The organism is Pacificoceanicola niger, assembly GCF_048553275.1.
In the GTDB taxonomy this organism is placed as follows: domain Bacteria; phylum Pseudomonadota; class Alphaproteobacteria; order Rhodobacterales; family Rhodobacteraceae; genus Pacificoceanicola.
In genome coordinates this window covers 1-112,686 of the sequence record NZ_JBLZMW010000001.1, presented here as the reverse complement: position 1 = coordinate 112,686, position 112,686 = coordinate 1, and the positions used below count along the sequence as shown (strand labels likewise).

The window sequence follows — 112,686 nt, the reverse complement described above, 5'->3', positions numbered from 1 at the left end:
CGCAAACGCGAGAAAGAGGTGAGACATGGCCAGACATCTGATTACTTCCGCCATTCCCTACATCAACGGGATCAAGCACCTCGGGAACCTCGTGGGCAGCCAGTTGCCCGCTGACCTCTACGCCCGCTATCAACGCGCGCGCGGCAACGAGGTGCTGTTCCTCTGTGCCACTGACGAACACGGCACTCCCGCCGAACTAGCCGCCACCAAGGCGGGCAAGCCCGTGGCCGAGTATTGCGCCGAGATGTGGGCGGTTCAGGCAAAGATCGCGGAGGGCTTTGGCCTGTCCTTCGATCACTTCGGACGGTCCTCTTCGGCGCAGAACCGCAAACTGACCCAGCATTTCGCCGCCCGCCTCGATGACGAGGGGCTGATCCGCGAAGTGTCGGAAACCCAGATGTACTCTCACGCCGATGGCCGCTTCCTGCCGGATCGCTATATCGAGGGCACCTGCCCGAACTGCGGCTTTGACAGTGCGCGCGGCGATCAATGCGACAACTGCACCAAGCAGCTTGATCCCGTCGACCTGATCAACCCGCATTCGACAATTTCCGGCTCGACCGAACTGGAAATGCGCGAGACCAAGCATCTCTACCTGCGCCAGTCCGCCATGAAGGACCGCATCGAAGAGTGGATCGACACCCGCACCGGCTGGCCGATCCTGACCACATCGATTGCCAAGAAATGGCTGAACGACGGTGATGGCTTGCAGGATCGCGGCATCACCCGCGATCTCGACTGGGGTGTGCCAGTGATGAAGGGCGACGCGCCGTGGCCGGGCATGGAAGGCAAGGTCTTTTATGTGTGGTTCGATGCGCCGATCGAATACATCGCCTGCGGGCAGGAATGGGTCGACGCGGGCAAGGGCGACGATTGGGAGCGCTGGTGGCGCACCGACAAGGGCGCCGACGATGTGCGCTATACCCAGTTCATGGGCAAGGACAACGTGCCCTTCCACACGCTGTCGTTCCCGGTGACGATCCTCGGCTCGAACGAGCCGTGGAAGCTGGTGGATTATATCAAATCCTTCAACTACCTGAACTATGACGGCGGCCAATTCAGCACCTCGCGCGGGCGCGGTGTCTTCATGGATCAGGCGCTGGATATTCTGCCGGCGGATTACTGGCGCTGGTGGCTGCTGTCCCACGCGCCGGAAAGCTCGGACGCGGAATTCACATGGGAAGGCTTTCAGCAGGATGTGAACAAGGATCTGGCGGACGTGCTGGGCAATTTCGTCAGCCGCGTCACCAAATTCTGCCGCTCGAAATTCGGCGAGACGGTGCCGGAGAAGGGCGCATTTGGCCCGCTGGAGCAAAAACTGCTGACCGACATGCAGGCCAAGCTCGACGAGTACCAGAACCACATGGACGCCATTGAGGTGCGCAAGGCGGCGGCGGCGCTGCGGGCGCTTTGGGTCATGGGCAACGAATATCTGCAAGAGGCCGCGCCGTGGTCGACCATCAAGGAAGACGAGGGCAAGGCGGCCACGCAAATCGCACTGGCGCTGAACCTGATTCAATTTTACGGGGTTCTGTCGTCGCCCTTCATACCGGGCGCGAGCAAAGCGATGCTGGAGGCGATGGCCTGCGACAACACGAATTGGCCGGTGAACGTGGAAGAGGCGCTGTCGCGGCTGAAGGTCGGCCATGCGTTCAGCGTGCCGGAGAACCTGTTCTCCAAGATCACCGACGATCAGCGTGCCGAGTGGCAGGAGCGGTTTGCCGGGACGCGCGACTAGGCGCACCCGCGATCAGCCGGGCTTTTCGGTTTTCCGAACCCAGACCACCGAAAAGGGCAGCCAATTGGGCGGCCCTTTTTCTTTGGTTCGGCCAAAAATAAACGCGCGCAAGCGCAGCAGCCGGCGTCTGCGCGCCCATTCTTTGCGGCTGCGGACACGGGCGTGGATGATGTCCCGTTCGGTCACAGGCTGTGGTGCGGCGCGAAGCGGAGAGAGCAGGACAGGCATAGTCATAGGTTTCACTCCTGAGAGAGGATGGGGCAGATGCCTACACTTTGCCGCGCGTTTTCTCTTGAAAATACGGACGATCTCCACAACCCTATTTTCATGAATGAAAGTGATCTGAGCCTCGATGATCTCGCGCTGCTGCTGCTCGTGGCCAAGGGCGGCTCTCTGACGCAGGCCTCCAAGGCCAGCGGCGTGCCGCTTCCGACGCTGTCCCGGCGCATGGGAAAGCTGGAGCAGGACAGCGGCAAGGCGCTGTTCCTTCGCGGCAAGGCCGGGTACGCGCTGAGCACCGAGGGGCTGGCGTTGGTGCGGGAAATCGGCGATCTCGCGGCGATCCAGCGCCGGATTGCGCGATGGCAGAGCGCCGATCCCGGCCCGCGTCGGGTGCGGATCACCGCCGGTTTCTGGACCTCCCGCTTCCTCGCCCAGCGCCTGCGGCCCGATCCGGCGGCCGACTGGATCCCGGAATTCGTGCCGTCAAATGCGCCGCTGGATCTTGCCCGGCGGGAGGCGGACATCGGCATTCGCAACCGGGCGCCGGATCATCCGTGGCTGGCGCGGCAACGGCTGCGGCGGATCGACTATGCGGTCTACGGGGTGGCGGGCGCGCCGGACGGTTTCGTGACATTGCCGGGCACCGACGCGCTGCCGCCCTCCCAGCGATGGGTGCGCGAGCATCATGCCGACAGAATCGCCACAACCGCGAGCGACACGCGGCTGTGCCTTGATCTCGCGCTTTCAGGCTTTGGCCGACTCGTCCTGCCCTGTTTTGCCGGAGACGCAGAGGCGGATTTGCACGCCTTCTCCGATCCGATTCCCGCGATCGGCCATGACGAATGGCTGGTCTCGCATCAGGACGCCCGGCACGATCCACCCATACGTGCCGCGCTTGCCGCCATTGCGGCCACCTTGCAAGATGCAGCGGTATAGCGCGGGTGCACCGCTGAGATGACGGGATTCTTTGCCCCCGTGGGCGACGCCTGAATTGACAGGCCCCGGCCCGCTTGCTACGCCCCGCGCCTTGGCAGGCAAGAGGATACGACATGGCACGCAAGCGCAAGGGACGGGATATATCCGGCTGGCTCGTGGTGGACAAACCGGCGGGTATCACGTCAACCTCCGTGGTCAACAAGGTGCGCTGGGCGCTGGACGCGAAGAAGGCCGGTCATGCAGGCACGCTCGACCCAGAAGCCACCGGAGTGCTTGCCATCGCGCTTGGCGAGGCGACGAAGACGGTTCCCTACATCACGGACGCCTTGAAGGCCTATCGCTTTGTGGTCCGGCTCGGGCAGGCGACAAACACCGATGACACCGAGGGCGAAGTGATCGCGACGAGCGATCTGCGCCCCAGTGATGCGGAGATCAAGGACGCGCTCAACGACTTTGTCGGCGACATCATGCAGGTGCCGCCGCAGTTCTCGGCGGTCAAGATCGACGGAGAGCGCGCCTACAAACGCGCCCGCGATGGCGAGGAAATGGACTTGGCCGCGCGGCCGTTGTACGTTGATGAACTGGTCATGACGGACCGGCCCGATGCCGATCACGTCGAATTGGAAATGGTCTGCGGCAAGGGCGGCTATGTGCGCTCCATCGCCCGCGACTTGGGCAAGCAGCTGGGCTGTCACGGCCATGTCCTGCACCTGCGGCGCGTCTGGTCCGGCCCATTCGAAGCCGAAGAGGGCCTCAGCATCGAGGACATCGACCGGATGGCCAAGACGCCCGAGCTGGACAGCTTTCTGCGCCCGCTCGAAGACGGGTTGGCGGACCTGCCGGAAGTCAAGGCAACCGCAGAAGGCGTGGCCCGTCTGCGCAATGGCAACCCCGGCATGATCCTCGCCTCCGATCTGGAATACGGCGACGAGGCCTGGGCCTCCTTTGATGGCGCGGCCGTGGCCGTTGGCACCGTGCGCGGCGGCGAGCTGCACCCAAGCCGCGTGTTCGTGACAGGCTGAGAAGGCTGTCACCACTGGCCTGCGCCGCATCATCCGGCCCCGGCTTCCCCGCCCGGCCCTTGCCATCAACGGCGGCGGCCTGCGTCGTGGCCCGGATGCCATCAGGCCCAAGGAGGGCACACCGGGCCGACGCCCGTGTTCGGGCGGGCGGTCTTCCGGGAGGTTTTCGCGGCGACGGTTGGGCCGGGGTCAACCGCGCCGCTACACTGCCCGGCTCAGACCAGCATCTTGAGCCAACGCCGTAGAGCGCCCAGTGATTCGGCCTCATCGAGAAACGGGATATGACCGCGATCCGGCACTTCGGCGCTGATCATGTCGGGGCGACGGCGCTTCATCTCCGCAAAGCATTCGGACGAAAGCAGGTCCGAATTCGCACCGCGCAGCGCACACAGCGGCAGTCCGGCGAGGGCGTCGAAGAACGGCCAGAGGTTTGGCGAAGGTTGCGCGCCACCGCCCAGAACCGCCTCGCGCAGCTTGGGATCATAGGTGATTTTCAGCCCGTCTGCCCCCTCGCGGTAGAGGATTTTCACCTCATCGAGCCAGCGCCCCTCCGGCAGGTTGCGGAACGCGGTCATCGCCGCCTCGCGGGCAGCGGCGGCCTCCTCGTAGGTCTGCCACGGCGGCTGCTTGCCAAGGTAGCCCTTGATCACCTCCAACCCGGTGTCGGCAATTTCCGGGCCAATGTCATTGAGCGCCACGCCGATCAGACGCTCCTTCACGGTTGCCGCCAGTACCATGGCAATCAGCCCGCCGCGCGACGTGCCGAGAACCGCCGCCTTTTCAAGGCCCAGATGGTCGAGCAGCTCCATCGCATCGCGGCCCTCGACAGGAATCTGGTAGGTCTCATGCGGGGCCCAATCCGACTGGCCCCGCCCGCGGTAATCCATACGGATCAGGCGGACCCCGTCCAGATGCGGCGCCATGAAATCGAAATCGCGGGTATCGCGGGTCAACCCGGTCAGGCACAGCAGCGGCAGCCCTTCGCCCTCGTCAAGATAATGGAGGGCAACGCCATCAGAGGCAAAGAAACGCGGCATCAGACAATCTCCGGAATGGTGGTCAGGTCGGAAAGAACATGGTGCGGCGCGGCCATGAGACGATCCTGCGGCAGGTCCAAGCGGTTGACCCAGACGGTCCGGAAGCCATAGGCCGCAGCCCCGGCCGCGTCCCAACCGTTTGAAGACACGAACAGAACCTCGCCAGGGGAACAGCCGAACCGCGCCCCGACCATATCATAGACCGCGCGGGCGGGCTTGAAGATGCCAACGCTTTCGACTGAAAGCACCGCATCGAGATACAGTCCGATGCCGGAATGATCGACCGCGCCTTCGAGCATCTCCGGGCTGCCATTCGACAGAATCGCACAGTCCAGCCCCCGCGCCTTGAGCGTTGCCAGCATCATCGGCACCTCACGGTAGGCCGCCAACTCCCAATAGAGCGCCAGCAGAAGTTCGCGCAGCTCCGGATCGTCAAGCCCCGCCTTCTCCATCGCCCAATCCAGGCCATCCTTGGTTACCTGCCAGAACGGCACATGGTCCCCGGTGACCGCGCGGAGCCAGCTGTATTCCAACTGTTTCGCGCGCCAATCCGCCGCAAGCGCGGGCCAGACCGCAGCCAGTGTCTCCCGGCCCGGCTGTTCCGACGCGATGCGCGCCGCCGCGGCGACATCGAACAGCGTGCCATAGGCATCGAAAACACAGACCTTCACCGGCATCACGCCCTCCCCTTATGTGTTCGCGGGAACCCTGACACAGCGCATGGCCCACGAAAAGCCGCCCTCATGCTTCTTCTCTTCAAGAATACTCAAGAAAAGCGGCCAGCCAGACAATGGCCATGCCGCCTGTTTGCAAATCCGGCAGAAAACGCTTACTTTGTCGGGGAACAAGAGCACCCGGGGCGCCCCGGCCTCTTTACCACTGACCCTTTTTCCCAAAATATCGGAGCACTCATGACGCAGGTCAAATCCGGCGACACCGTTCGCATTCATTATACCGGCACTCTCACCGACGGCAGCACCTTTGACAGTTCCGCGGGCCGCGATCCGCTCGAATTCGAAGTTGGCTCCGGTCAGATCATTCCCGGCCTTGACAAGGCGATCCCGGGAATGACTGTGGGGGACAAGAAGAAAGTCGAAATCCCGGCGGACGAGGCCTATGGCCAGCCGAACCCGCAGGCCCTGCAAGCTGTGCCACGCGCGGAAATCCCGGAGGATATTCCGCTTGAGGTTGGCACGCAGCTGCAGGTGCAGACGCCCACAGGGCAGGTCATGCCCGTGACCGTGACCGAGGTGACCGAGGCAGAAGTGACGTTGGACGCCAATCACCCGCTGGCCGGAAAAGATCTGACCTTCGATATCGAACTGGTCGAAATCGCCTGATCCCTGCGCGGGCCCCTGGCCTGCAATCGGAACGGTCCGTAGGGCGGGGTTATACCCCGCCCTTTTTCGTCGGCCCCTCTTCCCGCCCTCCGCATCCGGCGCTACCCTGCGCAAAAGCATGGGAGGACACACAATGCACATGGCCAATCTCGACGGGCTTCACCTGCAGTACCGCATCGACGGGCCAGAGGATGGCGTACCCGTGGTCTTCGCCAATTCGCTTGGCACCGATTACCGGCTTTGGGACCCGATCATGCCGCTTTTACCGGATGGCCTGCGAATCCTGCGCTTCGACAAGCGCGGCCATGGTTTGTCGGATTGCCCCTCCGGTCCCTACACGATGGGTCAGCTGATCGCGGACACCGAAGGGTTGATGGACCGGCTCGGTTTCAGCAATGCCATCTTTGTCGGCCTGTCGATCGGCGGGATGATCGCGCAGGGTCTCGCGACCAAGCGGCTCGATCTTGTCCGAGCCGTCGTCCTGTCCAACACCGGGGCCAAGATCGGCACCCGCGACATGTGGCAGGAGCGTATTGACGCGGTGGCTGCTGGCGGTTTGACCTCGGTCGTGGATGGCACCATGCAGCGCTGGTTCGCCCGCCCCTTCCACACCACGGCGGACTTTCACGCGTGGCGCAATATGTTCCTGCGCACCCCCGCTGCGGGCTGGATGGGCTGTGGCGCGGCCATCGCCGGAACGGATTTCTACACGACGACGGCAAGCCTGCGCCTGCCGGCGCTTGGCATTGCCGGAAGCGAAGACGGCTCGACGCCGCCGGATCTCGTGCGCGAGACGCTCGGTCTGATTCCCGGCTCGGAGACAAAGCTCATTCAGGGCGCGGGCCATCTGCCCTGCGTGGAAAAACCCGCCGAATACGCCGCCATCCTGACCGAGTTCCTCAAGGCGCAGGGCGCCGTCTGACCCCATGGCGACATTCCTGTTGATTCACGGCGCCTGTCATGGCGCCTGGGCATGGCGTGATGTGCTCCCCGCGCTGACCGCGATGGGCCATGAGGCCTCTGCGCTCGATCTGCCCGCCCACGGGGCGGACCCTACACCCGCCACAGGCGTATCGCTCGACACCTATGCCGAGGCCATCGTTGCGGCCTTGCAACCGGATACCATCCTCGTCGGCCACTCCATGGGCGGCTATCCGATCAGCCGTGCCGCGCAGCTCGCGCCGGATCGCATCAGGCGGCTGGTCTATCTGTGCGCCTATACCCCGTGGCCGGATCTGACCTTGGCCGACATGCGACGGCTGGCCGACCGGCAACCGCTTGTTCCGGCCATCCGGATCAACGATAACCGTGTCACCATGGGCTTCGATCCGGACATGGCACCGGCCCTGTTCTATCACGATTGCCCGCCCGAGACCGTCGCCTTCGCGTTGCAGAATCTCTGTCCGCAGCCCATCGCGCCGATGGAGACCGCCCTGCCAGATCATGCCCATGTCGCCCCGCCACGCAGTTACATTGTGTGCCGAGACGACCGGGCCATTCCACCCGAGTTGCAGGACCGGATGGCGGCGCAATTGCCAGCGGCGGACGTCCATGCGCTGCCCACGTCGCATTCGCCGTTCTTCTCCGCGCCCGAGGCCCTGGCCGACCTGCTCGACAGTCTCGCCGCAAAAGCCTAGACGCGGCGCAATCAGACGAGGACCACCATGCCCGCATCCCCCTTCGACAGCGCCCATTTGCACACGCTTTTCCCGACAGGAGAGACAGCCCGCCTGTTCTCGGACAGTGCCGAGGTGCGCGCCATGATGCTGGTCGAAGGGACGCTGGCGAAGGTTCAGGGGGCCCATGGCGTCATCCCGGAAATCTCCGCCGCCGCCATTCACCGCGCCAGTCTGGAATTGCAGATCGACCCCGGCGGTCTGGCCAGCGCCACCGGCGAGAACGGCGTCAGCACCCCTGCCCTCGTCGCCGCGTTTCGCGATCTGATGCAGGCGCCGGAACATGCGCAATATCTGCATTGGGGCGCAACCTCGCAGGACATTCAGGACACCGCCCTGATGCTGCGCCTGCGGCAAGCCTTGAGCCATGCGGAAACGCATCTGGACGCGATCCTGAAAGACCTAGCCACCCTCGCTGACGCACATGCGCAAACGCCCATGACCGCCCGCACCTACGGTCAACACGCCACACCGACCAGCTTCGGCGCACAGGTGGCGCAATGGGGCTGGCCGCTGCTTACCCTGCGCAAGGCCCTGCCCGAGCTGCGGGAGAGTTGCCTTTTGGTGTCGCTCTCCGGTGCGGCGGGGACGGCCTCTGTACTCGGGGATGATCCGGCGGCATTGCGCCGGGATCTGGCGGAAAAGCTTGGCCTCAATGATCCCGGCCACAGCTGGCACACGGATCGCACCCCAATCCTGCGCATCGCGGACTGGATGACGCGTGCGGCGCTGGCCTGCGGCAAGATGGGCCAAGACCTGATCCTCGCCACGCAATCGGGCATCGGCGAGGTGATCCTGGGCGGCACCGGCGCATCATCGACCATGCCGCAAAAACAAAACCCCGTGGCACCGTCGGTGCTCAAAGCGCTTGCCGCCCATGCCCAGGGGCTGAACGCGACGCTGCAGGGCGCCGCAGTGCACAGCCAGCAACGCGATGGCGCCGCGTGGTTCACCGAATGGCTGACCCTTCCACAGCTGGTCCTGACGGCCACCGCATCGCTGACCCACACGGCGAGCCTGGCACAAACGATCCGGCCAAACACGGACTCCATGCAGGCAACACTCGACAGCACCGGCGGGCTGGTCCTTGCCGAGGCGCTTTCCTTTGCTCTGGCAAGACAGATGCCCCGCCCCGAGGCGCAGGCCGCGACAAAAACGCTGTGCAAGGAGGCCCGGGAAACCGGGCGACCGCTGGAAGAGATCGCCCGTGCGGCCTATCCCGACCTGCCGTCGGGCGTCTTCGACACAGCACAGCAAACCGGAACCGCCGCGCCAGAGGCCCGCGCCTTTGTCGATGCCGTGCGCGGCTGACCGAACACCGCCACGTCACACGAAGCATTCCCGCTTGCACCGCTGCCATACCCGTCGCACCCTTGCCCGGAACAACAGGGAGATGAGGGCGAGATGACCACAATAAAGGCAGCCGTCTGCACGGAATTCGGCAAACCGCTGGCAATCGAGGATCTGATCCTGCGCGCGCCGGGTGTCGGCGAAGTGGAGGTCACGCTTGAAGCCGTCGCCATCTGCCACTCCGACATCTCCTACGCGGAGGGCGCGTGGGGCGGCGATCTGCCCGCCGTCTATGGCCACGAAGCCGCCGGGCGTGTCACGGCTGTCGGCGACGGTGTAGCGGGCTTTGCGACCGGCGACCGCGTGGTTGTCACCCTGATCAAAAGCTGCGGCACCTGCGGCAATTGCGTGACCGGCCGCCCGGTGATCTGCGAAAGCCAGGCAGGCGGGGCCTCGCCCTTGTCCCGCGCCGATGGCACGCCCGTGGTCAAATCCATGAACTGCGGCGCCTTCGCGGAGCGGGTGATCGTCGATCCCAGCCAGATCGTCAAAATGCCAGATGACATGCCACCCGAGAGCATCGCCTTGCTCGCCTGCGGTGTCATCACCGGCATCGGTGCCGTGATCAACGCGGGCCGCCTGCGTCCCGGCGAAGATGTGGTCGTGATCGGCGCCGGGGGTGTCGGCCTCAATGCCATTCAGGGCGCGCGCATCGCGGGCGCCCGCCGCATCGTCGCCGTGGACATGAGCGCGGAAAAACTCGACGACGCCATGGATTTCGGAGCCACGCACGGCATACTCGCAACCTCGAAATCACCATGGAAACAGGCGTTCAAGGCGCTTGGGCGCGGGGCTGATCTGGTCGCGGTCACCGTTGGGGCCATTCCCGCCTACAATGACGCCCTGCGCTATATGGGCTGGGGCGGGCGCATGATCATGGTCGGCATGCCGCATTCCGGAGCGATGGCGGACTACGAACCGGTCGTGCAAGCCTTCATGGGACAACAGATGATCGGCTCGAAAATGGGTGACGTGGTAATCCAGCGCGATATCCCGTGGATGGCCGACCTCTATCGGCAAGGGCGTCTGAAACTCGACGAATTGGTCTCGAATCGCTGGACCCTCGATCAGATCAACGCGGCCATTGCCGACACAAAGTCAGGGAAGGCTCGGCGCAACGTCATTCTCTTCAATCAATAGGCCCCGTTTTCACTGGTCCTGAAATATCCCGGGGGTCTGGGGGCAGCGCCCCCAGCCGGTCGTCCGGCGCAAGCCGGGCGAAACACCATCAAGAGGAACGTCCATGAAACTGCAGGATCTCGATATCATCGTCACCGCGCCGCCGCATCCCGGGTGGGGGGGGCGGTACTGGATCCTGGTCAAGCTGACGACGGCCTGTGGCATCACCGGCTGGGGCGAATGCTATGGGGCTTCGGTCGGCCCCAAGGCCATGAAAGCGGTCATCGCGGATGTTTTCATGCGGTACCTTGAGGGGGAAAACCCGGAGAACATCGAGCGTGCCTTTCGCCGAACCTATTCTTCAGGGTTTACCCAGCGCCCCGATCTGACGGTCATGGGCGCTTTTTCGGGGCTGGAAATCGCCTGCTGGGATATCCTGGGCAAGCATCGCGACCGACCCGTCTGGGCGCTGCTTGGCGGGATGATGAACGAACGCATCCGCGCCTATACCTACCTCTATCCGCTGCCGCGGCATAATCTGACGGACTTCTGGACGAGCGCAGAGCAGGCCGGAGAGGCCGCCGCCGATTGCGTCGCGCGCGGCTATACGGCTGTCAAGTTTGACCCCGCCGGTCCCTATACCATGCACGGCGGCCACCAGCCAGCGATGTCCGACATCAGCCAGTCCGTGGCCTTTTGCAAAGCGGTGCGCGACGCGGTTGGCGACAAGGCTGACCTGCTGTTTGGCACCCACGGTCAGTTCACCACGGCCGGCGCGATCCGGCTCGGGCAGGCATTGGAGCCTTACAATCCGCTGTGGTTCGAAGAGCCGGTCCCGCCGGACAATCTGCTGGAATATGCGCAGGTCGCCAGCGCCGTGCGCATTCCCGTCGCGACCGGCGAGCGTCTGACCACGCGATCCGAGTTTGCCACGGTCCTGCGCAGCGGGGGCGCAAAGATCCTGCAACCGGCGCTTGGCCGGGCCGGAGGCCTCTGGGAGTGCCGCAAGCTGGCGGTCCTCGCAGAGAGTTTCAATGCCGAGATTGCACCGCATCTCTACGCCGGGCCGATCGAGTGGGCCGCCAACATTCAGCTTGCCACGGCGATCCCGAACCTGTTGCTCGCGGAAACCATCGAGACGCCGTTTCATGATCGCCTGATCAAGGGCAGCATCCGCGTCGAAGACGGCTTCGTCCGCGCGCCGCAGGGGCCCGGCCTCGGCATCGACGTCGATGAGGCCCTGGCCCGCGCGCATTCCTACACCGGCAGAGATCTGCACCTGCAAATGCAGGATGCGCCCTGCAATTATGCGGACGGCAACAGTTTCCAGGGTGGCGCGCCCGCCAGCGATCCGTGATCTCGCCTTTTTCGAATCGCACTGGTATAACGGCGCAAACTTTAAATCCGAGATAGAGCCGTGACCGTTCAGACCCCTCCTGCCCCGCCAAGCGAAATGGCGGCGAACGCCGCAAATGCGGCTGCCTTTCTCAAGACCCTCGCGCACGAGGGACGCTTGATGATCCTTTGTCACCTCGGCTCCGGCGAAAAATCCGTGGGCGAGCTTGAAGAGTTGCTTGGCATTCGTCAGGCGGCCGTAAGCCAGATGCTCGCACGGCTGCGCGAAGAGGGGCTGGCCGTGACGCGGCGGGAGGGCAAGACGATCTACTATTCCCTCGCCAACGAAAACACGAGCCGGGTGATCGGCCTGCTGTACGAGCTGTTTTGCGCAGGTCCCGATGAAGCCGGAGCCTGAGGCCGACCGTCCTGACTTCTCCGGCCCCGAACTGTCCCGCCTGACCGCGCGGCAGGCCGTTGACGCGCTGAAGTCGGGCGAGGTGACGCCGGTCGAGCTTGTCGAGGCGAGCCTTGCGCGGATCGCGCAGACTGGCCCCGCGATCAATGCCATGGTCACTACCTGCGCCGAACGCGCCCTGAGCGCGGCGCAAAATGCCGATCGCGACAGCCCTTTGGCGGGCCTCCCGATCGGGATCAAGGATCTGACCCCGGTCGCAGGTGTGCGCACCACCTGGGGCACGCCCGCGCTGGCGGATTTCATCCCCGAGGCCTCTGATCCGCTGGTGCTGCGGCTCGAAGCGCGCGGCGCGGTCGTCATTGGCAAGACAAACACCCCGGAGATGGGCGCAGGGGCCAATACCTTCAATCCGGTCTTTGGCGCGACGCTGAATCCCTGGGACACGCGGATGAACGCGGGCGGCTCCTCTGGCGGGGCGGCGGCGGGACTGGCCACGGGAGAAACATGGCTGAGCCACGGCTCGGATCTTGGCGGCAGCCTTCGGACACCGGCGAGTTTCTGCGGCATCGTGGGGCTGCGTCCCTCGCCGGGTGTGGTGACAGGTGGCGGCGCGGACCCGTTTGACACCATGCCGGTACAGGGGCCCATGGCGCGCGACGTGGCCGATTGTGCGCTCTTTCTGGATATGATGGCGGGATCGGACCCGGCCTCTCCGCTCAGCGTACCATCCCCGGAACAAAGCTACCTCGACCAGTGTCTTGCCCCGGCGGGCGCCATCCGCATCGCCTTTTCCGCCGATCTCGGGGGATGGGCGCCAGTGACGGACCAGATGACGCGCCTCCTGCGCGAGGGTCTCGACCGCATCACGGGTGACGGCGTTGCGCTGTTCGATGCCAAACCTCCCCTGCGCGGCGCGGAAGACTGTTTTCGCACGCTTCGCGCCCTTGGCTTTTGGGCACAGGCCCGCAAGACGCCGGAGCGCATCACCCGCCTGTACAAGCCTGCTTTGCAACAAAACATCGCCGATGGCGCGTCGCTGACCACCGAGGACGTGGCGCAGGCCATGACCACGCGGGCGCGGCTGTTTGCCGAAATGCGCGGGTTCCTGGGCGCCTATGACGTCCTGGCCTGCCCGGTGTCCGGAGTGCCACCGCTGCCGCAGGAGATCGAATACCCGACCGAGGTCGCCGGGGTGCCAAGCCGGGATTACCTGTCCTGGCTGGCTTTTGCCTTTCCGGCCACGCTCTGCGGTTTGCCGGCGCTGTCGCTGCCTCTGGGCTTTACCGAGAGCGGCCTGCCCGTCGGGGTGCAGCTCATTGGCCAACCGCGCGGCGAGGGCCGGTTGCTGCAAGTGGCGCGCGCCCTGGAGGCCCGCATCGGCTTTGCCGCTCGGCCGATTGACCCGATCATCCGATAAATCCGAGCGCGTCAGACGCGATGATACGGGCTGCCCGCCATGATCGAGGCGGCGCGATACAGTTGCTCCGTGAGCATCACACGCACCATCATATGCGGCCAGACCATTTGCCCGAAAGACAGGCTCAGGTTCGCCTCCGCCCGCAGGCCCGGATCAATGCCGTCCGCCCCGCCAATGACAAAGGCCAGATCGCCCGCGCCATCGTCGCGGACCCGGCCCATCCAATCGGAGAACTGCGGCGATGACATCAGCGTGCCACGCTCGTCCAGGCAACAGAGTTTGGCCCCGGACGGAATGGCGCGGCGCAGCAGATCGGCCTCTCCGGCCATGCCGCCGCCCTTCCGTTCGTCGACCTCATGCACAGAAACCGGGCCGAGGCTCAGCGCCCGCCCGGTTCTGTCGAATCGTTTGATATAGTCGTCGATCAGCGTACGTTCGGGGCCCGCCCGGAGGCGGCCCACCACGCATAGGTGGATGCGCATGGCGAGGCTTCAGGCGCCGGTCGGCGCAGCCCCGCTTGCCATCGGAACCCACATCTTCTCGAGCTGGTAGAACTCGCGCACTTCCGGACGGAAGATGTGAACCAGAACATCACCGCTGTCGATCAGCACCCAGTCCCCGGTTTCCTTGCCTTCGATCTTGGCAAGAACACCGCAGTCAGCCTTCAAGGCTTCAAGGATTTTCTCAGCGATTGCTGTCACTTGTCGCGACGAACGGCCGGAGCAGATCACCATGTAATCACACACGGATGTCTTGCCGCGCAGATCAATCTGCACGACCTCTTCGGCCTTGTTTTCATCGAGACTTTGCATGACCGAGGCCAGCACGTCTTCGCTGGTCACTTCGAGCCGGGCAGCCGCGTTCATTGCGGCTCCGGCATTCGCGGTATCAGCCGCACCTGCATTCGGAGTCAGGACAATGTCCTCCTTCAACAACCGCGCCGCATATAACACCCCGGCGCCGGGCACCTATGAAGATAACACCCTTGCGGCGCAATCTCAATGTTGCGGCAGCGCGGCATGATCGGATGGCGGGCATTTCCGCCGACGCTCATGCGCCATAGGGCACCCAGACGGTCTTGACCTCTGTTGCGGCATCAAGGAATGCCCGGCCTTCGCCCTGCGGCGTCATCCAGTCGCGCCCCTTGCCGTTGTTGACCCAGGTGCGTTTGAGGTTGCCCGCCGCGCCGGTTTCGATCTCAGCCGAGACATCGGAGGACGAAAAGGACCAGACCGCCTCCACGTCCGCATGAGAGGCCAGCGTCGGGGCCAGATCCCGGTGCGTCCCGGTCAGGATATTGACCACGCCGCCCGGCACATCAGAGGTGTCGAGAACCTGATAGAAATCCGCGGCGACCAGCGGGAAAGGCTCCGACGCCACCAGAACCACGCGATTGCCCATGGCTATTGCCGGTGCCATCGCAGAGACAAGCCCCAGCAGCGGATGCTCGTCGGGGCAAAGCACCCCGATCACGCCGCAGGCCTCGCGCATGGCAAGCGCCACGCCGCGCATCGGCACGCTGCGCACGTCGCCGTCGAACTTGTCAGCCCATGCGGCGTAGGTGAACAGACGGTCGACCGAAGCCTCCACTTCTTTCGTGCCGGTCTTGCCGCCGGTCAGGCGGTCGATCCGGGCCGCAAAGTCGCTGCCCCGGGCCGCCAGGTTTTCGGCGATATAATAAAGCACCTGGGCCCGCAGATGCGCCGTCGCATTGGTCCAGCCGGAGGCGGCGCGGGCCGCTTCGACCGCGTTGCGGATGTCCTTGCGGCTGGCAATCGGCGCCTGCCCGATCAGCTTGCCTTTCTTGTCATAGACATTGCGGGCATAGCCGCTGTCTGGCCGCGCCTGCTTGCCGCCGATGTAGAGCTTGGCGGTGCGATCCACCGATTGCGGCTCGCTGTCTTCGCCGGTGAACGGCGCAAGCCGCTTCAGGGTCTGCCCGGCGTTGTCAGCACAGGTGTAGGCCGCGAGCCCTTCCCAGCCGCCTTCCCGGCCAAAACCGCTCTCGCGCACGCCGCCAAAGCCCGCCGCCGCGTCGAGCAGGTTGGCTCCGTTGACCCAAACCACGCCCGCGGCCAACTTGGGCGCGATGTCGAGCGCTGTGTTGATGTTTTCCGACCAGACCGAAGCAGCAAGGCCATAGCGGGTGTTGTTGGCGATCTCCACCGCCTCGGATGGGGTTCGGAAGGTCGAAGAGACCAGTACCGGCCCAAAGATCTCCTCCTGCATCAGCGGTGAGGCGGAGGACAGCCCCGAGATCAGCGTCGGCGGATAGAAACACCCCTCCGGCGTACCACTGCATTGATGCACCGTTCCATCGCTGCCCGCGACCAGGGCGGCGATACGCGCGCGCTGCTCGGGATCAACGATGGCGCCGACATCGATGCATTTGTCGAGCGGATCGCCGATGCGGAGCTTGTCCATGCGCGCGATCAGGCGGTCATGGACTGTCTGGGCGATCCCCTCCTGCACCAGCAGACGCGAGCCGGCGCAGCAAACCTGCCCACCATTGAACCAGATGGCATCAACCAGACCTTCGACCGCCGAGTCGATATCCGCATCTTCAAAGACGATGTACGGCGACTTGCCCCCGAGTTCGAGCGTCAACGCCTTGCCGCTGCCTGCTGTGGCGGCCCGGATCTTGCGGCCAACCTCGGTCGAGCCGGTGAACGCGACCTTGTTCACGTCCGACGCCACAACCCTTTCGCCGACGGCGCCGTCGCCCGTGACGATGTTCACGACGCCCTTCGGCAGGCCCGCTTGACGGCAGATGTCCGCGAACAAAAGCGCCGTGAGGGAGGTCCACTCAGCGGGCTTGAGCACCACGGTATTGCCCATCGCCAGCGCAGGCGCGACCTTCCACGACAGCATCAACAGCGGGAAATTCCACGGGATCACCTGGCCACACACGCCCAGCGCCCGTCGTCCCGGCAACTCCGCCTCCATCAACTGCGCCATCCCGGCATGATAATAGAAATGCCGCTGCGCCAGGGGTACGTCGATGTCGCGGCTCTCCCGGATCGGCTTGCCATTGTCGAGCGTTTCAAGCACGGCGAACAGCCGCGCGTGCTTTTGCAGCAGCCGCGCCAGCGCATAGAGGTGGCGCGCGCGCCCCTTGCCGCCCAGCGCCTCCCAGTCGGGCTGCGCCTTGCGCGCGGCTTGCACGGCCGCATCGACATCCGCTTGTGATGCCTGCGTGATCTCGGCCAGCACCTCGCCGGTTGCCGGGTTACGGCTCTCGAACACATCGCCGGGCTTGGTGAAACTGCCGTCGATGAAACAGCCGAATCGCGCGCCTTGATCGGTGATCCAAGCCAGCGCATCACCGGCGCTCTCGGGGGCGGGGCCATAGTCCATGGTTTCGAAGATGTCCTTAACGGTCATAGGTACTGCTTTCTCACAAAGAGGAAGAGAATATAGGCCAGCCAGAGCAGCGCCACGCCCCAGAGGCCGCGCTGGATCCGGCCGGTGCGGCGGTGCAGGCTGGCATAAGAGTTGAGCCCCTCGGGGAGTTTATCGGGCGGCGGCGCAAAGTCCGGTTCGGGTCCAAGAAGGCGCTGCAAACGCGTGGGCAGGTCGCGCATCGCCTTGCGGATGCGCTTGCGGCGCCAGTGGAGCGCGCCCATCCAAAGCATGAGAAACACGCCGAACAGGCTGTAAAACGGGCTCATCTGCATCGCACCGCCTCCGGCGTCTTCCTGGTAAAGCTGTTCAAAAGGCCCATCCTCAGCCCATCGCGTGACGCCAGTTGGCGGAATAGTTCCCTGTCACATGGTGCTCAAGCTGGCGTTCGATGTCGCCAAGCAGGCTGGACGCGCCAAAGCGGAACAGGTCCGGCCGCAGCCAGCGGTCGCCGAGCTCCTCCTTGATCAGAGCGAGATAATTCAGCGAGTCCTTGGCCTTGGAGATCCCGCCCGCAGGTTTGTAACCGACGCGGTAGCCGGTGCGTTGATGATAGTCACGGATCGCCCGGATCATCACAAGGCTGACCGGCAGCGTGGCGTTCACGCTTTCCTTGCCGGTGGAGGTCTTGATGAAGTCCGCTCCCGCCATCATGCAGACGAGCGATGCGCGCGCGACGTTCTGCAACGTGCCAAGCTCGCCGGTGGCAAGGATCGCTTTTACATGTGCCTCGCCGCAGGCCTCGCGGAAGGCGCGCATTTCGTCAAAGAGGCCCCGCCAGTCACCGCTCAGCACCTTGCGCCGCGAGATGACGATGTCGATCTCGGCGGCTCCGGCCTTCACGCTTTCCTCGATCTCGGCAATTCGCAGGTGCATCGGCGACAGCCCCGCCGGAAACCCCGTGGAAACGGCGGCGACCGGAATGCCGGAGCCGTCCAGCGCCGCAACAGCGGGTTCGATCATGTCATGATAGACACAGACCGCCCCGACGGTCAGCCCGTTCAGGCCCAGAGCGTCCAGAAGATCGGCGCGGACCGGCTGTCGCGCCTTGGCGCAGAGCCGCGCGACCCGGCCCACCGTGTCGTCGCCGGACAGGGTGGTCAGGTCGATGCAGGACACCGCCCGGGCCAGCCAAGCGGCCTGATAGTCTTTCTTGACGCTGCGCCGCCCCGGCAAGGTTGCCGCGCGGCGCTCAATGGCCGAGCGGTTCGCCCGGGCGCGCATGACCCAATCCATGTCCAGAGCCATGCCCGGATTTCGCGCTTCGTGCAGTTGCGGCAGGTGGACATTTTCGGTCCCTCTGACGGCCTTTTGGGATGTGCTCATCCGGTCCTCCCCGTGACGGCATTCAGATCCTGCGCAGAGTGACCGCGCGACCGGCGGATTTCAAGCATTCCGCAACGGCCCGTTTGTGCCGCAGCCCGCCTGGAATCGGACAAAGAGTCTCTGGGCCCCTCTTTTACATGCGAACAAGTCGCAAAAGCATTGACCTTTTGAGAACCACTCGCATATAGATCAGACGAAGGGAGCGCTGAATGTATCCGACACGCCGCCACGTCCTGACCGGGCTTCTTGCAACGCCATTGATTGCGCGCGGCGCCTTGGCCGCCGCACCCCTGTCCGTCATTGCGACAACAGGCATGATCGCCGATGCCGCCCGCGCCGTGGCCGGGGATCTGGCGGAGGTGCGCGCGCTGATGGGGCCGGGCGTCGATCCCCATGGCTATCGCCAGACCCGATCCGACATTGCCGCCATGGCCCGCGCCGATCTTGTCCTGAGCAACGGGCTTTACCTTGAAGCTCAGCTTGAGGACTTCCTGGATGTGCTGTCGCGGCGCGTGCCTGTCTCCGCCGTGGCCGAGGCGCTGCCGGAAGAGCTTCGGCTCTCGCACGCAGACTACGATGGTCGCTATGATCCGCACATCTGGATGGCGCCGTCGCTCTGGCGCTATGCTGTCGGCTCCACGCGCGATGCGCTGACAGACCTGCGTCCCGAACATGCTGACGCGTTCGCGGCCAATGCCGATGCCTACCTTGCCGAGCTTGATGCCTTGCAAAGCTATGCGCAGGACACACTGGCCAAGGTCCCCGACGCGTCGCGCATCCTTGTCACGGCCCATGACGCCTTCAACTACTTCGGGCGCGAATACAGCTTCGACGTCGAAGGCATTCAGGGCATTTCGACCGAGTCCGAAGCCGGTTTGCAGCGCATCGGCGCGCTTGTCGATCTACTGGTCCAGCGCGACATCGAAGCGGTCTTTGTCGAAACCTCCGTGTCCGACCGCAACATGCGCGCCCTCATCGAAGGAGCCGCGGCGCAGGGCCGGACGGTGCGCATCGGCGGCGAGTTGTTCTCCGATGCCATGGGCACACCCGGCACCTATGAAGGCACCTATATCGGCATGATCGACCACAATGTGACCACCATCGCCGGCGCGCTCGGCGCGGATGTCCCCGAAGGCGGCATGTCCGGCAAACTGAAGGCTGGTGGCTGATCATGTCTCCACGCGATATGAGCTACCACACCGCCCAGCACGGCCGGGTAATGGCAGACAGTCCCCTGGCGCTGCGCGGCCTGACCGTGGCCTATGATGCCGAAACCGTGGTTCAGGACGTGGACATGACGGTGGTCCCGGGAAGCATGACGGCGATTGTCGGCCCCAACGGTGCGGGCAAATCGACCCTGCTTAAAGCCGCCCTTGGCATCGTCAAACCCCTTGGCGGGCAGGCCCGCTTCTGGGACGGACCGCTGAGTGAAAATCGCAAGCGCATCGCCTATGTACCGCAACGCGCCAGTGTCGACTGGGATTTCCCGACGCGGGTGATCGACGTTGTTCTGATGGGCCTCTATCAGGACCTCGGCCTGTTCCGGCGCGTGCGCCCCGCCCATCGCGCCACCGCGCAGGCCTGCCTCGAACGGGTCGGGATGGTGGCCTTTTCCAACCGCCAGATCGGACAGCTGTCTGGCGGGCAGCAGCAGCGCGTCTTCCTCGCCCGTGCCCTCGCACAGAATGCAGATCTTTACCTGTTGGACGAGCCCTTCGCCGGGGTCGATGCCGCCACCGAAGCGGCGATCATCACCGTTCTGAAATCCCTGCGGGACGAGGGGCGGACCGTCGTGGCCGTGCACCATGATCTGACCACGGTTGCGCAGTATTTCGACCATGTCTTCTTGATCAACCGACACCGCATCGCCGAAGGCCCTGTGGCGGATGCCTTTACCCAGAAATCGCTGGATGCCGCCTATGGCGGCCGCGTTCAGCTTCGGGTCTGACATGCTCTTCGAGGCATTGACCTTCCAACTCGGCTATAACGCCGCGCTGGTGGCGCTGGGCGCCTCGGCGCTGGGGCTGGCGGCAGGGGTCGTCGGGGCGTTTCTCTATTTCCGCAAACGCTCTCTCGTATCCGATGCCGTCAGCCATGCCACCCTTCCGGGCCTTGCGCTGGCCTTTCTGGCCCTCGTCGCATTGGGCGGCGAGGGGCGCAGCTTGCCCGGCCTGATGCTTGGATCGGCGCTGTCCGCCTGGGCCGGCCTGTTGATCGTTGGATGGCTGACCCGCAACACACGGCTGCGCGAGGACGCGGCGATCGGCGCGGTCTTGTCGGTGTTTTTCGGTTTCGGTATCGTGCTGCTGACCGTGATCCAGACCATGCAAAGCGGACGCCAGGCAGGGCTGGACAGCTTTCTGCTCGGCTCCACCGCCGGGATGCTTCGCAGCGACGCGCTGCTGATCGCTGCCGGAGGTCTGCTTGTTCTGGCGGCGGTCTGGGCGCTGCGGCGCCCACTGCTGCTGACCGCCTTTGACGAAGGCTTTGCCGAGGTGCAGGGGATCAATACGCACCGGCTCGACCTTGCCCTGATGACGCTGGTTCTCGCCGTGACCGTGGTGGGGCTGAAGATCGTCGGACTGATCCTGATTGTCGCCTTGCTGATCATCCCCGCCGCGGCCGCGCGTTTCTGGTCTGACAATGCCACGCGGGTTGTCCTGCTTTCGGGCCTGTTCGGCGGATTGTCCGGCCATGTCGGCGCCGCGCTCTCGGCCACCGCCCCAAGCCTGCCGACGGGGCCGATCATCGTGCTGATGTCGACCGCGCTTTTCACGCTATCCATGCTGTTTGCCCCATCGCGGGGGGTGATCGCCGCGATCCTGCGACATCGGCGCCTGAGCCGCCGCGCGGGGGAGGCAGGCTGATGGGATACGAGTTTGTCGCCCTCTCGCTCCCCCCGATGGTGATCGGGATGCTCGCTGCCATGGCCTGCGCCCTGCCCGGCAACTTCCTGCTGCTGCGACGGCAGGCCATGATCGGCGATGCCATAAGCCATGTCGTCCTGCCGGGGATCGTGGTGGCTTTCCTTGTCACTGGAACGATCACCGCGATCCCGATGATGATCGGCGCAGCGGGGGCGGCGCTGGTCTCGGTGCTCCTGATCGAAGCGGTACGCCGCTATGGCAAGGTGGAGCCGGGCGCAGCCATGGGTGTCGTCTTCACCACCATGTTCGCCGCTGGCGTGCTGCTTCTGGAGCAATCGGACACGTCGTCGGTGCATCTGGACGTGGAGCATGCGCTGTACGGCAATCTTGAGAGCCTGATCTGGCTGGACGCGCTCGGCTGGGAATCGCTGGTGGACCTCGGAACGCTCGCCCTGCTGCCGCCTGAACTGTTTCGCATGATCGTCGCCTTTGTCTTGATCGCCCTGGCCACCGTTCTCTTCTGGCGCCCCATGGCGTTGGCGACCTTCGACGAAGGCTTTGCCCGGTCGCTTGGTCTGCCCACTGGTCTGATCGGCCTCGGCATCGTGGCCATGGCGGCGCTGGCTGCGGTTGCAGCCTTTGATGCGGTGGGGTCGATCATCGTCATCGCGATGTTCATCTGCCCCCCCGCCGCCGCGCGATTGATGACCAACCGATTGGAGCATCAGGTCCTGTGGTCCCTGTTGTTCGCCGCTCTGTCCGCGCTGATCGGTTATGTCCTGGCGGGCTATGGCCCGCTCTGGATTGGCGGGACGGCATCGGTGTCTGCTGCCGGCATGATCGCAACAGTCTCCGGCCTGATCCTTGGCATAACGGCACTGGCAGCGCCGCACAGACACGCCTGATCTTCTTCCCTTCGGAAGAGACACAACCGGCACACCGGCCCTTTTTCGCCCGCGGACCGGGATTTTGACAAATCCGCAAAACACAGGACTCCAAAAGAACAAAATAAGAACATATAATCCCGACCATGTTCGCCGAACTCTGCATCACATCCAATTTCTCATTTCTCTGGGGTGCCTCGCATCCCGAGGAGTACATGGAGCGTGCCGCCCTTCTCGGTGTCACGGCCATTGCCATCGCCGATGTGAACTCCGTCGCCGGCATCGTGCGCGCCCACAGTCAGGCAAAGGAAATTGGCCACCAGATCAGGGAGCGGCAAACCATCGAGGCCAGGAATGGCCCCATCGGCCCGCCCCGGCCGCCGCATTTGCCGCCCGAACCACCACAAATCCACATCGGGACAATCCCGCGCCTCATCCCCGCCGCAAGACTGGTCTTTCGCGAAGGGATCGAGATCACCTGTCTGGCCGCGACGCGGGAGGGCTGGGCCCTGCTGTGCCGCCTGATCTCGAAAGGGCGACTCCGTGCCGAGAAGGGCGCTTGCGACATCAGCCTCACGGATCTGCCCGGCTCCCTTCCGGGGCTACGCCTGATCCTGCACCCCCCGTCAGAGGCGCAGGTCCCGACATCCGGCGCGGACGGGTGGCTGACACGGGCGCAACCGCTGTCGCGCCGCTTTGCCGGGCAGATGTTCCTTGCCCTCGCCCCTTCCTACACCGGGCAGGACAAAGCGCATCTGGACAGGCTCGCCACCCTGGCCCGAACGCTGGACATGCCGACCATCGCCACCGCCATTCCGCGCATGCACCATGGCCGCCGCCGAAGGCTGGCCGATGTTCTGACGGCTGTACGCACGGGCACCCGTGTCGATCAGCTTGGCCGCAGTGCGCTGGCCAATGCCGAACAGCGCCTGCGCTCGGAAGATGACATGCGCGCCCTGCTGGGCCGCCATGCCAGCGCCGTGGACCGCGCCGCCGCGCTCGCCGCCGAGTGCACCTTCGATATTGCTTCGCTGCGCTATGAGTACCCCTCCGAGATCGCCGATGGCGAAACCGCTTCCCAGCGGCTGTCCCGCCTCGCCCTGGCGGGCCTGGACTGGCGTTACCCGCAGGGCGCGCCAGAGCGGGTCCGGACCATGCTCAACCATGAGCTGGCGCTGATCGCCAAACTCCGGTACGAGCCGTACTTTCTGACCGTACGCGACATCGTCGCCTTCGCCCGCTCCCGAGACATCCTGTGCCAGGGGCGCGGGTCCGCCGCAAACTCGGTGGTCTGCTTCGCCCTCGGCATCACCTCCGTCAGCCCCGAGGTCGGCACCATGGTCTTCGAACGCTTCGTCAGCGAGGCCCGGGACGAGCCGCCCGACATCGACGTCGACTTCGAGCACGAACGCCGCGAGGAAGTGATCCAGCACATCTACGAGCGCTATGGCCGTCACCGCGCGGGCCTGTGCGCCACGGTCATCCATTACCGCGGCAAGCGCGCGATTCGTGAGGTCGGCCGCGCCATGGGTCTGTCGCAGGACACCATCGGGGCCCTGTCGTCGCAGCTCTGGGGCTTTTTCTCGACGGACGCGGTCGAAGACAGCCGCCTGCGCGAGATCGGCCTCGATCCCGAGGACCGGCAGCTGCGCCTGACCATGGAACTCGTCCGCGAGATCATCGGCTTCCCCCGGCACCTCTCGCAGCATGTGGGCGGCTTCATCATCACCGAAGGGCGGCTCGACGAACTGGTGCCAATCGAGAACGCCTCCATGGAGGGGCGCACGGTGATCTGCTGGGACAAGGACGACATCGACGCCCTTGGCATCCTGAAGGTCGACGTTCTCAGTCTGGGTATGCTCACGTGTATCCGCAAGGCCTTCGACCTCATCGCCCTGCATCACGGGCGCTCCTACAGCCTCGCCACCCTCCCCCCCGAAGAGCAGCGCGTCTACGACATGCTCTGCCGCGCCGACACCATTGGCGTCTTTCAGGTCGAAAGCCGGGCACAGATGAACTTCCTGCCGCGCATGAAACCACGCTGCTTCTATGATCTTGTGATCGAGGTCGCCATCATCCGTCCAGGCCCCATTCAGGGCGACATGGTCCACCCCTACATCCGCCGCCGCAACGGCGAGGAGGTGGTGCAGTTTCCGTCCGATGAGCTTGGCAAGGTGCTGGGCAAGACACTCGGCGTGCCCCTGTTTCAGGAGCAGGCCATGCAGATCGCCATCACCGGAGCGGGGTTTTCCCCCGAAGAGGCTGACCGACTGCGCCGCTCCCTCGCCACTTTCAAGAAGCACGGCAATGTCTCGGAATTTCGCACCCGCTTCCTGCGCGGGATGGCAAACAACGGCTACGACCAGGACTTTGCCGACCGTTGCTTTTCCCAGATCGAGGGCTTCGGCTCCTACGGTTTTCCCGAAAGCCATGCGGCGAGCTTTGCCCTGCTTGTCTATGCTTCCGCCTGGATCAAACGCTTTCACCCCGGCATCTTCGCCTGCGCCCTGCTGAACGCCCAGCCGATGGGCTTCTACGCCCCGGCGCAGATCGTCCGCGACGCTCGCGCGCATGGGGTGACGGTGCGGCCCATCTGCATCAACGCCAGCTTCTGGGACAACCGGATGGAGCCGGACGACCAGGGGGGCCTCGCCCTGCGCCTCGGCTTTCGCCAGATCAAGGGGCTGTCGGAGGAAGATGCGAACTGGATCACCGCCGCGCGCGGCAACGGCTATACCACGGTGCGCGATGTCTGGCGGCGGGCGGGGCTGGGGCCGAAGCTGCTGACCCGGCTGGCCGAGGCCGACTGCTTCGCCGCGCTGGACCTGCCCCGCCGCTCCGCCCTTTGGGAGGCGAAGGCCCTGACCAACGGGCCGGACCTGCCGCTCTTCAGCCTCGACATGGACGGGGAGGCGATTGCTGAACCTGAAACGTATCTGCCCGTCATGAGCCCCGGCGAGGCGGTGGTAGAGGATTACGTCTCCATGAGCCTGAGCCTGCGCGCGCATCCGATGGCGCTGCTCCGCCCTTTCCTGACGCACGCCCCGTGACATGACTGGGCGAGGGGGCGCTGCCCCCGTCGCGCGCAAGCGCGCGACCCCCCGGGATATTTTAGCAGAAAAGAAGCACACAGGACCGCTCCCGGTGGCCGCATGATGGCTATCTATTCTGGAGGAGTTTCCAAAGCAGGCAAAACCGATACCTCCCTCGCCGTTGCCGCCGAGATGCGCCCCGGGTGGCCGCGCGCCCCGGCTTCGTCAGTCCCGAACGCTTCCAGAGCTTGACGCATCTGGAAACGCTGCTGTCGATCGGTGTCTTCGAAGATGAGCACGCCGTGGCTCGTTGACCCCTTGTTGTTAAAACACCCACCCAACAGAAAACGGCGTCCCCTGAGAGACGCCGTCTTTGCAAGCGCGACATTCCGTAGGGCGGGGCTATGCCCCGCACCCTGGGCGGGACATCAAACCCCCGCGTTGAGGATCGCTTTTGCGAGGATCGGAACAGTGGTCTTGTTCAGACCTGCGATATTCAAGCGGGAGTCGCCGACCATGTAGATCCCCGAATCCGCCCGCATCGCCTCAACTTGCTCCGGCGTCGCGCCCAAGCGGGAGAACATGCCGCGATGCTGCGCAATGAAGCCGAAGCGGTCCGAACCGGAGAGGCGTTGAAGCTCGCTTGCCAGTTGCTCGCGCAGACCCAGCATCGAAAGCCGCACCTCTTCCAGCTCCGCCGCCCAATCCGCGCGCAGGGCCGGATCGTTCAGCACCATCGTAACCAGCCGCGCGCCGTGGTCGGGCGGGAAGGAATAGTTCTGGCGGTTGAGGTAGTTCAGCGTGCCCTGGTTGAGCCTTTGATTGCCGTTCTCGTTTGCCACGGTCATCAAAAGACCAGTGCGCTCGCGGTAGATGCCGAAGTTCTTCGAGCAGGAGGCCGCGATCAGCGCCTCGGGACAAGAAGACGCGATCAGGCGCACGCCTTTCGCATCTTCTTCCAGACCATCGCCAAAGCCCTGATACGCGATGTCCACCATCGGGATCAGACCTTTGCGATTGAGCAGCGCAACAAGGTCTTTCCACTGGGAAATGTTCAGGTTCGCGCCCGTCGGGTTGTGGCAGCAGCCATGCACCAGAACCACATCACCGGCCTTCGCCTCTTCGAGATCGGCCATCATGCCATCGAAATCCACGCCGCGGGTCTCGTTATCGAAATAGCGGTACATCACCGTTTCGATCTGCATGTGCTTGAGGATCGACAAATGGTTCGGCCATGTCGGATCGGAGACGAACACCCGCGCGTCCGGGTTCGCCATCTTGATCAGGTCAAACGCCTGCCGCACCGCGCCGGTGCCGCCCGGAGTGGCCGCCGCAGACACATTGCCACGCGGCACCGCATCGCCCAAGACAAGCGCGACCATTGCATCGCCATAAGCCGGATCACCCGCCAGCCCGGTGTAGGCCTTGGTCTGCTCCTGTTCCCACAGCTGCTTTTCGGCGGCCTTGATGGCGCGCATGATCGGGGTGTTTCCGCTGGCGTCCTTGTAGACGCCGACGCCGAGGTCGATCTTGGTCTCGCGCGGGTCTTCCTTGTAGGCCTGCATGAGCATCAGGATCTTGTCGGCGGGTTGCTCCTTGAGGGATTCGAACATCTGTCAGTCCTCTGTGGTGGCGACGGGCAGCGTGGGGAATTGACCCCATTCGGTCCAGGACCCGTCATATAGGGAATGGTCGGTCTTGCCGATTCGCTCGAGCGCAAGGCTGAGAATGGCTGCGGTCACGCCAGAGCCGCAGGAGGTGATCGCGGGCTTCGACAGGTCCACGCCGGCCGCCTCGAACACGGCTTTCAGCGCTTCGGGGTCTTTCATCGTGCCATTTTCGCTCAGCACCGCATCGAACGGTACGTTCCGGGCACCCGGAATATGGCCGGACCGCAGGCCTTCGCGCGGCTCGGGCGCTTCGCCCCGGAACCGGGCGGCGCTGCGGGCGTCGATTATCTCGTGATCCTTCAGCTTGGACGCGGCGGACACCTGCGTGACGTCCCGCACCAGATGCGCGCGGCGTTGCACGGTCATGTGGCGGTCGCGCACCATCGGCGGCAAGTCTTCGATCTCGCGGCCTTCCGACTGCCATTTCGGCAGCCCGCCGTCCAAGACCGCGATGTCATCCTTGCCCATCAGCTTGAAGGTCCACCACACGCGCGCGGCGGAGAAAATACCCATGCCATCATAGACCACGACCTGATGACCGTCTCCGACGCCCATGGCCCGCATGCGCGACATGAACTTCTCGACCGGCGGCGCCATATGCGGCAGCTCGGACCGGGCATCGCTGATCTCGTCGATATCGAAGAATCGCGCGCCCGGAATGTGGGCGGCCTCGTACTCAGCCTTCGGATCGCGGTTCATGGACGGCATGTACCAGCTTGCATCCAGAATGCGCAGGTCGGGATCTTTCAGGTGTCTGGCCAGCCATTCAGTTGAGACCAGCGTCTTGGGATCGTCCATCGCCATCGGTTTTGCTCATCGGTGAGAAGCGTTGCAAAGTCATACAGTCCTTAGTCGCGAGGCGCCGAAGTGGCAAGGGTCGCGGCCCCGGACGCGCCAGATGGCTCAGCCCTGCTTGAGCAGGCGCTGCTTCTGGCGGGACCAATCACGCTTGGCCTCGGTTTCGCGCTTGTCGTGGTTCTTCTTGCCCTTGGCGATGCCGATCTTCAGCTTCACGATGCCCTTGTGATTGAAGTACATCACGAGCGGCACAAGGGTCATGCCTTTGCGCTGGGTGTCGTTCCACATCCGCGCCAGCTCTTTCCTGGAGGCCAGAAGCTTGCGGCGGCGGCGTTCCTCGTGCTTGAACATGGCTCGCTCGTAGGGCGCGATATACGAGTTGACCAGCCACAGCTCTCCCTCTTCCACCGCCGCATAGCTTTCGGCGATGTTGGACGTGTTCTCGCGCAGGGATTTCACCTCGGAGCCCATCAGCACGATACCGCATTCGATATCATCCTCGATCGCATAATCGAAGCGGGCGCGCCGGTTCTCGGCGATTACCTTGTAATTGGGATCAGCTTTTTGCGGTTTATTGGCCATTGTGTTGAGATAGTGCCTCGCCTTGCCACTGTCCATAACCCGTGAAACGCGAAAGGGCCCGAAACGGGACCCTTTCTTCTGCTCGATCTGTTCGGCGATCGCCTGAGCGACCGGCCCTTGATTACCAACGGCGGGCAATCTCGTATCCATTGCGCTTCAGGCAATGGACTGCATAGCCCGTGCGCAGACCGTTGCGACCACGCCAGTTGATTTCGCAGCGTCCCGGAAGGCGGTTTACCCGCACATCGTTCCGCTTGAGGCAATGGCGCGGCATCACTTGACGCGTCTTGTGGCGCATCTCGACGCGGCGGACACAGCTCCCCGGCAACACGTGGCGGCGATCCTTTTTCTTCTTCCAATCCGAACCATGGCCCCTGCGGTCCTCATTGCCCCGCGTGTCGACGATGACGCCTTGCCGTGCAAGGTCCTCGATCATTCGGCCCGTCAGGTAAAGCACCGTCGCCCCGGCGATGACCCGAACGGCCCCATCCCTGTCGCCGGCATGGGCCGGGACGGCGGCAAGCGCCGTGATGGTTGCGGCCACAGTCAGGATTGCAGTTATAAATCTGGTCGACATGATGGTTCTCCTTGGTTGGAAAGGCAGGTGATGCCCGGGATCAGGCACCCATGGACCAAGCGTCGACTCGAACGTCGAAATCGGGCAATAACGCCGCCGCGCTATTGGATAACAGCGCCGCAAACCCAAGCAGTTATTGAATTTTGACATGGCGGGGCGCAGGGTGTGGACATGAAAAACATCGCCGCCCTTCTTTTGTCTGCCTGCCTTGTCACGGCCCTTCCGGTCGCCGCGCACGCCGAGTGCTACGTGGAATACAAGGCCAAGCAGGACAGCCCCCTGCGCCTGCACTATGGCATTCTCGCAATCCCGGGCGCCTGCCCTGCCGAAAACACCGCCCGACAGACCGCCTCCGCGCGGCTGGCCAGTGCGGGATGGGTCCTGCTGAATGTGCTGGGCCTGTCGACCACCCCCCCTACCGACGCCATGAGGTCCAATGCCGGTGACTACTATCTCCGTTACTGATACCCGCCGCTCCGGCACACGAATCGTCGCAGGCGGCATCGCTGCGATCATCGCGCTTCTGGTGACGGTTGCGACGGTGCTGATGCTCACACTGCCGGATGCCAATGCCTTCAACGCGCGTGTCGAACGCATTTTCGTCGAGAACGACACGCTGACAGGCCCGGCGGAAATCAAGCTGTTGGAAATCCTCGCACAGAGCGGCACCACCTTTGCCGATACGCTGACCGGCTATCGTATGGTCATCTTCGTGCTGCTGCTGTTCGCGGCCGCGATGCTGATCGCGGCGCTTGTCTTTCTCGTGATGCTCGTGGGGTTGAACCGCCGCATGGCCCAGATCGAAAGATCCGGGATCGAAGTGTCGAGCCTTGTGCTCTCGCGCGAGGAAAACACGGTTTACCTTAACTCGACCGGCTTCAAGCTCACGGAGGCCCTGATGGAAACGCTGGCGGTGCTCGCAGAGGCCCGCATGGACGACGACATCCTGACCGGCGTCCAGATCGAGGCAATGATCTCCGGCAAGCCAGAGACCGATTGCGACGAGAGCGCCGGGGCCATGCGGATCAAGCGCCTGCGCGACGGCCTCGGCAATCAACTGGTTTCGGCGCTGCTGGTCAAGAACGTGGCACGGCGCGGTTACGTGCTGTCGATCGACAAATCGGTGATCGAAGTCGCCTGACCGGGGTCCCCCTTACGCGGCAGGGGGATCGTCCAGCAGCCGGTCGATCACCCGCCGGATCAGCGCCATATCGTCAAAGATACGGTGCAGCGTATCCGTGACCTGATCGGTGGACACATCAATCCCGCCGATTTCCATGAACTTCTGATCACGGGCCAGCGCCAGCCAAAGTCCCTTGCCTTCGAAGGCGGCGCGAAAGCCCTCTGCTCCCTTGTCCGCCTCGCCGTCGCCGACATCAATCAGCGCATCGAGCAAGGGTTCTTTCATCAGTGTCATGGCCGCTGCCGGATCCTTGGCGTGCAAGTCGTAATGCGCTTCGAACTGCGGATAGCCCGTATCGACCACCGGCATCCCACGCCCGGTCTCCCCCGCCAGAAACCCCAGAACCGCACCGCCGACATTCCCCATCGCACGCGTGACCAGAATGTCCGTGGTCGCATGCATCGGCAGGCCGATCCGGACCAAAAGACCGTCGAACACCGCCTTGGTCGAGGTCCGGTCCTCGGCCTCCTTGATCTCCTGCGTCAGCCGCGCCTCGACCAACTCAAAGCTCAACCCGCGATACTGACCGGCAATTCGGTCCTCGAACGTGGCATTGTCGTGCAAATCCACCAGCCCGAGCGTGCTGAGCGCCTCCGTCTCGAACACCGCGCCCGGCCGCTTTTCGTATTGGGTTTCTCCCAGGAACTCACAGACCGGCGGCATGATCAGATCGGACAAGGCTCCGGTGTATTTTCCGGACTGCCCGCCCTTGGCCACCGCGCCGCCGATCAAAAAGACAACCAGAACGGCAAACCCGCCGAAAAGCCCCCCGGCCGACGCCCCGGTATAGGCAATGACCGCAATCGCCAGCACAACACCCAGACCAAGCGCGATGCGGAACTGCGTCTTGCCTTTTGCCTGAAGCTGCTGCCGCTGACCCTCCAGCGTACCGAGATGCGGCGCGATCCGTTGCTGAAAGACCGGGGCAAAACCCTGCTCGATCGGCTGCGTTTCCTTGAAATCCATGATTATGTCCCCAATAAAATGCTCGCTTACGCTATGGCAAACCGGACCGTGGACAAAGTCCGGTTTTCCCGAGCCCTCAGTCAGCGTATGTATCGCTCAACCAAAGGAGCTCAAATGGCCGAAAGCAAACTGCTCGCCGTCCTGATCGACGCCGACAACACCTCCCCGAAATACACCAAGGCGATCTTTGACGAGATTGCAGGTCTTGGCGAGGCCAGCGTGCGGCGCTGCTATGGGGATTTCTCCAGCCAGCAGATGTCCGGCTGGTCCAAGGTGCAGGCCGAATTCGGACTTGTCCCGCATCACCAGCCCGCGAACACCGTCGGCAAGAACGCGTCCGACATTGCCCTGGTGATCGACGCCATGGACCTGATGCACTCGGGGCGGTTCGACGGCTTTGTCCTTGTCAGTTCCGACAGCGATTTCACCCGTCTGGCCAGCCGCATTCGCGAACAGGGCCTCGATGTGTATGGCATGGGCATGCAGAAAACGCCGGATGCGTTCCGCAAGGCCTGCAAGCGGTTCATCTTTCTTGAGAACCTGGACGGCGCGCCGGAGCAGCAGTCGAAAGACAAAAAGCAAAGCGCAACCGGCGATCTGCACGCGGTGCGCGATCTGATCTTCAAGGCAATGGATGCGATCGAACAGGACGACGAATGGTATCGCCTCGGGGATGTCGGTCAGTTCATGACCAAATCCAATCCGGACTTCGATACGCGCAGCTATGGCAAGCGCAAGCTGTCCGATCTGGTCGCGGAGCTGAAGATTTTCGAGACCAAGCGCGGCGCCGGCAATCAGCTTCTGGTGCGCCGAATCGACTGACGGCTCAATTCACCGCAACGAGGCCGATCACGACGCTGACCGTCAGGATGCTGGCTGCCGTGGAAACCAGAATGGATGCAGAGACCCGCTGCGGCGCGACGCCATAATGCTGGGCAAGGATATAGACATTGCCCGCAACCGGCAGCGCCGCGGCCGACACGGCGACCGAGGCTTTGTACGCATCCACCGGGAAAAACAGATAGGCGCCCGCCGCGACAAATGCCGGATGCAAAATCAGCTTGGCGAAGGACAGCCAGGCCGCGACCTCGATCCGCTCGGCTGACTTTGACGCCAATGACATGCCAATGGCAAAGAGCGCGCCGGGCGTCGCCGCCGCACCCAATGTCGCAAGAAACGAATTGACCACTTCGGGCAAAGGCACCGCACTGGCTGAAAGGCTCAGGCCCAGAGCGATGGACACGATCATCGGGTTCTTGAGCAGCCCGAGAAAAACGGTTCTTACGACGCGCATTCCCCGATCATTGCCACGTGTGCCGGTCACAAGAATTGTAAGCAGGGTCGAAAAGACAATGAGATCAATCGACAATATCAGAATAATTGGGCCAACGGCCTCCTGACCAAGCAAGACCGCGAGCATGGGAACCCCGAGAAATCCGGTATTGCCGATAGCCGCGCATTGCGCCTCGATTGCGGAGGTCGCGGTGTCCAGATGCCGGAAAAACGCCACTCCGAGCGCAATCCCATAGGTAAAGGCCGTGCCCCACAAATACGCCGCCGCGAGATGCGGATCGAAAATCTCGGAAAAGGTCAGGTTGGCCGAAAACCTGAGCAGCATGGCCGACAGAGCGAAGTAGAATACGAAACGGGTGATGTGACCGGCGGCTTCCTCAGCGAAAAAGCGCGTCTTTGCAGCACCATACCCCAGCCCGATCAGGCCGAAAAAGGGTAAGGTTTTGAGGAAGATCTCGAACATGAAATCAGATTGCACGGAGCAGCGTTGACGTCAACGCACAGAAGTCTGGACACGATCAAAGCGAATCCGGCAGTGGCTCGGATGTCAGGACCACATCGGTCAGCACGTATTGCGGGACGTCTGGACGTCCTGTCCCGCAGACCGGCATCAAGATCTCGCGGGTGCTTTGATAATCCTTGCTGGGACCAAGATAGGGCAGCGCCGCAAGCAGCGGCGCACGTTGCGATGCCATCCGCGAATACAAAGCCCAGATCTCCGACCCCGGCCCCTTGCCCGGAAGTGTCGATAACAGGGCCCCTGCGAATGACTCGCGCGAAACTCTGCGCAGCGTGGCCCCGACAAAAATGACCTCGAAATCCTCGACGGCGTCATCCGGGCTGCGGATAATCTCCGAAAGGACAATGGAGTGCGTTTCTTCCGACAACATTCTGATATCGATGTCCGACAACGCAGGCAGGCTGTCAGGACCCGAAAGGCTGAGCCACTGAAAATAAAGGCTGCGCAGTGGCGGCGGTATGTCCGACAGTTGAAATTCTGAGGTGTACAGCAGTTCCATCGTCAATCATGTCCGCCAAAAAGCATTATTCGCCACCAGATCCGATTACCGGAAGGTCAACTGTAAATTGGTTAATTTTCCATTTACCACTCAAACAATAGTTACCGGCACTCCGCAGAATCCGTGATTTTCACAATAGCCTGTCCGGTCTCGCTCCTATAACAGACCGCTCCGCAGTTCAGGTACGACGATAGTCGCAGTATGCCCCCCCGGAGCGGCGACCCTTTTGATGACGCCGGACACTGCGGGCCTCCTTCCGTCCGCGCGGTGAGGTGCGGCATTATTGCATTCCTCGTCCAGCAGGCTTAAGTCACGCCCCAACAAACCCGGGAACAGGCTGCACATGAACTGGATTACCAACTACGTTCGCCCGCGCATCAACTCGATCTTCTCGCGGCGAGAAATCCCCGAGAACCTCTGGTCCAAGTGCGACGGATGCGGGACGATGCTGTTCCATCGGGAAATCAGTGACAATCTGAACGTCTGCACCAATTGCAACCACCATATGCATATCACGCCGCGTGACCGCTTTCTGTCGCTCTTCGATGGCGGTGTGTTCAACGAGGTGGCCGTTCCGGAGCCCCTGGCCGACCCGCTGCAGTTCCGCGATCAGAAGCGCTATCCGGAGCGGATGAAGACGGCCCAGAAAACCACCGGCGAAAAAGAGGCGATGCTAGTCGCTACCGGCGAGATCGGGCGCACTCCAATCGTGGCTGCCGCGCAGGACTTCAGCTTCATGGCCGGCTCCATGGGCATGTATGTCGGCAACGCCATCGTCGCGGCCGCCGAAGAGGCGGTTAAACTGGGCCGTCCGCTGATCCTGTTCTCCGCCGCCGGGGGCGCACGGATGCAGGAGGGCATTCTCAGCCTGATGCAGATGCCCCGCACCACAGTCGCGATACAGATGCTCAAGGAAGCCGACCTGCCCTACATCGTTGTGCTGACACATCCGACAACGGGCGGCGTGACGGCCTCTTACGCGATGCTCGGCGACGTACAGATCGCAGAACCGAACGCATTGATCTGCTTTGCAGGTCCGCGTGTGATCGAACAGACAATCCGGGAAAAGCTGCCTGAAGGCTTTCAGCGAGCGGAATACCTGCTGGAACACGGGATGCTGGATCGCGTGACCGACCGCCGCGAAATGCGCAAGGAGCTGATCGTGATCTGTCGGATGCTGATGCAAATGCCGCCACCGACCTGGGGCGACCTGCCTGCGCCGGGACCGGAAGAGGCCAAGATGCCTCAGACGAAAGCCTGACATTTGCACCGCCCGGCTGCCGATCCATTGATGTGCCGCGCCGGTGCGGCGGATCTGTTCCGCGAAGGCAACCAGAACACGATCCCCGGCGTCGCAGACCATGTGGCCAATCCAATGTGCAGGTTCTGATCATGAGCGACAACACACCCTCCGACGTCATTCTCGACCGGATGATGGCCCTGCACCCCAAGGTGATTGATCTTGTTCTGGATCGGGTCTGGCGGCTGCTTGAGGCTCTGGGCCATCCCGAGCAAAAATTGCCGCCTGTCGTCCACCTTGCCGGGACCAATGGCAAAGGGTCCACACAGGCGATGATCCGCGCGGGCCTCGAAGCGGCCGGACACCGTGTGCACGCCTACACCTCGCCACATCTGGCCCGGTTTCATGAACGCATCCGCCTCGCGGGAGAGCTGATCACCGAAGAGCATCTGACTGCGGTTCTTGACGAGTGTTACGCGGCCAACGGTGGCGAGACGATCACCTATTTCGAGATCACCACCTGCGCGGCTCTGCTGGCCATGGCCCGGACGCCCGCAGATTATACCCTTCTCGAAACCGGCCTCGGCGGCCGTCTTGATGCGACAAACGTCGTGGAGAAGCCCGCTCTGACCATCCTGACCCCGATCAGCATGGACCATGAACAGTTCCTGGGCGACACGCTGGCCAAGATCGCAGGCGAGAAAGCCGGGATCATCAAACGCGGCGTGCCCTGCGTCGTCGGGCCCCAGCCGGAAGAGGTGATGGCGGTGATCGAAGCCCGCGCTGTGGCTCTTGGCGCGCCGCTTCTGGCCTATGGTCAAAACTGGCACGTTGGCGAAGAGCATGGGCGCATGGTCTATCAGGATGAAACCGGCCTTCTGGACCTTCCACTGCCGAACCTGCCCGGCGCCCATCAGATTCAGAACGCCGGGGCCGCTCTGGCCGCGCTGAGGCATCTGAACGCGGGCGACGCCGCCTTCGAGGCCGCCGTCACCGAAGCCTATTGGCCCGCGCGGATGCAACGCCTCAAGGAGGGTCCGTTGGTCGAGATTGCCCCCAAGGCCGAGCTCTGGCTCGACGGCGGGCACAATCCGGCAGCGGGCGAGGCTCTGGCCGCGCATCTGGCGCGACTGCCGCGCCGCCCCACGCATTTGATTTGCGGCATGCTCAACACCAAGGACGCGGGTGGTTTCCTGCGTCCGCTGGCAGACCATGCCACCAGTCTGACCGCCGTTTCGATCCCCGGCGAGGCCAACACCCTGCCCGCGACCGAGACCGCGCGCATGGCGCAAAAGAGCGGACATCGTGAGTCCGAAGCCGAAAGCCTCGCGGACGCACTGCGCTCCATCACGGCAGAGGCACCAGAAGCGCGCATCCTCATCTGCGGCTCGCTTTATCTTGCCGGACACGTCCTGCGCAGGAACGCCTGAGTCCCAAGGGCCACGAGCGGCACAAAACCCCTTGTGGGCACCCTCAGCATATTGACTGATTCGCCCCGACCGCCCTATATTTTGGTGAATAATGAATAATTGAGATCCCAAAAGGGACACCAGAGGACGAGTAGATGATCAAAGGTCTTTGCCTCAGTGCGAGCGCCGCCATTCTCATGGCAGCGCCTCTCTGTGCGCAAAACACCCGCATCTCGGAGGATCGTGACGCCTTCAGCGTCAGCTTGAACGGCGTGTCTGTCCGTATCGAACGCAGCGGCCCGGCCTGTCCGCCCGCCTGCCTTCAGCCGATGCAGGCGGCCCCCGGCGTGACCACCATCGGCGAGCTGGAAATCCTCGATTTCCTCGACCTGTTCGTTGCGGCCGGTCAGGGCCTGCTGATTGATGCCCGCCTGCCTGCCGCCTACGGCTCGGAAACGATACCGGGGGCGGTGAACGTGCCTGCTGCGACGCTGCAGCCCGGCAACCAGTACCGCGATGACCTTCTGAACGCTCTGGGCGTGCGCAACGGCGATTTTTCCGCGGCCTACGATCTCGTTATTTTTGATGGCGGTGCCGATGCGCCCGCCGCAGCGGAGGCGGTGCGCGATCTCCTTGGGGCCGGATACCCGGCGACCAAGCTTAAATATTACCGTGGCGGATTGTCCGCCTGGACCGGGGCGGGGCTCAGCATCGCCCAAGGTCAGTAGCGGAAGGGTGAGTTGATGATCAGGATGGTTCTTTTCGCAGTTGGCTTTGTCGCGATCACCATCGCGCTGGTGGTGTTTCAGCCAGGCTCGAACCGCGCCGCGCGTCTTCCCGATGTTCCGCAGCCGGTCACGCGCGCCGAACCCACGCTCGATGCTGCGCCCTCTCCGGCGGACCCCATGGCCCGGGCCGTGGCAAACGGCCTTGGTCAGGCCACGGCGGCACCGGCCCGTCCGAACCCGCCCCAGCCGCGCATTGCCCCCGCATCAACAACCGCAGCCGATCTTGACGATCAATCGCTGCGCCGCATGACGTGGGAGACGCTCTCGAACCTCAATCAGGCCACTGGCCATGAGAAGGCACCGGGCCAACCGGGCAGCCTGTTGCACACGATTGTACAGCGCTCGCTCAACGAAACCCCCACCGCCCCGGCGCAGGCCGAAGCTGCCGGCGAGGGTCTTTATGTTGTTCAGCCCGGAGACAGCCTCGTCTCTATCGCCGAACGGATCTATGGCGACGTCAATATGACCGGGCCTTTGTTCGCTGCAAATCAGACAAAGCTGACCCGCCCGGATGATCTGCGCCCCGGTCAGACATTGGTCTTGCCCGCAAATTGATCACTAATTGTTGTGTATCACTACCTTAGCGAAACCGAGGTGTTGACAGCATTACTAGATGTTGACGGCTTCAATGTGATTCGCCTATAACCCTGAGTAGAGTACGCCGCACTGCCACTGACGGCGCTCCAAGGGGGACAGGTCATGACGGTTGTATGCGCGATTGAGCGTAATGGAATATCTGTATCCAGAACGGGTTTCCGCGCATGATCAAACAGGCATTTCTTGGCACTGGCTTTATCGCCGTCACTCTGGGCTTTCTTTGGTTCGGGCTTGCACCGCAGCCACAACAGACCCCCGATTTCAATGAAGTCAGTCGATCTGACCCCAGCCTGCTTGGCCTGACACCGGCCATTCCGCAATCGGCGCCGGTTCAGCCTGTGCCGAAACCGCAGGGCCAGCCAGAGCGTGTCGCCGCCCCTGCTCCCGAACCGAAATCCGTTCCTGCTCCCGTGGCCGTTGCAGACCCGACGCCTGCCCCAACGCCAAAGCCAGTGGCACGCGGCGATGCAATGGAACAGCTGCGCGCCATGAGCTACGGCATCATGCAGGAAATGAAAGCGGCAAAGCCTGCCAGCCCCGCGCCCGCCCCACTCCGGGAGCAGGCAAGTCTTGACCCGGCACCTGCGCCGGCCGCTCCCGCCGTAGCGGAGCCACAAGGCCAGAAATACACAGTCAAACCCGGTGACAGCCTGCCGGGCATCGCCTTTCGCTTTTACGGAACCACCGTCGCCTATTTCCAGATCATCGACGCCAACCCCGATCAGTTGACCGAGCCGGCGGATCTGAAGGCTGGCATGGTTCTCACCATACCCGGAACATAACAATCAGGCAGCAAGACCAGTGCAAACGAGCAGTATCGGGGGTCCTTCGGGACCCCCTTTTTTCATTGCTCAGTCAGTTTTGCCCCAGTTTTCGTCCTGCATTTCGCGCAAACGGCTGGCCGTGCGTTCAAACTCGAAACTCCCGGCCCCTTCCACATAGAGCATTTCCGGCTCTGCTGCCGCGCTCGCAATGAGCCGAACCCGGGCCTCGTAGAGCGCGTCAATCAGGGTCACGAAGCGCTTGGCTTCGTTGAAATTCTGACGAGACAGGCGCGGGATGTCCTCAAGGACCAGAACACGCACCGCGTCCGCAAGAGCAAGATAATCCCCCGGCCCAAGCATCTGGCCGCAGAGCTGATAGAACGATGCGCGCGCCATACCGTTGCTGTAGCGCTCCAGCACCAGATCGCGGCCCTTGACGTGCAGCGTATGAGGGCCGTCCCTGCCGTGGCTCAACTCATCCCAGATGATATCGATGGCCTGGCGCGATTCTGCGCCCGCAGGAGCGAAATACACTGTCTCGCCTGAAAGCCGATCCTGCCGGTGGTCGCGCTCGGAGGCCAGTTCCTGCACGACCATCCGCTCCTTCAACAAGGCGATGAAAGGCAAAAAGAGCTGTCGGTTCAGCCCGTCCTTGTAGAGGTCATCCGGCACGCGGTTTGACGTTGTGACGATCACCGTGCCCGCAGCCATGACCTGCTCGAACAGCCGCCCGACGATCATGGCATCGGCAATATCCGTGATCTGCATTTCGTCAAAGGCGAGCACGCGCACCGCGTCGCTGACATCCCGCGCCACCGGCTTGATCGGATCTTCGACGCCTTGCTTGCGGAGTTTGTGAATCTCGCTCTGCACCTCTTGCATGAAGGCATGGAAATGCACCCGCCGGGCCGGAACGGTCAGCGTATCGACGAAAAGGTCCATCAACATGGACTTGCCCCGACCCACGCCGCCCCAGATATACAGGCCCTTCGGCGGCTCCGGCGCCTTGCGGAACAACCCTTTTTTCTTTGGCGGTGCGGCCACTTCGGCGCGGATCCGCTCCAACTCCGGCAAAACCGACAGCTGCGCCTCGTCGCGCTTGATCGCGCCGGCCGCGACACGGGCCTCGTATGTCTCTTGAACCGTTTTCATGGGCGACGATGTAGACCGTCCCGTGGCAAATGTGTAGCTGCTCCGCACGCCATCACGACAAACGATGGTCCGGATCAAACACGCTGAATTGACCTTGTTGCCGTTTCGGGCCATCCAGACGCGTCGAGAGGTCTCTGCCATGCACACGCGCACCCCCCTGTTCACGCCCGTTTTGATCACGGGCTGCATGATTATCCTGCTGTCCTTCGCCATAAGGGCCAGCTTTGGCGTCTTTCAGATCCCGATTGCGGAGGAATACGGCTGGCTGCGCAGCGAGTTCAGCTTTGCCATCGCCGTTCAGAATCTTGCCTGGGGCATCGGTCAGCCGATTTTCGGTGCTCTTGCGGAGAAGATCGGGGATCGCAAGGCGATCATCCTCGGGGCCGTGCTCTATGCCATCGGCCTGGTGTGGTCAGGCTACGCCATGAGCCCCTCGGCCATGCAAGCCGCTGAAATTCTCGTTGGATTCGGCATCGCAGGCACCGGCTTCGGGGTGATCCTTGCCGTGGTAGGCCGGGCGGCCAGCGCCGAAAACCGCTCCATGTCGCTGGCCATCACCACAGCGGCCGGCAGCGCCGGACAGGTGCTCGGTGCGCCGTTTGCCGAATATTTGCTGGGCGTGATGCCTTGGCAATCGGTGTTCCTCGTCTTTGCCGCGATCATCCTTGGCTCGATCTTCCTTCTGCCCTTCATGCGCGCCCCGGTTGCCCCGGAAAAAGCCGCCGCGGTGGTCGAGCAAACGATGGGAGCTGCGCTGCGAAAGGCGGTGCGAGATCCGTCCTTCGGCCTGCTTTTCATTGGTTTCTTCAGCTGTGGCTATCAGCTTGCCTTCATCACCGCGCATTTCCCGGCCTTCGTGACCGAACTGTGCAGCCCCATTGCCGCGGGCGGTGTTCTGCACAACATTGGCGTCACAACCACCTCTGCGCTCGGCGCCGTGTCGATCTCGCTCATTGGCCTTTTCAACATCATGGGCACGCTCGGCGCGGGCTGGCTTGGCAACCGGTTTTCCAAGAAATACCTGCTCGCGGGGATTTACACGGGCCGGACCATCGCGGCGGCGCTGTTCATTCTGATGCCCATCACACCGATGTCGGTGCTGGTGTTTTCCGCTGTCATGGGAGCGCTCTGGCTGGCCACTGTGCCGCTGACCAGCGGGTTGATCGCGCATCTCTATGGCCTGCGTTACATGGGCACGCTTTATGGTCTGGTCTTCTTCAGCCACCAACTTGGCGGGTTTATGGGTGTCTGGCTGGGCGGGCGCTTTTATGACATGTACGGCGATTACACACTTGTTTGGTGGATTGGCGTCGGTGTCGGGGCGCTGAGTGCTCTTGTGCACTTGCCGATCCGGGAGAACAGGCCAATCCGCGCGGTTCCCGCCGAATGACGCACGCCTAAATCGCCTCCGCCTCTGTCAGCAGACCATGCGCCACGAGACACCCGGCCCATCCGTCCGGCCCGGTGAAGACGTGGCCGGTCCAGCCCCGTGCGCGCGCCGCCTCGATATTGTCGCGGCGATCATCGGCAAAGAGCAAACCATCCGGCGCAACACCACTTTGCTCTTCGAGCATCTCGTAGATGCGTGGATCGGGCTTGATGACGCCCATGTGGCCCGAAACGAACGCCCGGTCGAATTCATTCAGGAACTCATATTTCGGCGTCGCAATGGCCCATGTGCCGATGCCGAAATTGGTCAGTGCGAAAACTGGCACGCCCTTCGCACGCAGTGCCCGAAGCAACCGCACCGAATGCGGAATGGCGGGGGTCGCGAGATCGAGCCAATGGTCGTGCCAGTGCCGGATTTCCTCGCTCCACTGTGGATACTTGTCAGCCCAGCGATACACCGTCGCGCGAAAATCATGGCCCGTGTCGATCAGATCGTTCATGCCGTGCAAGTCGACCTCGGCAAACATGGCGCGGCGACGCTCTTCTCCGAACATCCGGTCATAGTAACGCTCGGGCTGCCACTCGATCAGCACATTGCCGATATCGAAAACCACCGCCTTGATCGTCATGCCTATGCTTCCTTTGCCTTGCGCAGGGTCCGCTCCAGCGCGTCCAGAAACCGGCTCCTGTCAGCCTTGGAAAAGCTCTTGCCGCCGCCCTGACGGAATGGATCGGCGGAACGCAGATCCGCCATCAGATCCCGCATGGCCAGCTGCTGGCCAATGTTGCGCGTGTCGAGCACCGAGCCGTCATGGCGCAACACGAGCGCGCCCGCCTCCACGCATTTTGCTGCGAGCGGCATGTCGGCGGTTACGACAACGTCGCCCACCGTTGCCCGCTCGGCAATCCACATGTCTGCCACGTCCGGGCCATCCGGCACGATGACCACCTCGACAAACGGGTTCTGGGACGGGCGCAGGCCGCCATTGGCGACCAGCTTCATGGCGATCTTGTGCCGGGTCGCCACCCGCTCCGCCTCCTGTTTCACCGGGCAGGCATCTGCGTCAATGTAGAGCGTCGTCACGCGTAAAGCGCCTCTGCGTGGAAGGCGACGTGCTCTTCCATCAGCGACGACATGAAGAAATAGGAGTGATCATAGCCCTTGTGCATCCGGAACGCGCCGTCCTGTCGCCGTGCCGCCATCGCCTGCGCCAGCGCCTCGGGCTTCAGAAGATCAAGGAACTGATCATTCGTGCCCTGATCAATCAGGACCGGCCCGTCGAAACCGCGCTCCTGCATCAACAGGCTGGCGTCGTGCTTGGCCCATGTCGCCTCATCCGCGCCAAGGTAGGCAGCGAACTGCTTGCGGCCCCAGTCACTCTTTGTCGGATTGGCAATCGGAGCAAAGGCCGAAACCGACCGGAACCGACCTTTGAGGCCCATGGCAAGCGTCAGCGCACCGTGCCCGCCCATGGAGTGGCCGGTGATCGCCTGTCGATCCATATCAACGGCAAATTCAGCGCCGATCAGCGCGGGCAGTTCTTCGGCGATGTAATCCCACATGCGGAAGTGCGGCGCCCATGGAGCCTGCGTGGCGTTGACGTAAAACCCGGCACCCTGCCCCAGATCGTAGGCGTCATCGTCGGCGATTGCCTCGCCACGCGGCGAGGTATCCGGGAAGATCAGCGCGATTCCGGCCTCATCGGCCCAGCCCTGCGCCGCAGCCTTGGTCATGGCGTTCTCATGCGTACAGGTCAAACCAGACAGATACCAAAGCACCGGCACGGACCCGAGCGTGGCCGCTTCAGGCAGGTACAGCCCGAAGGTCATGTCACAGCCGCAGACCTCGGATGCATGGGAATAAACCCCCTGCATGCCGCCAAAACTTTTGTTTTCCGATTTGATATCCATGTGCGTCCTCCTTGGGCAGGCGACCCGCCCAAGCGAAGGACGTCAGGTGCCGTACCGAGCCATAAAGGTGTCGATAGCACCCTCAACAATACGGTCAACCTCGGCCTGATCGAATTCACTCTGTACGCCGAACATCAGCTTGGGCCAAAGGTCCGCCTTGCACAGCTCTGCAAACTGGTCGGCTGCCAGGTCCATGTCCTCGATCCTCAACTCGCCGCGCGCAGCGGCCAGTTCAAGATAGCTTCTCAGCGCCCGCCGCATGGTCATCGGGCCGCTTTGGTAGAATTGTCTGCCAAGCTGGGGAAAGCGGTCCGCCTCCGCCACGCAGATCCGGAAAATCCGCTGCCCCATGTCGGAACAGATAAAAGCGATGAAACGATGCGCCACCTCGCGCAGGACCGCAGGCGGTGGTAGCGACATGTCCATCGTACAGAGCGCCTGGTCCGCCTGCCGACAACACTGGACCGAGGCGACTTCCATGAACAGCAGACGCTTGTCCGGGAAATAGCTGTAGAGAGTCGCCTTGGAGACTCCGGCGGCCCGCGCGATATCGTCGACACTGGCACCTTCAAAGCCGTCGCGGAGAAAAATCTCCTGCGCGCCGCCAAGCACCTGGTCATACTTTCGGCCTTTGCGAACCGCCGTATCAGTTGTCATGCACACATCCCATTCGGCTACTATAAACCAATCAGTTCAGTAGCGGCAAGCTGGCCTGTACACTGCAAACGGGCGCCCCGTCGACCGTGGCCACACAGCCCTGGGTCGAGATGTCCGGTTTGGTTGGCGGGAATGTCAGATCCGGCAGGGTCATGGTCGGCACGCCGGCAATAGCTGCGGACGCGGATGCGCCAAGTGTCAGGACAAGAGCGTAAGCGAGGGTTTTCATTGGTTCACTCCAAAACTAAACTGTTTCGTTCACATATCTAAACCCTATAGTTCAAATTGCAAGTCCGTTTTGAACTAATCGGTTCACTTTTCCATCTTGCGCCCGGGGGTGAGTCTGATATTTTAGAATGGTTCTAAATGAGGCTGACATGCGTTTTCTCACATCCCGCCGCCAGTTCCGCGATCTCTCCGAACAGGAGGTGCTGGCTCTGGCCATCTCATCCGAAGAGGACGACGCGCGCATCTACCGCAGCTATGCCGAGCGGCTGCGGGTCGATTTCCCCGACACCGCCAGGATTTTCGACGGTATGGCCGCCGAGGAAGACACCCACCGCAAGGCGCTGATCTCCATGCACCGCAAACGGTTCGGCGAGGTGATTCCGTTGATCCGGCGCGAACATGTCGCGGGGTATTATGCGCGCAGCCCTGTCTGGCTGGTCGAAAATCTGTCCCTCGAACGCATCCGCGAGGAAGCGGCCAACATGGAGAGCAGCGCCGAGCAGTTTTATCTCGAAGCCGCCAAGCGCAGCACCGACGCCGAAACCCGCAAACTGCTGGGCGATCTGGCCGCCGCCGAAGCCGGTCACCAACACTCCGCCGAACGGTTGGAACGCGCGCATCTCGACGACGACGCTTTGGAACGCGAAAGCCAGACCGCGCATAGGCAGTTCATCCTGACCTGGGTGCAGCCCGGCCTCGCGGGGCTGATGGATGGGTCGGTCTCGACACTTGCCCCCATCTTTGCCGTCGCTTTTGCCACGCAGAATACATGGACGACCTTCCTTGTTGGGCTTGCGGCCTCGGTCGGGGCGGGCATTTCCATGGGTTTCACCGAAGCCGCCTCTGACGATGGCCAGCTTTCGGGGCGGGGATCGCCGATCAAACGCGGCATCGCGGCGGGGGTGATGACGACGCTCGGCGGCCTCGGGCATGCGCTGCCCTATCTGATACCGCACTTCTGGACCGCAACGATCATCGCCTTTGTCGTTGTCTTCGTCGAGCTTTGGGCCATCGCCTGGATTCAGAACAAATGGATGGAGACGCCCTTCCTGCGGGCCGCGTTTCAAGTGGTTCTGGGCGGAGCGCTCGTGTTTGCCGCAGGGGCGCTGATCGGCTCGGGCTAGACGCCCCGGACGCCGCATGGCAAAAGCCCGGCGCAGCCGCTTCCCGAGGATTTGCCCATGTATATTGTCTCCCTGATCGCCAAACCCGGCCGGCTCGACGCCGCCCTGGTCGAGAATTTGCGCAATGCCTTTGGCGGCGGCGATGCCGTCTGGCTTTCGCCGGATGAAGCGGCCGAATTCCCGGTGGCAGCGGCGCCGTCCAACCTCGACGAGATCCGCGCGTCCATCGCTGATCAGGCAGACCTGAACATCCTTCCCGCTGACAACCGCAGGAAAAAGATGGTTCTGGCGGATATGGACAGCACGATGATCGAACAGGAGTGCATCGACGATCTGGCCGATGAGGCGGGGGTTGGCGACCGTGTGAAGCAGATCACCGCCCGCGCCATGAACGGCGAGCTGGATTTCGAAGGCGCGCTGACAGAGCGCGTTGCCCTGCTCAAGGGGTTGCCGGAAGGGGTGATCGACAAAGTGGTGGCAGAGCGCATCACCCTGATGCCCGGCGGTCCCGAGCTGATCGCGACGATGAAGGCGCACGGCGGCCATGCGGCGCTCGTCTCTGGCGGGTTCACCGCGTTCACGTCCCGGGTCTCTGCCATGCTTGGCTTTGACGAAAACCGGGCCAACACACTGCTCATCGAAAATGGGGCGCTCACCGGCGAGGTCGGTCGCCCGATCCTCGGTCGCGAGGCCAAAGTGACTGCCTTGGAGGAAATCACCGCGCGCCTCGGTCTCTCGGAGCAAGATGTGATTGCCGTCGGGGATGGCGCAAATGATCTCGGTATGTTGGGCCGGGCGGGCCTTGGCGTTGCGCTGCACGCCAAACCCACCGTACAGGCTCAGAGCGATTGCCGCGTGAACCACGGTGATCTGACTGCACTGCTCTACCTTCAGGGCTACGCGAAGGCAGAGTTTGCAAGACCTTGACAAAACCGGAAGGTTTGCTCTTGACCCTCCAGTGACTGGAACCCCCACCTAGGGTTCTAAGCCAGTCATTCGGGAGGCCGCTATGGCCGCATCATCGCTGAATTTCGAAGTCACGGGACTGAATTGTGCGGGCTGCGCGGGCCGTGCAACCAAAGCGCTTGCCGCCGTGCCGCATGTGTCGGACGCTTCCGTCAATTTCGCCAGCCGGATGGCCCACGTCGAAGGCACCGCCTCCACGGAAGCGCTTGAACAGGCGCTGAAATCCGCAGGCTACCCCGCTGCGACAGGGACGCTGCGCCTGGCGATCGAAGGCATGAGCTGCGCCTCTTGCGCGGGCCGCGTGGAACGGGCGCTGACCGATGAGCCGGGCGTATTGAGCGCCCGGGTCAATCTCGCCTCGGAAACAGCTGAGATCACCGCGCTTGCCGGTTCCGTCGACGCCCGGCACCTCGCTAAACTGGTCACCGGGGTCGGCTACCCGGCGCGCGTCGCCTCCGACACCACGCAAGACGAAGCCGGCGCACGCCGTGATGCAGAAAGCGCCGCGCTCAAGCGGGATTTGATCCTTGCCGCCATCCTGACACTGCCCGTCTTCGTCGGGGTCATGGGCGCGCACCTGCTCCCCGCATGCATCACGCGATCAACGACGCCATGGGCCAGACCGCTTGGTGGGCCGTGCAGTTCGTTTTGACATCGCTGACGCTGGCCTGGCCCAGCCAGCGGTTCTTCCGCGTTGGCCTGTCTTTGTTGGTCAAGGGCACGCCGGACATGAACAGCCTGGTCGCGCTTGGTACGCTTGCCGCATGGAGCTATTCCACCGTGGCCTTGTTTGCGCCCACGCTGTTGCCCGAAGCTGCCCGCGCAGTTTATTTCGAAGCGGCAGGCGTCATCGTAACGCTGATTTTGCTTGGTCGCTGGCTCGAAGCCCGCGCCAAGGGCCGCACCGGAGCGGCGATCAAACGTCTCATCGGCCTGCGCCCCGAAACGGCCCGGGTGGAACGCGGCGGCGCGGTCACTGACCTTTCCGTCGAGGAGATCGAGGTTGGAGACATCCTGCACCTGCGTCCCGGCGAACGCATCGTGGTGGATGGAGAGGTCCAGACCGGACGCTCCTTCGTCGATGAAAGCATGATCACCGGAGAGCCGGTTCCGGTGGAAAAACTGCCCGGCGCCGCACTTGTCGGCGGCACCGTGAACGGACAAGGGGCCCTTACCTTTCGCGCGACCGCCGTCGGCAGCGACACGATGCTCGCGCGGATCGTCGCCATGGTGCAGGACGCCCAAGGGGCGCGTCTGCCCGTTCAGGCGCTCGCCGATCAGCTGGTGCGCTGGTTCGTGCCTGCGGTCATCGCGCTCTCGCTGCTGACCATTCTTGCCCGGATGGCGTTCGGACCGGGGCTGACCTTCGCCCTCGTTACCGGTGTCTCGGTCCTGATCATTGCGTGCCCCTGCGCCATGGGCCTTGCCACGCCGACCTCGATCATGGTCGGGACGGGGCGCGCCGCCGAATTTGGTGTGCTCTTTCGGAAAGGCGATGCGCTGCAACGGCTGGACGAGGTGACGGTCATCGTCTTCGACAAGACCGGAACGCTGACCGAAGGCCGCCCGGAGCTTGTCACCAAAAACGCCGCCGCCGGATTCGACGCCGATACCGTCCTGCGCCTGACCGCCGGTGCGAAAACCGGTTCGGAGCATCCCATCGCCCGGGCGCTGGAACGGGCCGCCGGCGGCGACCTGCCGAAACCTGCCGAAACCTGATGAAACTGAGGCCATCCCCGGCTATGGCCTCTCTGCACGGATCGACGGGAAGACCCTGTTGATTGGCGCGCCGCGCCTGATGCAAAGGAACAAGATCGACATCGCGCCGCTGGCCGATGCGTTGGCTCAAATGGAGAGCAAGGGGCAGACACCGGTGCTCACCGCTATTGACGAACAAATTGCCGGCGCCTTCGCGGTTGCAGACCGGATCAAACCCGGCGCAGCGGAAGCCATGGATGCGCTCCGCGCGCGAGGTCTTCATATCGCGCTGATTACCGGCGATACCGCCGCAACAGCACACGCCATCGTCCACGCGCTGCGCATCGACCATGTCGAAGCCGAGGTCCTGCCCGAGGGGAAGCGCGACGCGGTCCGCGCCCAGCGGAGTAAATTCGGCCCTGTGGCCTTCTGCGGTGACGGGATCAACGATGCCCCGGCACTGGCCGACGCGGACGTCGGGCTTGCCATCGGCACCGGGACCGACGTTGCGATCGAAAGCGCGGATGTAGTGCTGTCCTCCGGCGCCCTCCACGGCGCGGTGAATGCGGTCGAGATCAGCCAGTCTGTGATGCGCAACATCCGGCAGAACCTGTTTTGGGCCTTCGGCTACAATGTGCTGCTCATCCCCGTTGCGGCGGGCGCCTTCTACCCCTTCACCGGCTGGCTCCTTTCACCGATGCTGGCGGCGGGGGCGATGTCACTCAGTTCTGTCTTCGTGGTCTCGAACGCCTTGCGCCTGCGCCGCATTGGCCAGCCCAAGAGCGAGACACCCGCCACAACGCCGAAGGAGGCAGCCGCATGAACATCGGAGACGTATCCGCCCGCGCGGGCTTGCCGGCCAAGACCATCCGCTATTACGAGGACATCGGCCTGATCCGTCCGAAGCGCACCGAAAACGGCTATCGCGTCTTCAGCGAGACCGACCTGCACAAGCTGGCCTTTCTGGCGCGCGCGCGCGAGCTTGGCTTTTCCATCGAAGACTGCCGCGCCCTTCTGGCGATGTACGAGGACAACAGCCGAGCCAACGCCGATGTGAAGACGCTGGCCGAGGCGCACCTGAAACAAATCGACGAAAAGCTGGCACAGCTGCAATCCATGCGCGACACGCTCAGCCACCTTGTGCACGCCTGCCACGGCGACGACCGGCCCGATTGTCCAATCCTGCGGGATCTGGCGACCGGAACGACCTGACGCTCCCGGCATTGACGCCCCGCGTCGGAACGCGCAAACAGCGCAGCCAGGAGGCCCCGTCATGTCAGATCGCTACGCCGTGTTCGGCAACCCCGTTGTCCAGTCGAAATCCCCGATGATCCACGCCCGGTTCGCCGCCGAATGCGGACAGGATTTGACCTACGAAAAAATCGAAGCCCCGGTCGACGGCTTTGCCGATGCCCTCCATGCGTTCATCGAAACCGGCGGCAAGGGCTGCAACGTGACCGCGCCGTTCAAACTCGATGCTTTCGCGCTTGCCACGGATATGACAGAGGATGCGCGGCTCGCAGGCTCGACAAATACGCTGCGTTTCTCGGACGGCTTGATCGAAGCGCACAACACCGATGGCATCGGTCTCCTCCGCGATATCGAAAACAATCTCGGCATGCCTCTGCGTGGCAAACGGGTCCTGATGCTCGGGGCCGGAGGGGCCGTTCGCGGTGCTCTGCTGCCGTTTCTGCAGGCCGGTCCGGCGGAGTTTTCCCTGCTGAACCGCAGCGCCGACAAGGCGGCTGCATTGCGGGACATGATGGCGGCCCACGGCGCCATCACCCTTTGTGATCCGGAGAAAAGCCACGGCTTTGACATCGTGTTGAATGGCACATCATCCAGTCTCAGCGGCGCCTGCCCGCCCCTGCCCGAGGGCCTCTTCGAGGGCTGCGCGCTGGCGTATGATCTGACCTATGGAAAAGGGTTGACCCCGTTCCTCAAGAACGCCGAAGCGGCCGGAGTGGGCCGCCTCTCGGACGGGGTCGGCATGCTTGTCGAACAGGCTGCGGAGGCCTTTGCATGGTGGCGCGGGGTCAAGCCCGGGACACGCGATCTGATCACGCAGATGACCGTTCCATTGGCATAAGGCCAGAGCCCCCGAAGGCTCCGACTGGCCTCATCGCTGCAAGCGCTCCAGAACGCGGTCCAGCTGCTTGCCCTGACGGCTGCTCGGCACCGGCGCGCTCTTGACGAGGTTGTAATACTCGGTCGGGTCGTAACGCACGATATCGAGCTGGAGCTGGTCGGCCGTCAGCATGCCCAGCGCTGCAAGCACCTGATAGGCGGCAATCTGGCGGTTGATCGTTGCGGTGATCAGCGTCGCGCGGGCATCCAGCAGATCCTGCTCCGCTTCGAGCACGTCAAAGGTCGTGCGGGCACCGAGCGAGGCTTCCTCTCGCACGCCATTGAACGCCACCTGTGCGGCACGAACCTGCCGCTCGCTCGCCTCGATGCTGGCAATAGCCACAGCAAGCGTTGCATAGGCGTTCGTGACGTCCTGCGTGATGGCATTCCGCGTGGAGTGGAGGTTTCCGCGCGCCTGATCGCGCTGTGCCATGGCCTTGCGCACCTCCGCGCTCAGCCGTCCGCCCTGATAGATTGGCCCCTTGGCGCCCAGAGTGATCGAGCGTCCGGCAGTCACCGACCCATCGCCCCAGTCGTCGGCGGAAAGGCGCCCTGTCAGGCTGACGGTGGGCTTCATCGCCGCTTCGGCGCGCTTGATCCCAAGCTCGAAAGCCAGAATCTGATGCTGAACCTGGCGCAGCGACGGATGCAGCCTGAGAGCGACCTGTTGCCCTTCTGCCTGTGACGGCAGACGCGGCAGAGAGCCGGGCGCGGTAAGGCGGCCCGGCTTGTGGCCGACAACGGCGGTGTATTCCGCCCGGGCAATCTCAAGATCGCCCTGCGCCCCCGCCAAAGCGCTGCGGGCGGAGGCCAGGCTCGCTTCCGCAAGGGCAACATCGGTGCGGGTGACCTCGCCCACCTCGAACCGGTCACGCGCCGCACGCAGTTCAGTCGTGATCACACGGACGTTGTTCTGGCGCAGATTTACGATGGCTTCGGTCTGCCGCACGTTCAGAAACGCGGAGGCGGCGCGAAACAGCACCTCCTGTTCGATGGCAATCAACCCTTCACGCGTCGCCAGCACGGTTTCCTTGGCGACTTCGACACCCAGCATGCTCTGGCCGAAATCGAGCAAGGTATACGATGCAGTCAGCGCCAGCGAATTGCTCGTTGCGCCACTGCGATTGACACCGGTGCGGCTATAGCTGCGCTGCACATCTGCGGTCCAACCGAGCGTCGGGCGCAGGGCAGACATGGCAATCGCCACATCTTCATCGGCAGCGCGCAGCACGGCGCGATTCTGTTCCAGCAACCCACTGTGATTATAGGCGGAGGTCATCGCAGCAGCGAGCGTCTCGGCGACTGCCGCGCCAGACAGCATCGTCGTCAGAGCGGCAGCGGCGGCGACATGTCGAATGCCCCGGCCAAAGGTTTTACGTCCAAAAATCCCGTGCATCCGAGCGTCTCCATGCCGCATGTCGTTCCAGCTTGGTAGCGCCGCCATCCGTTCAAGTCAAAACAGCGGGCACACCGCCGAGACTAAACCAATCGGTTCAGTCCGCAACAGGCCCTATCTTTCCTGTCTGGATCATTGCGTCAAGCGTTGGCGGGTCTTTTCGGCACGGCTCTCACGTCTCGGTGATAAATTCGGCACGGCACGGGCTTAGCTTTCCCCGCCGGATGTGACCTCCCGATACCACCGGGTGATCTGTTGGCGGGCCTCTGTGTCCATCTCGATGGCATTCGGCGGCGGCATGGCATGGCTCAGACCGGCCTGCAGGTAAATCAGCCTCGCATGTCGCGCCACATCGCTTTGTGTTTCCAGCACCACGTTTTTCGGAGCCCAGTGCAGCCCCTCCCACGACGGCTCCCGCGCGTGGCACATGGAGCAATTGCCAACGACAGCATAATAAGCGTCCTCGAATCCTTCTGCGGAGGCGAATCTCTGCTCGTATGGTGTCAGGGGACGCGCCTGCGCCTCGTCGTAGGTGTCCCCGCCCCCTGCCGTCGACAGCCACGCGATGATCACCATCAACAATACCGTCACAGCCCAGGTCCAATGCGGCCCGGAGCCGGTCTTGTGCATGGTGTTGAAGTAATGCCGGATCGTGACGCCGGTCAGAAAGATCAGCGAGGCGATGATCCAAGCATACTCCGTGGCGAAAGCCAGCGGGTAATGGTTCGACAGCATCAGGAAGACAACGGGCAGCGTCAGATAGTTGTTGTGCGTCGAGCGCAGCTTGGCAATCTTCCCGTACTTCGCATCAGGCTTGCGCCCTTCCTTGAGATCTTTCACGACGGTGCGCTGGTTTGGCATGATCTGGAAGAACACGTTCCCGGTCATGATCGACGCGGTAAACGCCCCGAGGTGCAAAAGGGCCGCGCGCCCGGTGAAGACCTGATTGTAGCCCCAACTCATCACCACAAGAATCGCAAAGAGGACCAGCATCAGCGCAGTCGGATTCTCCCCCAGTTTCGATTTGCAGAGCCAGTCATATGCCAACCAACCGATGGTCAACGATCCGGCGGAGATCAGGATCCCCTGCCACAGGTTCAGCTCGGCGCGCGTCGGATCGAGCAGGAACAGCTCTCCCCCGACCCAGTAGACAATCATCAACAGCGCCGCCCCAGAGAGCCACGTCGAATAGCTCTGCCATTTGTGCCAGGTCAAATGCTCCGGCAGACGGTCCGGCGCCACCATGTATTTCGTGGTGTGATAAAAACCTCCGCCATGAACCTCCCATTCCTCGCCGGAGGCGCCTTCGGGCAGGTCCGGCGCGTCCCGCAACATCAGATCAAGCGCGATAAAGTAGAAGGACGCACCGATCCACGCCATCGCGGTAATCACGTGCAGCCAGCGCACAGAAAAGGCGATCCAATCCCAGATGACAGCAAGATCGTACATGGCGGCGGGTCTCCGGAAGTGTGACGTGCACGGCCACAGTAGCCGCGCGCGGTTTGTTCTGCTATTTACATCAACGGCCAAGCAGCTTCAAAAAATCCCGAACAATGTCTTATCTCGACAACATACGCACCTTTGTCCGTGTCTACGAATTGGGCAGCATGTCCGCGGCCGGGCGTGATTTGCGCATTTCTTCAGCAGTCACCTCCTCGCGCATCTCGCAATTGGAGGAACATCTCGGTGTGCGCCTGTTCCAGCGCACCACGCGCAGCCTGACGCCGACAGAGCAGGGGCAATCCTTCTATCGCGGGGCGACAGACATCCTTGAGGCCGTCGAAAGCGCAGAGGCGCAGATTGTCGATCTGACGGAAAACCTGCGCGGCTCGCTCTATGTCGCGGCCCCGCTTGGCGTCGGACGGCGGCTGATTGCACCGCAGGTGCCGGGCTTTCTGGAGGCCTATCCCGAGATAAAAGTGCGCCTGCGCCTGACCGATCGCAAGGTGGATCTGACCACCGAAGGGCTGGACCTCGCCTTTTTCCTGGGCCAGCCCGAAGACAGCAATCTGCGCATCCGAAAGATCGCCGACGTGCCGCGCGTGCTGTGTGCCGCGCCGGAATACGTGGCGCGGCGCGGCATGCCCGCAGATGGCGACGCGCTGGTGGCGGACGGACACGAATGCCTCAGCCTGCGGTTTCCGGGGGCGACGGAATTCCAATGGCTGCTGACCACCGCAGAGGGGCCAAAGCGGTTCCGGGTCACCGGGCGCTACGAATGCGACGATGGCGACGTGTTGACCGACTGGGCACTGTCCGGTCAAGGCGTGGCGCTCAAACCGATCTTCGAAATCGCCGAGCATCTGGAAAGCCGCGCCTTGATCCCGGTGGCCACGGCCACCCCGCCGGAACCGATCCAGATGGCCTGCCTGTTTACGCACCGCCGCATGCAGGACCCGAAAACCCGGCTCTTCATGGAGTTCATGATCGAGCGCATCGCCGGGCAGGTGCGCGGATAGCGCGCCGGGACGCTATTGCGCCCCGACGTGGGACGGGCCGTCGACAATCATCACCGGACATCCGCGCGAACAATGCTCGACCCGGCTGTCGATGCCATAAAGCTGGCTGATCATCTTCGGTGTCAGCACCTCCAGCGTCGGACCCGTTGCAAGGATGCGGCCCTCTGCCAATGCCATCACCATCGTACAGGCGCGCATCACTTGGTTGAGGTCGTGCAGGGCAAGGATCACAACCGCGCCGGTCTCCTGTGCATAGTGCCGCAACGCTTCGAGCACTTCGTATTGTCGGTAAAGATCCAGCGCCGAGGTCGGTTCGTCCATCAACACCACCTTGGGTCGGGTAACCAGCGTCTGCGCGATTGACACCGCTTGCCGCTGCCCGCCCGACAGTTCCGGCAACTGCCGCTCCGCCAGATGCGCAACGCCGAACCGATGCAGCACGTCATCCACCGCAGCCAGTTCCGCAGCGGACAACCGCCAGCCGCCCCTGCCCTGTTTCAACGCGAGAATGATGGTTTCGTAGACGGTGAGCGCCGCGCTCATGGCGGTGTCTTGCGGCATGTAGCGCAGATCGTCAGGCCCGGCGCCGGTCAGGTGCACCGCACCGCTGCCGCGCAACTGACCGGCCATGCGCCGGAACAGTGTCGATTTGCCCGCCGCGTTGGCCCCGACCAGCGCGGTCAGCACACCGCCGGTGATGGCCGGTGTCGAGGCATTTGTCAGGATCTCGCGACGACCGTAGCGGGCGCCGACCTTGTCAAGGGCGAGGCTTACCATGACTTACGTCCTTTCGTCAGGATCAATGCGGCAAAGAACGGCACGCCGACCAGCGCCGTGATGATGCCGATGGGCAGGACCGCGCCGGGCAGGATTGCCTTGGACAGGACCGAGGTCGCCGACAGGATCACCGCCCCCGACAGCATGGCGCCGGGCAGAAAAAACCGCTGGTCCTCGCCCAGCAAAAGGCGCGCCACATGCGGGCCGACGATGCCGATAAAGCCGATGGTTCCGACAAAACTGACCGGCACGGCGGCCAGCAAAGACACAAGGAACAGCGCTTCGAGCCGCAGGCGTTTGACGGGGATGCCCATCGCGGCGGCGCGGGTTTCGCCCAATCGGATCGCGGTCAGAGCCCAGGCCCGGCGCGCAAAGAGCGGCGTGCAGACGGCGAGGATCGCGGCGGTGACGGCGACCTTGGCCCAGGTCGCCTTGGTCAGGCTGCCCATGGTCCAGAAGACCACCGCCGACAGTGCCTGCTCGGAGGCGAAATACTGCAACAGCGCCAAGGCTGCGTTGAAGCTGAAGACCAATGCGATGCCGAGCAGGACGATGGTTTCCACGGTTACGCCGCGCAGAGTCGACAGGCCAAAGATCAGCAACGACGCCGCCATTGCCATGACAAAGGCGTTGATCGGGACCATAAGCGCAATAGCCGCGGGGAACACCGCCACGCCCAGCACCATCGCCAGCGCCGCACCGAAACTGGCCGCCGCCGACAGGCCGAGCGTAAAGGGGCTGGCCAACGGGTTGGCCAGGATTGTCTGCATCTGCGCCCCTGCGAGTGACAGGCTGGCGCCGACGGTGATCGCCAGAAGCGCCATGGGCATCCGGATATCCCAGATGACCACGCGCATCTGAAGATCGCTCGTTCCCGGCGACACGATCGTGCGCAGCACATCCATCAAGGGATAGCGCGCCGGGCCAAGCGAGACATCGACTGCCAGTGACAATACCAGAAGCGCGGTCAGCCCGGCCAGAATGGCGATCCGCCGGGCCACCTGCCCGCGATACGTACCGGCATGGGACGGTTTTTCGGGCGGGGCTTGGGTTTGCACAGACGACGGGGCCTCGGTTGAAAATGTGGACATGGGGACTCCGAATGGTCGGGGGCGACCCGAAAGCCGCCCCGTCAGATCAATTGGCGGGCGCGTTCAACGACACCCAATAACCGGGGTGATAATCCACCGGCAGGAAACGGTCGTGGAGTTCAACCAGCGTTGCCTCCGCGTCCAGATCGGGGAACAGCTCGGGGTGCAGCCAGGTCGCCAGGCGCTGTACCGCAACAAAGCTATAGGGGTTGTTGTAGAACTGGTGCCAGATCGCGTGGACCTGTCCGTTTTCGACGGCCTTCACGCCGGTAAATCCGGGACGCTCCATCAGCGCCTCCAGTTTGGTACGCGCCTCTGCCTCGTCTGACCCCGGGCCCACGCCGATCCATGCGCCGCCGGGAACATAGGCTTCCCAGTTGCCACCCGTCACAACGATCTGATCGGGGTCAGAGGCGATGACCTGCTCGGCATTGATGGTCCCGAAGGTGCCGGGGATGAACGGCTTTGCCATGTTCTCGCCCCCCGCCAGTTCGACAAAGGTGCCGAAATTGCCGTGGCCGAAGGACATGCAGCAATCCTCCGAATAGCCGCCTGCCCGCTCGACAAAGACCAGCGGACGGTCAAGGTCGGGCTGAGCTGCGATCACGTCGGTGACGCGAGCGATCTGTTCCTCGTAAAAGGCGTTGAATTCCGCTGCGCGCTCATCCTTTCCAAACAGCTGGCCGATGATCTGCATTGATTGCGCGGTATGCTCGAACGGCTTTTCGCGAAAATCGACATAGACGATCGGGATGCCCACCTTGGCCAGCTTTTCTTCGTAGCCAGCCTCATCCGTCGCCGCCTTGGCCTCCAGATTCAGGATCATCACATCAGGGTCCAGCGAAACCGCCTGCTCAATGTCGAACGTGCCGTCCTTGAAGCCGCCAAACGTCGGAATATCAGCCAGATGCGGGAATTTCTCGGCATACAACGCGTAGCTTTCCGGAGCCGCCTGAAGCAGGTCGTCGCGCCAGCCGACAACGCGCTCGAACGGATCATCGCCGTCCAGAACGGCGGCAAAGAAGATCTGCCGCCCCTCGCCGAGGATCACGCGCTCCGCCGGTGCATCGAGCGTCACTTCGCGGCCTGCGATATCGGTCAGGGTGATGGGATCTGCCAGCGCGAACGTCGCGGGCAGGAGCGTCAACGCGGTCGCGCCGAGCATCAGTCGAAGGGTCATGGTTGCTTCCTCAAGTCATGGACTGACCCCGGCATAAATTTTCCCGATTGTTTTAGTCAAGATATAAGTTGACAAAATTAGTCAAATACTGAAAACCGCCAGGAAACAAGACGAGACCCGAAATGAGCCCCCTGCGACAGACAAACCGGACCATCCGGGACGAGATCCGAGACTATTGGTCCGACCGCGCTGCGACATTCGACGACGACCCGGGCCACAAAATCGGCGATGGCACCGAGATGGCCGCGTGGGAGGCGCTCTTCAGCAAGCATCTTGGCGCCGCGCGGGGGCGCGCACTGTTGGACCTCGCCTCGGGGACCGGAGAAATCTCCCGTCTTTGCAAGCGAATGGGCTTTGACGTGACCGGGCTGGACTGGGCCGAACCGATGCTTGAGCGCGCGCGGGCCAAATTGCCTGACGTGCGCTTTTTGCAAGCCGACGCCGAAAATACGATGTTGCCGGCGGGATGCATGGACGTGATCGTCACGCGGCACCTCGTCTGGACCTTGGTCGACCCCGCAGCAGCCTTCGCGGAATGGCACCGGGTGCTGGCGCCGGGCGGGATGTTGTTTCTCGTGGATGGCGATTTCGTCACCAAGAGCTGGCTGGCGCGTCTATTGGGCCCGCGCCACAGCAGCAACCACGGCGCGGCATCGACGCATCACCGGATTCTTCGCCAGGTCTATTTTTCGCAGGGCGCACGGCCTGACCAGATCACCGACCTTCTGGCTCAAACCGGTTTCGAAAAGATAGGCATTGACCGGGGCCTGGGGCGCATCCACCGGGCCCAGGCCGCGCAGCTCGGCTGGCGGAAATCGCTGCTCCGTCGCTTTGAGCATCGCTATGCGATTCACGCGGTGAAATCCGCTGCGCAGTGAGTTCTAGATGCGCGCGCATCGGCGCTCCGGCACCGCAGCCCGGATGGGTCCGGCGCGCACCAGGACGCCTCAACTCCCGCGATACGTGCTCATACCGTAAGGCGAAAGCAGAAGTGGGACGTGGTAATGCGCCTCCGGGTCGGACATGCCGAAGCGGATCGGCACCTGGTCGAGGAACAGGATCTCGCCCGCCACCTGTCCGCTCGCGCGCAGGTAATCCCCGGCGAAGAACACCAATTCGTACGTCCCGGTCTTGAACTGATCGACCGGCAGGATCGGCGCATCCGTGCGTCCGTCAGAGTTGGTCACCGTCTCTGCCAGTTTTTTGTGCGAATTGCCCGAGACACGGTAGAGCGCGATGCGGATGCCTTCCGCCGGGCACCCTTTCGCCGTATCGAGAACATGGGTCGTCAGGTATCCGGACATGGCTGTCTCCACTGGGTTTCTTCGGGTCTTGGTAGCCCGGCCCCTCACGGGAACAAAGCCACATCGGCAATAGGCTGCTTCTTGTTATTCTTGAAAATGCTCTGGTACGGTCCGGGATATCAAGCGGCGGAACCAGAGGGCAAGTGACTTGAACAGATATCCCAGAGACATGGCCGGGTACGGCCCCAATATCCCCGCAGCAAACTGGCCGGACGGCGCGAAGATCGCCGTCCAGATCGTCCTGAACTACGAGGAGGGCGGAGAAAACAACATCCTGCACGGCGATGCCGCCTCCGAAGGGTTCCTGTCCGAGATCACCGGCGCCGCGCCGTGGCCCGGTCAGCGGCACTGGAACATGGAAACGATCTATGAATACGGCAGCCGCGCCGGGTTCTGGCGGGTGCATTCCCTTCTGAAGGACACGCCGATCACCGTCTACGGTGTCGCCACCGCGTTGGCCCGCGCGCCGCAGCAACTCAAGGCGATGAAGGATGCGGGCTGGGAAATCGCATCTCACGGGCTGAAATGGATCGAGCACAAGGACATGCCGCCCGAAGAAGAGCGCGAACAGATCCGCGAGGCGATCCGCCTGCACACCGAGGTTGTCGGCGCGCCGCCGCGCGGCTGGTACACCGGGCGGTGTTCGATGAACACCATCGCCCTCGCCGCCGAGGAGGGCGATTTTGCCTATATCGCGGACAGCTATTCCGACGATCTGCCCTACTGGATGAAGGCAGCCGGCAAGGATCAACTGATCGTACCCTACACCATGGATTGCAATGACATGCGCTTTGCCATTCAGGCGGGCTATACCAGCGGCGATGATTTCGAGACGATGGTCAGGGACGCCTTTGACATGCTCTATGCCGAAGGTCAGGCCGGGGCACCGAAAATGATGTCGATCGGGCTGCACTGCCGCCTGATCGGCCGCCCGAGCCGCGCAGCAGCCTTGAAGCGCGTCATGGACTATATGCAGGGCCACGAAGGCGTCTGGTTCGCCACCCGCGAGCAGATCGCTGATCACTGGACCGCAGAGCATCCCCCGTCCAATGCCCAGCGCCCCTCGCAGATGGATCGGGACACGTTCGTGGATACCTTCGGCGGCATCTTCGAGCACAGCCCATGGATTGCCGAAGGCGCCCATGCGCTTGAGCTTGGCACCTATTCCGACAGTGCCGCCGGGGTCCACAATGCCCTCGCCCGTGTGTTCCGCTCCGCGACAGATGCGCAGAAACTCGGCGTTCTGACCGCCCACCCGGACCTTGCCGGGAAACTCGCCGCCGCCGGACGCCTGACCGCCGAGAGCAGCGCCGAACAGGCGGGGGCCGGGCTCGATATGCTGACCGACGAAGAGCGAACGACCTTCACCGACCTCAATGACCGTTACACCGGGAAGTTCGGTTTTCCGTTCATCATTGCCGTGAAGGATAACACCAAGTCCAGCATTCTGGACGCCTTCCGCCGCCGCATCGACCATGACCGCGACACGGAATTCCGCGAAGCCTGCAAACAAGTCGAGCGCATTGCCGAGTTGCGGCTGATCGAGAAGCTTGGCGCATGACCGGGACGATCCGCATCCAACCGCTCACCGCCGAGGCCTTCGCGCCCTACGGCGAGGTCCTCGACACCTCCGGCGCGCCCGACAAGCTGATCAATCAGGGCCTGTGCGGGCGCTACCACGACCGCGCGACGCTCGATTTCACCGATGCGGGCAAAGCGGGTATCAGCCTGTTCAAGGCGGAACTGCGCAGCCTGCCTTACAGTCTGGAGCTGATGGAGCGGCATCCGCTCGGCAGTCAGGCCTTCCTGCCGATGTCCATGGATGGCTTTCTTGTTATCGTTGCGCCCGATGAGAGCGGCAAACCCGGTGTGCCGCTGGCCTTTCGCACCGCGCCGGGACAGGGGATCAACTTCCACAGGGGAACATGGCACGGGGTTCTGACGCCGCTGTCCGGATCGGGACTGTTTTGCGTGGTCGACCGCATTGGAGAGGGGGCCAACCTGGAGGAACACTGGTTCGAGACGCCCTTCGTCATCGACGGCTGACACCCCTGCATACGGTTGCGGGGTTTAGAAGCCCCGCCCGCGCGCCGACACCGGCCAAAGCGCCTCGACCACGCCCTGCCGCACTCCGACGTACCAATCGTGCAGGTTGGCCGTGGGATCGCAATGCCCGGGAACGAGGCGTAGCCGCGCATTGATCGCAAGGCTGTTTTCCGGATCGATCACCGTGCCGTGCTCATCCGAACAGGCAACATACGCCAGATCCGGACGCCCCCAGACAAGCGGCAGGCCGCTGTCGGTGGCATGGGCTTTCAGTCCGGCATCCACGATGGCCTGCCCCGGGTCCACATGACTCATCACCGAGGTCAGGACAAAGAACGCGTTTTCCCACGCACCCGCGTCGAGCCGCGCGCCATCACCGTCCAGCACCCGCCCATAATCCGCATCCATGAAAGCGTAGGATCCGCACTGCAATTCGGTGTAGACCCCCGATTGCGTTTCCAGCGGATAGGTTCCGGTGCCGCCCCCCGTCACCAAGGGACAGTCGATTCCTGCCGCTGTCAGCGCAGCAATCGTGTCCCGCGCCCGTCCCGCCGCAAAGTCGATTTTTTCCCGGCGCTCCGCCTCAGTCTGCAAATGCTGAGCCGAGCCTTGATAGGCCTGAATGCCGCCGAACCGCAGCCCGGGCGCCGCGCGCACCGCCCGCGCGATTTCCACCGCCACCTCTGGCGTGGTTACGCCGCACCGCCGGGCTCCGCATTCGATCTCGACCAGCACGTCAAGCTCCGTGCCATGGCGCACAGCCGCCTCGGACAGCTCCGCCACATTGGCCAGATCATCGACACAGACACTGAGCGCCGCGCCCAACAGCGGCAAACGCGCCAGCCTGTCAATCTTGAGCGGATCGCGCACCTGATTGGACAGCAGAATGTCCGCAATGCCGCCGCGGGCGAAAACCTCCGCCTCCGAGACCTTCTGACAGCACACGCCATAGGCGCCGCCCAGGGCGATCTGCAACTTCGCAATATCAACCGAACGATGCATCTTGCCATGCACGCGGTGCCGCATCCCATGCGTCTTGGCATAGGCGCCCATCTTGCGAATGTTGCGTTCGAGCGCGTCGAGATCCAGCAGCAAACAAGGCGTCTGGATCTCGGCTTCCGTCATGCCGGGCTTTGCCGGAATATCAAAGCCGACCTCGTAGTGATCAAAGGCACGCATGAAGGCAGTCTCCGCAAGGTTGGGTCGAACCCGACCCTAGCGCCCGCGCGGACGCAGCGCCATGTGCCGATTGACGTCCTTGTAGAGCAGGTAGCGGAAATTACCCGGCCCCCCGGCATAGCACGCCTGCGGACAGAAAGCGCGCAACCACATGAAATCCCCGGCTTCCACCTCGACCCAATCGTTGTTGAGCCGATACGCGCCCTTGCCTTCGATCACGTAAAGGCCGTGCTCCATCACATGGGTTTCCAGAAACGGAATGACCGCCCCTGGCTCAAGCGTGACAATGGTCACATGCATATCATGGCGCAGATCGGCGGGATCCACGAAGCGCGTCGTTGCCCATTTACCCTCTGTTCCGGGCATCGGCGTCGGCGCGATATCCTGCTCGTTCAGGATCAGCACCTCCGGCGCATCCAGCCCCGGTGCGGGCTCGTAGGCCTTGCGAATCCAGTGAAAGCAGACCGGCGCATCGCTGCGATTGTGCAGGGTCCAGTCCGAAGCGGGCGGCAGGTAGGCGTATCCACCGGGGCGCAGCACGTACGTCTCGCCCCCTACGCTCAGCGTCGCCTCCCCCTCGACGACGAACAACACGCCCTCGGCCTCCGGATCGCTCTCCGGCGCGTCGGAACCGCCGCCGGGCTGCACCTCCATGATGTACTGCGAGAACGTCTCGGCAAAGCCGCTCATGGGCCGTGCGATCACCCAAAGGCGAGTGCCGTCCCAGCCGGGCAGAAAGCTGGTGGTGATATCGCGCATGGTCCCCTTCGGGATCACCGCATAGGCTTCCGTAAAGATGGCCCGGTCGGTCAAAAGCTGATCCTGACCGGGAAGCCCGCCGTGCGGGGCATAGTATTTTGCAGCCATGACAAACCCTTCAATTCCCCCGGCGTCGCGCCGGACCCAGATGCCGTGACCGGCCCGCACCACCCGGCGCGGGCCGACCGGTTTACTGCGCTTTCAACTCAAGCCGCCGACGGTGCAAAACCGGCTCGGTATAGCCGGAAGGCTGCTCGCGCCCCTCGAAGACCAGATCGCAGGCGGCCTTGTAGGCGATGCCATCGAACGACGGCGCCATCGGCACATAGGCCGGATCGCCCGCATTCTGCCGATCGACGATTTCCGCCATCTGCTGCATGATCTCGCTGACCTCCTGCCGCGAGACCACATCATGGTGCAGCCAGTTGGCGATATGCTGCGCCGAAATCCGGCAGGTCGCGCGGTCCTCCATCAGGCCCACATCGTTGATGTCAGGCACCTTTGAACAACCGACACCCTGATCAATCCAGCGCACCACATAGCCCAGGATGCCCTGCGCGTTGTTCTCCACCTCGCGGCGGATCTGTGCCTTGGTCCACTTGCGATAGGACGCCAGCGGAATATCCAGCAGCGCCTCGACATAGGCGCGGCGGCCACCCTTGGCCAGCGACGCCTGAACCGCCAGAACATCGACCTTGTGATAATGCGTCGCGTGTAGCGTGGCCGCGGTCGGCGACGGCACCCAGGCACAGGTCGCCCCGGCGCGCGGGTGTTCGATCTTCTGCTCCAGCATGGCGGCCATGCTGTCGGGCTGTGCCCACATGCCCTTGCCGATCTGCGCCTTGCCCGACAGACCACATTCGAGGCCGATATCGACGTTCTGGTTCTCGTAGGCGGTGATCCACCCCTTGCGCTTGATGAAGTCCTTGCGGCTAAACGGCCCGGCCTCCATCGAGGTATGGATCTCGTCACCGGTCCGGTCGAGGAAGCCGGTGTTGATAAAGCAGACCCGGTGCTTTGCAGCGCGGATGCACTCCTTGAGGTTCGCGGAGGTCCGGCGTTCTTCGTCCATGATGCCAAGCTTCACGGTGTACTGCGGCAGGCCCAGCACCTTTTCGACATGAGTAAAGATCGCATCGGAGAAGGCAACTTCCTCCGGCCCGTGCATCTTGGGCTTCACCACATAGACCGATCCTTCGACGGAGTTGCGCAGCCCGCCGGTCTTTTTCAGGTCGTGCATGGCGATCAGGACCGTGAACATGGCGTCCATCAGCCCTTCGAAGATCTCTTCGCCATCGCGGGTCAGGATTGCCGGGTTGGTCATCAGATGGCCAACGTTCCGCACCAGAAGCAGCGCCCGCCCTTTCAGGCTCATCTCCGAGCCGTCAGGCGCGATAAAGCTGCGGTCGTCGCTGAGCTTGCGCGTCATCGGTTTGCCGCCCTTCTCGAAGGTTTCTTCGAGATCGCCCTTCATCAGGCCAAGCCAGTTGCGATAGGCGTGCGTCTTGTCTCCGGCGTCCACACAGGCCACGGAATCCTCACAATCAATGATCGCCGAGATCGCCGACTCCAGCCGCACATCCGCCAGGCCAGATGGCGTCGTCTTGCCGATGGGATGGTCCTTGTCGAACACCAGTTCCACATGCAGCCCGTTGTTGCGCAGCAGCACGGACTCCGGCGCCTCTGCCGCGCCTGTGTAGCCCGCAAACGCCTCCCGCGCTTTCAGTACCGAGCCGTCCGCCTGCAATGCCCCATCCACAACCGAATAGCTTGCGGCCTTGGCATGGCTTGTCGCCGTCAGCGGGAAAATCTCATCGAGGAAGACAGCCGCCCGCGCCACGACCCGCGCGCCCCGGCCATCGTCAAACCCGCCGGAGGGCACCGGGCCCATGGCGTCCGTGCCGTATAGCCCGTCATACAGGCTGCCCCAGCGGGCATTCGCCGCGTTCAGAACAAAGCGCGCATTGGTCACAGGCACCACAAGCTGCGGCCCCGGAACGGAGGCGATTTCAGGATCGACATTGGCGGTCTCGATGCGGAAATCGCCACCCTCCGGCACGATATAACCGATCTCTTCGAGGAAGGCCTTGTAGGCGTCACGGTCATGCGCCGCGCCCCGGTGTTCAACGTGCCATGCGTCGATCTGCGCCTGAATCGCCTCGCGCTTGTCGAGCAGCGCGCGGTTCTTCGGCCCGAATTCATGCGCCAGCGTCGACAACCCGGCCCAAAAGGCATCGGTCGACACTCCGGTGCCGGGCAGGACCTCGTCTTCCACGAAACGCACAAGCTCATTGGCGACCTGAAGACCGTCCCGGTCCTGACGATCCGTCTCATTGGAATGCTCTGGCACGCTTTTCTCCTTGTCAAAGTGGTATGGCAATCCGGCGATGGCCGAAATTGGAGAACCAACCGGCGGCCAACCGATGTCGAATGACTGCATAGCAGACCAAATTCCGCCTGTGCAGGCGGTAATTGCCCGCGAATAACAGGATAATGCACATGCACTTCAAGGAAACCCAAGACAATCGGCCCGCGATTGCACCACGCGCCACCGCGCAGCACAACAAACAGCCGGGGCACAGATCCTGCGCCCCGGCTGCAATCCCCTCAGGGAGATATCCGGCACCCGACAGACAGGCCGGAGCGTGTCGAAACCTCAGTTCAGGGCTTCGAACGAATAGTGTTCATGGGATATCCGCCAATCCCCGCCACCGGCATCATGCATGACAAGCGACCAGCGCCACGTCGAGCCGATCTTTTCGTCCGTGACAGTGACCGCCTTGTTGATCCCGGTCAGCGTGGCAACCGCAACATCGCCAAGGTACTGCACCTGCATGTCCGATGGCTGAATATCGAGCCGGGCGAGCGTTTCGATGCACTGGTTCTGCGCCTTCACGAAATTCTCCGATCCGCGTGCCTTTTGTGCAAGCGACGCACCGTAGAACATGGCTCGGTCGTCGTTCCGGTAGATCTCACTCATGCGTTTGAAGTCTTTGGTCTCAAGCGCATCGATCAGGGACATGACCACCTTGGTCACGCCATCGACCGCCTCACCGCCGCGATCCTTCGACATCATCCGCTCTTCCTGCCAATTCTGCACCTTGATGTCGACGGTTTCGCCAATCTCGACCGCCTGCGCGGCTCCGGTGGCCAGCAGGCCAAGAAAACCGGCGGCAACAAGCGCGACAAGCGTTTTGCCTGCCGCGAAATGGATTGTTCTGAAAAAATATGTGTGTGTCATGTCTTCCTCCTGAAAAGGGCACCCTGCCTGCGCGGCGATCTGCAAGCCCATGCACTTGAGACGGTCCGAGCCAATGAAACGGGCAGCATCGGGCAAGAGACCTGCGCCGTGACGGGCAGTCTACGCCGCCCGGAAAAATGCGGCTTCTTCAAAATTGCGGGCAGGACGACGCGATCAAAGGGTCAGTTCGATACCTCCCCCGGACCGACCAGCAACACCGTCGGCGTCATCGCGGCCAGGCGCGCGGCCCCGGCCTGGACGTCCGGCGCGCGCACCGCATCAAAACGCGCCCCACGCGTCTTGAGGTACTCCGGCGACAGGCCATCCAACTGCAGCGACAGCATGGTTGCGGTCGCAGCTTGCGAGCCGGAGAAGTTCCGGACGAAATACGCGCCGCGAAGATAAGAAATCGCACCGGACAACTCATCCGGCGTCGGCCCCTCATCGGCCAGCCGCTGCACCGTGCCCTGGATCACCCCAAGCACCTGAGAAACCTGATCCGCGCGGGTCTGCGTCGAGATTACCAACTGCGGTGTGATCGTGTCCGGATCCAGCCCCGAATTGACGCCATACACCAGACCGCGCGCCGTGCGCAGCGCATCGAACAGGCGTGACGACAGCGGCGCACCGCCGAGAATATGGTTCAGAACCGCGGCTTCCGGATACCCTTCCTCGGCAAGGCCAGGCGCGGGATAGGTCATCTGGATAAGGGTCGATGGCCGGGCCGATGGGATTTGCACGGTATCGCCGAATTCTGGCACGGGCGCTGCCACAGGCGAGCGCGCTGCGCGCTCGGGCAACGCCCCGAACAAAAGGTCCAGCCAAGCTGCCAGCTCCTTCTGCGAGACGGCCCCCATGACGGCCACATGCAGGCCGTCGCGGACAAACTGCGTTTGATGCCAGCGGCGCAAGTCTTCTGCCGTCACCCCCGCGACCTCCGCCGGATCACCCTTGCGGTTGCGGGCAAACAGATGATCGCCATAGATCGCCCGGTTCTGCGCGCGGCTCGCCCGTGCCTCGGGGTTGCGGCTTTGCGCGGCGAGACTGTTCAGGATCTGCCCGCGAATCCGCTCGACCGCCGACGCGTCAAATCGCGGTTCATTGATCGCCAGCCGCAAAAGCGCCAGCGCCGGTTCGGCGTCGTCGCGCAACACCCTCAAGCTGCCGCCAAAATGATCCTCGCGCACAAAAAAGGACATCTCGGCGCCCGCAGCATCCACGGCACTGAGAAACGCCGCCGACTCCATCTCGCCCGCGCCTTCGTCCATCAGCCCGGACATGAGGTAGGCGATGCCCGATTGCCCGACCGGGTCCGCCCGGCTGCCGCCGTCGAAGGCGAAGCGCAGGGTAACGATGGGCCGGCTGTAGTCCTCGATGAGCCACGCGGACAGGCCACTGTCCGTTTCGACACCCTGCACGGTCATCTCCGCCCGCGCGTTGCTGGCCACGCCCAACACCAACGCAATTGCCATCAGCCCGAGGCGCAGCAAACCGTACTCCAACACGCGCGGGATCATTGTCCGACCTCCTCAGCAGAGCGCAAATATCCCGATACGGCGCGGTCCGCCCGAAGCCACATCTTTGCCACGCGGCGGATGTCCTCGGGCGTTACTGCGGCAAGCCGGTCCGCCTCGGTGCCAAACCAATCGAGATCGCTGCCGGTCGAAAGCACCATGCCGATCTGCCGTGCCATCATCATGGGATCGTCATTGGCAAAAAATTCTGCCCGCAAGACGCGCCGCCGCGCCGCCGCCAATGCGTCAGCCGGAACCCCGACGGCCGCGATCTGCGCGATGGCCGCGTCGAACGCCGCTTCGAGCGTCAGCAAGTCTTCGGCCGCCAGGGGCGTCCCGTACAGGGAGAAGTACCCATAATCGAGCCCGTGCCCGTCGTATCGCGCGCTGACGCTCTTGGCGCGACCGGTGCCAAGCACTTCAGATTGGTAAAGGCGGCCATGCGGGCCACCCCCGAGCAGCTCCGCAAGCAAACTCAGCGCCTCGGCATCCCCGGACGACGCCGTCGCAACGCTTGGCACGACCCAGGATTTCCTGAATGTCTCGGCCCGGATACGTGCATCGCTGAGGGATACTGTCCGCCGGGTATCGACCACGGGCTCGCGCAGCCGGTGCCGCAGAACAGGCTGCGCGCCGCGCGGCACACGCCCATAGGTCGCGCGGGCCATCGCCAGTACATCGTCAAAGCGCACATCCCCCACGACGATGACCACGGCATTGTCCGGCCTGTAGAAGCGTCGATAAAACCCCGCCGCATCCGCGCGCGTCAGCCCTTCGATCTCGTGCATCCAGCCAATTACCGGATTGCGGTAGGGGTGTCGCAGGAAGAGGGCGGCATCCATTTCCTCGACCATCCGCGAGGCAGGATCGTTGTCGATCCGCACGCGGCGCTCTTCCTTGATCACAGCGTGTTCGATCGCGACCGCCTCTTCGGTCAGATCCAGATGCACCATCCGGTCCGCTTCGAACCGCATCATGTCGGGCAGCGCGTCCGCCGGGATCTGCTGAAAATAGACGGAATAATCGAAGGAAGTAAACGCGTTCTGCAGTCCGCCAACCCGGTTGACCGCACGGACGAAATCGCCTTTCGGGCGCTCGGCGGTGCCGGTGAACATCAGGTGCTCAAGAAAATGCGCCAGTCCGGATTTGCCAACCGGATCATCCGCGCTGCCCGCCTGATACCAGACCATATGCGTCACGATCGGCGCGCGGCCATCCGGCAGAACCACCAGCCGCAGACCATTGTCGAGAACCGTCTCCCGAAGGCCGGGCGCTGCCATGCCGCCGGTCTGCGCGCGCGCCACGCTCGCCACGCAAACCAGCGACAGCGCCACGACAAGAACCAGATGCAACCGCAGCCCCCGCATGATCAGGCCTCCACAGGCATTGTATTGACCCTGTCATAACCCGGAAGCGATGCCATCTGCCGGGACCATGCCACGAGGTTGCCCCGCTCGGGCAGGAGCGCCTCTCCTTCGGGCGTGTTCTCAAGATAGGCCATGATCGGCGCGAGGAAAAAATCGGCCAGAGACAGGCCGTCCCCGGCAAGAAAGGGCGTGTCGGCGAGAGCCGCATCCAGAATGCCGAGATGCGCGGCGATGGTCGGCGTTGCCGCCTTGATCACCGCCTCGTCGGTCTGCATCCCGCGCATCGGCTTGACGAAGCGCTCGGCAATGCAGCCGCCGACAAACGAGGCGTAGACATAATCGTTGATTGCGCTGATCCACTGCATCATCCGCGCCCGGCCCGCCGCATCGCCGGGCTGCAAGGCCGGCCCCTCGAAGGCCTCGTCCACGTAGGTCGCGATGGCAAGCGTCTCATAGAGCACCAGGTCGCCATGGCGCAGCGCGGGAATCCGGCCAAAGGGGTGGATCTCCCGATAGCCTCCGGTGCGAAAATCCGGAAACTCGACCGAATGGCGCACCCCCTTTGCATCAAGCACCATGGCGGCGGTGCGCACATATGTGCTGGGCGGCAATCCGAAAAGCGTGACATCGTTCATTGGTATCGTCCTCTTCGCTGTCTTTTGTCTCTTATTGTTACTGCATGGCGTTGGTCATCTTCGGACAGGCGCCCGTCCCGGACCCCGCCTGAAGGATGTCGGGCATCTGATCGCCGTCCACATCGACAAGCGCCGGCAATGCCAGCCCATAGGCCGCTTCGACGTTCAGCATGGCGAGGGAAAACCGGTCATGTCCCGCATCCCACCCGGCATAGACCGGGGTCTGCGCAAACAGCAGTTCGGGCCGGAAGCGTTCGGGCCCGAGCTCTCGCCCCGAACGGGTCACCATTGCCTGCACGGCACCATCTCCGTCCAGATCCACCTGCACCTGATCGGGCTGATAGAGGACAAGCGACGACAGGAACGCCAGAATATCGGCGCGCCCCGCATCATCGAGCGCCGCATAGCCCTGCGCGGCGGCCTCTGCCTCTCCACCATGGCGCCGGATGACATGGTCCAGCGTCGGGCTGCGCCCGTCGTGCCCGTAGGGCGCCGAAGAGCCGACACCCCAGAGCGGCGGGGTGCGGAACCGGCGCAAGGCAAAGGCGCGATCCGCGCGGCGGCCATAGTAATACTCGGCAAACCGCTCGCCCATTTCGTGATGGCGAAAATCGCTGTAGATGCCCTGCACCCGCGTCGGGCCGAAACGCCGCTGCCAAACCCCTTCCCCGTCCCGGTCCGCCAGCATCGCCAGGTCCCCTCGCGCGATTCCTTCCGCATCCACGACAACCGCGAGATCAAAGAACCGGCGGTCGCCGCTGTGTCCCATAAGCGGATCACGCCCCTTGATCTGCCAATCCGCGACATGGCACTCCGCGCAGCCGGTTTCGGCAAAGAGCGCCGCGCCCCGGGTGCTCTGCGGGGTAGCCTCTGCACGCCCCGGACGCGGCGCATTCAGAAGATACCACTCCAGAAGATCAATCTCGCCGGCGCTGATCGAGTCTTTCCTTGCCTCACAGTCGTCCGGATCAAGCGCCGCGAAATCCGGCGCAGGCAGGATCAACTGTGCCGCGCCCGCGTTGGACACCGGTCCCCAGCCATCGCCCGCCACCCGGTCGCCGTGGCGCCCTTCGTCCGCCTCGCCCTGCCGCGCTTCGATCCGAAACCCCATGACAGAGCGCATGACCCCTTCGGAAAAGCGGCGCAGCGTCGGAAACTGGTGGTCGCTGATCGACGCGGCAAAAATCCCGGCCGACAGATCATATCCGGCCACCCCGGACGCCCCGAGCCGGGCAGGACCGCCATCCCAGGCGCTCTTGATCACGCGACCCTGCGCATCGACGAAGTTCACCGTCAGCATCATGTTCAGATCCGGCCCGCCGTCGCCGTCCAGATCATCGAGGTATCCATACGACAGGATCTGCCCCGGCACAGGCTCAACCAGCGCCTCCTGCCCCTCGGTCTCGGCGGGCACATCCAGGAAGCCGTTGCCGTTGGTATCGTACCGCGCATAGAGATCCTGCCGGATTTGCAAGCCGATCATCTCGATCAGTCCGACACCAAACAGGTGCGGAATGTTGCGGCCATGGCCCACCGGGGCCGCCGCGTTGCCGCCAAAACCGCCGCTGCGGTACGGCATGTTGTGGCACATAGCACAGGAATTGGCATTGGCTTCGGCATAGCCGTCGGCGGCAAGCGCGAACACACCGTCCTCGATGCGCCATTCCCGCTGGAACAGCGAATTTCCCCGCTTGTAGGCCAGCCACGGGTCCGTCGTCTGAAGGTCCATCGACGTGCCCGCCAGCCCCGGCGCATCATCATGGACGACCCGCACACGCGGCTCCCGAATGGCCATGCCGAGCGGATCATCGGGACGTTCGATGGCCTGCGCCATCGCGGCACCGGTGCCGCTCAGCACGATCATGACTGCCAGTGTCATACCCACCTTCATTGGCCCGCTCCTGTCAGGATTTCGCCATCGGCCAGAATGTCCGGCACCCCGTCCCCATCCGTATCGCGGCGATACGGCAACGTCAGGCCATAAAGCGCGTCCGCGTTCTCCAGGATCGTCAAGGGGACGCTGCGCCCCTCATGATCCGAAACGCGCGCAATTTCCCGGAATTGCGGCGGTGTGCGCATGAGGAAGCGCGGATCGAAACGCTCGTATCCCATGCCCTGCCCGTTCACCACGAAATCACCGGCGATGATCCCGTCCCCGTCAAGATCGGTCGGCAGCTCGTCGCTGACATAAAGGACAAGCGAACGCAGGAAATCGACCACGGCCGCCCGCTCTTCGCTGGCAAGCGCAAGATAGCCGTCCCGAGCGCCCTGCGCCGCGCCGCCATGCGCGGCAATCGCCGCGTGCAAGGTCATGTATTGGCCCGAATGTCCGAACGGCGCCGTCGATCCAACACCCCACAGCGGCGCGGTCCGGTGCGTTCTTTGCACAGTTCCGTCATATCGCACCTCTTCGAACCCCGGCCCGAGATCCCAGTGTTTGAAATCGGAATAGACCCCCGCGACCGAAACCGCGCCGCGCCGCGCAGCGCCAGAGCCTACGGTCAGATCAATCAGACGACCCTCCGGCCCGGCGGAACCCGACCGCAGGGCCAGATCGAACACCCGGCGATCGCCGCCCGTCCCCTTCACCGGATCGCCCGCCGGAAGCAGCCAGTTCTGAACATGACAGGTGCCACAACCGACCTGGGAGAAGAGCGCCTTGCCGCGCTCGTAATCCGGCAGGGGATCGACGGCCGGAGGCGGCACATGAAGCATGTAGAACTCGGCGGCATCCGCATCGCCCTCGGACAGCTCCGCCCGCGCCCCATCGCCATCAGGATCGTCGAGCGACAGACCGCGCGCATCATGGGCCGTCCCGCGATCCACCACGTCACCGAAATCGACCTGCATCGCCCCAGACAGCGATCGCCCGGCGAGCCGCTGGCCGAACGGCGCAATCAGCGACGCATCCTGCGCCTCCATGCCCATGTGCAAATCCGAAGCCGCAACAAAGAACTGCCGGACGCTGGACGCCTCCGCGCCCTGCGCCATGCGCCGCCCGTCTTCAAGCCGCCGGTCCCCGCGCCCCCAGCCGAATGGCTGCATGACAAATCCGAACCCGGCGACCGCAGGATCATCGAGCCCCATGGCCTCATTCAGCACCCGCCCCGTGGCGTCCACATACCAGACGCGAAAAACACTGTTGAGCTGCGGCACGCCAAAGGCATCGGGCGCAAGATCCCCATAGGAGACCTCCGGGCCACCCGGCACAGGCGCCACCAATGCCGGTGCAGGGGCCGCCACCTCTGCGCGGTCGATCCAGCCGTTTTCGTTGAGGTCATAGCGCGCCATCAGGCTGCGCCGGACCTCTTCGCCAATCATCTCGATCAGACCGGCGCCAAAGAAATGCGGCGTGTTGCGCCCCATGCCGCCGGTCGAGGCAATCGTCTGCCCGGCCCCCGGCTCCGGATGGGGCATCGAATGGCAACCGCCGCAGCTGTTGGCGTGATCACGAGCAAAGCGCGGCACACCGGATTGCCCAACGCCGCCCGCATAAAGCGGGATCGACGCATCACCGGTCTGGCCGAAAGCGCCATGCTCAAAACCGTATTGCCGCCGGATCAGATCCCGCCCGAGCGTGTAAAGAAGGAAGGGGTCCTCGGCCATCAGATGGGCGGTTGTCCCGGCCTTGCCAGCATCTCTCGAATGAACCAGATGCACCAAAGGATAGGGCAGCGCGAGACCGTAGAGATCGTCGCGGCTCTCGGCAACCTGCGCAGCGACAGGCATCCCCAACAGACCGCCCGCAAGGCATGCGATCAACATCTTATTCATCGGCCTGTCCTCCATCATGCAACGTCGCCGCCCCGGTCTCGCGCAGCGCGGTTCCCAAAATGGGCAGCGACGCGGGCAGGAAGGCCTCGGCGCCGTACCCTTTGGCGGCAAATTCGACATCGCGGAGCGTGATCCGGGACCAACGGTCCGCGCCAACCCGCATGGTCATGCGCGTTGCGATCCAATGCCCGTCGATCCGGGCGATATCGTCCACGCGCATCTTCTTCATCGCGGTCTCGCCCGTGGCATCCTCGGTGAAGTAATCGGCTCCCATGAGAAAGAGCGGCGCATCACCGATGTAGAAGCGCGCGTGATCCCACAGCACCGTGGCGGCGGTCTGCGTATCGGGCCGGGCCTCGATCACGGTGACCGCACCCCCTCCGATGGTGTCACGGCCCACCACCGCGTAAGTCATGCCCTGCTCTGGCAGAAGCCAGCGGATGTCACGGTAGGCGAAATCCGACCCGAGCAACCCCTCGTCCAGCTGCGCGGGCTCCAAGGCGATCACCTGCTTCAGGCCCACGGGCAAATGCAGGAAAACGTCGAGCACGTCCGTGCGGTCCCGCGGTTCTTTCAGAAGGTAATTCGTGCCGCGCAGGCCTTCCGGCGTGCGCAGCAGGAACAGGGTGCTGACTATGCCAGGTGCGGCCGCCCAGGCGTTCACCACGCCGAAATGCCGGGTCACCGTATCGCCGGACAGCAAGTCCAGATCGACACTTTGCCATCCCTGCGCCGCAATGGGCCGGGCGTTGTACCGCCTGACCAGATCGAGCGCGGTCTCGGCACTGGACAGGGTTGCCATCGTCATGGCCAGAAGGATGGCCGCCAGTCGCTTCATGCTCTGCGCTCCGTTTTTTGCATCCGTGACAATGTCGGGATCAGGGACAGAGACAGCGCGGCCGAGAGCACAAGGCTCGCGCAGATCAGCAAACCAAGGTCGAGATTGGGCGGCACCGACGACAGGATCAGCACCGACAGCCCGCCAAAGGCCGCAAGCGCCGCCGAGATCGTGGCCGGAGCGGTCAGGGCCAGCGCCGCATCCATCGCCGCCCGCCGGTCAAGCCCCGCGTTTTGTGCGTTGCGGCAGGCCACAAGCAAATGGATGGAGTAATCGACACTGGCCCCGATCGCGATGGCGGCGAACATCGCCGTCGCAATGCCGAGGCTCTTGCCCGCCATGGCCAACAGCGCCAGCAACAAAAGGATCGTGCTCAGCGTTGGCAGAAACACGAGAAACGCCGCCCGCAGGCTGCGAAACAGCAGCGCCGCGAGACCGAAGGTCAGCAACAACGCCCCGGCCAGTGTCTTTGGAAAGCCGTCCACCACGAGGTCGATGGCACGGTAGCCATCCCATGCCTCACCGAAGGGGACCAACGTCAGCCCGAGATCCGAGGCGTTTACCGCCGCAACGGCCCCGTTCAGAACGCTGCCAACCGAATGGTAATCCGCCGCGCGCAAATACAGTGTGACAAGCCCCTGACTGCCATCGGCGGTGGTCCGGGGCGCCAGCGGATAGCGGCGGAATGTCCGCACGATCATATCCCCTTGCAGCAGCTCGCCTGGCGCGGTGCCCTCGACCCGGCGCAGGTGATCGAAGGCATGAAACGCCTCGCCGCGCAGCGCCGCGTTGAGCCGCATGATATCATCATGCACCGGCACCAGAGCCCCGACACCCGGCGCGGATGCCAGGCGACGTTCTGCTTCGAACACCCGGCGCGCAACGGTGCCGTCCAGCAGGGACCCGCCCTGCCGATCGGCGAGAAGCAAGTGCAACTGCGTGGTTCCTGCGACGTGGCGCGACAGGCTTTCGTCGGCGACAACCACAGCGCTGCCAGCAGGCAGATTGGCCAGCCAGCTGTCGTTGATGCGCAGCTTTGGCACGGCAAGAAGTCCGATCACGGCGATCAGCCCCATGACGCCAAGTACCAAACCACGCCGCTCGGTTCTGCGCAGCCACAGACCGCGCATCAGGCCGCGCACCCGCTCCCGCCTGACTTGCGCTGTCTGCGCAGTGGCGCGGCTCGCCAGCGCGAGACAGGCAGGCAGAAAACTGACGGTCAGTAGAAAGGAAATCAGGATACCGATGGCCCCGGCCAGCGCGAAATCCGCATAGGCGGTCAGCCGCGTCAACATCAGCGCCAGAAGCCCGCCGCTGGTGGTCAGCGCCGAGAAGGTGACGGCGGGCATGGCATGGACCAAGGCACGGCCAATGCACTCCTGCCACGCCGCGGCCGGCTGTTCCCCGAGTTGCGCCAGACTCTGGTCGATCACGTAGATATCGTCCGAGACCGCGATCACCAGGATAACCACCGGCAGGATCAGCGTCGGGACATAGACGGCGATGCCAAGGCCCGCCATGGCCCCCGCAGTGAGCAAGATCGTCAGCGCCAGCTTCAGCAAGATCGCCAGCACCGGCAGCGCATGGCGATAAAGCGCGAACAACAAAAGTCCGAGGATCAGCCCCATGGCAGGCAAGAACGCCGCGAGATCGCGAACCAACGCCCGGCCCAGCTCAGCCTGTGCGAGGCTGGCCCCGGTCAGGATCAGCTCCGCCCCTGCGGCGTGGACGGACATGGTGGTCCCGACCGCCGCGATGACCGCCTCAGGATCGGCGTCTTCTGACATCTGCAGTTCGATCATCGTCGCGCCGTGATCGCGAGAGACCAAAAGGCCGTTGTCCTTTCCCGCCGCAACGATGTCACGGCGCAGCGTTTCGGCCAGCGTCCGATCTGGCGCCCGCTCGGCCAGCTTTGGCACAACATGCAACAGACCCTCGTCGATGGAGACCTGCGGCACCGTCGCAAGGCTGCGCACATGGGCCACGCCGGGGATCTGCTGCAACGCCCCGGACAGATCACGCACCAGGGCCAATGGTCCGGGCGCAAACACATCGCCGCCACGCGCAAGGACACCGATGGTTAGCGTATCGGAAATGCCAAAGACCGCCTCGGCCTCGCGGCTGGCGGCTTGTGTTTGTTCTTCGGGGACAAGCTCACGGGCATTGAGCCGCCATTCCAGATCCGGCAGGGAGACCGCCGACAGCACCGCCGCCGCCATCAGCACCGCGAACAGGACAAACCGCAGGCGCACAGGCACCGCGAGGGCCGTCCGCATGCGCGCCTGAGAATACTGTGCGTCGATGTTTGCCATCATACCCCGCTTCGCGATCAAGCGGCGCCGGATGCTCCCGGCGCCGCCTTTGTCATGAAAACAATCAGTTCGACGCGACGAAGACGTCGAAACGGCCATCAAGCAGCTGACCATCCAGCGGCATGTGATGGACGATCTCGCGGAAGGTCACAGCGGCGGATTGCAGCGTGCCAACGGCGCGGCCGTCCGCAACCAGCGGGCGCGGCGCGAGGCTGGTCGAGGCGACATAGCCAACCGGCGGGATGGTCTCGACATAGGAGTACATCAGGACCGGACGCTCCGAGACCATCTCAAGATCGAGATCGGTCATGCTGACCTTGACCGCCAGTGGCGCATAGCAGCACCCGCCCTGCGTCGTGCGCTCGCCACTGGTCGAATCCGGGATCGGAGCGCATTCGCCCGGCGGACGGGTCAGATCGTCGATGTCATCCTCGCTGAGACCAACCTGCTGCAGGAACGTCGACGGCACGGCGCTGTCGGGCCACATGCCGACACGGCCGATGGATGTGGCATCCGGGTTCAGCGTCACCTGAATCGGACCGAACAGTGCACTGTCGGCACGCAGGTCGAGACCGACAAACTCGGTGCCGACCTGGAAATTCTCCCAGCGCACCGCCTCGCCTTCGATGATCGACACGGGATCACCGTGCAGAACCGCGATCCAGCCAGCGAGCTCGACCGTCTCGGTCCCGATCCCTTCGATGGTGTAGGTCTCGGTCACTTTGGCGCGCAGCACATCCACACCGGCCTCGGGCAGTGTAAAGCTCTGGATCGGCAGAGCGGGCAGCGCTTCGATATTCATATTGGGGATCTCGGCAAGCAGGTCCTGAATGGCCGCTTGCGCCGCTTCGTCATAGACCGGACCGGGGCCCTCGGCGCCGGCCTGGCTGGCCAGAGCCAGCGAAAGCCCGGCCCCGACAAGCGCGGCACAGGGAAGCTTCATGTCCTTGAAGATCATGTCATCGTTCCTTTTTTGGGGTTTGGGAGTGATGGTGAAGAGGGAGTGAAACCACGGCTCATTCCTCCCGGTGGGAAAAATGTTCGTGGGCAATGCGCCATTCGGAGTCACCGCTTCTCCGAAAGACCAGCGACCAACGCCAGCTGGACTTGGCAATCCTGTCTTCGGCCAGTTTCATGTGGTTCTGACCGGTGAGCGTGGTGATCACCACGTCATCGAGAAACTGCATCTGCATGTCATAGGGCAGCACCTCCACGGCCCCGACCGCTGTCAGACACTGGATCTGCGTGCGCAGGAACCGCTCCGTGCCCCGCGTCTTCCAGTTCTCGCCGCCGGAGAAAAAGACCGCATCGGCATTCGGCACGTAAAGCGCCTTGAGCGTGTCGTAATCCTTGCGCGCCATGGCATCCATGAGCCGCGCGACCAGCGCCGCGATATCCCTGATCGCCACTTCGGATGGATCGGCATCCGCGCCCAGAACCAAATTCTGGTTGACCGGCACGTCGATCGTATCCCCATAGAGCAGCGCCGTGGCCGAGGCCGGAGCGGCACAGGCTGCAAAGACCGTGAAAGCGGCCGCAATAGCTTTGGTCCGGGTCTGGGATCGCATGGTGATGTCCTTGCCAAGCAATACGGGCAGAGCAGCAGGCACACCCCTCCCGCAGGCGCAAAACGCCTTGCCCGTCAGGGCTGCCGAACCGGTTTGCGGTCCTGCGTGGGTATAGGGGGACAAGCCTCTCTGACCCCGACACTACGCAGAATCGCCGAGGGCGGCTTCTCGAAAATTGGCCTCAGCCTGCCTGCGCCAAATTATTGCTTTCACGGCAAAACAGCGCGGGTACGGCGAGGGTCACCGGCGGGTCAAAGACGGTCGGGCGCACCATCTCCATGCGCGTTTCGGCCACGTCCGGACACAGCGCCGCCCGGCCGATCAACGCGGGCTTGAGGTTGATCAACTCCGCCATGGACGGGCGGATCGGCAGGCTGGCGGCAAGGCAGTAGCCAGCCGTATCACGTGGCAGCGTCGTGCTCTTGCTCAGCGCGTGAATGAACCGCCATGTCTTGGGATATCCGCTCGGAATCGGACGCTTGAAGATGGCGGCAACGATCCCCGGCGCTCCGGACAGAATGGGCCGCTCGAACACCAACCGCATGGTGGCCCGGGTTCCGGCACCATCGTCGAGCCCATGCGACAGCGCTCGCATGAACAGCTCGGCAAACCCGGTGCTGCGCATCGTCTTGGCATAGCGGCCCGGTGGAATCCCCACCTGAGCCGTGAATTTGGAGATGAAGGAGCCAAGACTCTCAAAGCCGATGTCGAAACAGGTGTCGGTGACGCTCATGTCCTCGAACACCAGCAGCCGCTTGGCGATCTCCAGCTTTTCGGCATTGTGAAATGTCATCGGCGGAATGCCCGTCAAGCTGCGGAAGGCATCGGTCAGCCGATACTTGCTCAGCCCGGCATACTCCGCCCATTCGTCCAGCGTCACCGTGCCATTGGCAGGCATCTTCATCTGCCGGATCACGGCGCTGACGGCCTCTGCATCCGCCGTCTGACCTGGTGTCTGACGACCCGCAGCACTCATTTGGCCGCGAACTTTTCGAGTGCGGCGCGCAATTCGTCCGGCGGGGCGATCGGCTCCATGCCAGTCTGCGTTGCCCGCATGCATCCGATCGTCTGACGTCCGACGGCCATCAATCGGGCCTGATCCCCCTCGCCGAGGTAATAGTCGAAAGTCATGCCAACCCTGTGCTGCCAGATCCCTTCGAGCCGCATGTGCACCTCCACCTCGTCGAAGGCGTGGAACTCGTCGTAGTAATCGCAGGCGATGTTCAACGTCACGAGCCGCAGATCGTCGTAGATCTGCTGCAAGACACCCGGCGCATGGGCCTTGAGAAACATCTCGCGGCAGCGCCCCTGCCAGGAGATGTGCTTGGCATAATAGACATTTCCAACCACGTTGGTCTCTTCAAACCCGATGGCATGGCGATAGACAAAGGCCGGGGCAACGGCGGCGCGTCCGGCGGTGTTCGGTGTGTGTGGCGCATTCATTCGGCAGCCTCCCAATCGGCCAATCGGGCCGTCATGTCTTCGGTGTCAGGGGGTGTCAGCGCCAGCCGCCCCATGGTGATGACAAACGGCAGGGGCGCAAGTGCAATGGTAAGCTCTGTCAGGGCCTCATGCGTCCGATCCGCCGCAAACGGCTCGGCCAGGCCGAGCTTTCGCCGCACCTCCGCAGCGGTCTGCGTTTCGGCGTTCAGGCCTTCGGGAAATCTCTCGCCGGGATCGGTCAGATCGCAGCCAACAGGCATCTCGCCGCGCAGGGCGAGCGTGACATCCGGCCCGTGGCTGAGACTGAGATACCCCTCTCCCTCGGGCAGGATCGGACGTCCATCGGCCCGGCGCAAAACGCGGCCATCCGCCAGCGCCATCCGTTTGAGGGCCACCTGCCGCCGCGCGGCGCGATCCGACGTCGCGTCGTGAACAAACGCGACCCGCGCGCTATCGTCCAGACGCTCCCGCGCCATCCGCTCCAACAACGGCTCTGCCAGGGCCGGGACCGCCGTCAAGGCCGCCGCAGTGTCGATTGCCGCGAGTGCCGCAAAGCGGGCATCGCACCAGTGGAACGTACAGCGCCCCTCCGCATCATATCCCGCCATGTCAAAGCTGTACTCGCCCGCGCGCGCCCAATTTTCCCGCCCGTCGATGCGCACGGTGTCCGAAATCCTGCCCAGACGCACGATCTGCGCCACATGCAACGGCAGAACCCGCCGATGAGGGACCGCCAGTTGCAGCATGTGCATCGCCGCATCGGAAATCGACGGGTCGCCAAGCAATAGACTCTGCGCCTCGTATCCGCCAAACCAGCGCCCGCCGTGGGCGTGTGTGAGTTGCGCCGAGACCTGGCGGGACGTGACCGCCGACACCGCACCGACACGGGCAAAGAGAGCGCCGTGGAAAAACACCGGCCCATAGAGCGGCGCCGCATCGCCGAGGCAGACGCCCGCTGTCTCAAGGCACAGGTCAACGGCACCGTCCCCGCCGCCGGTCTGCGCGAACCGGGCCGACAGGCATGGCGCGCTGAACTGGTCGTCCTCGCTGAACACCGCTGCCGATATCGTCCCATCCGGCTCCCGCAGCACCGCGATGCGGATCTGCGCACCGTCGGGCGGCACCACAACCGCCCGATCAAACGCCACGTCCCGGATCACGGCAAAGTCCTGCGCCTCAGGGTCAAGCATCTGCGCGGTTTGGGCCATCGCCTCAAGCGCCATGACGCCGGGGAAAACGTCATGCCCCATCACGCGATGATCGCGCAGGTACAGGTCCCGCCCAGGTGTCAGCCGCGTCTGGACCACGAGTTCGGTGCCCGGATAATCGACCAGGATCTCCTCCGTGAACCGAAGCGAAACAAGCCCGCGCGTGCGGCGCAGATCCGCACGGTCGCCGTAGCGCCCGGTCATGCAGACCGTCCCTGTCGCACCCTCCACCAGCATATCCTCGAACAGACGCAGCGCCGCATCAAAAGGCAGCGCATCGACGCCAAGCGCGCCCAGACGCTCCACGATCCCAAGCCGTTCGCCCATGCCGACACCGGACCAGACCGTCCATTCCAGGGACAGGGCCGCACAGTCCGGATGGCTCTCGGCAAAGGCTTCGACGATCTGGCTCTGCATGGCGTTAGCCAGGGCGTAATGGCATTCGCCCTCCAGCCCGATCCGCCCGATGATCGAGCCGAAGGCCACAAGCCGGGTCAGCCCATCACCGAAATGCTCCAACACGTTCAAAAGACCCGTGGTCTTTGGCGCGAGGGTCCTGGACACGGACTCTGGCGCAAGATCGCCAAGCTTCTGCGGCACGTTCAACGCGGGCGCATAGAGCAGCATGTCCGGCGCCGGTCCGCCGACACGCGCCGCCAGATCGGCCACGGCGCGCGAATCACCGACATCGCAGCGCAGGTATCGTGCCGCCACGCCCCGCGCACGGGCCGTTTCAAGCGTCTCCAGAATTTCCCGGTCGTCAGCCCGGCTGCGCCCGATAAAGATGATCTCCGTATCCGCGCCTGCCGCCGTCAACGCGCATTCCGTGCCAATGCCACGATGGCACCCCACCGCGAGAATGACGGCCGGATTGCAGGGCTGCCCCGCCGCCGTACGCACCGGCTCCATCGGCGCAAATACCGGCACCGACAGGCCATCGTCCCGTTGCAACCGGTATTCGTGGAACGCGCCGTTCCGGGCCGCCGCGCAAAGTGTCGCCACCCTTGGATCGGCCGCATCGGCCTCGCCAAGATCAATCGCCGTGATGGCGCTGAAGGCCTGCTCAAGGAACGCAGAGCGCAGAAAGGCCGAAAGCGGCGCGCCGCAGTGCAGGATTTCAAGCACCTTTCCCTCCCCGGCGGCGGCCTGCAGCTGTGCGAACAGGGTTTCAGCCGCAGCCCGGTCAAACGGGGTCGGCACGACGATCCGCACGGCGTTTGTTGCATTGCCCGGAGCGGGAAACGGCGCGGCCTCCCATTGCATGCCGTAGGGGCGAAACCATGGCTGCACACCGTTGATCCGTCGCTGCGCGTCATCGCCTCCGGCCTCCGCCAGCTCGGCCAGCGCTTCGGCGAGATCACGGGCATTGCCGTCCGCAAAATCGCTCGGCGCGCCAAGGAAACGCAGCCCAAGCGCGCGCGCCGACGCCATCGCGACACGCACCACAGCCAGCGAATTCATATGCAGGTCCGACTGGAACCTGGCTCCGGGATCGAGCCCCTGCAGCGGCAGGCCCGTCTCGGCGCAGACCGCACCCAGCACAACATCGAGCGGCGTTGCTCCGTCTACGGCCGTTTGCGCCACCTCGGCAGTCGGCACTGGCTCCGGATTGGACGAGGGCGCGAGAGGCGGGGACACCACCGGTGTGATCGTGGCCCCGGTCCCGGGCAGCGCCGCTCGCGATCCGCAGGGATTGCTCAGCAGCCCCGGCGGCGTCCTGCGCGGCGCTGAATAGAGACCACGGTCGGCAAACAAGGCGCCTGTGTCGATGTCCTGCCCGGCGGCATACAGCGTGGCGCAGACCTCCAACAATGGCTCAAGGCTCGGCCCTTGCGAATCCAATGCGACCGCATCATGCCCGCAAACCTGCGCGAGCCGCGCCAGCCCCGATCCCGGCCCACATTCCACGAACAACGGTTTGCGCGCCTGCAACGCCGCCAGGGCCGGTGCAAACATCACCGGATCAACCAGTTGCCGCACAAGGCGCGCGCGCAAATCGTCAGTCCGCGCCGGGATGGTGGAGGTGTAGACCCGTGTCGCGGCGCCGATCTGAACGCGGGCCATTGCTTCGGCAAACGGCACCTGCGCCGGAGCCATATCCGCACTGTGGAACGCATGGGATGTCTTCAGCCTTTGCACCTCTATCCCGATGCCCTTGGCGCGCGCCACCACCCGCTCCAGTGCGGGCTTTTGCCCGGCAATCACAGTCTCCTGCGGTCCATTGAGACAGGCCAACGCACAACCGCTTCCGGCCAGAAGGGCCTCGCAATCGTCCGCAGCGGCACCAAGGCGGATCATCGCACCATCCGCCGCGCCAAACTCCGCCATGATCCGCCCGCGCTCTGCCGCGAGCGCAAGCGCCGCCTCCGGCTCCATCGCCCCCGCCCAGACACAGGAGGCCAGCTCTCCAAGGCTGTGGCCGATGGCGTCATCCGCCTCCACGCCGAGATGCTCCAGCACACGCAAACCGGCAAGGTTGGCAAAGCTGATGGCGGGCTGCGCATTGGCGGTATCGGCATCACCGGGGCGAATTGCGTCCGGCAGCGCGCCGACCAGGGGCTGCAACACCGGAAACCGCCTCAACCACAGCGGGGACGGCGCGCGCACCGGGGCGGCCTGCCCTGAGAACAACAGGCAGATCTCGCGCCGCTCGCCGCTCAAATCGGCATGAATGCCCTGAGGCCGCGCCGACGCCTCTGCGCCGTTTTGCAACCAGTCGCGCGCCGCAACCGCCCGCGCGGCCAGGACCTCCGGGCGCGCCGCGACAAAAGCCAGCCGGCAGGCACCGAACTGCGCCCGCCGTGCGCAGTCTCGCGCCATGTCCGCCATATCCGCGAGCGACAGGCTCGGCAGCACTGGCAAAATATCGTCGAGCGCAGCCACAAGACCGGCCGTATCATCCGCCTTGAACAGGAAAAGCTCTGCGCCCGGATCGGTCGCATCGAGCCGTTTCGGGGCATCACGCAGGACAGGACGCCCCGTGGTCGCCGGCTTCTCGAACACCGTGTGAACGTTTATTCCGCCAAAGCCAAAGCTCGACAGGCCCGCAATCAGCGGCGCCTCGCCAATCGGAAGAGCCGACTGCAGCGGCGCGACCACGTCTCCGGTCTCGGCAAAGGCGCGGCTCGGCATCTCCCCGGTCACATGCGGCGGTATCGCGCCTTCGGAAAAACCCTGCACGATCTTGATCAGCCCGGCAAACCCGGCCGCAGCCTTTGTATGGCCGATGTTGGCCTTGACCGACCCGATCCGCAGCGGCGCGGCGCGGCCCGCGTTCAGCGACGCCAGAGCGCGAATTTCGGTCGGATCGCCCACCGGCGTTCCGGTGCCATGCGCCTCCACATAGGCCACATCTTGCGGCGCGACATCGGCCTTGGCCAAGGCCCGCTCGCAAGCCAGCCGCTGGCCGGCTTCATCCGGCCGGGTCAAACCACCCGCGCCATCGGTCGACATCGCCCAGCCACGCAGACGCGCAAGGATCGGCAAGCCCTCGCGCCGCGCGTCCTCCTCGCGCTTGAACACGGCAACCCCCGCTCCCTCGCCGGGCCAGAACCCGTCAGAGCGCTCATCAAAAACCCGCATCCGCGTGGCCGAAAGCGCGCCGTTGCGGGAAAATCCGATCAACTCGAACGGATCGAGCGAGAGATCCACCGCACCGGCAATGACCGTATCCGCAGCGCCCTCCATGAGCATCGACGCGGCATTGTGCACGGCCAGAAGCGAGGACGAACAGGCCCCGTCCACCGTGTAGGCACCGCCGTTGAAATCGAAATAATTGGCGATCCGCCCCGCGATCGTATTGGCCAGCCCCCCGGCCAGCGTATCTTCGCTCGGTTCCGGCAACCGTTCCGTCAGATGCTTGGCAAAGAGCGCCCGGATGACCTCGCCGCTGGTCTCATCCGCACCGGCGTCCTCCAGCGCGGCGCTCAGGATCTCGTCCAGAAAAGGCCGTCGCAGGCGGGTCAGACCGGCACGGCTGAACTCGCCGGTCAGCGTGTTGGCCACGATCACCGCGGTGCTCTCCCGCCGCAAAACCCCGGTGCCACCAAGACCGTCCAGCATCTCTGCAGTCAATTCCAGCGCCAGCCAATGCGTCAGGTCCGTCGCCTCGTAACTGCCTTTCGGCACCTGAAAGCGGGCCCGGTCAAACTGCCAATCGGTGATCAATCCGGCCAGAACCGGCGTGATCGAATCCGCCACACCCACGCGCTCCGGCGTATAGGCGGCCAACGGCAGACGCGCATCGGGCAGCGCCCGGAATGCGCGCCGCCCGTGCATGAGATTGCGCCAGAACTGGCGCGGGTTGGCCGCCTCCGGATACCGGCAGGCAAGCGCGCAGACGACAACCGACCCGGACATCGCGCTCACCGGGCGTTCTGGACGGCGGGGGCACCGGCATCCGCCATGTCCCGCGCCGGCATCGTTGTCAGAGCGTAAAGATAGGCCCCGCGCAGCGCCGTCACCAGCGTCAGCGCATAGAACAGACCAAAGACGATATTGAGCTGCATGAACACCGCATAAAGCGCCGCAACACCAGCGGCGAACAGCACCTGGTGACTCGGTTTGCCCGGTGTCGTCGCCGGATCGGTAACCATGTAAAAAGTGAACAGGATAAAGGCAAAACCGCTCATCGGCATCAGCGAAGCCAGCAGCGGGGTGCCGTTCATCGTACTGCGTATGAAGGCCTGCAACGCAAACGCGGCCAGCCAGGCAAGGATCAGCGGCATGCGACCGGTCAGCTTGGTGTTCAGCAGGCTGCCGGTCAGAATGACAACCATCGGCAACAGCCAATCGGCAAGGCCGGTCACATTCTCCGCAAACATATAGGGCGGCGCGATCCCGACCGCCGGGAACAGCAACAGCGTCGCGGTGATGCCGAAGTTCGACGGGTTCAGCACATGCCGCTGCACTGGCTTGCCGCCCATCATCACCGGCACCCGGACGAGCCATTTCGACGCCACCGCCAGAGAGGCCGCGAAGGCCACGACCCAGATCTGTTCATTGGCAAACAGCAGCATGCTCACCGCCAGCGCGGAGATATGCGCCGACAGGAAAAAAGCGATCACCGTGCCGGGCGTACCCTTGTACTTGGGCGCTCTGCCATCGGCCCGCGCCTGTGCTGTCTCCGCCAGGAACTCCGTCCCATAGGCCGCCGCAATCGCCACAAACGGCGTGATCCAGGACTGTTCAAAACCAAGAAACAGATGGCCCAAAATGTTCAGCGCGGTGATGGCCATGGCGAAGCGGGTCAACCCTTTCAGGCGCTTGTCGATGTACCAACGGTCACCGAGGAACAGGCGGGGGGACGTTTCAACAAGGCTCATAGCTCGGACTCCGTCTCTGACGTGATCAGTTCTGCGTTCTTGAGTTCGTCGAGGATCAGGCTGTGCCGGCCCGGCCCCAGCTGAAAACTGCGCCGCTTCAGGCCATCCCGGCCGCGCCAGCTGACCTCGATCTCCAGCATCTCGGGTGGGGTCGGCCCAAGGCCAAAATGCACCTCCGGCGCGCGCGATCCGGAATGGCCATTGCTGCCATCGACAAGACCAAGCATCTGTTTCCCGTCTGCCATCGGCACGCGCACCACCGCGCCAATGGCCGGACGCGTCGTGCCATTGGCATTGGTCAGGCGCAGATCAAGCATCAGCGCATGACCGACCTTGCCGCCCTGGTTTTCATAGAGCACCGATGTGTCCCACTGGCGCGCCACGGCAAAATCCAGATCCCCGTCGCCATCGACATCCGCTATGGCAATTCCTCGTGAAACCAAGGGCTTGCCAAGGCCAATCGCCGCGGCCATGTCATGGAAGACCCCGGCCTCATCCTGCACGAAAAACGCGTCGCTGCGATCCCCGGAGAGGCCTTCTCCCGGACCGAACGCGGGCCAGACCTCGGGATTGCGCAGCAGCTCGTCATTGCCCATGGCAAGCTCGTGCAGCTCGGGCCACCGATCCGGATCGCCCTTGATAAAGCCGGTAGCCTGCAACGCCTCAAGACGTCCGTCATTGTCCATATCCGCAAGTTTGGCGTCCCAGCTCCAGCCTGACCGCGCCAGCCCCATGCGCCCGCTTTCATTGTGGTAGGGAGCGCCTCGGGACCAATCGTCGCCGGGCTGATGCATGAACAGGAAATGGCTTTCGTGCAGCGCATACTCCTCGGCGATATTGCTCACATAGATGTCGAAGTGGCCATCACCGTCGAGGTCTGCGAAATCCACACCCATGCCCTTGAAGCTGTCATGGCCAAGCACCGCCGATTTCGGGTCCATCAGCCCCCGGCGGGCGGTGACGCTCTCGAAACCCGGCGCACCCGGGCGAGACCGGTTGACCAGCATCCGGTCGGGTCCGAAATCGTTGCCGACATAAAGCTCCGGCAACCCGTCGCCTGTCAGATCCGCCGCCGCCATGGCCAGCGTCCAGCCATTGGCCATCTGCGCCGTGAAGGCCCCCGATGCATCCTCCAAGGCAAGTTTCCCCTGGGCCGCTCCCCGGTTCAGGAACAGCCGGTTGACCCCGGCATTCCACGCCCGCGACATGGAATGCTGCATCTCCACCGGCCGCGATCCCTCCGGATCAAGTACGCCGGATTCATCGGGAAAGTAATTGCCGAAGACCAGGTCGCCAAAGCCGTCCCCGTCGATATCGGTGAACACTCCGGCATTGGAGTACCAGACTTCGCCGGCGGCGAGTTCACGCGGTTCGAAAGCGGCGGCGGTCAGGCCACCCTTATTTCGGAACACGACCGGCGTGCGCCCCCAGTAATAGACCACCGCATCCTGAAGCCCGTCCGCGTCCACATCGGCAAAGAAGCATCCCATCGGCGCAATCGGCGGGCCACCCTCGGCGCGGGAGGCTGCCAGCGCAAAGGCGCCAAAGCGCGGCCCGCCCGCAGCATCCACATTGGCCGGCCGCAGGGTCACGCTGTCGTTTCTCGGATCGACGAGGCAGGCATCATTGGCAAGCCCGTCCCCATCGAGATCGCCAAGCGCCACACTCGCCCCGACAGACGAGATCCAGGCCGCCATATGCCGGAAATCCGGATGCACCTCGCGCACCAGACGTGTGCCCGGCACGGAGGCAGGCTCCAAAGCGTGCTCGACAAAATGAAACCGTTCGGCCATGCCGCTTTCATCCACCGGCATCAGCCTCGGAGCCATTGCGACAGCAAACAGGGCAAGGGCAATGCCCCCGGCCACCATGCGACCGGCGTATTTGGAAAAATCACGGTTCATCGGGTTTGCCTTCTCTTAGTGCTGAGGGCCATGGCGAGCGCCTCGCGCCATGTTTCGTGAAGGGTGCAAGCCAGCGGAGGGGCCATGGGACCGGGCGCGGAAGGCTTGGTCTGTCGCACAATCCGCAGCCCTTGTTCGACGGAAAGACCGCTCAGCGCTGTGAAGGTCTCATGGGTCTGCGCCGTGTCGGTGGACGCGCGCACATGCGCTTCGAGCGCAAAAGCCGCCCCCTGCGCCAGCCACACATCAAGCGGCCCGGCATCGGCTGAGAGGCTTGCGGCCTCGCGCGCGGTGAGCCCGCCCGCGTAGGTCATGGCAAGGCCAAGGCCCGCACTCATGTCCGCCTGACGCGCCACTGCTGCGGACTGAACGCCTCGCCACGCGCGGCGCGCATCGCCGCCGGACGCGAACCAAAGCGCCCGTCCCGCCCCACGGTCCCAGGACCGTCCGGCCAAACCACCCGCAAGCCGCTCCAGGCGGCGGGGCGCGCCGGTGGCAAATTTTCGCGGATCGAAAAAGCAGTCGTGAAACCCCAGCCCGTCGAAGGCCAGTGCCATCAACACCGGATCCAGGGCTGAGAGGATCGCGCGCGCGCGCCACGGCGTCTTGGCCATCGCCCATCCCGCGCCAACGGTGGCAAGATATGGATGCCTGTCTGCCGTAATGGCCAGGAAGTCGCCAAGCCTGCGGCCCCGAATCAGTCGAAACGGAAAGGCGTCGGTGATCGCGACGGCCATCGCCGCACCCTCGACACGAAACCCGGCCAACGCCGCCGGACCTTCCGACGGGGCGAGCGCTCCACTCAATTCATACGGGAACAACGCCCGATTGTAGCCCGAGACAAATGCCCCCGCCGCGGCCTCAAGCCGGCTCTGTTTTTCAGCTGATTGCGCGCGAAATCCACGCGTTTCAAACAACGCCTCCCGCGGATCAATTCTGAGGACATGCAACAGTCCCAAACCTGCTGCACTCCCCGACCCGCGGCGACCGCACTCAGAGGAACCGGGTCGTTGCGCACTGGAATCTACCGGATCTTCAACACAATCATCGGAAGAATAAGACGTGGAAACAGGCACGCCGAGCATGGGTAATACTCCCGTCTTTGCGGCTACATGCCGGAAATACATATATTTTTTTATTAAGTCTTAGCGAACTACTCTCCCTTAACGATAGACATAAGAATTTTTCCCCGTCAAAGAAATTTCTCGCGGAAGCGTGAATACAGCGTGATCACGCCTGCTGAATTGCGAGGGCGGCCCCGGTCCTACGCAGCGGTCAATCCCCCGCAAACTGCTGTCTTGAGACCCGGTAGCCCGGCGCGCAGAGGCCCGAAATCAGGAGCTTTTCCGCCACACCATTCGCGCAGGACCCGGGGCGCGCACGACAGCAAAGACGCGCGCTTCGGGCCAGGAGCCGCCATGCAGGAAATCGCCTAAAAAGTGCGCTCACCCCCTGCCGTCCGCTCGCGGCAAACGCGAATCAGTCCACTACAGATCGCTGAGCCGAATCGAATCGCCACTACGCCACGGCGATCGAGAGCAGGATCCAGAACGCACAGAACCCCTTCACCCGGGCCGGCCCGACGCGCTGCAACAGGTACGGCGCCAAGAACGCGCCGGGCAGCGCCCCAAGGGTCACCATGAGACCGAATTCCACATCCGCTGGCAGCCCAGGAAAATGCGTCGCCTGCAGCGCCAGAACGCACAGCGCGGTGATCAGCACCGCCAATCCGATTGCTTCCGATGTCCGAAATCCGCGCAACAAGAGGTAGACTCCGACCAGCTCCCCCACCCCGATGGAAATCCATCCGACAAACAGTCCGCCAATCAGCCCGAGAAAAATCAGCATGCTCCCGTCGAGGCCGAGTGAAAATCGCCCGTTTCCCCGCGCCCTTGTCAAAGTCGACCCAATGATCAAGACAACGAGCAAAAGGGAAATCGCCTTGTAGATCAGTTTCAAAGGCAGGTCCGGGCGCAGGCCGGCATGGGTTGCTGCGATCCCCGCCAAAACCGATGGAATCACCGCGAGCAACACGATTGCCCGATACTCTCGCGACGCCAATGCGCCGGGCACCGGCCCCTCTGACCGCCGTCTGGCAAGGAAGGTCAACGCGCCCATAGACATGCCAAAAGACTGGATAAGAAGGCTGGTCCCGACAATCTGCTCATTTTCCAAACCCAAATGATCGAAAGCGGGAACAAAAACCACGCCGCCCCCGATTCCCGTTGAGTTTGCCACCAAGGCTCCGGCGACCCCGACAAACGGCAAACCCCATTGCGCAAGCATGGACGCGGGATCGGAGACACCCAACAGCAAGGCCGGAACCGCGACCACCAAAGCAAGACGCAGCAGCCAGAGCGGATCGCGCAAGCGCGCTGCATCAAGAAGCAACCAGCCTTTCTTGGGTGTCATAATCGGGGCGGCGGGATCAGGCTCTGTCGTCACGGCAAGTCACCTCACGGAAATGAACCAGACCGGCGCAGCGCGGGAATACCGAACCCGTCTGCCAGTCAACCGCCGAGCATCCATGCAAACGCATAACGTGTAAATATGATTTGAACTCAGCCTTATCGCGATCAAAGTCAGGAACGCCCCTCCATAGCCCCCACGGTCCGCCCCCGGGACAGCGACGATCATGGCCCGCGCTTGGAGCGCCTATGGCATCGCATTGCACTGAAGTTATTCACGGAAATCGCCCCATGCCCGCGCCGCAATGCCCGAACACAACGCCTTCGATGACTGGCGTTGCCGCCAGCTGCGCAACTCCGGACTCAGGACACTCTGGTGACGGAAGATCTGAAAACCGCCATGGATTTAGGCAATCCCGGGTCGAAGCGGACGCCGGACCCCGCTCACAAAATGCAAGCACCACTCCGGCGCGTGGCTGGAGCGCATTTTTGATCGTTTTGGTGCAGTGGTGAGCCGTGCAGGATTCGAACCTGCGACCCACTGATTAAAAGTCAGTTGCTCTACCAACTGAGCTAACGGCCCACTGTGGCGGCGTCTCTAAGTGGAAGCTGAGACCGGGTCAACCCCAACCTGCACTTTTTTCGCAGAACTTTGAATCTTCCCTCGGGGCATGCATCCTCAGGCGTGTCACACTAGTCGGCGCACACGTTTCAAGACACGCATTTCCAACAAAAAAATGTCCGACCCTGTGAGCGGCCGCGCTCCTGGTTTGCGGGCAGAACCGGGTCACAGCCTCTCGCACGAATCGTCCTCCCTCTCCGGGACGCCCTGCGGTGCGGCCCCTGCTTCGCCCTGCGTGCGCCTGGTCGAGATCGGGCGTTCAGATCCTCGCATGGCGGCGCGCCCCCGCAGGCTCGATGATCCGCGCGGGATGGCCTCGGCCTGCATCCGGCTGGGTCGGGCATCCGTGCCGGGCGGTCGCCAATTCACCAACCAAAACCTGCTGACTTTCATGCTTTGCTCCACGTCCGGAGCCATCGGAGGCAACCTTCCGCCAAGTCCTCGGACCAGCCTCAGCCTGACCCTCTGGATTTGCACCGCGCGTGGGCGTATATGCGCCGGATGGAACAGACACGCAGCGCAGCATTGCCCTTCATGAAGATGCACGGGCTTGGGAACGATTTCGTCGTGATCGACGCCCGTGGGCGCTCCGTCGAGATCACGCCTGCGCTCGCCATCGCCGTGGCCGACCGCCATCGTGGTGTCGGATTCGATCAGTTGACGGTGATCACCGAGGCCGAGGGTGCCGACGCCCATCTGACGTTCTACAATGCCGATGGCAGCACCGCCGGCGCCTGCGGCAATGCCACCCGCTGCATCGCCCGTCACCTGCTGGATCAGACGGGCAAGGACGCGCTGACCCTGACCACCGAACGCGGTACGCTTCTTGCCAGGGACGCGGGCGGCGGGCTGACCTCCGTGAACATGGGCCATCCCCAACTTGACTGGCAGGATGTCCCGCTGGCCGAAGCAATGGACACGCTGGAACTGCCGATCGAGGGTGGCCCCACGGCCACCGGCATGGGCAACCCGCATTGCACCTTCTTCGTCGCCGATGCCGAGGCGATCCCTCTGGAGCAATTCGGCCCCCGCTACGAGCACCACCCTCTCTACCCCGAACGCACCAACGTGCAGGTGGCCAGCCTGAAGGGGCCCGATCATCTCCGGATGCGCGTCTGGGAGCGGGGTGTGGGCCTCACGCTCGCCTCCGGCTCCTCCTCCTGTGCCACTGCCGTCGCCGCCGCGCGACGCGGGCTTACGGGACGCAAGGTACAAATCGATCTGGACGGCGGCACGCTCTGGATCGACTGGGCCGAGGATGGCGTCTGGATGACCGGCGCCACCGCGCATGTCTTTGACGGGCTTCTCACCGCAGACTGGCTGGCCTCGATATGAGTCCGCCCAAATTCACCACGCTCGGCTGCCGCCTCAACGCCTACGAGACCGAAGCCATGAAGGCCCTCGCCGAACAGGCCGGGGTCGAAAACGCGGTGATCGTGAACACCTGCGCCGTGACCAACGAGGCCGTATCGAAGGCGCGCAAGGAAATCCGGCGCCTGCGCCGCGAGAACCCCGACGCAAAGGTGATCGTCACCGGCTGCGCCGCCCAGATCGACCCGGACAGCTTCGCCGCCATGGCAGAGGTCGATGCGGTCATCGGCAACACCGAAAAGATGGCACCGGAAACCTGGTCCAAACTCGGTCCCGATTTCATCGGCGAAACCGAAGGCGTCATGGTCAACGACATCATGTCCGTGACGGAGACCGCCGGTCACCTGATCGACGGTTTCGGCTCGCGCAGCCGCGCCTACGTGCAGGTTCAGAACGGCTGCGATCACCGCTGCACCTTCTGCATCATTCCTTATGGCCGGGGCAATTCGCGCTCCGTGCCCGCTGGCGTGGTGGTCGATCAGATCAAACGGCTGGTTCAGCAGGGGTATAACGAAGTCGTGCTGACCGGTGTCGACCTCACGTCCTGGGGCGCCGACCTGCCCGGCACACCGCGCCTTGGCGATCTGGTCATGCGCATTCTGCGCCTGACCGATGTGCCGCGCCTGCGCATCTCCTCAATCGACAGCATCGAGGCTGACGACAACCTGATGATGGCCATCGCCACCGAGCCGCGCCTGATGCCGCACCTGCATCTTTCGCTCCAGCATGGCGACGACCTGATCCTCAAGCGCATGAAGCGCCGTCACCTGCGCGACGATGCGATTCGCTTTACCGAAGAGGCACGCAAGGTGCGTCCCGAAATCACCTTCGGCGCCGATATCATCGCGGGCTTCCCGACGGAGACCGACGAGCATTTCGAGAACTCGCTGAAGCTGGTCACCGACTGTGACCTGACCTGGCTGCACGTCTTCCCCTATTCGGCGCGCCCCGGCACCCCGGCGGCGAAAATCCCGAACAAGGTGAACGGCAGCGTGATCAAAGAGCGCGCGGCCCGGCTGCGCGCCGCAGGCGAAGCGCAGGTCGCGCGCCACCTCGCCGCGCAAGCAGGCCAGACGCACAAGATCCTGATGGAAGCGCCCAACATGGGCCGCACGGAGCAATTCACCGAAGCGCAGTTCGACAGGCCGCAGCGGGTGGGCCAGATTGTCACCGCCACGATCACCGGACACACCGCCACGCAGCTGCTCGCCTCCTGAGGCGCGCCTGTATAGCGACAAAACGCCCCTTGGCGCGGCGGCAGGCAAGCCCTGAGCTGCGCCCAAAACAGCCAGGCCAGAGCGCATGCACCCAAATCCAACCTTCCGCCAGACCGACACCGAAGACGCGCTCGCGTTCGCCCGCAGCCGCGCCTTCGGCACGCTCGCCGTCAACGGCGATCCGATACCACACACCGCGCATATCCCCTTCCTTCTGGCTCCGGACGGCCAGTCGGCGGACCTGCACCTGACCCGCTCCAATCCGATCTGCAAATCCACCGGCCCTGCCGCCCTGACCGTGACCGGCCCGGACGGCTACATCTCGCCCGACTGGTACGGCATCGACGATCAGGTGCCGACCTGGAACTACATCGCGATCCGCCTGACCGGCAGGCTCGAAGCCCTGCCAACGGACACCCTGCCGGGCCTGCTGGCCCGCCAATCCGCTTTTTTTGAAGAGCGTCTCGCGCCCAAACCGGCATGGACCATGGACAAGATGACAAAGGACACGACGCAGCGCTTTCTGCGCATGATCCTGCCCTTCCGCCTGCATATCGACGCCGTGCAAAGCACCGTCAAGCTGGGTCAGAACAAGACGCCGGACGTCCGCAAGGCCGCCGCCGACCGACTGGAAACGGGATTCGGCTCGGACCTGCCCACCCTTGCCCGCCTTATGCGCGACGTGGGCGATCCAAGCTGACTTGGCGCTTCTTCTCTGTAAAAATATCCAACCAGACCACCTGCCAAATTGCGCTCGGCGCGAATTTAGGCCATCACCCCGGCATGCGCGATCAATCCAAAGCCCTGCTCGTCCACCTGTTCACCGCCACCGGTGCCGTTTTCGCCATGCTCGCCCTGCTCGCGGCGGCCAAGGAGGAATGGTCCATCATGTTCCTGTGGTTGGTGGTTGCCTTCGCCGTGGACGGGATCGACGGACCATTGGCGCGCAAATACGACGTGAAGGCAAACGCCCCCCGGTTCGACGGGGTGCTGCTGGATCTGATCATCGACTATCTGACCTATGTCTTCATTCCGGCCTTCGCGCTGTTTCAATCGGGGCTGCTGCCGGGATGGACCGGCTGGTTCGCGATCATCGTGATCACCTTCGCCAGCGCAATGTACTTCTGCGATGGCCAGATGAAGACCAAGGACAACTCGTTCCACGGGTTCCCCGGTTGCTGGAACATGCTGGTTCTGGTGCTCTTCGCGCTCAGGCCGGAAATACCGGTGATTCTATTTCTGGTCGCGGTTCTCGCGGTCGCGATGTTCCTTCCGCTGAAGTTCATTCACCCCGTGCGCACCGAACGCTGGCGAGGTCTGTCGCTGCCGATGGCGCTGGCCTGGACCTTCTTCGCGGGCTGGGCGGCATGGGTGGATTTCCACCCGCAAAGCTGGGCGCATTGGGGGCTGGTCGTAACCTCTGTCTACCTGATCAGCGTCGGAATCATCATGCAACTTGTCCCGTCGCGGGATCAGGGCTGACCCGCTCGAAAAACCCAGGTCCCGTCGTCCCGCCGCGCCCGCGTCGCCCGTCCCGCGTGCCACAGGTGAAGGCAGTGCGCCATGGCCTCGACCATGGCCAGACCGTATTCCGCCTCCCCGATCCTGCGCTTGAACAGCAGTCCGAAACAATCGACCGCTGTCTTGGGCTCCACCAGATGCGCTTCGAGCCGCGCCAGCGCCGAATGATGGTTATCGATCAGCTGCCGCATCCGGGCAGGCAAGCCGGTAAAGGGCAGCTTGTGCCCGCCGAGAACGAGGTGCGCCTCGCGCGCCAAGCCGCTCAGCCGCTCGCAGGATTCCAGCCATTCGGCGACCGGATCGGCCTCCGGCTCCGTGGGATAGACCCCGAGATTCGAGCTGATCGACGGCAGGATCTGATCCCCCGCAATCACCAGATCGCAGTCGCGCGACCACAGCGTCGCGTGTTCCGGCGCGTGGCCGTTGCCGATATGCACATCCCAGGTCCGCCCCCCGGCGGTGATCACGTCGCCCTGCTGAATGCGCGTATAGCCCACCGGCATCGGCGCCACGCAGTCGGCAAAATTGAACGGCCGCTCCTGCATCCGCCGCGCCAGCATCTCCGGCGCCATGCCGCAGCCCGTCCAATAGGCCACCGTTTCGGCCCTTGGCATCGGCTCCTCGTCCAGAACCAGCATCCGCGCCAGCAGCCATGCGGTGCGCGTGGTCATCAGCTCCGCGCCGTGCTCTGACTGGAACCACCCCGCAAGCCCGACATGGTCCGGGTGGTGATGCGTGACGATCACCCGTCGCACCGGCTTGCCTTTGAGCGGGCCGGCCATGACCTGCTCCCAGATGCCGCGCGTCCTGCTCTCGGCAAACCCGGTGTCGACGATGGTCCAGCCATCGCCATCGTCAAGCGCATAGACATTCACGTGATCGAGCTTCATCGGCAACGGCATCCGCAGCCACAGAACCCCGGCCGCGATCTCGACAGCCTGCCCCGGGGCAGGCGGCGCCTCCCACGGGTAGCGGATCACATCGCCTGCGCCATCCATCACGACGCCAGATCGTCCGGCGTGATCGCCATCAGGCCCGCATCACCTACCTTGGCATGCGCAAACAGGCCCGCATGTTCCGGCAACAGCCGCTCGATGTAGAAGCAGGCCAACCGCTCCCGCGCCCCGCCGGGCTGCGCCATCGCCGCTTTCAGGTGATAATGCCCGCCCAGCACCCGCGCAAAGCCGCGCAGGAAGGGCACAGCCCCGGCGAACCGCTCCGCGGGCTTCATCGCGACAAGCGCCTCCACCGTTTCGCGCAGCGTCTCGCAGGCCTGCCAGACCGGCTCCGCCAACGCGGGCATCGCATCGCGCGCCGCCTCCGCCGCCGTCTCCATTTCATCCAGCAGCCGGAACGCCGCCTCGCCGCCGTCCATCAGCTTGCGCCCGACAAGATCCATGGCCTGAATGCCGTTGGTCCCTTCATAGATCGACGTCACTCGCACATCGCGCAGGAACTGCGCCGCACCGGTTTCCTCGATAAAGCCCATGCCGCCATGCACCTGCACGCCAACCGAGGCCATGTCGATGCCGGTATCGGTGCCGAAGGCCTTGGCGATCGGCGTCAGCAGCGCCGCGCGCGCTTTCCACTCCGCGTCCCCGGTCGCCCGGCCCATGTCGATGGACACCGCACAATCGAGCGCAATCGCCCGTGCGGTGAAAACCTCGGCCTTCATCGTGGCGAGCATCCGGCGCACGTCCGCATGGCCGATAATTGTACCTTCCTCGGTCTTGCCCTGCCTGCGCTCGCTCGCATAGGCCAGTGCGTGCTGATAGGCGGCTTCCGCGATGCCGATGCCCTGCCCGCCGACACCCAGACGCGCATTGTTCATCATGGTGAACATCGCCCGCATGCCGTCATGCGGCTCACCGACAAGCCAGCCTTTCGCGCCGTCATACTGCATCACGCAGGTCGGGCTGCCGTGTAGACCAAGCTTGTGCTCAAGGCTCACAACCTTCAGCGAATTCGCCACACCCGGCGCGCCGGTGTCATCGGGAATCAGCTTCGGCACGAGGAACAGCGAGATCCCCTTCGTCCCCGGCACCCCGTCGGGCAGTCGCGCCAGCACGAGGTGACAGACGTTGCCGGTAAAATCGTTATCGCCCCAGGTGATGTATATTTTCTGCCCGGTGATCGCATAGGTGCCGTCGCCATTCGGCTCCGCCTTGGACGACAGCGCCCCCACGTCCGATCCCGCCTGCGGCTCCGTCAGGTTCATCGTTCCGGCCCATTCGCCGGAGATGAGCTTGGGCAGGTAGAGCGTCTTCAACGCGTCGGAGGCGTGATTCTCCAACGCCTCGATCTGCCCCTGCGACATCAGCGGGTTGAGCTGCAGCGCCAGACAGGACGCCGCCATCATCTCGTTCACCGCCGTTGTCACCGACATCGGCAGGCCCATCCCGCCAAACTCCGGGTCTGCCGAAATCCCGATCCAGCCGCCCTCCGCGATCGCCTGATAGCCTTCGGCGAACCCCTTGGAGGTCCGCATAACGCCATTTTCCAGCCGCGCCGGATCGAGATCCCCGGCGCGGTTCAACGGGGCCAGCACCTCCTCGCACATCTTCCCTGCTTCGGTCAGGATCGCCTCGACCATATCGGGGGTCGCTTCCGAAAACCGCTCGGTGTCCGTGACACGGTCGAACCCGACCACGTCATTCAATAGCAGGCGGTAATCATCCAAAGGGGCGCGATACGGCATGGTGTCTCCTCATCACTTGGCAACGCACAAATGCTCTTGTAGCAAAGGGTCCTGATGCCGGGAGCGTATCGCCCCCGGCTGCGCCTTCAACCGAAACGCCGCGTCACACCCCGCCGGTCGAGGAAGCATGAGCCAGATTACCACACGCACCCTTGCGCCTGACGCCGCCGGCCTGACCGAGGCCGCCGATCTGCTGCACGCCGGGGCGCTCGTCGCCTTTCCCACCGAAACGGTCTACGGTCTGGGGGCGGACGCCCGTCAGGATCACGCCGTGGCGCGCATCTACGAGGCCAAGGGCCGCCCAAGCTTCAATCCGCTGATCGTGCACTTCGCCGATCTGGACCGCCTCCGCCAGGTGGTCGACTGGACCGACGCGGCACAGAAGATCGCCGACGCCTTCTGGCCCGGTCCGCTGACGCTGGTCTTGCCGGTGAAGCCGGACAGCGGCATCTCCAAACTTGTTACCGCCGGACTGGACACGCTGGCTGTGCGCATGCCTGCCTCCGAAGTTGCCCGCAGCCTGCTGCGCCGGTTCGACGGCCCGGTTGCCGCGCCGTCCGCCAACCGCTCCGGCCAGATCAGCCCGACGCGCGCCGCGCATGTGCTCTCCGGCCTTGATGGCCGCATCGACGCCGTGATGGACGGCGGACCCTGCCCGGTCGGGCTCGAATCGACGATCCTTGGCCTGACCGGTGTGCCGACGCTGCTCCGCCCCGGCGGCATCACGCTCGATCAGATCGCCAAGGCCCTGGAGGCCCCCGTGGCCGAACGCAAGGGCACCGAGGCGATTTCTGCTCCCGGCCAGATCCGCTCGCATTACGCGCCGCGCGCCCGCGTGCGCCTGAATGCCGCCGAATGGGAGCCGGGCGAGGCAACGCTCGGCTTTGGCCCGATGCCCTGCGATCTCAATCTTTCGGCCTCCGAAGACCTGACCGAAGCCGCCGCCAACCTCTTTGAATACTTGCACCGGCTCGACGCCACCGGCGCCCGGACGATTGCCGTCTCCCCGATCCCGCACGTCGGTCTTGGCATTGCCATCAACGACAGGCTGAGCCGCGCCGCGGCGGAGCGCTGAGCGCTAAGCGCCCTTCTAGCGCTGCCCGAACGCTTTCAGCAACGGCCCGACCCCCACCCGCGTCGGCTTGAAACTCGGAATATCCGGGGCCAGGAGATTGCCGTCCCTGAACTGGTACAGCTCGCAATGACTGGCAAAGGTCTCCACTTCGATCTCCTGCCGGGGCCAGGCAAAGAGCACATTGGGCCAATAGCCCCGCGTCGCCGTACCCGGCTTGGGCAGCTTGCCGTCAATCGTGGTCAGAAGACGCGTGGCGGTCTTGATCGCTGCCGGCTCCGGCGCCCAATCGGCGCTCCATTTCACAGCGATCCCGCTCCATATGTCAGGCAAACCAAACGGTGGGCTCGCTGTCACGCGGTCCCGCCTTCGCAGGACAGCGCCAGCGCCGCAACGCCGAGCGTCTCAAGCGCCGCTTCCCATTTCTCCACATCCGGCAGATCAAAGATCAGACGCGCCGAGCTTTCGCACACCAGCCAGCCATTCGCGGCAAGCTCGCTTTCAAGCTGCCCCGGTCCCCACCCGGCATAGCCCAGCGCCATCAGCCATTGCGCGGGGCCCTGGCCTCGGCCCAGCTCCTCCAGCACATCCAGCGTCGCGGTCATGCCGATGTCGTCTTTCACCTGCAGCGTCGTCACCTCCGAGGCATAATCGGGCGAATGCAGCACAAATCCGCGCCCCATCTCCACCGGCCCACCGAAATGCACCGCCCGGCCCATAAGCTGTGGCGTCATGTCAATATCGAGCTGCAGCAGCAGGGACTGAATATCCACGTCCTTGCTCGGCTTGTTGACGATCAGGCCCATCGCACCGTCATCCGAATGATCGCACATGAAAACCAAACTGTGCTCGAATCGGGGATCGCCCATGCCGGGCATGGCGATCAACATCTTGCCAGTCAGATCGGTGGTGCCGTTGGCGGTCTGCGGGGCCATACACTCTTTCCTGCTGCTCTTCTCTCAACATGACCCTGTCGGGCCTGTGGCGCAAGAGCAAGCAAGTCAGGCGAAATGCTCCCTGTCACGGCCTATCTCCGAAAAGTGACTTCATATTTCGGGCGTCACAGGCAATGTGACAGCCATGAAATCACGCCTCGCAATCCTGTCCGCCCTGCTCTGCCTGCCCGGCCTCGTCTTTGCAGACGCGATGTATGACGACGTCATCCGCGCCGAACTGCGCCCCGGCTGGCGGCTGGCGAATGGCGATCACATGGCCGCGCTCCACCTTAGCCTTGCGCCGGGATGGAAGACCTATTGGCGCGCGCCCGGCGAGACAGGCATACCGCCGCTCTTCGACTGGCGCGGCAGCCAGACCCGCGCAATTGCCGTCGAGTGGCCCGCCCCGCATGTGTTCTACCAGTCGGGCATGCGCTCGGTCGGATACAAGGGCGAGGTCGTCCTGCCGCTGCGCGTGTCAGTCAAGGGCAAGGGGCGCGACGTGCGCCTGAGCGGCACCATCGACCTGGGCATTTGCAAGGACGTCTGCCTGCCGCACCGCGTGCATGTCGAAGCCATTCTGCCCGCCACGGGCGGCAAACCCGACCCCAGCATCGTCGCGGCACTGGCCGATCTGCCGTTCAGCGCCGCCGAAGCCGGGGTGCGCGGTGTTTCCTGCGATGTACGCCTCGATGCGGGCGGTGTGACACTGCGCACGGAAATCGACATGAACCGGACCGGCGGTGCGCCCGAAACGGTGATCGAGACCGCCGATCCGGACCTCTGGGTCGCCGATCCTGCCACCCGCTGGGAAGGTGATACGCTGATCTCCGAAACCCGCGTCTCCCACGCCTCGGGCCAGCCCTTCGCGCTGAACCGCTCCGATGTGCGGATTACCGTGCTGACCGAACAGCTCGCCGTGGATATCGAAGGCTGCCGCCGGTAAGGCCTCAGGCCGTGCGGCTCCGCCCACGGCTCACCGCCAGCCACAGCCCCGCCAGCACATAGAGCGCCAATACAAATCCCGCCGCGCCCACGATGAACAGCCCAAGCGCGGCGAGTAGTGGCGAGACCGGCACACCGAGATCGAACACCGGCAGCAGGCGACCCTCCCACACCACATAGCCCATCGTCACGGCCAGCCATCCGGCGATGGCCGACACACCAAGCCAGGTCATCGCCCGAACGCCGCCGGTCCGGAAGCGAAGGCCGCGGCGGAATGCCCGCCCCATACGCGCCATGTCGTCCTGCACCGCGATCAGCGCCGGCACCACGAGCAGCACCAGCACCATGCCAAAGCTCAGGCCATAGACCAGCGTGATCACCGTCGGCTTGAGGAACTGCGCATCGGCGGAACGCTCATAGAGCAGCGGCGCAAGGCCAAGCACCGTCGTCGCCGTGGTCAGGAACACCGGCCGCAGCCGGTCCGCCGCGCCGTCGATGATCGACGGAATGATTCCACGTTCGGCGGCATATTCATCAATCTGCGTCACCAGCACGATCGAATCGTTGATGATGATCCCGGTCATCCCGAGCAGGCCAACCACCGTGAACATGCTCAAGGGCACATCCCACTCCGCATGGCCATAGATCGTACCGACAAGCCCGAACGGAATGATCGCCATCACCACCAGCGGCCGCGTCCAGCTCGCAAAAACCCAGGCCAGAACCAGGTAGATGCCAAGCAACACCATCGTCAGCCCAAACAGCGCATCGGACAGGAATTCGCCTTCCTGTTCGGACAACCCTGAAATGCGGTATTCGACCTGCCGTGTCTCGGCGATGGTCGGCAGGATTTCATCCTGCAGCGCCTGCACGATCTCCGTCGCGCGCGCCGGATCGTCCTCGGAAATATCGCCGGTTACAGAAATCAGCCGGATGCCGTTTTCCCGCAGCACAGTCGAAAAGCCGGTGCGCCGCTCGACGCTCACCAGATCGGCCAGCGGCACATATTCGCCCGCCTCGGTCCGCATGTGGGTGCGTTCGAGGAAATCCGCCGTCAGTTCGCCTTCCGGCAGTTCGACCCGGATCGCTGCGCTGCGTGGCCCCACAGGATAGGTCGCCGCTTCGATCCCGCCCAGCCGGTTGCGCAGCACGCGCCCCAACCCGTCGATGTCGAAACCAAGCGCCTGCCCCTGCGGGGTCAGCTCTAGGATCAGCTCTTCCTTGTCATAGGCGAGGTTATCCTCCACCGCGGAGACCTCCGGAAAGCGTGTCACGGCCGCCTTGAGATCCTCGGACGCGGTCTTGAGCACCTCCGGGCTGGCGCCGTAGAACTGCACGTCCAGCGCATCGCCCCCCGGCCCCGACCGCCAGCCACGGAACGAGATCGTCTCGACCAGGGGATGGCGCGTGATGCTGTCCTGCAACTCGCCGACAAAGGCAAAACTCGAATAGGGCCGCAGGTCCGCTTCGATCAGCTCGATGGAAATACCGCCCAGCTGATCGGCGTCCTTGCTCTCGGACCCGGCAAGCCCGCGCCCGGCATTGCCCCCGATCTCCGCCATCACATAAGCCAGCGGATTCGTGCCATAACGCTCTTCGTATTCCTTGCCCAGCGCCTCGGTGCTTTCCTGAATGAGCCGCATCTGCGCCAGCGTATCCTCGCGCACCGCGCCCGGAGCCATGGCAAAATTGCCCGTGACCGAGGGCCGCTCGGGCGAGTTGAAAAAGCGCCATTGCACATCGCCGTTGATGAACAGAACCGCCTGACTGGCAAAGGCCACGACCGCACCGGCCAACACCACATACCGCGCCGCGACCACCCCGGCCATGAACGGCCGGAACAGCGTCTCGCGGAACCAGCGAAAGCCCCGGTTCACCAACCGGGAGGGCAAATCGTACCAATGCTGCTTGGAGCTATGCGCCAGCGCATGGGCCATGTGGTTCGGCAGGATCAGGAAGCACTCCACCAACGAGGCCAGCAGCACCGCAATCACCGTGAACGGAATATCTGCGATCATGTCGCCAAAGCGCCCGCCAATGGCCACCAGCCCGAAAAAGGCGATGACCGTGGTCAACGTCGCCGAAAACACCGGCAGGGCCATGCGCCGCGCCGCCGTCTCCGCCGCCTCGAAGGGGCCAAGTCCGCGCCGTGACAGATGGTCGGCGTGCTCGCCCACGACAATCGCATCATCCACGACAATGCCCAGCGTGATGATCAGCGCAAAGAGCGAGATCATGTTGATCGTCAGCCCGCCCACATACATCAACGCAATCGCCGCCAGCAGCGACACGGGAATCCCGAGGGCGACCCAGAGCGCCGTGCGCGCGTTCAGGAACAGGAACAGCAGCGCCACCACGAGGCCAAGACCCACGCTGGCGTTGTCGAGCAGGATATTCAGACGCCCGGTGATCGCCTCTGCCCGCGTGCGGATCAGATCGACGCTCACGCCATCGGGCAGGCCCGCCTCGAATTGCGCGGCCACCTCCTGCACCGTGCGCTGAATGCCGATGGCATCCCCCCGGTCGCTGCGGTCCACCCGCACGGAAATCGCAGCATTCGGCCCGACGAAATAACTGCGCTCGCGGTCAATGCCTTCGACGCGGATCGTCGCCACATCGCCCACGGTCAACTTGGAGCCATCGGCGTTGGAGCGCAGAACGATTCCGGCGATATCATCCGCCGCGCGCTTTTCCACGCCGGTGCGCACCCGCGCTCCTGAGCCGCCCACATCACCCGCCGGATCGGCGTTGACCTCGGCCCCGATGGCGGTCGCGATCTGCGCCATGGTCACATCATTGGCGATCAGGTTCTGCGAGGGCACCTCGATGATGGTCTGCGGTGCCGCAATCCCCTGGATCGTGGTTCGGGTCACCCCCTCGGCGAACAGCCGCACCACCAGTTCATCGGCAAACCGCGCCAACTGGTCCGAGCCGACCGGCCCGGTGATGACCATATCGGTCACCCGGTCGCGCCAGTAGCGCCGCTCGACTTCCGGCTCTTCGGCTTCTTCGGGCAGGTTGGATACGCTGTCCACCGCACCCTGCACATCACTCGCGGCGCGCGCCATGTCCCAGCCCGGCTCGAACTCAAGCTGAATGTTCGCCCGCCCCTCGCGCGAAGTCGCCTCCGAGCTTTCAACCCCCTCGACCGCCAGCAAGGTCGGCTCCAGCACCTGCACGATGGCCGAATCCACATCCGCCGCGCCCGCCCCGTCCCAGCGGACAGAAACGCTGACTTCGTCGATGATCACATCGGGAAAGAACTGCGCCCGCATGTTCGGCACGGCAAACAGCCCCGCCGCGAGCAGGATAACCAGCAAGAGATTGGCCAGCGTCGGGTGGCGCGTGACATAGGAGAACAGCCCCCCGGCCTTTTCCGGCAAGTTCCGCGCCATATCAGCCACCCATCCGTGCTTCGATCCGCGCCACCATGTCGGCCGGCACCTGCGGCTGATCCAACTGCGCCAGAATGCGGGTGCGCGCCTCCTGCGGCATCCGCGTATTGGCCTCGACATAGGCCCGCAGCTTGGCGCGCCGCTCCTCGCTCAGCTCAAGCATTTCCGGCTCTTGCGGGGCCTCGGGCACCGCGCCGCTGCGCAGCGGATTGACCCGGATGCCCGCGCCAAGCAGCGGCGTGCGCTCCGCGACGATCTCCTTGCCGTCCAGCGCCGCAGCCCGGATCAACACGTCGTCGCCCTGCCGCCGCAGCACCGTGACCTGCGCCACCTCAAGCCGGTTTTCCGCGCCGATCACCAGCACGTCGCCCGCCGCATTCACCGCCGTCGCCGGAACCCGGGATACCCGCTCCAGCGGCGCTTCGAGCACCGAAACCGTGACGAAATCGCCCGGCTTGAAGCCGCGCGGCGCGTCCAGCGTTGCAAAAAGCCGTCGTCCGGTCTGACCATCGCCCACCGCCGCACTTTCGCGGCTGATCTGGCCCTTGGCTTGAATATTCGTGCCGAAGACATCGAGCGTCACGGTCACATCCGCCCGCCGCAGCCGTCCGGCCTCGTTCAGCAGCCGGGCATATTCCTGCGTCGACACCCGGAACACCACCTCCAGCGCCTCCGCATCGACGATCTCGCCCAGCTTTTCATTGCCGGACACCAGCCGCCCCGCGACCACCGTCACATCCGACAGCGTTCCGCCGAATTCAGCCCGCACTTCGGTATCCGCAAGGCCGCGCTCCGCCTCGGCAAGCGCGATCTGCGCCCGTTTCACCCGGGTCACCGCCTGATCGATGCGCGCCTCTGCCGTGGCCACCGCCTGCCGCTGCGACAGCACCGCCTGACGCGCCGAAGACAGGGCCAGCTCCGCCGTCTCGACGGCAGCCGCCGTCCCCACGTTGCGGCTCAGAAGATCGTTCTGCCGCTGCAGCGCCTTCTCCCGCAGCGCCACCTGATCGCGCGCCGCCGCCAGCTCATCCTCGGCCAACACGATGGCCCGCTGCGCCTCGCGCTGCTCGGCCTCCGCATCCAGAAGATCGCTTTCCGCCCGGTCCAGCGCCGCCTGCGCCTCTGCCGGATTGACACGCGCCAACAATTGCCCCGCCGCGACCCGCCCGCCCTCGACGAACTCCGGCGCAAGGTCGATCAGCGCCCCGCCGACCGCCGCCCGCAGCTCCAGCGTCCGGCTCGACTGCACCTCGCCAAAGGCGCTCAACACCGGCACCACCGTCTCCGGCGCCACCGTGACCACGTTCACCGCAAACACCCGCTCGCGCGCCTGCGGCACGCGCGGCTCTTCGGCCAGGCGTGCCTGCACCGCGTCGCGCACCGTTGCCCCGGCATAGACCAGAAGCGACACCGTGAGGGCCATCAGGAACAGCCCGGTCAAACTTTTGCGTAGAAAACGCATTCAGATACTCCAAAGCAGAGGGCGCAAGATATCTTGAGGATCGAATATCGCCGACACGCCCAACGCACAAAGGCAATACGTCATTATACGCCGCCGCGGATCACTTCCGTCGCAAATGTTCGTCGAGGCGCGGAAAAATCTCGACAAAGTTACAAGGGCGGTGCCGAAAATCGAGCTGCCAGCGCAAAATCTCATCCCAGGCGTCCTTGCACGCGCCGGTGCTGCCCGGCAGGGCAAACAGATAGGTCCCCCCGGCCACGCCGCCGGTGGCGCGGGACTGCACCGCGCTGGTGCCGATTTTCTGAAAGCTGACCATGGTAAAGACCGTGCCGAAGGCGTCGATCTCCTTTTCATAGACATCGCGGTGCGCCTCGACCGTCACATCGCGCCCGGTCAGCCCGGTGCCGCCGGTGGAAATCACCACGTCCACCTCGGGATCGGCGATCCACGCGCGCAACTGCTCCGCGATTTCGGCCCGCTCATCCCGGATGATCTTGCGATCCGCAAGGCTATGCCCGGCCTCCATCAACCGCGCCACCAGCGTATCGCCGCTGCGATCCTCCGCCAGCCCGCGCGTGTCGCTCACCGTCAGAATGGCGATCCGCACCGGAATGAAGTCCTTGCTCTCGTCGATCCGGCTCATGCCAAACTCCTCAAATCGCCAGCCGCAGCGCAAGCCCGCCAAACAGCGTGGCCGTGAGCCACCGCATCGCCCGCTCCGTGCCGCTGCCCTGCCCCAGATGCCGCTTCAGATGACCGGCGAACTGCCCGACCATCCCGTTCACAATGAAACCGCCAAGCCCGATCACCACACCGAACAGCAGGAACTGCGGCAACACCGGCCGCGCCGGGTCCACGAACTGCGGCACGAAGGCGAGGATGAAAAGGATGAATTTCGGATTGGTCAGATTGACGATAAACCCGTCGCGCATGGCGCGGCGCGGGCTGATCGCCGGGGCATCGGCGCCACCGAAAGGCGTGCGCAGCGTCTTGACCGCAATGTAGAGCAAATAGCAAACCCCGGCCCAGCGAATGGCATCAAACGCACCCGGCATGGCGGCGAGCAAAGCGCTCAACCCCAGCCCAGCCAGAAGCGCATGCACCATGCCCCCCGCCGAAATGCCCGCCGACGCGGCCCAGCCTGACCGCGGCCCGCCCCGCAATCCCTGTGCCATGCAAAACAGCATATCCGGTCCCGGCGTGATATTCAGCGCCAGCGCCGCAGGGACAAAGGCCAAAAGGATCAAAGGATCGACAAGCATGTCAGGGACTTTCCAAACGGGCCTTCACGGCAAGAAGATCGGCCCAGGCCTCGCGCTTGGCGGTGGGCGTGCGCAACAGATAGGCGGGGTGCAGCATCGGCATGACGGGCTTGCCCTCGGCCTCGGCCCAGTGACCGCGCAGCCGCGTGATGCCGCGCTTGCCCAGCAGCGCCTGACAACTGATGTTCCCCATGACCAGAAGGACCTCCGGCTGAACAAGCGCAATGTGTTTCCTTAGGAAAGGCAACATCATGGCGATTTCTTCCGGGCGCGGCTCGCGGTTCTGCGGCGGCCGCCACGGCATCACATTGGTGATATAGACACTTTCCGACCGGCTCAGACCAATCGCGGACAGCATCCGGTCCAGCAGCTGCCCGGCCTTCCCGACAAACGGCTTGCCCTGCCTGTCCTCATCGCGCCCCGGCGCCTCGCCCACGATCATCACCCTGGCGCCCGGCAAACCATCGCTGAACACCAGACTGCGGGCACCGCGCTTCAATTCGCAATGCTCGAACGCGTCCATGGCGGCCCGCAAGGCGTCAAGACTTGTCGCTCCTTTCGCCGCCTGACCCGCTTCGGCCACGGGATCGGCCTTGACCTCCGAAACCGGACCACCGCCGCCACGCGCGACCGCCACCTGCGATTTCTTAGCCTGTGCCTGCTCCCGCGCCGCCCGTTCAACGGCAAAACGATCCACCGGCGTGTCCGAGATCGCCTCGTCCACCCCCATCTCCATCTGCCACGCCAGAAGCGCGTGGGCCGTATGCCAATCCAGAGCCGATTCCATGACCGCACCCTAATCCTGCCGCGCGGCAAAGAAAATCGGTTCCGCATCACGAACGGTTTCGGCCCGCTTGCGCGGCCCGACCAACGCGCCCTTCGGGCGCGGCGGGGGCTCTGCCCCCACGGCTCTTCGAGCCTCCCCCGAGGTATTTCGTGACCAAAGAGGGGCCAGAGGGTGCCCGGGTGTGTTTCTGCTGCAAATACGCCAGAAGGCCGCGCCGGTCCGATCAAGAGCGCCAAGCCCCCTCGGGCGGGCGGGGTGGGTGGGCGGGAGCCCGCCCGAGGGGGCGGCCAGCCACTTGCCCAAGGCCGCACCGCTTCCTATTACGGAAGACAGCACAACATGAGGGCCCCATGCGTTTCGATCACCGCCACCTGCTGGGCATTGAACCCCTGCGCCCGGATGAAATCACCACCATCCTCGACCTTGCAGATCAATACGTCGCCTTCGGGCGCCGCCGGGACAAACACGCCACGGCTCTGGCCGGGCTGACCCAGATCAATATGTTCTTCGAGAACTCGACCCGAACCCAGGCCAGTTTCGAACTGGCGGGCAAGCGGCTCGGGGCGGATGTGATGAACATGTCCATGCAGGCCAGCTCGATCAAGAAGGGCGAAACCCTGATCGACACCGCCATGACGCTCAACGCCATGCATCCCGATCTGCTCGTGGTGCGCCACCCGCATTCCGGTGCCGTTGATCTGCTCGCGCAAAAGGTCAATTGCGCGGTTCTCAACGCCGGCGACGGCAAGCATGAACACCCGACGCAGGCGCTTCTGGATGCGCTGACCATTCGCCGTGCCAAGGGCCGCCTGCATCGCCTAAACATCGCCATCTGTGGCGATATCGCCCACAGCCGTGTCGCACGGTCCAACATCCTGTTGCTGCACAAGATGGAAAACCGCATCCGCCTCGTCGGCCCGTCCACCCTCATGCCCTCCGGCATCGAGCATTTCGGCGTGGAGGTCTACGACGACATGGAAGAGGGCCTGAAAGACGTCGATGTCGTGATGATGCTCCGCCTTCAGAAAGAGCGCATGGATGGCGGTTTCATTCCCTCCGAGCGCGAATATTACCACCGATACGGGCTGGATGCGGAAAAACTGGCACACGCAAAGGAAGACGCTATCGTCATGCACCCAGGGCCGATGAACCGCGGCGTCGAGATCGACGGCACCATTGCCGATGACATCAACCGCTCGGTCATTCAGGATCAGGTCGAGATGGGCGTTGCCGTGCGCATGGCCGCCATGGACCTGCTTGCCCGCAATCTCCGCGCCCGGCCGAAGGAAATCATGGCATGATCACGATGAACATCAACGGATCGGAAACCGGCACTGTCCGCCTCTTCCACCTTGATCTGCCGCCCGAAGCCATCGAACGCTTCACCGCCATGGCCGGCACCGGCGAATGGCCTTTGAAGTACGGCCTCGGCGCGACCCGGCTCCGCACCGCCTTCGTCGATGTGGTCGACATTCGGGACCTCGGCGACATGCCCCTGTCACGCTACCTGTCCGAGGCTCACAGCACATCCGGCGCCGACTTCACCGCCGCCAAACCGCAGATCGACGCGCTCCGGGGCCACGTTGTCGTCCTGCCCTCCCAGGCCTTCGACAACACCTCCCAGACGCTGACCGTCGCGGCCCCCCTGCGCTGGATCGGCACCTTCTCCGAAGAACCCGGCAAGGGCCGTGGCCCCAAACTGCGCAGCAACGCGGCCAATGGTATCCTCAGCAGCGCCGACCCCAATGACCCGCCGGGCAGCCAGCGCACGCTGAAACTGATCCTCGCGGCGGTCGCCGTGATCCTTGTCCTCGTGCTGGCCGTGGCGCTGCTTTGATCGACACAACAGCCCCTCACACCGCCACCGAATTCCTCCCCGACAGACGCACCTATATCCAGTCGCACGCAACGCTCGCCGCCCTCGCCATGGGGGGCGGCATGGCCATCCTCTGGCTGGCGGGCAATCCGCACGTCTGGACCGGGGCCATCGGTGGCCTCGCCGCCGTCGCCCTGCGCGGCTGGTACCTGATCGACGAAGCGCTGGCGGAGGTCTGGACCATGGACGAGACGACGCTGCACGGCCCGAACGGCCGCATCGTCCCGCTGGCGCAAATCGCCAAACTCCGCACGCTGGGGTCCGCCGTTCAGATCATCACCCGCTCGGGCGACAAACACCTGATCAAGTTTCAGTCCGCTCCGAAGGCGGTGACGGCCCGCATCGAAAGCGCACGATAGAAACACAGATCGCACGCCCACCGTGCCACGGCACAAAAAAGGCCCGGGATGCGCCTCATCCCGGACCCTGTCCTTGGCCGCTTTGCCTGAGACCTCAGCCGCGCTGCGCCCTCTTGCGCCGCACGCCCCACATCAAGCCAAGCCCGCCAAGCAGGAGCGGCAAGGTGGCCGGAAGCGGAACCGCCGACATTTCCGGAAGCGAATACTGCACGAGCACCACGCCATTCGCGCCAGATCCGCCGCGCTGATAGCCAAAGCTGCTGTTGAAGCCGCCAGAGCCACCGCCCGCGCCAAAGCCAAGACCGCCCTGCCCGGCGGTAAATCCGACGGAAATCCCGTTTCCGCCGCTCGGACCGAGCCCGTTTACCAGGATGCCGCCACCGCCGCCGCCGCCCTGATGCGACCCCGCGCTTTTCTGGCCGCCTTGCCCCGCAGTGACCGACGCTTCACTGATCAGCCCCAACATCGCCGCCCATGTCGCGGACCCTTGGCCAAAGCCGCCCCTATAGGTTTGGCCGTACTGACCAGTGTTACCCATGGCGCCACCGTTGCCACCAAAACCCGAGTTGCCCGCGCCGCCACCGCCGGAGCCACCGTTGCCGCCATAGGGGGAACCGGGGCCGGTTGAACGGCCACCGCCTGCGGCATTCACCAGCGTACCAAAGCTGGAGACTGACCCGGGGGTTCCGTAGCAGTAGTTACCTGAGCATCCGGACGCCACACCGCCCTGCCCGACGGTCACCGTATAGGATTCGCCCCCGATGACGCTGTATGTGCCGCCCGCGAGAAACCCGCTTGCGCCGCCGCCGTAGTGCGATCCTGCCCCGGCCCCGCCGCCGCCGATTGCCAGGATGCTGATGCTTGTCACCTCGGTCGGAACGACGAAGGTTGTGGAGTATTGAAAAACCTCCAGCGTCGCCGCCGAAGCGCCACCGCCGGTCACAGCCAGAATGGCAACCGCAGCGGCCGCCTTGAGAGTCTTGAAAATCACGTGTCTGCCCCTTTTAAGAAATTGTTAAGCACAATTCGGCGTTTAGCCGGGAAAGTCAACGCAGCTTTCGAGGCGGTAGTTAACGCCTGCGAGGCCGGAGGACGGGAACCGTGGTGCAAATGGTTCCCCATCCTGCGGTTTTGCCGTAGAGGTGTGACAGAGCAGACCGCACACGGCAGACCATGACCCAGACTCTCCTCCTGAATGCCCGCCTGATCGACCCCGAAGCCGATGCCATCACCGAGGGCGCGCTGTTGATCGAGCACGGAAAGATTGCTGAACTCCTAACGCAACGCACTGATATTGAAGCGAAAAAATTGTCAGCTGACAATTTTCTCGACTGCGGCGGCGCGTTTCTCGCCCCCGGCATCATCGACATCGGTGTCAAGGTCGGCGAACCCGGCGAGCGGCACAAGGAAAGCTTCAAGACCGCAGGCAATGCAGCGGCGGCGGGCGGCGTGACGACCATCGTCACCCGGCCCGACACCAATCCTGCGATCGACACGCCCGAAACCCTCGAATTCATCCGCCGCCGCGCACAGGAGACCGCCCCCGTCACCGTCCTGCCCATGGCCGCCCTGACCAAGGGCCGCGAAGGCCGCGAGATGACCGAATTCGGCTTTCTCATGGACGCTGGCGCCGTGGGCTTCACCGACTGCGACCGCGTCGTCACCGACACCAAGGTGCTTACCCGCGCCATGACCTACGCCCGCAGCCTCGGCGCGCTGGTCATGGGCCACCCGCAAGAGCCCGGCCTGTCGCAGGGGGCCGCGGTGACCTCCGGCAAATTCGCCACCCTGCGCGGCCTGCCCGGGGTCTCGCCGATGGCCGAGCGCATGGGTCTGGACCGCGACATCGCCCTGATCGAGATGACCGGCGTCAAGTATCACGCCGACCAGATCACCACCGCCCGCGCCCTGCCCGCGCTGGAGCGGGCCAAGAAAAACGGCTTCGACGTCACGGCGGGCACCTCCATGCACCACCTGACCCTGAACGAGCTGGACGTCAGCGACTACCGCACCTTCTTCAAGGTCAAACCGCCCCTGCGCTCCGAAGAGGATCGCCAGGAGGTCATCGAAGCCATCCGCACCGGTCTGATCGACGTCATCGGCAGCTTCCACACCCCGCAGGACGAAGAGAGCAAACGCCTGCCCTATGAAGAGGCCGCCGCCGGGGCCGTGGGGCTGGAGACCATGCTGCCGGTCCTGCTGCGCCTGTATCATTCCGGCGAGCTGACCCTGCCCACACTCTTCCGCGCCCTCTCGCTGAACCCGGCCCGGCGCCTCGGTCTGCCCGCCGGACGGCTGACAAAAGGCGCGCCCGCCGACCTCGTCCTCTTCGACGCCGACAAACCCCTGATCCTCGACCGCTTCAAACTGCGCTCGAAATCGAAAAACACCCCCTTCGACGGCGCTCGCCTGCAGGGCAAGGTGCTCGGCACCTGGGTCGCCGGCACCCGCGTTTTCGAAGCCTGACGGAGACCCCATGGACCTCGCTCTCATCCTCTGGATCGTCCTCGGCTACCTGCTCGGCTCGATCCCTTTCGGCATCGTCATCAGCGCGGCCCTCGGCCTCGGGGATCTGCGCAAGATCGGCTCCGGCAACATCGGCGCCACCAACGTCCTGCGCACCGGCAACAAAAAAGCCGCCGCCGCCACCCTGCTGCTCGACGGAGCCAAAGGCGCCGTCGCAGTCCTGCTGGCACGGCAGTTCGGTCCCGAAGGCGTGGCACAATGGGCCGGGCTCGCCGCCTTCATCGGCCATTGCTACCCGGTCTGGCTGAAATTCAACGGCGGCAAGGGCGTCGCCACCTACCTCGGTGTCGTCCTCGCGCTGAGCTGGCCGATCGGACTGCTCTGCTGCGCCACATGGCTCTTTGCCGCGCTGATCACGCGTATCTCTTCCGCCGCGGCCCTGACCGCCGCCATGTCCACCACGGTCTGGATGTTCATGATGGCCCGCGTGGACCTGCTGGTCATGGGCACAATCCTGACCCTTCTGATCTACTGGCGCCACCGCGCCAATCTCAAACGGCTCAAGGACGGCACAGAGCCGAAAATCGGCCAGAAATCCTGATCGGACGCGGCGCGCCTCTCCAGCTTTCTTCTCTGCCAAATATCCCGGGGGAGTCGCCGCAGGCGGCGGGGGCGGAGCCCCCCCAATGTAGTAACAGTTGGTCCTGACATGGCCTTACAGTGGGTTTTGATACCGGAAGAGCCTCGAAGTCCGGGGGTGACCCGGGATCGTCCTGCCGGGTCTGGCCTTTCTGGACGGCGCGTCAACGGCGGCAGGTTTGGCGTTTGTACCAAGCGTGGATAGCGCTCTTACCGACGCGTCGGTCTTGGGGAACACTTCGGCTACGGCGTCGGCGATCTGGAAAAAGGTCAGGCGGTCAATGCGAGCGCGGACGAAGGCGCGTCGCGCCGTTGTTGCAAAACTCCGGCCGCGAAGGATTCACTTCGGGAATCCATGCGGTTGGACGGGTTGGATGAGCAAGTCTCCTCCCGCCCGGTATCGCACCACGAACTGGTCCAGCTACAATGCTTCACTCCGGAAGCGCGGTTCGCTGCTGATCTGGGTCGATAAGGGGATGACTTGGCTCGCGCCGCGCGACGGACGGCCTGGGCGTCCGCCGGTCCTTTCCGATGCCGCGCTCCAATTCTGCCTCTCCATCAAGGTTCCGTTCAAGCTTCCCTTGCGACAGACCTCCGGCATGGTGGCCAGCCTGCTTCGGCTGTCCGGGTTGGACTGGCCCGTGCCAGACTTCTCGACCCTGTGCCGCAGGCAGAAGACGTTGGCGGTGCAGATCCCCTATTGCCGTGCTGACGGACCGTTGATCCTGCTCGTGCCCTCTCGGGACATTGCTTCGCAATACCCTGCCGGGTGACAGACAGCACGGGCATCAAGTTCCTCGGCGATGGCGAATGGCAAGCCCGCAAGCATGGTGTTCAGGGCCGACGCCAATGGCGCAAGGTGCATTGAGCGATGGACACGGTCACATCCGACATACGCGCGGTCGAGTTCACTCCCAGCCGAGACGGTGACAGCCTCGTCCTGCCAGATCTGCTGGGCCAGATCGCCGAGGACGATGAGATCGGCACCGGGACTGCCCCCTCTTGTCTTATGATTTCGACAGCTTCCGATGCATGATGGGAGCCATCACGCGGATCGCGCAAATTGGCGTGAT

At 63.9% G+C, this 112,686-nt stretch carries 102 protein-coding genes, 1 tRNA gene and 2 pseudogenes; 48 read left to right on the top strand and 57 right to left on the bottom strand.

Annotated elements, in window-relative coordinates:
- Nucleotides 1–25: 25 nt before the first annotated feature.
- The 3 genes from metG (at nt 26) to truB (ending at nt 3,918) form a co-directional block, all read left to right on the top strand.
- Nucleotides 26–1,738 (top strand): methionine--tRNA ligase, encoded by a 1,713-nt coding sequence (gene metG, locus ACN2XU_RS00525; protein ID WP_419408424.1) that lies wholly within the window; start codon nt 26–28, stop codon nt 1,736–1,738.
- A 264-nt stretch (nt 1,739–2,002) separates the two neighbouring features.
- Nucleotides 2,003–2,896 carry a LysR family transcriptional regulator gene (locus ACN2XU_RS00520; protein WP_419408423.1) on the top strand — a complete coding sequence of 298 codons (894 nt, stop codon included), beginning with the start codon at nt 2,003–2,005 and terminating at the stop codon, nt 2,894–2,896.
- A 113-nt stretch (nt 2,897–3,009) separates the two neighbouring features.
- Nucleotides 3,010–3,918, top strand: coding sequence for a tRNA pseudouridine(55) synthase TruB (gene truB / locus ACN2XU_RS00515; RefSeq protein WP_419408422.1), 909 nt, complete (start codon nt 3,010–3,012; stop codon nt 3,916–3,918).
- Nucleotides 3,919–4,133: 215 nt separating this feature from the next.
- Here truB and ACN2XU_RS00510 read toward each other — a convergent pair whose 3' ends face one another.
- Together ACN2XU_RS00510 and ACN2XU_RS00505 are read right to left on the bottom strand one after the other, a co-directional pair.
- Nucleotides 4,134–4,955 carry an alpha/beta fold hydrolase gene (locus tag ACN2XU_RS00510; protein WP_419408421.1) on the bottom strand — a complete coding sequence of 274 codons (822 nt, stop codon included), beginning with the start codon at nt 4,953–4,955 and terminating at the stop codon, nt 4,134–4,136.
- On the bottom strand, nt 4,955–5,632 hold the full coding sequence (locus ACN2XU_RS00505) for a haloacid dehalogenase type II (protein WP_419408420.1): 678 nt from the start codon (nt 5,630–5,632) through the stop codon (nt 4,955–4,957). Before ACN2XU_RS00505 ends, ACN2XU_RS00510 begins: the two co-directional genes overlap by 1 nt.
- Before the next feature lie 234 nt (nt 5,633–5,866).
- Here ACN2XU_RS00505 and ACN2XU_RS00500 point away from each other — a divergent pair, with 234 nt between their 5' ends.
- The 8 genes from ACN2XU_RS00500 (at nt 5,867) to ACN2XU_RS00465 (ending at nt 13,610) form a co-directional block, all read left to right on the top strand.
- Nucleotides 5,867–6,295, top strand: a complete 429-nt coding sequence (locus ACN2XU_RS00500; protein ID WP_419408419.1) for an FKBP-type peptidyl-prolyl cis-trans isomerase — start codon at nt 5,867–5,869, stop codon at nt 6,293–6,295.
- Nucleotides 6,296–6,428: 133 nt separating this feature from the next.
- On the top strand, nt 6,429–7,217 hold the full coding sequence (gene pcaD, locus ACN2XU_RS00495; RefSeq protein ID WP_419408418.1) for a 3-oxoadipate enol-lactonase: 789 nt from the start codon (nt 6,429–6,431) through the stop codon (nt 7,215–7,217).
- A 4-nt stretch (nt 7,218–7,221) separates the two neighbouring features.
- Nucleotides 7,222–7,932, top strand: a complete 711-nt coding sequence (locus ACN2XU_RS00490) for an alpha/beta fold hydrolase (RefSeq protein WP_419408417.1) — start codon at nt 7,222–7,224, stop codon at nt 7,930–7,932.
- A gap of 27 nt (nt 7,933–7,959) precedes the next feature.
- Entirely contained in the window at nt 7,960–9,282 is a 1,323-nt protein-coding gene (locus ACN2XU_RS00485; protein ID WP_419408416.1) for a class-II fumarase/aspartase family protein, read from the top strand.
- A 93-nt stretch (nt 9,283–9,375) separates the two neighbouring features.
- Nucleotides 9,376–10,461, top strand: a complete 1,086-nt coding sequence (locus ACN2XU_RS00480) for a Zn-dependent alcohol dehydrogenase (protein WP_419408415.1) — start codon at nt 9,376–9,378, stop codon at nt 10,459–10,461.
- A 103-nt stretch (nt 10,462–10,564) separates the two neighbouring features.
- On the top strand, nt 10,565–11,797 hold the full coding sequence (locus tag ACN2XU_RS00475; protein ID WP_419408414.1) for a mandelate racemase/muconate lactonizing enzyme family protein: 1,233 nt from the start codon (nt 10,565–10,567) through the stop codon (nt 11,795–11,797).
- Nucleotides 11,798–11,893: 96 nt separating this feature from the next.
- Entirely contained in the window at nt 11,894–12,193 is a 300-nt protein-coding gene (locus ACN2XU_RS00470; RefSeq protein WP_419408816.1) for an ArsR/SmtB family transcription factor, read from the top strand.
- Entirely contained in the window at nt 12,177–13,610 is a 1,434-nt protein-coding gene (locus ACN2XU_RS00465; RefSeq protein WP_419408413.1) for an amidase, read from the top strand. Before ACN2XU_RS00470 ends, ACN2XU_RS00465 begins: the two co-directional genes overlap by 17 nt.
- 11 nt (nt 13,611–13,621) lie before the next feature.
- Here the strand turns inward: ACN2XU_RS00465 and rlmH are convergent, their stop codons facing one another.
- The 5 genes from rlmH to deoC form a co-directional block, all read right to left on the bottom strand.
- Complete coding sequence (rlmH, locus tag ACN2XU_RS00460) at nt 13,622–14,092, bottom strand: 23S rRNA (pseudouridine(1915)-N(3))-methyltransferase RlmH (RefSeq protein WP_419408412.1); 471 nt, start codon at nt 14,090–14,092, stop codon at nt 13,622–13,624.
- A gap of 9 nt (nt 14,093–14,101) precedes the next feature.
- Nucleotides 14,102–14,476: a ribosome silencing factor gene (rsfS, locus tag ACN2XU_RS00455; protein WP_419408411.1), complete on the bottom strand. Its 375-nt coding sequence runs from the start codon at nt 14,474–14,476 to the stop codon at nt 14,102–14,104.
- 184 nt (nt 14,477–14,660) lie between these two features.
- Entirely contained in the window at nt 14,661–16,994 is a 2,334-nt protein-coding gene (locus ACN2XU_RS00450) for an aldehyde dehydrogenase family protein (protein WP_419408410.1), read from the bottom strand.
- Nucleotides 16,991–17,287, bottom strand: a complete 297-nt coding sequence (locus tag ACN2XU_RS00445; protein WP_419408409.1) for a hypothetical protein — start codon at nt 17,285–17,287, stop codon at nt 16,991–16,993. Before ACN2XU_RS00445 ends, ACN2XU_RS00450 begins: the two co-directional genes overlap by 4 nt.
- A 49-nt stretch (nt 17,288–17,336) precedes the next feature.
- Nucleotides 17,337–18,338, bottom strand: coding sequence for a deoxyribose-phosphate aldolase (gene deoC, locus ACN2XU_RS00440; RefSeq protein WP_419408408.1), 1,002 nt, complete (start codon nt 18,336–18,338; stop codon nt 17,337–17,339).
- A gap of 209 nt (nt 18,339–18,547) precedes the next feature.
- Between deoC and ACN2XU_RS00435 the strand changes: the two genes are divergently transcribed.
- From ACN2XU_RS00435 to ACN2XU_RS00415, 5 genes and pseudogenes are all read left to right on the top strand, one after another.
- The gene (locus ACN2XU_RS00435; RefSeq protein WP_419408407.1) at nt 18,548–19,507 is read left to right on the top strand and encodes a metal ABC transporter solute-binding protein, Zn/Mn family; all 960 of its coding nucleotides are present in this window, start codon (nt 18,548–18,550) and stop codon (nt 19,505–19,507) included.
- A gap of 50 nt (nt 19,508–19,557) precedes the next feature.
- The gene (locus ACN2XU_RS00430; RefSeq protein WP_419408406.1) at nt 19,558–20,286 is read left to right on the top strand and encodes a metal ABC transporter ATP-binding protein; all 729 of its coding nucleotides are present in this window, start codon (nt 19,558–19,560) and stop codon (nt 20,284–20,286) included.
- 1 nt (nt 20,287) lies between these two features.
- Nucleotides 20,288–21,187: pseudogene (locus ACN2XU_RS00425) on the top strand (metal ABC transporter permease); the annotation flags it as partial.
- A 17-nt stretch (nt 21,188–21,204) separates the two neighbouring features.
- Nucleotides 21,205–22,110 (top strand): metal ABC transporter permease, encoded by a 906-nt coding sequence (locus ACN2XU_RS00420; RefSeq protein ID WP_419408405.1) that lies wholly within the window; start codon nt 21,205–21,207, stop codon nt 22,108–22,110.
- Nucleotides 22,111–22,235: 125 nt separating this feature from the next.
- On the top strand, nt 22,236–25,139 hold the full coding sequence (locus ACN2XU_RS00415; RefSeq protein WP_419408404.1) for an error-prone DNA polymerase: 2,904 nt from the start codon (nt 22,236–22,238) through the stop codon (nt 25,137–25,139).
- 410 nt (nt 25,140–25,549) lie between these two features.
- Here ACN2XU_RS00415 and ACN2XU_RS00410 read toward each other — a convergent pair whose 3' ends face one another.
- The 4 genes from ACN2XU_RS00410 to ACN2XU_RS00395 form a co-directional block, all read right to left on the bottom strand.
- Nucleotides 25,550–26,734 (bottom strand): amino acid aminotransferase, encoded by a 1,185-nt coding sequence (locus ACN2XU_RS00410; RefSeq protein ID WP_419408403.1) that lies wholly within the window; start codon nt 26,732–26,734, stop codon nt 25,550–25,552.
- A gap of 3 nt (nt 26,735–26,737) precedes the next feature.
- Nucleotides 26,738–27,589 (bottom strand): 3-mercaptopyruvate sulfurtransferase, encoded by an 852-nt coding sequence (sseA, locus tag ACN2XU_RS00405; protein WP_419408815.1) that lies wholly within the window; start codon nt 27,587–27,589, stop codon nt 26,738–26,740.
- Nucleotides 27,590–27,694: 105 nt separating this feature from the next.
- A complete protein-coding gene (smpB, locus tag ACN2XU_RS00400) occupies nt 27,695–28,171 on the bottom strand; it encodes an SsrA-binding protein SmpB (protein WP_419408814.1) in 477 nt (158 codons plus the stop codon).
- 121 nt (nt 28,172–28,292) lie between these two features.
- Nucleotides 28,293–28,748: a hypothetical protein gene (locus ACN2XU_RS00395; RefSeq protein WP_419408402.1), complete on the bottom strand. Its 456-nt coding sequence runs from the start codon at nt 28,746–28,748 to the stop codon at nt 28,293–28,295.
- A 171-nt stretch (nt 28,749–28,919) separates the two neighbouring features.
- Here ACN2XU_RS00395 and ACN2XU_RS00390 point away from each other — a divergent pair, with 171 nt between their 5' ends.
- Entirely contained in the window at nt 28,920–29,213 is a 294-nt protein-coding gene (locus ACN2XU_RS00390; protein ID WP_419408401.1) for a hypothetical protein, read from the top strand.
- Complete coding sequence (locus tag ACN2XU_RS00385; protein WP_419408400.1) at nt 29,185–29,889, top strand: winged helix-turn-helix domain-containing protein; 705 nt, start codon at nt 29,185–29,187, stop codon at nt 29,887–29,889. The genes ACN2XU_RS00390 and ACN2XU_RS00385 overlap by 29 nt, the downstream gene beginning before the upstream one ends.
- A gap of 12 nt (nt 29,890–29,901) precedes the next feature.
- Here ACN2XU_RS00385 and ACN2XU_RS00380 read toward each other — a convergent pair whose 3' ends face one another.
- A complete protein-coding gene (locus tag ACN2XU_RS00380) occupies nt 29,902–30,897 on the bottom strand; it encodes a DUF3137 domain-containing protein (RefSeq protein WP_419408399.1) in 996 nt (331 codons plus the stop codon).
- A gap of 114 nt (nt 30,898–31,011) precedes the next feature.
- Here ACN2XU_RS00380 and ACN2XU_RS00375 point away from each other — a divergent pair, with 114 nt between their 5' ends.
- Nucleotides 31,012–31,719, top strand: a complete 708-nt coding sequence (locus tag ACN2XU_RS00375) for an NYN domain-containing protein (RefSeq protein WP_419408398.1) — start codon at nt 31,012–31,014, stop codon at nt 31,717–31,719.
- 4 nt (nt 31,720–31,723) lie between these two features.
- Here the strand turns inward: ACN2XU_RS00375 and ACN2XU_RS00370 are convergent, their stop codons facing one another.
- Both ACN2XU_RS00370 and ACN2XU_RS00365 read right to left on the bottom strand, forming a co-directional pair.
- Nucleotides 31,724–32,653 (bottom strand): AEC family transporter, encoded by a 930-nt coding sequence (locus ACN2XU_RS00370; protein WP_419408397.1) that lies wholly within the window; start codon nt 32,651–32,653, stop codon nt 31,724–31,726.
- A gap of 55 nt (nt 32,654–32,708) precedes the next feature.
- On the bottom strand, nt 32,709–33,209 hold the full coding sequence (locus tag ACN2XU_RS00365) for a PAS domain-containing protein (protein ID WP_419408396.1): 501 nt from the start codon (nt 33,207–33,209) through the stop codon (nt 32,709–32,711).
- Between the two features lie 343 nt (nt 33,210–33,552).
- On the opposite strand from ACN2XU_RS00365, the gene accD reads away from it, so the two are divergent.
- From accD to ACN2XU_RS00340, 5 genes are all read left to right on the top strand, one after another.
- Entirely contained in the window at nt 33,553–34,470 is a 918-nt protein-coding gene (gene accD, locus ACN2XU_RS00360) for an acetyl-CoA carboxylase, carboxyltransferase subunit beta (protein WP_419408395.1), read from the top strand.
- A gap of 131 nt (nt 34,471–34,601) precedes the next feature.
- A complete protein-coding gene (locus ACN2XU_RS00355) occupies nt 34,602–35,879 on the top strand; it encodes a bifunctional folylpolyglutamate synthase/dihydrofolate synthase (protein WP_419408394.1) in 1,278 nt (425 codons plus the stop codon).
- A 134-nt stretch (nt 35,880–36,013) separates the two neighbouring features.
- On the top strand, nt 36,014–36,586 hold the full coding sequence (locus ACN2XU_RS00350; protein WP_419408393.1) for a rhodanese-like domain-containing protein: 573 nt from the start codon (nt 36,014–36,016) through the stop codon (nt 36,584–36,586).
- Nucleotides 36,587–36,601: 15 nt separating this feature from the next.
- On the top strand, nt 36,602–37,201 hold the full coding sequence (locus ACN2XU_RS00345; RefSeq protein WP_419408392.1) for a LysM peptidoglycan-binding domain-containing protein: 600 nt from the start codon (nt 36,602–36,604) through the stop codon (nt 37,199–37,201).
- Nucleotides 37,202–37,407: 206 nt separating this feature from the next.
- Nucleotides 37,408–38,025: a LysM peptidoglycan-binding domain-containing protein gene (locus tag ACN2XU_RS00340; protein ID WP_419408391.1), complete on the top strand. Its 618-nt coding sequence runs from the start codon at nt 37,408–37,410 to the stop codon at nt 38,023–38,025.
- Between the two features lie 69 nt (nt 38,026–38,094).
- Here the strand turns inward: ACN2XU_RS00340 and zapE are convergent, their stop codons facing one another.
- Complete coding sequence (zapE, locus tag ACN2XU_RS00335) at nt 38,095–39,159, bottom strand: cell division protein ZapE (RefSeq protein ID WP_419408390.1); 1,065 nt, start codon at nt 39,157–39,159, stop codon at nt 38,095–38,097.
- Between the two features lie 139 nt (nt 39,160–39,298).
- Between zapE and ACN2XU_RS00330 the strand changes: the two genes are divergently transcribed.
- Complete coding sequence (locus ACN2XU_RS00330; protein ID WP_419408389.1) at nt 39,299–40,549, top strand: MFS transporter; 1,251 nt, start codon at nt 39,299–39,301, stop codon at nt 40,547–40,549.
- Nucleotides 40,550–40,556: 7 nt separating this feature from the next.
- On the opposite strand, the gene ACN2XU_RS00325 is transcribed toward ACN2XU_RS00330, so the two are convergent.
- The 5 genes from ACN2XU_RS00325 to ACN2XU_RS00305 are packed head-to-tail and all read right to left on the bottom strand — an operon-like array spanning nt 40,557 to nt 43,345.
- On the bottom strand, nt 40,557–41,177 hold the full coding sequence (locus tag ACN2XU_RS00325; protein WP_419408388.1) for an HAD family hydrolase: 621 nt from the start codon (nt 41,175–41,177) through the stop codon (nt 40,557–40,559).
- A gap of 2 nt (nt 41,178–41,179) precedes the next feature.
- A complete protein-coding gene (locus ACN2XU_RS00320; RefSeq protein WP_419408387.1) occupies nt 41,180–41,632 on the bottom strand; it encodes a YaiI/YqxD family protein in 453 nt (150 codons plus the stop codon).
- Nucleotides 41,629–42,459 (bottom strand): S-formylglutathione hydrolase, encoded by an 831-nt coding sequence (gene fghA / locus ACN2XU_RS00315; protein WP_419408386.1) that lies wholly within the window; start codon nt 42,457–42,459, stop codon nt 41,629–41,631. Before fghA ends, ACN2XU_RS00320 begins: the two co-directional genes overlap by 4 nt.
- Nucleotides 42,460–42,501: 42 nt before the next feature.
- Complete coding sequence (locus ACN2XU_RS00310) at nt 42,502–43,116, bottom strand: TetR/AcrR family transcriptional regulator (protein ID WP_419408385.1); 615 nt, start codon at nt 43,114–43,116, stop codon at nt 42,502–42,504.
- Between the two features lie 31 nt (nt 43,117–43,147).
- Nucleotides 43,148–43,345 carry a hypothetical protein gene (locus ACN2XU_RS00305; protein WP_419408384.1) on the bottom strand — a complete coding sequence of 66 codons (198 nt, stop codon included), beginning with the start codon at nt 43,343–43,345 and terminating at the stop codon, nt 43,148–43,150.
- Nucleotides 43,346–43,493: 148 nt separating this feature from the next.
- On the opposite strand from ACN2XU_RS00305, the gene mbfA reads away from it, so the two are divergent.
- The 7 genes from mbfA to aroE all read left to right on the top strand — a co-directional run bounded on the left by mbfA (nt 43,494) and on the right by aroE (nt 49,221).
- Nucleotides 43,494–44,468, top strand: a complete 975-nt coding sequence (gene mbfA / locus ACN2XU_RS00300; protein ID WP_419408383.1) for an iron exporter MbfA — start codon at nt 43,494–43,496, stop codon at nt 44,466–44,468.
- Between the two features lie 57 nt (nt 44,469–44,525).
- A complete protein-coding gene (gene serB / locus ACN2XU_RS00295) occupies nt 44,526–45,395 on the top strand; it encodes a phosphoserine phosphatase SerB (protein WP_419408382.1) in 870 nt (289 codons plus the stop codon).
- An 82-nt stretch (nt 45,396–45,477) separates the two neighbouring features.
- Nucleotides 45,478–46,086, top strand: coding sequence for a heavy-metal-associated domain-containing protein (locus ACN2XU_RS00290; RefSeq protein WP_419408381.1), 609 nt, complete (start codon nt 45,478–45,480; stop codon nt 46,084–46,086).
- Nucleotides 46,023–47,153, top strand: coding sequence for an HAD-IC family P-type ATPase (locus ACN2XU_RS00285; RefSeq protein WP_419408380.1), 1,131 nt, complete (start codon nt 46,023–46,025; stop codon nt 47,151–47,153). The genes ACN2XU_RS00290 and ACN2XU_RS00285 overlap by 64 nt, the downstream gene beginning before the upstream one ends.
- A gap of 79 nt (nt 47,154–47,232) precedes the next feature.
- Entirely contained in the window at nt 47,233–47,955 is a 723-nt protein-coding gene (locus ACN2XU_RS00280; RefSeq protein WP_419408379.1) for an HAD-IC family P-type ATPase, read from the top strand.
- Nucleotides 47,952–48,344, top strand: a complete 393-nt coding sequence (cueR, locus tag ACN2XU_RS00275) for a Cu(I)-responsive transcriptional regulator (protein WP_419408378.1) — start codon at nt 47,952–47,954, stop codon at nt 48,342–48,344. Before ACN2XU_RS00280 ends, cueR begins: the two co-directional genes overlap by 4 nt.
- 61 nt (nt 48,345–48,405) lie before the next feature.
- Nucleotides 48,406–49,221, top strand: a complete 816-nt coding sequence (gene aroE / locus ACN2XU_RS00270) for a shikimate dehydrogenase (RefSeq protein WP_419408377.1) — start codon at nt 48,406–48,408, stop codon at nt 49,219–49,221.
- A gap of 30 nt (nt 49,222–49,251) precedes the next feature.
- Here the strand turns inward: aroE and ACN2XU_RS00265 are convergent, their stop codons facing one another.
- Both ACN2XU_RS00265 and ACN2XU_RS00260 read right to left on the bottom strand, forming a co-directional pair.
- Nucleotides 49,252–50,655, bottom strand: coding sequence for a TolC family outer membrane protein (locus tag ACN2XU_RS00265; RefSeq protein WP_419408376.1), 1,404 nt, complete (start codon nt 50,653–50,655; stop codon nt 49,252–49,254).
- A gap of 207 nt (nt 50,656–50,862) precedes the next feature.
- Nucleotides 50,863–52,104, bottom strand: a complete 1,242-nt coding sequence (locus ACN2XU_RS00260) for a urate hydroxylase PuuD (protein ID WP_419408375.1) — start codon at nt 52,102–52,104, stop codon at nt 50,863–50,865.
- 104 nt (nt 52,105–52,208) lie between these two features.
- Here ACN2XU_RS00260 and ACN2XU_RS00255 point away from each other — a divergent pair, with 104 nt between their 5' ends.
- Nucleotides 52,209–53,114 (top strand): LysR family transcriptional regulator, encoded by a 906-nt coding sequence (locus tag ACN2XU_RS00255; RefSeq protein ID WP_419408374.1) that lies wholly within the window; start codon nt 52,209–52,211, stop codon nt 53,112–53,114.
- Nucleotides 53,115–53,126: 12 nt separating this feature from the next.
- On the opposite strand, the gene ACN2XU_RS00250 is transcribed toward ACN2XU_RS00255, so the two are convergent.
- From ACN2XU_RS00250 to ACN2XU_RS00240, 3 genes are read right to left on the bottom strand one after another with little or no spacing between them, the layout of a single operon-like run.
- Complete coding sequence (locus ACN2XU_RS00250; RefSeq protein ID WP_419408373.1) at nt 53,127–53,891, bottom strand: ABC transporter ATP-binding protein; 765 nt, start codon at nt 53,889–53,891, stop codon at nt 53,127–53,129.
- The gene (locus ACN2XU_RS00245; RefSeq protein WP_419408372.1) at nt 53,885–54,982 is read right to left on the bottom strand and encodes a FecCD family ABC transporter permease; all 1,098 of its coding nucleotides are present in this window, start codon (nt 54,980–54,982) and stop codon (nt 53,885–53,887) included. Before ACN2XU_RS00245 ends, ACN2XU_RS00250 begins: the two co-directional genes overlap by 7 nt.
- Before the next feature lie 46 nt (nt 54,983–55,028).
- Nucleotides 55,029–56,162 carry an ABC transporter substrate-binding protein gene (locus ACN2XU_RS00240; protein WP_419408371.1) on the bottom strand — a complete coding sequence of 378 codons (1,134 nt, stop codon included), beginning with the start codon at nt 56,160–56,162 and terminating at the stop codon, nt 55,029–55,031.
- A gap of 239 nt (nt 56,163–56,401) precedes the next feature.
- Between ACN2XU_RS00240 and ACN2XU_RS00235 the strand changes: the two genes are divergently transcribed.
- A complete protein-coding gene (locus tag ACN2XU_RS00235; protein ID WP_419408370.1) occupies nt 56,402–57,040 on the top strand; it encodes a class I SAM-dependent methyltransferase in 639 nt (212 codons plus the stop codon).
- A 69-nt stretch (nt 57,041–57,109) separates the two neighbouring features.
- On the opposite strand, the gene uraH is transcribed toward ACN2XU_RS00235, so the two are convergent.
- Nucleotides 57,110–57,466, bottom strand: a complete 357-nt coding sequence (uraH, locus tag ACN2XU_RS00230) for a hydroxyisourate hydrolase (protein ID WP_419408369.1) — start codon at nt 57,464–57,466, stop codon at nt 57,110–57,112.
- Nucleotides 57,467–57,614: 148 nt separating this feature from the next.
- On the opposite strand from uraH, the gene puuE reads away from it, so the two are divergent.
- Together puuE and ACN2XU_RS00220 are read left to right on the top strand one after the other, a co-directional pair.
- Nucleotides 57,615–59,027, top strand: coding sequence for an allantoinase PuuE (gene puuE / locus ACN2XU_RS00225; protein ID WP_419408368.1), 1,413 nt, complete (start codon nt 57,615–57,617; stop codon nt 59,025–59,027).
- The gene (locus ACN2XU_RS00220; protein WP_419408367.1) at nt 59,024–59,512 is read left to right on the top strand and encodes an ureidoglycolate lyase; all 489 of its coding nucleotides are present in this window, start codon (nt 59,024–59,026) and stop codon (nt 59,510–59,512) included. The genes puuE and ACN2XU_RS00220 overlap by 4 nt, the downstream gene beginning before the upstream one ends.
- A 24-nt stretch (nt 59,513–59,536) precedes the next feature.
- Here ACN2XU_RS00220 and ACN2XU_RS00215 read toward each other — a convergent pair whose 3' ends face one another.
- From ACN2XU_RS00215 to ACN2XU_RS00115, 21 genes are all read right to left on the bottom strand, one after another.
- Nucleotides 59,537–60,691 (bottom strand): DSD1 family PLP-dependent enzyme, encoded by a 1,155-nt coding sequence (locus ACN2XU_RS00215; protein ID WP_419408366.1) that lies wholly within the window; start codon nt 60,689–60,691, stop codon nt 59,537–59,539.
- A 36-nt stretch (nt 60,692–60,727) separates the two neighbouring features.
- Nucleotides 60,728–61,558 carry a bifunctional allantoicase/(S)-ureidoglycine aminohydrolase gene (locus ACN2XU_RS00210; RefSeq protein ID WP_419408365.1) on the bottom strand — a complete coding sequence of 277 codons (831 nt, stop codon included), beginning with the start codon at nt 61,556–61,558 and terminating at the stop codon, nt 60,728–60,730.
- Between the two features lie 82 nt (nt 61,559–61,640).
- Nucleotides 61,641–63,800 carry a malate synthase G gene (locus ACN2XU_RS00205; RefSeq protein WP_419408364.1) on the bottom strand — a complete coding sequence of 720 codons (2,160 nt, stop codon included), beginning with the start codon at nt 63,798–63,800 and terminating at the stop codon, nt 61,641–61,643.
- A gap of 306 nt (nt 63,801–64,106) precedes the next feature.
- Nucleotides 64,107–64,691 (bottom strand): YybH family protein, encoded by a 585-nt coding sequence (locus ACN2XU_RS00200; RefSeq protein ID WP_419408363.1) that lies wholly within the window; start codon nt 64,689–64,691, stop codon nt 64,107–64,109.
- 182 nt (nt 64,692–64,873) lie between these two features.
- Nucleotides 64,874–66,208: a M16 family metallopeptidase gene (locus ACN2XU_RS00195; protein WP_419408362.1), complete on the bottom strand. Its 1,335-nt coding sequence runs from the start codon at nt 66,206–66,208 to the stop codon at nt 64,874–64,876.
- Nucleotides 66,205–67,572, bottom strand: coding sequence for a M16 family metallopeptidase (locus tag ACN2XU_RS00190; protein WP_419408361.1), 1,368 nt, complete (start codon nt 67,570–67,572; stop codon nt 66,205–66,207). The genes ACN2XU_RS00195 and ACN2XU_RS00190 overlap by 4 nt, the downstream gene beginning before the upstream one ends.
- Before the next feature lie 2 nt (nt 67,573–67,574).
- Nucleotides 67,575–68,207: a glutathione S-transferase family protein gene (locus ACN2XU_RS00185; protein WP_419408360.1), complete on the bottom strand. Its 633-nt coding sequence runs from the start codon at nt 68,205–68,207 to the stop codon at nt 67,575–67,577.
- Nucleotides 68,208–68,244: 37 nt separating this feature from the next.
- Nucleotides 68,245–70,098, bottom strand: coding sequence for a di-heme oxidoredictase family protein (locus ACN2XU_RS00180; RefSeq protein WP_419408359.1), 1,854 nt, complete (start codon nt 70,096–70,098; stop codon nt 68,245–68,247).
- On the bottom strand, nt 70,095–71,981 hold the full coding sequence (locus ACN2XU_RS00175; RefSeq protein ID WP_419408358.1) for a di-heme oxidoredictase family protein: 1,887 nt from the start codon (nt 71,979–71,981) through the stop codon (nt 70,095–70,097). The genes ACN2XU_RS00180 and ACN2XU_RS00175 overlap by 4 nt, the downstream gene beginning before the upstream one ends.
- Nucleotides 71,974–72,819: an outer membrane lipoprotein-sorting protein gene (locus tag ACN2XU_RS00170; RefSeq protein WP_419408357.1), complete on the bottom strand. Its 846-nt coding sequence runs from the start codon at nt 72,817–72,819 to the stop codon at nt 71,974–71,976. The genes ACN2XU_RS00175 and ACN2XU_RS00170 overlap by 8 nt, the downstream gene beginning before the upstream one ends.
- Nucleotides 72,816–75,131, bottom strand: a complete 2,316-nt coding sequence (locus tag ACN2XU_RS00165) for an efflux RND transporter permease subunit (protein WP_419408356.1) — start codon at nt 75,129–75,131, stop codon at nt 72,816–72,818. Before ACN2XU_RS00165 ends, ACN2XU_RS00170 begins: the two co-directional genes overlap by 4 nt.
- Nucleotides 75,132–75,195: 64 nt before the next feature.
- Nucleotides 75,196–76,089, bottom strand: a complete 894-nt coding sequence (locus ACN2XU_RS00160; protein WP_419408355.1) for a DUF6073 family protein — start codon at nt 76,087–76,089, stop codon at nt 75,196–75,198.
- Nucleotides 76,090–76,147: 58 nt separating this feature from the next.
- On the bottom strand, nt 76,148–76,699 hold the full coding sequence (locus ACN2XU_RS00155) for a YybH family protein (RefSeq protein WP_419408354.1): 552 nt from the start codon (nt 76,697–76,699) through the stop codon (nt 76,148–76,150).
- A 181-nt stretch (nt 76,700–76,880) separates the two neighbouring features.
- Nucleotides 76,881–77,675, bottom strand: coding sequence for a helix-turn-helix domain-containing protein (locus ACN2XU_RS00150; protein WP_419408353.1), 795 nt, complete (start codon nt 77,673–77,675; stop codon nt 76,881–76,883).
- Complete coding sequence (locus ACN2XU_RS00145; RefSeq protein WP_419408352.1) at nt 77,672–78,142, bottom strand: acyl-CoA thioesterase; 471 nt, start codon at nt 78,140–78,142, stop codon at nt 77,672–77,674. The genes ACN2XU_RS00150 and ACN2XU_RS00145 overlap by 4 nt, the downstream gene beginning before the upstream one ends.
- The gene (locus ACN2XU_RS00140) at nt 78,139–83,709 is read right to left on the bottom strand and encodes an SDR family NAD(P)-dependent oxidoreductase (RefSeq protein ID WP_419408813.1); all 5,571 of its coding nucleotides are present in this window, start codon (nt 83,707–83,709) and stop codon (nt 78,139–78,141) included. Before ACN2XU_RS00140 ends, ACN2XU_RS00145 begins: the two co-directional genes overlap by 4 nt.
- 5 nt (nt 83,710–83,714) lie before the next feature.
- Entirely contained in the window at nt 83,715–84,674 is a 960-nt protein-coding gene (locus ACN2XU_RS00135; RefSeq protein WP_419408351.1) for an enediyne biosynthesis protein UnbU, read from the bottom strand.
- Nucleotides 84,671–86,578, bottom strand: a complete 1,908-nt coding sequence (locus ACN2XU_RS00130) for a CRTAC1 family protein (RefSeq protein WP_419408350.1) — start codon at nt 86,576–86,578, stop codon at nt 84,671–84,673. Before ACN2XU_RS00130 ends, ACN2XU_RS00135 begins: the two co-directional genes overlap by 4 nt.
- A complete protein-coding gene (locus ACN2XU_RS00125; protein ID WP_419408349.1) occupies nt 86,575–87,663 on the bottom strand; it encodes a DUF1702 family protein in 1,089 nt (362 codons plus the stop codon). Before ACN2XU_RS00125 ends, ACN2XU_RS00130 begins: the two co-directional genes overlap by 4 nt.
- A 433-nt stretch (nt 87,664–88,096) precedes the next feature.
- Complete coding sequence (locus ACN2XU_RS00120) at nt 88,097–89,023, bottom strand: sulfite exporter TauE/SafE family protein (protein WP_419408348.1); 927 nt, start codon at nt 89,021–89,023, stop codon at nt 88,097–88,099.
- Nucleotides 89,024–89,493: 470 nt separating this feature from the next.
- Nucleotides 89,494–89,569 (bottom strand) — tRNA-Lys (locus tag ACN2XU_RS00115).
- A gap of 531 nt (nt 89,570–90,100) precedes the next feature.
- Here ACN2XU_RS00115 and dapF point away from each other — a divergent pair.
- From dapF to ACN2XU_RS00095, 4 genes are all read left to right on the top strand, one after another.
- Nucleotides 90,101–90,943 (top strand): diaminopimelate epimerase, encoded by an 843-nt coding sequence (dapF, locus tag ACN2XU_RS00110; RefSeq protein WP_419408347.1) that lies wholly within the window; start codon nt 90,101–90,103, stop codon nt 90,941–90,943.
- On the top strand, nt 90,940–92,196 hold the full coding sequence (gene mtaB / locus ACN2XU_RS00105; protein ID WP_419408346.1) for a tRNA (N(6)-L-threonylcarbamoyladenosine(37)-C(2))-methylthiotransferase MtaB: 1,257 nt from the start codon (nt 90,940–90,942) through the stop codon (nt 92,194–92,196). The genes dapF and mtaB overlap by 4 nt, the downstream gene beginning before the upstream one ends.
- Nucleotides 92,197–92,281: 85 nt before the next feature.
- Nucleotides 92,282–92,896, top strand: coding sequence for an FMN-binding negative transcriptional regulator (locus tag ACN2XU_RS00100; protein ID WP_419408345.1), 615 nt, complete (start codon nt 92,282–92,284; stop codon nt 92,894–92,896).
- Nucleotides 92,897–92,979: 83 nt separating this feature from the next.
- The gene (locus ACN2XU_RS00095) at nt 92,980–93,678 is read left to right on the top strand and encodes a CDP-alcohol phosphatidyltransferase family protein (protein WP_419408344.1); all 699 of its coding nucleotides are present in this window, start codon (nt 92,980–92,982) and stop codon (nt 93,676–93,678) included.
- Here the strand turns inward: ACN2XU_RS00095 and ACN2XU_RS00090 are convergent.
- Together ACN2XU_RS00090 and ACN2XU_RS00085 are read right to left on the bottom strand one after the other, a co-directional pair.
- The gene (locus tag ACN2XU_RS00090; protein ID WP_419408812.1) at nt 93,669–94,715 is read right to left on the bottom strand and encodes an MBL fold metallo-hydrolase; all 1,047 of its coding nucleotides are present in this window, start codon (nt 94,713–94,715) and stop codon (nt 93,669–93,671) included. The genes ACN2XU_RS00095 and ACN2XU_RS00090 overlap by 10 nt on opposite strands.
- On the bottom strand, nt 94,715–96,415 hold the full coding sequence (locus ACN2XU_RS00085) for an acyl-CoA dehydrogenase family protein (protein ID WP_419408343.1): 1,701 nt from the start codon (nt 96,413–96,415) through the stop codon (nt 94,715–94,717). The genes ACN2XU_RS00090 and ACN2XU_RS00085 overlap by 1 nt, the downstream gene beginning before the upstream one ends.
- A gap of 127 nt (nt 96,416–96,542) precedes the next feature.
- Here ACN2XU_RS00085 and ACN2XU_RS00080 point away from each other — a divergent pair, with 127 nt between their 5' ends.
- Nucleotides 96,543–97,490 carry an L-threonylcarbamoyladenylate synthase gene (locus ACN2XU_RS00080; protein ID WP_419408342.1) on the top strand — a complete coding sequence of 316 codons (948 nt, stop codon included), beginning with the start codon at nt 96,543–96,545 and terminating at the stop codon, nt 97,488–97,490.
- A 15-nt stretch (nt 97,491–97,505) separates the two neighbouring features.
- On the opposite strand, the gene ACN2XU_RS00075 is transcribed toward ACN2XU_RS00080, so the two are convergent.
- Together ACN2XU_RS00075 and ACN2XU_RS00070 are read right to left on the bottom strand one after the other, a co-directional pair.
- Entirely contained in the window at nt 97,506–97,793 is a 288-nt protein-coding gene (locus tag ACN2XU_RS00075) for a hypothetical protein (RefSeq protein ID WP_419408341.1), read from the bottom strand.
- 47 nt (nt 97,794–97,840) lie between these two features.
- The gene (locus tag ACN2XU_RS00070) at nt 97,841–98,422 is read right to left on the bottom strand and encodes a YqgE/AlgH family protein (RefSeq protein WP_419408340.1); all 582 of its coding nucleotides are present in this window, start codon (nt 98,420–98,422) and stop codon (nt 97,841–97,843) included.
- Nucleotides 98,423–98,567: 145 nt separating this feature from the next.
- Here ACN2XU_RS00070 and ACN2XU_RS00065 point away from each other — a divergent pair, with 145 nt between their 5' ends.
- A complete protein-coding gene (locus tag ACN2XU_RS00065; RefSeq protein ID WP_419408339.1) occupies nt 98,568–99,368 on the top strand; it encodes a protein-disulfide reductase DsbD domain-containing protein in 801 nt (266 codons plus the stop codon).
- Nucleotides 99,369–99,372: 4 nt separating this feature from the next.
- Here the strand turns inward: ACN2XU_RS00065 and ACN2XU_RS00060 are convergent, their stop codons facing one another.
- The 5 genes from ACN2XU_RS00060 to ACN2XU_RS00040 form a co-directional block, all read right to left on the bottom strand.
- Complete coding sequence (locus ACN2XU_RS00060; protein WP_419408338.1) at nt 99,373–102,762, bottom strand: efflux RND transporter permease subunit; 3,390 nt, start codon at nt 102,760–102,762, stop codon at nt 99,373–99,375.
- Nucleotide 102,763: 1 nt separating this feature from the next.
- Nucleotides 102,764–104,224, bottom strand: a complete 1,461-nt coding sequence (locus ACN2XU_RS00055) for an efflux RND transporter periplasmic adaptor subunit (RefSeq protein ID WP_419408337.1) — start codon at nt 104,222–104,224, stop codon at nt 102,764–102,766.
- A 100-nt stretch (nt 104,225–104,324) separates the two neighbouring features.
- Nucleotides 104,325–104,867, bottom strand: a complete 543-nt coding sequence (gene moaB / locus ACN2XU_RS00050; RefSeq protein ID WP_419408336.1) for a molybdenum cofactor biosynthesis protein B — start codon at nt 104,865–104,867, stop codon at nt 104,325–104,327.
- 10 nt (nt 104,868–104,877) lie between these two features.
- A complete protein-coding gene (locus ACN2XU_RS00045) occupies nt 104,878–105,486 on the bottom strand; it encodes a LysE family translocator (RefSeq protein ID WP_419408335.1) in 609 nt (202 codons plus the stop codon).
- 1 nt (nt 105,487) lies between these two features.
- Nucleotides 105,488–106,273, bottom strand: coding sequence for a uracil-DNA glycosylase (locus ACN2XU_RS00040; RefSeq protein ID WP_419408334.1), 786 nt, complete (start codon nt 106,271–106,273; stop codon nt 105,488–105,490).
- 350 nt (nt 106,274–106,623) lie between these two features.
- Between ACN2XU_RS00040 and ACN2XU_RS00035 the strand changes: the two genes are divergently transcribed.
- Genes ACN2XU_RS00035 through ACN2XU_RS00025 form a run of 3 tightly spaced genes read left to right on the top strand, consistent with a single transcriptional unit; the run spans nt 106,624 to nt 108,508 of the window.
- A complete protein-coding gene (locus tag ACN2XU_RS00035; RefSeq protein WP_419408333.1) occupies nt 106,624–107,574 on the top strand; it encodes an aspartate carbamoyltransferase catalytic subunit in 951 nt (316 codons plus the stop codon).
- A complete protein-coding gene (locus tag ACN2XU_RS00030; protein WP_419408332.1) occupies nt 107,571–108,110 on the top strand; it encodes an aspartate carbamoyltransferase catalytic subunit in 540 nt (179 codons plus the stop codon). Before ACN2XU_RS00035 ends, ACN2XU_RS00030 begins: the two co-directional genes overlap by 4 nt.
- Nucleotides 108,107–108,508, top strand: coding sequence for a hypothetical protein (locus ACN2XU_RS00025; protein ID WP_419408331.1), 402 nt, complete (start codon nt 108,107–108,109; stop codon nt 108,506–108,508). The genes ACN2XU_RS00030 and ACN2XU_RS00025 overlap by 4 nt, the downstream gene beginning before the upstream one ends.
- Nucleotides 108,509–108,602: 94 nt before the next feature.
- Here ACN2XU_RS00025 and ACN2XU_RS00020 read toward each other — a convergent pair whose 3' ends face one another.
- Complete coding sequence (locus tag ACN2XU_RS00020; RefSeq protein WP_419408330.1) at nt 108,603–109,499, bottom strand: glycine-rich domain-containing protein; 897 nt, start codon at nt 109,497–109,499, stop codon at nt 108,603–108,605.
- Nucleotides 109,500–109,681: 182 nt separating this feature from the next.
- Here ACN2XU_RS00020 and pyrC point away from each other — a divergent pair, with 182 nt between their 5' ends.
- The 3 genes and pseudogenes from pyrC to ACN2XU_RS00005 form a co-directional block, all read left to right on the top strand.
- Nucleotides 109,682–110,974, top strand: coding sequence for a dihydroorotase (pyrC, locus tag ACN2XU_RS00015; protein WP_419408329.1), 1,293 nt, complete (start codon nt 109,682–109,684; stop codon nt 110,972–110,974).
- Between the two features lie 10 nt (nt 110,975–110,984).
- Nucleotides 110,985–111,575 carry a glycerol-3-phosphate 1-O-acyltransferase PlsY gene (plsY, locus tag ACN2XU_RS00010; RefSeq protein WP_419408328.1) on the top strand — a complete coding sequence of 197 codons (591 nt, stop codon included), beginning with the start codon at nt 110,985–110,987 and terminating at the stop codon, nt 111,573–111,575.
- Nucleotides 111,576–111,987: 412 nt separating this feature from the next.
- A pseudogene (locus ACN2XU_RS00005) lies at nt 111,988–112,610 on the top strand (IS5 family transposase); the annotation flags it as partial.
- Nucleotides 112,611–112,686: the final 76 nt, after the last annotated feature.

What these genes read in the sequence shown, in the direction of transcription:
- metG (WP_419408424.1), top strand. Translation starts at nt 26, where the DNA reads ATGGCCAGACATCTGATTACTTCCGCCATTCCCTACATCAACGGGATC.
- ACN2XU_RS00520 (WP_419408423.1), top strand. Translation starts at nt 2,003, where the DNA reads ATGCCTACACTTTGCCGCGCGTTTTCTCTTGAAAATACGGACGATCTC.
- truB (WP_419408422.1), top strand. Translation starts at nt 3,010, where the DNA reads ATGGCACGCAAGCGCAAGGGACGGGATATATCCGGCTGGCTCGTGGTG.
- ACN2XU_RS00510 (WP_419408421.1), bottom strand. Translation starts at nt 4,955, where the DNA reads ATGCCGCGTTTCTTTGCCTCTGATGGCGTTGCCCTCCATTATCTTGAC.
- ACN2XU_RS00505 (WP_419408420.1), bottom strand. Translation starts at nt 5,632, where the DNA reads ATGCCGGTGAAGGTCTGTGTTTTCGATGCCTATGGCACGCTGTTCGAT.
- ACN2XU_RS00500 (WP_419408419.1), top strand. Translation starts at nt 5,867, where the DNA reads ATGACGCAGGTCAAATCCGGCGACACCGTTCGCATTCATTATACCGGC.
- pcaD (WP_419408418.1), top strand. Translation starts at nt 6,429, where the DNA reads ATGCACATGGCCAATCTCGACGGGCTTCACCTGCAGTACCGCATCGAC.
- ACN2XU_RS00490 (WP_419408417.1), top strand. Translation starts at nt 7,222, where the DNA reads ATGGCGACATTCCTGTTGATTCACGGCGCCTGTCATGGCGCCTGGGCA.
- ACN2XU_RS00485 (WP_419408416.1), top strand. Translation starts at nt 7,960, where the DNA reads ATGCCCGCATCCCCCTTCGACAGCGCCCATTTGCACACGCTTTTCCCG.
- ACN2XU_RS00480 (WP_419408415.1), top strand. Translation starts at nt 9,376, where the DNA reads ATGACCACAATAAAGGCAGCCGTCTGCACGGAATTCGGCAAACCGCTG.
- ACN2XU_RS00475 (WP_419408414.1), top strand. Translation starts at nt 10,565, where the DNA reads ATGAAACTGCAGGATCTCGATATCATCGTCACCGCGCCGCCGCATCCC.
- ACN2XU_RS00470 (WP_419408816.1), top strand. Translation starts at nt 11,894, where the DNA reads ATGGCGGCGAACGCCGCAAATGCGGCTGCCTTTCTCAAGACCCTCGCG.
- ACN2XU_RS00465 (WP_419408413.1), top strand. Translation starts at nt 12,177, where the DNA reads ATGAAGCCGGAGCCTGAGGCCGACCGTCCTGACTTCTCCGGCCCCGAA.
- rlmH (WP_419408412.1), bottom strand. Translation starts at nt 14,092, where the DNA reads ATGCGCATCCACCTATGCGTGGTGGGCCGCCTCCGGGCGGGCCCCGAA.
- rsfS (WP_419408411.1), bottom strand. Translation starts at nt 14,476, where the DNA reads ATGAACGCGGCTGCCCGGCTCGAAGTGACCAGCGAAGACGTGCTGGCC.
- ACN2XU_RS00450 (WP_419408410.1), bottom strand. Translation starts at nt 16,994, where the DNA reads ATGACCGTTAAGGACATCTTCGAAACCATGGACTATGGCCCCGCCCCC.
- ACN2XU_RS00445 (WP_419408409.1), bottom strand. Translation starts at nt 17,287, where the DNA reads ATGCAGATGAGCCCGTTTTACAGCCTGTTCGGCGTGTTTCTCATGCTT.
- deoC (WP_419408408.1), bottom strand. Translation starts at nt 18,338, where the DNA reads ATGAGCACATCCCAAAAGGCCGTCAGAGGGACCGAAAATGTCCACCTG.
- ACN2XU_RS00435 (WP_419408407.1), top strand. Translation starts at nt 18,548, where the DNA reads ATGTATCCGACACGCCGCCACGTCCTGACCGGGCTTCTTGCAACGCCA.
- ACN2XU_RS00430 (WP_419408406.1), top strand. Translation starts at nt 19,558, where the DNA reads ATGGCAGACAGTCCCCTGGCGCTGCGCGGCCTGACCGTGGCCTATGAT.
- ACN2XU_RS00420 (WP_419408405.1), top strand. Translation starts at nt 21,205, where the DNA reads ATGGGATACGAGTTTGTCGCCCTCTCGCTCCCCCCGATGGTGATCGGG.
- ACN2XU_RS00415 (WP_419408404.1), top strand. Translation starts at nt 22,236, where the DNA reads ATGTTCGCCGAACTCTGCATCACATCCAATTTCTCATTTCTCTGGGGT.
- ACN2XU_RS00410 (WP_419408403.1), bottom strand. Translation starts at nt 26,734, where the DNA reads ATGTTCGAATCCCTCAAGGAGCAACCCGCCGACAAGATCCTGATGCTC.
- sseA (WP_419408815.1), bottom strand. Translation starts at nt 27,589, where the DNA reads ATGGACGATCCCAAGACGCTGGTCTCAACTGAATGGCTGGCCAGACAC.
- smpB (WP_419408814.1), bottom strand. Translation starts at nt 28,171, where the DNA reads ATGGCCAATAAACCGCAAAAAGCTGATCCCAATTACAAGGTAATCGCC.
- ACN2XU_RS00395 (WP_419408402.1), bottom strand. Translation starts at nt 28,748, where the DNA reads ATGTCGACCAGATTTATAACTGCAATCCTGACTGTGGCCGCAACCATC.
- ACN2XU_RS00390 (WP_419408401.1), top strand. Translation starts at nt 28,920, where the DNA reads ATGAAAAACATCGCCGCCCTTCTTTTGTCTGCCTGCCTTGTCACGGCC.
- ACN2XU_RS00385 (WP_419408400.1), top strand. Translation starts at nt 29,185, where the DNA reads ATGCCGGTGACTACTATCTCCGTTACTGATACCCGCCGCTCCGGCACA.
- ACN2XU_RS00380 (WP_419408399.1), bottom strand. Translation starts at nt 30,897, where the DNA reads ATGGATTTCAAGGAAACGCAGCCGATCGAGCAGGGTTTTGCCCCGGTC.
- ACN2XU_RS00375 (WP_419408398.1), top strand. Translation starts at nt 31,012, where the DNA reads ATGGCCGAAAGCAAACTGCTCGCCGTCCTGATCGACGCCGACAACACC.
- ACN2XU_RS00370 (WP_419408397.1), bottom strand. Translation starts at nt 32,653, where the DNA reads ATGTTCGAGATCTTCCTCAAAACCTTACCCTTTTTCGGCCTGATCGGG.
- ACN2XU_RS00365 (WP_419408396.1), bottom strand. Translation starts at nt 33,209, where the DNA reads ATGGAACTGCTGTACACCTCAGAATTTCAACTGTCGGACATACCGCCG.
- accD (WP_419408395.1), top strand. Translation starts at nt 33,553, where the DNA reads ATGAACTGGATTACCAACTACGTTCGCCCGCGCATCAACTCGATCTTC.
- ACN2XU_RS00355 (WP_419408394.1), top strand. Translation starts at nt 34,602, where the DNA reads ATGAGCGACAACACACCCTCCGACGTCATTCTCGACCGGATGATGGCC.
- ACN2XU_RS00350 (WP_419408393.1), top strand. Translation starts at nt 36,014, where the DNA reads ATGATCAAAGGTCTTTGCCTCAGTGCGAGCGCCGCCATTCTCATGGCA.
- ACN2XU_RS00345 (WP_419408392.1), top strand. Translation starts at nt 36,602, where the DNA reads ATGATCAGGATGGTTCTTTTCGCAGTTGGCTTTGTCGCGATCACCATC.
- ACN2XU_RS00340 (WP_419408391.1), top strand. Translation starts at nt 37,408, where the DNA reads ATGATCAAACAGGCATTTCTTGGCACTGGCTTTATCGCCGTCACTCTG.
- zapE (WP_419408390.1), bottom strand. Translation starts at nt 39,159, where the DNA reads ATGAAAACGGTTCAAGAGACATACGAGGCCCGTGTCGCGGCCGGCGCG.
- ACN2XU_RS00330 (WP_419408389.1), top strand. Translation starts at nt 39,299, where the DNA reads ATGCACACGCGCACCCCCCTGTTCACGCCCGTTTTGATCACGGGCTGC.
- ACN2XU_RS00325 (WP_419408388.1), bottom strand. Translation starts at nt 41,177, where the DNA reads ATGACGATCAAGGCGGTGGTTTTCGATATCGGCAATGTGCTGATCGAG.
- fghA (WP_419408386.1), bottom strand. Translation starts at nt 42,459, where the DNA reads ATGGATATCAAATCGGAAAACAAAAGTTTTGGCGGCATGCAGGGGGTT.
- ACN2XU_RS00310 (WP_419408385.1), bottom strand. Translation starts at nt 43,116, where the DNA reads ATGACAACTGATACGGCGGTTCGCAAAGGCCGAAAGTATGACCAGGTG.
- ACN2XU_RS00305 (WP_419408384.1), bottom strand. Translation starts at nt 43,345, where the DNA reads ATGAAAACCCTCGCTTACGCTCTTGTCCTGACACTTGGCGCATCCGCG.
- mbfA (WP_419408383.1), top strand. Translation starts at nt 43,494, where the DNA reads ATGCGTTTTCTCACATCCCGCCGCCAGTTCCGCGATCTCTCCGAACAG.
- serB (WP_419408382.1), top strand. Translation starts at nt 44,526, where the DNA reads ATGTATATTGTCTCCCTGATCGCCAAACCCGGCCGGCTCGACGCCGCC.
- ACN2XU_RS00290 (WP_419408381.1), top strand. Translation starts at nt 45,478, where the DNA reads ATGGCCGCATCATCGCTGAATTTCGAAGTCACGGGACTGAATTGTGCG.
- ACN2XU_RS00285 (WP_419408380.1), top strand. Translation starts at nt 46,023, where the DNA reads ATGCATCACGCGATCAACGACGCCATGGGCCAGACCGCTTGGTGGGCC.
- ACN2XU_RS00280 (WP_419408379.1), top strand. Translation starts at nt 47,233, where the DNA reads ATGCAAAGGAACAAGATCGACATCGCGCCGCTGGCCGATGCGTTGGCT.
- cueR (WP_419408378.1), top strand. Translation starts at nt 47,952, where the DNA reads ATGAACATCGGAGACGTATCCGCCCGCGCGGGCTTGCCGGCCAAGACC.
- aroE (WP_419408377.1), top strand. Translation starts at nt 48,406, where the DNA reads ATGTCAGATCGCTACGCCGTGTTCGGCAACCCCGTTGTCCAGTCGAAA.
- ACN2XU_RS00265 (WP_419408376.1), bottom strand. Translation starts at nt 50,655, where the DNA reads ATGCACGGGATTTTTGGACGTAAAACCTTTGGCCGGGGCATTCGACAT.
- ACN2XU_RS00260 (WP_419408375.1), bottom strand. Translation starts at nt 52,104, where the DNA reads ATGTACGATCTTGCTGTCATCTGGGATTGGATCGCCTTTTCTGTGCGC.
- ACN2XU_RS00255 (WP_419408374.1), top strand. Translation starts at nt 52,209, where the DNA reads ATGTCTTATCTCGACAACATACGCACCTTTGTCCGTGTCTACGAATTG.
- ACN2XU_RS00250 (WP_419408373.1), bottom strand. Translation starts at nt 53,891, where the DNA reads ATGGTAAGCCTCGCCCTTGACAAGGTCGGCGCCCGCTACGGTCGTCGC.
- ACN2XU_RS00245 (WP_419408372.1), bottom strand. Translation starts at nt 54,982, where the DNA reads ATGTCCACATTTTCAACCGAGGCCCCGTCGTCTGTGCAAACCCAAGCC.
- ACN2XU_RS00240 (WP_419408371.1), bottom strand. Translation starts at nt 56,162, where the DNA reads ATGACCCTTCGACTGATGCTCGGCGCGACCGCGTTGACGCTCCTGCCC.
- ACN2XU_RS00235 (WP_419408370.1), top strand. Translation starts at nt 56,402, where the DNA reads ATGGCCGCGTGGGAGGCGCTCTTCAGCAAGCATCTTGGCGCCGCGCGG.
- uraH (WP_419408369.1), bottom strand. Translation starts at nt 57,466, where the DNA reads ATGTCCGGATACCTGACGACCCATGTTCTCGATACGGCGAAAGGGTGC.
- ACN2XU_RS00220 (WP_419408367.1), top strand. Translation starts at nt 59,024, where the DNA reads ATGACCGGGACGATCCGCATCCAACCGCTCACCGCCGAGGCCTTCGCG.
- ACN2XU_RS00215 (WP_419408366.1), bottom strand. Translation starts at nt 60,691, where the DNA reads ATGCGTGCCTTTGATCACTACGAGGTCGGCTTTGATATTCCGGCAAAG.
- ACN2XU_RS00210 (WP_419408365.1), bottom strand. Translation starts at nt 61,558, where the DNA reads ATGGCTGCAAAATACTATGCCCCGCACGGCGGGCTTCCCGGTCAGGAT.
- ACN2XU_RS00200 (WP_419408363.1), bottom strand. Translation starts at nt 64,691, where the DNA reads ATGACACACACATATTTTTTCAGAACAATCCATTTCGCGGCAGGCAAA.
- ACN2XU_RS00195 (WP_419408362.1), bottom strand. Translation starts at nt 66,208, where the DNA reads ATGATCCCGCGCGTGTTGGAGTACGGTTTGCTGCGCCTCGGGCTGATG.
- ACN2XU_RS00190 (WP_419408361.1), bottom strand. Translation starts at nt 67,572, where the DNA reads ATGCGGGGGCTGCGGTTGCATCTGGTTCTTGTCGTGGCGCTGTCGCTG.
- ACN2XU_RS00185 (WP_419408360.1), bottom strand. Translation starts at nt 68,207, where the DNA reads ATGAACGATGTCACGCTTTTCGGATTGCCGCCCAGCACATATGTGCGC.
- ACN2XU_RS00180 (WP_419408359.1), bottom strand. Translation starts at nt 70,098, where the DNA reads ATGAAGGTGGGTATGACACTGGCAGTCATGATCGTGCTGAGCGGCACC.
- ACN2XU_RS00175 (WP_419408358.1), bottom strand. Translation starts at nt 71,981, where the DNA reads ATGAATAAGATGTTGATCGCATGCCTTGCGGGCGGTCTGTTGGGGATG.
- ACN2XU_RS00170 (WP_419408357.1), bottom strand. Translation starts at nt 72,819, where the DNA reads ATGAAGCGACTGGCGGCCATCCTTCTGGCCATGACGATGGCAACCCTG.
- ACN2XU_RS00165 (WP_419408356.1), bottom strand. Translation starts at nt 75,131, where the DNA reads ATGGCAAACATCGACGCACAGTATTCTCAGGCGCGCATGCGGACGGCC.
- ACN2XU_RS00160 (WP_419408355.1), bottom strand. Translation starts at nt 76,089, where the DNA reads ATGATCTTCAAGGACATGAAGCTTCCCTGTGCCGCGCTTGTCGGGGCC.
- ACN2XU_RS00155 (WP_419408354.1), bottom strand. Translation starts at nt 76,699, where the DNA reads ATGCGATCCCAGACCCGGACCAAAGCTATTGCGGCCGCTTTCACGGTC.
- ACN2XU_RS00150 (WP_419408353.1), bottom strand. Translation starts at nt 77,675, where the DNA reads ATGAGTGCTGCGGGTCGTCAGACACCAGGTCAGACGGCGGATGCAGAG.
- ACN2XU_RS00145 (WP_419408352.1), bottom strand. Translation starts at nt 78,142, where the DNA reads ATGAATGCGCCACACACACCGAACACCGCCGGACGCGCCGCCGTTGCC.
- ACN2XU_RS00140 (WP_419408813.1), bottom strand. Translation starts at nt 83,709, where the DNA reads ATGTCCGGGTCGGTTGTCGTCTGCGCGCTTGCCTGCCGGTATCCGGAG.
- ACN2XU_RS00135 (WP_419408351.1), bottom strand. Translation starts at nt 84,674, where the DNA reads ATGAGCCTTGTTGAAACGTCCCCCCGCCTGTTCCTCGGTGACCGTTGG.
- ACN2XU_RS00130 (WP_419408350.1), bottom strand. Translation starts at nt 86,578, where the DNA reads ATGAACCGTGATTTTTCCAAATACGCCGGTCGCATGGTGGCCGGGGGC.
- ACN2XU_RS00125 (WP_419408349.1), bottom strand. Translation starts at nt 87,663, where the DNA reads ATGCTCGGCGTGCCTGTTTCCACGTCTTATTCTTCCGATGATTGTGTT.
- dapF (WP_419408347.1), top strand. Translation starts at nt 90,101, where the DNA reads ATGCGCCGGATGGAACAGACACGCAGCGCAGCATTGCCCTTCATGAAG.
- mtaB (WP_419408346.1), top strand. Translation starts at nt 90,940, where the DNA reads ATGAGTCCGCCCAAATTCACCACGCTCGGCTGCCGCCTCAACGCCTAC.
- ACN2XU_RS00100 (WP_419408345.1), top strand. Translation starts at nt 92,282, where the DNA reads ATGCACCCAAATCCAACCTTCCGCCAGACCGACACCGAAGACGCGCTC.
- ACN2XU_RS00095 (WP_419408344.1), top strand. Translation starts at nt 92,980, where the DNA reads ATGCGCGATCAATCCAAAGCCCTGCTCGTCCACCTGTTCACCGCCACC.
- ACN2XU_RS00090 (WP_419408812.1), bottom strand. Translation starts at nt 94,715, where the DNA reads ATGGATGGCGCAGGCGATGTGATCCGCTACCCGTGGGAGGCGCCGCCT.
- ACN2XU_RS00085 (WP_419408343.1), bottom strand. Translation starts at nt 96,415, where the DNA reads ATGCCGTATCGCGCCCCTTTGGATGATTACCGCCTGCTATTGAATGAC.
- ACN2XU_RS00080 (WP_419408342.1), top strand. Translation starts at nt 96,543, where the DNA reads ATGAGCCAGATTACCACACGCACCCTTGCGCCTGACGCCGCCGGCCTG.
- ACN2XU_RS00070 (WP_419408340.1), bottom strand. Translation starts at nt 98,422, where the DNA reads ATGGCCCCGCAGACCGCCAACGGCACCACCGATCTGACTGGCAAGATG.
- ACN2XU_RS00065 (WP_419408339.1), top strand. Translation starts at nt 98,568, where the DNA reads ATGAAATCACGCCTCGCAATCCTGTCCGCCCTGCTCTGCCTGCCCGGC.
- ACN2XU_RS00060 (WP_419408338.1), bottom strand. Translation starts at nt 102,762, where the DNA reads ATGGCGCGGAACTTGCCGGAAAAGGCCGGGGGGCTGTTCTCCTATGTC.
- ACN2XU_RS00055 (WP_419408337.1), bottom strand. Translation starts at nt 104,224, where the DNA reads ATGCGTTTTCTACGCAAAAGTTTGACCGGGCTGTTCCTGATGGCCCTC.
- moaB (WP_419408336.1), bottom strand. Translation starts at nt 104,867, where the DNA reads ATGAGCCGGATCGACGAGAGCAAGGACTTCATTCCGGTGCGGATCGCC.
- ACN2XU_RS00045 (WP_419408335.1), bottom strand. Translation starts at nt 105,486, where the DNA reads ATGCTTGTCGATCCTTTGATCCTTTTGGCCTTTGTCCCTGCGGCGCTG.
- ACN2XU_RS00040 (WP_419408334.1), bottom strand. Translation starts at nt 106,273, where the DNA reads ATGGAATCGGCTCTGGATTGGCATACGGCCCACGCGCTTCTGGCGTGG.
- ACN2XU_RS00035 (WP_419408333.1), top strand. Translation starts at nt 106,624, where the DNA reads ATGCGTTTCGATCACCGCCACCTGCTGGGCATTGAACCCCTGCGCCCG.
- ACN2XU_RS00030 (WP_419408332.1), top strand. Translation starts at nt 107,571, where the DNA reads ATGATCACGATGAACATCAACGGATCGGAAACCGGCACTGTCCGCCTC.
- pyrC (WP_419408329.1), top strand. Translation starts at nt 109,682, where the DNA reads ATGACCCAGACTCTCCTCCTGAATGCCCGCCTGATCGACCCCGAAGCC.
- plsY (WP_419408328.1), top strand. Translation starts at nt 110,985, where the DNA reads ATGGACCTCGCTCTCATCCTCTGGATCGTCCTCGGCTACCTGCTCGGC.